Source organism: Streptomyces sp. Y2F8-2, from assembly GCF_014905555.1.
Taxonomy (GTDB): domain Bacteria; phylum Actinomycetota; class Actinomycetes; order Streptomycetales; family Streptomycetaceae; genus Streptomyces; species Streptomyces cynarae.
Genome location: NZ_BNGS01000010.1, coordinates 56,811 through 169,688, shown reverse-complemented (window position 1 = coordinate 169,688; position 112,878 = coordinate 56,811). Strand labels below are relative to the sequence as shown.

At 71.1% G+C, this 112,878-nt stretch carries 107 protein-coding genes and 1 pseudogene (2 of these 108 running past the window's edge); 45 read left to right on the top strand and 63 right to left on the bottom strand.

The features are described from left to right. Positions 1-1,163: the 5' portion of a heavy metal translocating P-type ATPase gene (locus tag SY2F82_RS30015; protein WP_200422305.1), read on the bottom strand. The gene continues 808 nt to the left of window position 1, outside the view; only the first 1,163 of its 1,971 coding nucleotides appear in the window; its start codon is at positions 1,161-1,163; its stop codon lies beyond the left edge, outside the window. Between the two features lie 115 nt (positions 1,164-1,278). On the opposite strand from SY2F82_RS30015, the gene SY2F82_RS30010 reads away from it, so the two are divergent. Beyond that, positions 1,279-1,680: a metalloregulator ArsR/SmtB family transcription factor gene (locus SY2F82_RS30010; RefSeq protein ID WP_200422304.1), complete on the top strand. Its 402-nt coding sequence runs from the start codon at positions 1,279-1,281 to the stop codon at positions 1,678-1,680. 13 nt (positions 1,681-1,693) lie between these two features. Here SY2F82_RS30010 and SY2F82_RS30005 read toward each other — a convergent pair whose 3' ends face one another. Beyond that, positions 1,694-1,984 carry a hypothetical protein gene (locus tag SY2F82_RS30005; RefSeq protein WP_200422303.1) on the bottom strand — a complete coding sequence of 97 codons (291 nt, stop codon included), beginning with the start codon at positions 1,982-1,984 and terminating at the stop codon, positions 1,694-1,696. A 109-nt stretch (positions 1,985-2,093) separates the two neighbouring features. On the opposite strand from SY2F82_RS30005, the gene SY2F82_RS30000 reads away from it, so the two are divergent. Next, positions 2,094-2,933 carry an EamA family transporter gene (locus tag SY2F82_RS30000; RefSeq protein WP_200422302.1) on the top strand — a complete coding sequence of 280 codons (840 nt, stop codon included), beginning with the start codon at positions 2,094-2,096 and terminating at the stop codon, positions 2,931-2,933. 7 nt (positions 2,934-2,940) lie between these two features. Here the strand turns inward: SY2F82_RS30000 and SY2F82_RS29995 are convergent, their stop codons facing one another. After that, positions 2,941-3,087 carry a hypothetical protein gene (locus SY2F82_RS29995; protein WP_200422301.1) on the bottom strand — a complete coding sequence of 49 codons (147 nt, stop codon included), beginning with the start codon at positions 3,085-3,087 and terminating at the stop codon, positions 2,941-2,943. Positions 3,088-3,111: 24 nt separating this feature from the next. Between SY2F82_RS29995 and SY2F82_RS29990 the strand changes: the two genes are divergently transcribed. Next, positions 3,112-3,252, top strand: a complete 141-nt coding sequence (locus SY2F82_RS29990) for a hypothetical protein (protein WP_200422300.1) — start codon at positions 3,112-3,114, stop codon at positions 3,250-3,252. A gap of 8 nt (positions 3,253-3,260) precedes the next feature. Here the strand turns inward: SY2F82_RS29990 and SY2F82_RS29985 are convergent, their stop codons facing one another. Both SY2F82_RS29985 and SY2F82_RS29980 read right to left on the bottom strand, forming a co-directional pair. Continuing rightward, positions 3,261-4,166 carry a hypothetical protein gene (locus SY2F82_RS29985; RefSeq protein ID WP_200422299.1) on the bottom strand — a complete coding sequence of 302 codons (906 nt, stop codon included), beginning with the start codon at positions 4,164-4,166 and terminating at the stop codon, positions 3,261-3,263. Next, on the bottom strand, positions 4,156-4,743 hold the full coding sequence (locus tag SY2F82_RS29980) for an RNA polymerase sigma factor (protein WP_200422298.1): 588 nt from the start codon (positions 4,741-4,743) through the stop codon (positions 4,156-4,158). Before SY2F82_RS29980 ends, SY2F82_RS29985 begins: the two co-directional genes overlap by 11 nt. A 406-nt stretch (positions 4,744-5,149) precedes the next feature. Between SY2F82_RS29980 and SY2F82_RS29975 the strand changes: the two genes are divergently transcribed. Further along, a complete protein-coding gene (locus SY2F82_RS29975) occupies positions 5,150-7,306 on the top strand; it encodes a SpoIIE family protein phosphatase (RefSeq protein ID WP_200422451.1) in 2,157 nt (718 codons plus the stop codon). 72 nt (positions 7,307-7,378) lie between these two features. Here the strand turns inward: SY2F82_RS29975 and SY2F82_RS29970 are convergent, their stop codons facing one another. Then, positions 7,379-8,341 carry an MIP/aquaporin family protein gene (locus tag SY2F82_RS29970; protein ID WP_200422297.1) on the bottom strand — a complete coding sequence of 321 codons (963 nt, stop codon included), beginning with the start codon at positions 8,339-8,341 and terminating at the stop codon, positions 7,379-7,381. A gap of 254 nt (positions 8,342-8,595) precedes the next feature. Here SY2F82_RS29970 and SY2F82_RS29965 point away from each other — a divergent pair, with 254 nt between their 5' ends. The 3 genes from SY2F82_RS29965 to SY2F82_RS29955 all read left to right on the top strand — a co-directional run bounded on the left by SY2F82_RS29965 (position 8,596) and on the right by SY2F82_RS29955 (position 13,491). Then, positions 8,596-10,545: an NAD(P)-binding protein gene (locus SY2F82_RS29965; protein WP_200422450.1), complete on the top strand. Its 1,950-nt coding sequence runs from the start codon at positions 8,596-8,598 to the stop codon at positions 10,543-10,545. A 129-nt stretch (positions 10,546-10,674) separates the two neighbouring features. Continuing rightward, positions 10,675-12,525 carry a prolyl oligopeptidase family serine peptidase gene (locus SY2F82_RS29960; protein WP_200422296.1) on the top strand — a complete coding sequence of 617 codons (1,851 nt, stop codon included), beginning with the start codon at positions 10,675-10,677 and terminating at the stop codon, positions 12,523-12,525. Positions 12,526-12,573: 48 nt separating this feature from the next. Further along, a complete protein-coding gene (locus tag SY2F82_RS29955; RefSeq protein ID WP_200422295.1) occupies positions 12,574-13,491 on the top strand; it encodes an SURF1 family protein in 918 nt (305 codons plus the stop codon). A 60-nt stretch (positions 13,492-13,551) separates the two neighbouring features. On the opposite strand, the gene SY2F82_RS29950 is transcribed toward SY2F82_RS29955, so the two are convergent. From SY2F82_RS29950 to SY2F82_RS29935, 4 genes are all read right to left on the bottom strand, one after another. Continuing rightward, on the bottom strand, positions 13,552-14,769 hold the full coding sequence (locus SY2F82_RS29950; RefSeq protein WP_236041875.1) for a hypothetical protein: 1,218 nt from the start codon (positions 14,767-14,769) through the stop codon (positions 13,552-13,554). Positions 14,770-14,936: 167 nt separating this feature from the next. Then, positions 14,937-15,533, bottom strand: a complete 597-nt coding sequence (locus SY2F82_RS29945) for a SigE family RNA polymerase sigma factor (protein ID WP_236041892.1) — start codon at positions 15,531-15,533, stop codon at positions 14,937-14,939. 465 nt (positions 15,534-15,998) lie between these two features. After that, positions 15,999-17,078 (bottom strand): aspartate-semialdehyde dehydrogenase, encoded by a 1,080-nt coding sequence (locus tag SY2F82_RS29940; protein ID WP_200422293.1) that lies wholly within the window; start codon positions 17,076-17,078, stop codon positions 15,999-16,001. After that, positions 17,075-18,367, bottom strand: a complete 1,293-nt coding sequence (locus tag SY2F82_RS29935) for an aspartate kinase (protein WP_200422292.1) — start codon at positions 18,365-18,367, stop codon at positions 17,075-17,077. The genes SY2F82_RS29940 and SY2F82_RS29935 overlap by 4 nt, the downstream gene beginning before the upstream one ends. A gap of 338 nt (positions 18,368-18,705) precedes the next feature. Between SY2F82_RS29935 and SY2F82_RS29930 the strand changes: the two genes are divergently transcribed. Further along, the gene (locus tag SY2F82_RS29930; protein WP_268980411.1) at positions 18,706-19,440 is read left to right on the top strand and encodes a sulfite exporter TauE/SafE family protein; all 735 of its coding nucleotides are present in this window, start codon (positions 18,706-18,708) and stop codon (positions 19,438-19,440) included. Between the two features lie 25 nt (positions 19,441-19,465). On the opposite strand, the gene SY2F82_RS29925 is transcribed toward SY2F82_RS29930, so the two are convergent. The 3 genes from SY2F82_RS29925 to SY2F82_RS29915 form a co-directional block, all read right to left on the bottom strand. Then, positions 19,466-20,125, bottom strand: a complete 660-nt coding sequence (locus tag SY2F82_RS29925) for a DUF5063 domain-containing protein (protein WP_200422291.1) — start codon at positions 20,123-20,125, stop codon at positions 19,466-19,468. Beyond that, positions 20,118-20,717 carry a recombination mediator RecR gene (gene recR / locus SY2F82_RS29920; protein WP_103837909.1) on the bottom strand — a complete coding sequence of 200 codons (600 nt, stop codon included), beginning with the start codon at positions 20,715-20,717 and terminating at the stop codon, positions 20,118-20,120. The genes SY2F82_RS29925 and recR overlap by 8 nt, the downstream gene beginning before the upstream one ends. A 151-nt stretch (positions 20,718-20,868) precedes the next feature. Then, entirely contained in the window at positions 20,869-21,207 is a 339-nt protein-coding gene (locus SY2F82_RS29915) for a YbaB/EbfC family nucleoid-associated protein (protein WP_103837908.1), read from the bottom strand. Between the two features lie 388 nt (positions 21,208-21,595). On the opposite strand from SY2F82_RS29915, the gene SY2F82_RS29910 reads away from it, so the two are divergent. Continuing rightward, positions 21,596-22,360, top strand: coding sequence for an SLATT domain-containing protein (locus tag SY2F82_RS29910; protein WP_200422290.1), 765 nt, complete (start codon positions 21,596-21,598; stop codon positions 22,358-22,360). 46 nt (positions 22,361-22,406) lie between these two features. Here the strand turns inward: SY2F82_RS29910 and SY2F82_RS29905 are convergent, their stop codons facing one another. After that, entirely contained in the window at positions 22,407-24,308 is a 1,902-nt protein-coding gene (locus tag SY2F82_RS29905) for a serine/threonine-protein kinase (protein ID WP_200422289.1), read from the bottom strand. A gap of 199 nt (positions 24,309-24,507) precedes the next feature. Between SY2F82_RS29905 and SY2F82_RS29900 the strand changes: the two genes are divergently transcribed. The 4 genes from SY2F82_RS29900 (at position 24,508) to SY2F82_RS29885 (ending at position 29,854) form a co-directional block, all read left to right on the top strand. Beyond that, positions 24,508-25,863, top strand: a complete 1,356-nt coding sequence (locus SY2F82_RS29900; protein ID WP_200422288.1) for an aspartate aminotransferase family protein — start codon at positions 24,508-24,510, stop codon at positions 25,861-25,863. Positions 25,864-25,969: 106 nt separating this feature from the next. Beyond that, positions 25,970-26,674, top strand: coding sequence for a GntR family transcriptional regulator (locus SY2F82_RS29895; RefSeq protein WP_200422287.1), 705 nt, complete (start codon positions 25,970-25,972; stop codon positions 26,672-26,674). 32 nt (positions 26,675-26,706) lie between these two features. Continuing rightward, complete coding sequence (locus tag SY2F82_RS29890) at positions 26,707-29,136, top strand: dolichyl-phosphate beta-glucosyltransferase (protein ID WP_200422447.1); 2,430 nt, start codon at positions 26,707-26,709, stop codon at positions 29,134-29,136. 67 nt (positions 29,137-29,203) lie between these two features. Beyond that, entirely contained in the window at positions 29,204-29,854 is a 651-nt protein-coding gene (locus SY2F82_RS29885) for a hypothetical protein (RefSeq protein WP_200422286.1), read from the top strand. Between the two features lie 44 nt (positions 29,855-29,898). Here SY2F82_RS29885 and SY2F82_RS29880 read toward each other — a convergent pair whose 3' ends face one another. The 4 genes from SY2F82_RS29880 to SY2F82_RS29865 all read right to left on the bottom strand — a co-directional run bounded on the left by SY2F82_RS29880 (position 29,899) and on the right by SY2F82_RS29865 (position 32,090). Beyond that, entirely contained in the window at positions 29,899-30,348 is a 450-nt protein-coding gene (locus SY2F82_RS29880) for a hypothetical protein (protein WP_200422285.1), read from the bottom strand. Then, positions 30,345-30,611: a hypothetical protein gene (locus SY2F82_RS29875; protein ID WP_236041874.1), complete on the bottom strand. Its 267-nt coding sequence runs from the start codon at positions 30,609-30,611 to the stop codon at positions 30,345-30,347. Before SY2F82_RS29875 ends, SY2F82_RS29880 begins: the two co-directional genes overlap by 4 nt. Before the next feature lie 116 nt (positions 30,612-30,727). Next, positions 30,728-31,537: a hypothetical protein gene (locus SY2F82_RS29870; RefSeq protein WP_200422283.1), complete on the bottom strand. Its 810-nt coding sequence runs from the start codon at positions 31,535-31,537 to the stop codon at positions 30,728-30,730. A 157-nt stretch (positions 31,538-31,694) separates the two neighbouring features. Continuing rightward, positions 31,695-32,090: a hypothetical protein gene (locus tag SY2F82_RS29865; protein ID WP_200422282.1), complete on the bottom strand. Its 396-nt coding sequence runs from the start codon at positions 32,088-32,090 to the stop codon at positions 31,695-31,697. A 116-nt stretch (positions 32,091-32,206) separates the two neighbouring features. Here SY2F82_RS29865 and SY2F82_RS29860 point away from each other — a divergent pair, with 116 nt between their 5' ends. From SY2F82_RS29860 to SY2F82_RS29830, 7 genes are all read left to right on the top strand, one after another. Then, positions 32,207-33,055: a helix-turn-helix transcriptional regulator gene (locus SY2F82_RS29860; protein WP_374707217.1), complete on the top strand. Its 849-nt coding sequence runs from the start codon at positions 32,207-32,209 to the stop codon at positions 33,053-33,055. Then, positions 33,052-33,234, top strand: a complete 183-nt coding sequence (locus tag SY2F82_RS29855; protein ID WP_200422281.1) for a DUF397 domain-containing protein — start codon at positions 33,052-33,054, stop codon at positions 33,232-33,234. Before SY2F82_RS29860 ends, SY2F82_RS29855 begins: the two co-directional genes overlap by 4 nt. Before the next feature lie 68 nt (positions 33,235-33,302). Continuing rightward, complete coding sequence (locus tag SY2F82_RS29850; RefSeq protein ID WP_200422280.1) at positions 33,303-33,662, top strand: hypothetical protein; 360 nt, start codon at positions 33,303-33,305, stop codon at positions 33,660-33,662. Between the two features lie 7 nt (positions 33,663-33,669). Beyond that, on the top strand, positions 33,670-34,194 hold the full coding sequence (locus tag SY2F82_RS29845) for a hypothetical protein (protein WP_200422279.1): 525 nt from the start codon (positions 33,670-33,672) through the stop codon (positions 34,192-34,194). Beyond that, entirely contained in the window at positions 34,191-34,565 is a 375-nt protein-coding gene (locus SY2F82_RS29840; RefSeq protein ID WP_200422278.1) for a peptidase inhibitor family I36 protein, read from the top strand. The genes SY2F82_RS29845 and SY2F82_RS29840 overlap by 4 nt, the downstream gene beginning before the upstream one ends. A gap of 351 nt (positions 34,566-34,916) precedes the next feature. Then, positions 34,917-35,156 (top strand): DUF6400 family protein, encoded by a 240-nt coding sequence (locus tag SY2F82_RS29835; protein ID WP_200422277.1) that lies wholly within the window; start codon positions 34,917-34,919, stop codon positions 35,154-35,156. Further along, a complete protein-coding gene (locus SY2F82_RS29830; RefSeq protein WP_200422276.1) occupies positions 35,143-35,334 on the top strand; it encodes a hypothetical protein in 192 nt (63 codons plus the stop codon). The genes SY2F82_RS29835 and SY2F82_RS29830 overlap by 14 nt, the downstream gene beginning before the upstream one ends. Positions 35,335-35,344: 10 nt before the next feature. Here SY2F82_RS29830 and SY2F82_RS29825 read toward each other — a convergent pair whose 3' ends face one another. The 3 genes from SY2F82_RS29825 to SY2F82_RS29815 form a co-directional block, all read right to left on the bottom strand. Then, a complete protein-coding gene (locus SY2F82_RS29825) occupies positions 35,345-35,776 on the bottom strand; it encodes an ester cyclase (RefSeq protein WP_200422275.1) in 432 nt (143 codons plus the stop codon). A 29-nt stretch (positions 35,777-35,805) separates the two neighbouring features. After that, entirely contained in the window at positions 35,806-37,614 is a 1,809-nt protein-coding gene (locus SY2F82_RS29820; protein ID WP_200422274.1) for a bifunctional UDP-sugar hydrolase/5'-nucleotidase, read from the bottom strand. A 153-nt stretch (positions 37,615-37,767) separates the two neighbouring features. Further along, a complete protein-coding gene (locus SY2F82_RS29815) occupies positions 37,768-39,051 on the bottom strand; it encodes an adenylosuccinate synthase (RefSeq protein ID WP_200422273.1) in 1,284 nt (427 codons plus the stop codon). Between the two features lie 195 nt (positions 39,052-39,246). On the opposite strand from SY2F82_RS29815, the gene SY2F82_RS29810 reads away from it, so the two are divergent. Further along, positions 39,247-40,128, top strand: a complete 882-nt coding sequence (locus SY2F82_RS29810) for a diacylglycerol kinase family protein (protein WP_200422272.1) — start codon at positions 39,247-39,249, stop codon at positions 40,126-40,128. Positions 40,129-40,145: 17 nt separating this feature from the next. Here SY2F82_RS29810 and SY2F82_RS29805 read toward each other — a convergent pair whose 3' ends face one another. The 19 genes from SY2F82_RS29805 to SY2F82_RS29715 all read right to left on the bottom strand — a co-directional run bounded on the left by SY2F82_RS29805 (position 40,146) and on the right by SY2F82_RS29715 (position 61,778). Further along, positions 40,146-41,366: a cytochrome P450 gene (locus tag SY2F82_RS29805; RefSeq protein WP_200422271.1), complete on the bottom strand. Its 1,221-nt coding sequence runs from the start codon at positions 41,364-41,366 to the stop codon at positions 40,146-40,148. 59 nt (positions 41,367-41,425) lie between these two features. Then, positions 41,426-42,100, bottom strand: coding sequence for a response regulator transcription factor (locus SY2F82_RS29800; RefSeq protein WP_200422270.1), 675 nt, complete (start codon positions 42,098-42,100; stop codon positions 41,426-41,428). Beyond that, the gene (locus SY2F82_RS29795; RefSeq protein ID WP_200422269.1) at positions 42,097-43,443 is read right to left on the bottom strand and encodes a sensor histidine kinase; all 1,347 of its coding nucleotides are present in this window, start codon (positions 43,441-43,443) and stop codon (positions 42,097-42,099) included. The genes SY2F82_RS29800 and SY2F82_RS29795 overlap by 4 nt, the downstream gene beginning before the upstream one ends. Before the next feature lie 122 nt (positions 43,444-43,565). Continuing rightward, entirely contained in the window at positions 43,566-44,240 is a 675-nt protein-coding gene (locus SY2F82_RS29790) for a response regulator transcription factor (RefSeq protein ID WP_200422268.1), read from the bottom strand. Next, complete coding sequence (locus tag SY2F82_RS29785; protein ID WP_200422445.1) at positions 44,237-45,571, bottom strand: sensor histidine kinase; 1,335 nt, start codon at positions 45,569-45,571, stop codon at positions 44,237-44,239. The genes SY2F82_RS29790 and SY2F82_RS29785 overlap by 4 nt, the downstream gene beginning before the upstream one ends. After that, positions 45,571-46,749: an acyltransferase gene (locus tag SY2F82_RS29780; RefSeq protein WP_236041890.1), complete on the bottom strand. Its 1,179-nt coding sequence runs from the start codon at positions 46,747-46,749 to the stop codon at positions 45,571-45,573. The genes SY2F82_RS29785 and SY2F82_RS29780 overlap by 1 nt, the downstream gene beginning before the upstream one ends. A 76-nt stretch (positions 46,750-46,825) precedes the next feature. Further along, positions 46,826-47,854 (bottom strand): alpha/beta hydrolase, encoded by a 1,029-nt coding sequence (locus SY2F82_RS29775; RefSeq protein ID WP_200422267.1) that lies wholly within the window; start codon positions 47,852-47,854, stop codon positions 46,826-46,828. Between the two features lie 158 nt (positions 47,855-48,012). Further along, a complete protein-coding gene (locus tag SY2F82_RS29770) occupies positions 48,013-48,945 on the bottom strand; it encodes a S9 family peptidase (protein WP_200422266.1) in 933 nt (310 codons plus the stop codon). 228 nt (positions 48,946-49,173) lie between these two features. After that, positions 49,174-50,403: a kynureninase gene (gene kynU, locus SY2F82_RS29765; RefSeq protein ID WP_200422265.1), complete on the bottom strand. Its 1,230-nt coding sequence runs from the start codon at positions 50,401-50,403 to the stop codon at positions 49,174-49,176. Beyond that, entirely contained in the window at positions 50,396-51,253 is an 858-nt protein-coding gene (locus tag SY2F82_RS29760) for a tryptophan 2,3-dioxygenase family protein (protein WP_200422264.1), read from the bottom strand. Before SY2F82_RS29760 ends, kynU begins: the two co-directional genes overlap by 8 nt. A gap of 151 nt (positions 51,254-51,404) precedes the next feature. Then, positions 51,405-51,818, bottom strand: coding sequence for a DUF3151 domain-containing protein (locus SY2F82_RS29755; protein ID WP_200422263.1), 414 nt, complete (start codon positions 51,816-51,818; stop codon positions 51,405-51,407). 55 nt (positions 51,819-51,873) lie between these two features. Then, positions 51,874-53,379, bottom strand: a complete 1,506-nt coding sequence (locus SY2F82_RS29750) for an MFS transporter (RefSeq protein WP_200422262.1) — start codon at positions 53,377-53,379, stop codon at positions 51,874-51,876. A 232-nt stretch (positions 53,380-53,611) separates the two neighbouring features. After that, positions 53,612-54,634 (bottom strand): class II fructose-bisphosphate aldolase, encoded by a 1,023-nt coding sequence (gene fbaA, locus SY2F82_RS29745; RefSeq protein WP_200422261.1) that lies wholly within the window; start codon positions 54,632-54,634, stop codon positions 53,612-53,614. 140 nt (positions 54,635-54,774) lie between these two features. After that, complete coding sequence (pyrE, locus tag SY2F82_RS29740; RefSeq protein WP_200422260.1) at positions 54,775-55,323, bottom strand: orotate phosphoribosyltransferase; 549 nt, start codon at positions 55,321-55,323, stop codon at positions 54,775-54,777. Positions 55,324-55,357: 34 nt separating this feature from the next. Beyond that, entirely contained in the window at positions 55,358-56,146 is a 789-nt protein-coding gene (locus tag SY2F82_RS29735) for an aldose 1-epimerase (protein ID WP_200422259.1), read from the bottom strand. Positions 56,147-56,203: 57 nt separating this feature from the next. After that, positions 56,204-57,031 (bottom strand): SRPBCC family protein, encoded by an 828-nt coding sequence (locus SY2F82_RS29730; RefSeq protein WP_200422258.1) that lies wholly within the window; start codon positions 57,029-57,031, stop codon positions 56,204-56,206. Between the two features lie 77 nt (positions 57,032-57,108). Then, complete coding sequence (locus SY2F82_RS29725; RefSeq protein ID WP_200422257.1) at positions 57,109-58,740, bottom strand: polyamine aminopropyltransferase; 1,632 nt, start codon at positions 58,738-58,740, stop codon at positions 57,109-57,111. A 196-nt stretch (positions 58,741-58,936) separates the two neighbouring features. Next, positions 58,937-59,494, bottom strand: coding sequence for a DUF2617 family protein (locus SY2F82_RS29720; protein WP_200422256.1), 558 nt, complete (start codon positions 59,492-59,494; stop codon positions 58,937-58,939). 1,828 nt (positions 59,495-61,322) lie between these two features. Continuing rightward, positions 61,323-61,778: a hypothetical protein gene (locus SY2F82_RS29715; protein ID WP_200422255.1), complete on the bottom strand. Its 456-nt coding sequence runs from the start codon at positions 61,776-61,778 to the stop codon at positions 61,323-61,325. Positions 61,779-62,371: 593 nt separating this feature from the next. Here SY2F82_RS29715 and SY2F82_RS29710 point away from each other — a divergent pair. Beyond that, positions 62,372-63,565 (top strand): pyridoxal phosphate-dependent aminotransferase, encoded by a 1,194-nt coding sequence (locus tag SY2F82_RS29710; protein WP_200422254.1) that lies wholly within the window; start codon positions 62,372-62,374, stop codon positions 63,563-63,565. A 54-nt stretch (positions 63,566-63,619) separates the two neighbouring features. On the opposite strand, the gene SY2F82_RS29705 is transcribed toward SY2F82_RS29710, so the two are convergent. From SY2F82_RS29705 to SY2F82_RS29685, 5 genes are all read right to left on the bottom strand, one after another. After that, a complete protein-coding gene (locus tag SY2F82_RS29705) occupies positions 63,620-64,516 on the bottom strand; it encodes a LysR family transcriptional regulator (protein WP_200422253.1) in 897 nt (298 codons plus the stop codon). Positions 64,517-64,717: 201 nt separating this feature from the next. Then, a complete protein-coding gene (locus SY2F82_RS29700; RefSeq protein WP_200422252.1) occupies positions 64,718-65,383 on the bottom strand; it encodes a type 1 glutamine amidotransferase domain-containing protein in 666 nt (221 codons plus the stop codon). Positions 65,384-65,443: 60 nt separating this feature from the next. After that, positions 65,444-66,175: an HAD family hydrolase gene (locus SY2F82_RS29695; protein ID WP_200422251.1), complete on the bottom strand. Its 732-nt coding sequence runs from the start codon at positions 66,173-66,175 to the stop codon at positions 65,444-65,446. Positions 66,176-66,260: 85 nt separating this feature from the next. Continuing rightward, positions 66,261-66,806 (bottom strand): DJ-1/PfpI family protein, encoded by a 546-nt coding sequence (locus SY2F82_RS29690; RefSeq protein ID WP_200422250.1) that lies wholly within the window; start codon positions 66,804-66,806, stop codon positions 66,261-66,263. 87 nt (positions 66,807-66,893) lie between these two features. Next, positions 66,894-67,622 (bottom strand): hypothetical protein, encoded by a 729-nt coding sequence (locus SY2F82_RS29685; protein ID WP_236041872.1) that lies wholly within the window; start codon positions 67,620-67,622, stop codon positions 66,894-66,896. A gap of 295 nt (positions 67,623-67,917) precedes the next feature. On the opposite strand from SY2F82_RS29685, the gene SY2F82_RS29680 reads away from it, so the two are divergent. The 7 genes from SY2F82_RS29680 to SY2F82_RS29655 all read left to right on the top strand — a co-directional run bounded on the left by SY2F82_RS29680 (position 67,918) and on the right by SY2F82_RS29655 (position 74,944). Then, the gene (locus tag SY2F82_RS29680; protein ID WP_200422248.1) at positions 67,918-68,718 is read left to right on the top strand and encodes a DJ-1/PfpI family protein; all 801 of its coding nucleotides are present in this window, start codon (positions 67,918-67,920) and stop codon (positions 68,716-68,718) included. 25 nt (positions 68,719-68,743) lie between these two features. Continuing rightward, entirely contained in the window at positions 68,744-69,877 is a 1,134-nt protein-coding gene (locus SY2F82_RS29675; RefSeq protein ID WP_200422247.1) for a ferritin-like domain-containing protein, read from the top strand. A 61-nt stretch (positions 69,878-69,938) separates the two neighbouring features. After that, positions 69,939-71,306, top strand: coding sequence for an MFS transporter (locus SY2F82_RS29670; protein ID WP_200422246.1), 1,368 nt, complete (start codon positions 69,939-69,941; stop codon positions 71,304-71,306). Between the two features lie 152 nt (positions 71,307-71,458). Beyond that, the gene (locus SY2F82_RS29665; RefSeq protein WP_200422245.1) at positions 71,459-72,241 is read left to right on the top strand and encodes an antibiotic biosynthesis monooxygenase; all 783 of its coding nucleotides are present in this window, start codon (positions 71,459-71,461) and stop codon (positions 72,239-72,241) included. 10 nt (positions 72,242-72,251) lie between these two features. After that, the gene (locus tag SY2F82_RS39215) at positions 72,252-72,710 is read left to right on the top strand and encodes a VOC family protein (protein WP_236041871.1); all 459 of its coding nucleotides are present in this window, start codon (positions 72,252-72,254) and stop codon (positions 72,708-72,710) included. Then, positions 72,707-73,414 carry an SDR family oxidoreductase gene (locus tag SY2F82_RS29660; protein ID WP_236041870.1) on the top strand — a complete coding sequence of 236 codons (708 nt, stop codon included), beginning with the start codon at positions 72,707-72,709 and terminating at the stop codon, positions 73,412-73,414. The genes SY2F82_RS39215 and SY2F82_RS29660 overlap by 4 nt, the downstream gene beginning before the upstream one ends. Positions 73,415-73,741: 327 nt before the next feature. After that, positions 73,742-74,944, top strand: a complete 1,203-nt coding sequence (locus SY2F82_RS29655) for a mannosyltransferase family protein (RefSeq protein ID WP_200422243.1) — start codon at positions 73,742-73,744, stop codon at positions 74,942-74,944. Positions 74,945-74,967: 23 nt separating this feature from the next. Here SY2F82_RS29655 and SY2F82_RS29650 read toward each other — a convergent pair whose 3' ends face one another. Further along, the gene (locus SY2F82_RS29650) at positions 74,968-75,492 is read right to left on the bottom strand and encodes a YbjN domain-containing protein (protein ID WP_200422242.1); all 525 of its coding nucleotides are present in this window, start codon (positions 75,490-75,492) and stop codon (positions 74,968-74,970) included. Positions 75,493-75,639: 147 nt separating this feature from the next. Here SY2F82_RS29650 and SY2F82_RS29645 point away from each other — a divergent pair, with 147 nt between their 5' ends. Then, positions 75,640-76,095, top strand: coding sequence for a hypothetical protein (locus tag SY2F82_RS29645; RefSeq protein ID WP_200422241.1), 456 nt, complete (start codon positions 75,640-75,642; stop codon positions 76,093-76,095). Between the two features lie 19 nt (positions 76,096-76,114). Here SY2F82_RS29645 and clpB read toward each other — a convergent pair whose 3' ends face one another. Next, a complete protein-coding gene (clpB, locus tag SY2F82_RS29640) occupies positions 76,115-78,712 on the bottom strand; it encodes an ATP-dependent chaperone ClpB (protein WP_200422240.1) in 2,598 nt (865 codons plus the stop codon). 133 nt (positions 78,713-78,845) lie between these two features. Here clpB and SY2F82_RS29635 point away from each other — a divergent pair, with 133 nt between their 5' ends. Next, positions 78,846-79,259, top strand: a complete 414-nt coding sequence (locus tag SY2F82_RS29635; RefSeq protein WP_200422239.1) for a pyridoxamine 5'-phosphate oxidase family protein — start codon at positions 78,846-78,848, stop codon at positions 79,257-79,259. A 160-nt stretch (positions 79,260-79,419) separates the two neighbouring features. On the opposite strand, the gene SY2F82_RS29630 is transcribed toward SY2F82_RS29635, so the two are convergent. Both SY2F82_RS29630 and SY2F82_RS29625 read right to left on the bottom strand, forming a co-directional pair. Continuing rightward, on the bottom strand, positions 79,420-79,755 hold the full coding sequence (locus SY2F82_RS29630; protein WP_200422238.1) for a hypothetical protein: 336 nt from the start codon (positions 79,753-79,755) through the stop codon (positions 79,420-79,422). After that, entirely contained in the window at positions 79,752-79,910 is a 159-nt protein-coding gene (locus SY2F82_RS29625; RefSeq protein WP_200422237.1) for a hypothetical protein, read from the bottom strand. The genes SY2F82_RS29630 and SY2F82_RS29625 overlap by 4 nt, the downstream gene beginning before the upstream one ends. A 155-nt stretch (positions 79,911-80,065) precedes the next feature. On the opposite strand from SY2F82_RS29625, the gene SY2F82_RS29620 reads away from it, so the two are divergent. Then, a complete protein-coding gene (locus tag SY2F82_RS29620; protein WP_200422236.1) occupies positions 80,066-81,076 on the top strand; it encodes a helix-turn-helix transcriptional regulator in 1,011 nt (336 codons plus the stop codon). A gap of 12 nt (positions 81,077-81,088) precedes the next feature. Here the strand turns inward: SY2F82_RS29620 and SY2F82_RS29615 are convergent, their stop codons facing one another. The 8 genes from SY2F82_RS29615 to SY2F82_RS29580 form a co-directional block, all read right to left on the bottom strand. Next, entirely contained in the window at positions 81,089-82,126 is a 1,038-nt protein-coding gene (locus tag SY2F82_RS29615; protein ID WP_200422235.1) for a LuxR C-terminal-related transcriptional regulator, read from the bottom strand. A gap of 361 nt (positions 82,127-82,487) precedes the next feature. Next, entirely contained in the window at positions 82,488-83,594 is a 1,107-nt protein-coding gene (locus SY2F82_RS29610; RefSeq protein ID WP_200422234.1) for a sugar ABC transporter substrate-binding protein, read from the bottom strand. A gap of 517 nt (positions 83,595-84,111) precedes the next feature. Beyond that, complete coding sequence (locus tag SY2F82_RS29605) at positions 84,112-84,561, bottom strand: heat shock protein transcriptional repressor HspR (protein WP_200422233.1); 450 nt, start codon at positions 84,559-84,561, stop codon at positions 84,112-84,114. Between the two features lie 4 nt (positions 84,562-84,565). Then, on the bottom strand, positions 84,566-85,732 hold the full coding sequence (gene dnaJ, locus SY2F82_RS29600; protein WP_200422232.1) for a molecular chaperone DnaJ: 1,167 nt from the start codon (positions 85,730-85,732) through the stop codon (positions 84,566-84,568). Positions 85,733-85,771: 39 nt separating this feature from the next. Then, a complete protein-coding gene (grpE, locus tag SY2F82_RS29595) occupies positions 85,772-86,431 on the bottom strand; it encodes a nucleotide exchange factor GrpE (protein ID WP_200422231.1) in 660 nt (219 codons plus the stop codon). Continuing rightward, on the bottom strand, positions 86,428-88,275 hold the full coding sequence (gene dnaK, locus SY2F82_RS29590) for a molecular chaperone DnaK (RefSeq protein WP_200422230.1): 1,848 nt from the start codon (positions 88,273-88,275) through the stop codon (positions 86,428-86,430). The genes grpE and dnaK overlap by 4 nt, the downstream gene beginning before the upstream one ends. A gap of 177 nt (positions 88,276-88,452) precedes the next feature. Then, complete coding sequence (locus SY2F82_RS29585; RefSeq protein WP_200422229.1) at positions 88,453-89,028, bottom strand: low molecular weight phosphatase family protein; 576 nt, start codon at positions 89,026-89,028, stop codon at positions 88,453-88,455. Further along, positions 89,025-90,521 (bottom strand): polysaccharide biosynthesis tyrosine autokinase, encoded by a 1,497-nt coding sequence (locus SY2F82_RS29580; protein WP_200422228.1) that lies wholly within the window; start codon positions 90,519-90,521, stop codon positions 89,025-89,027. The genes SY2F82_RS29585 and SY2F82_RS29580 overlap by 4 nt, the downstream gene beginning before the upstream one ends. 283 nt (positions 90,522-90,804) lie before the next feature. On the opposite strand from SY2F82_RS29580, the gene SY2F82_RS29575 reads away from it, so the two are divergent. The 8 genes and pseudogenes from SY2F82_RS29575 to SY2F82_RS29535 all read left to right on the top strand — a co-directional run bounded on the left by SY2F82_RS29575 (position 90,805) and on the right by SY2F82_RS29535 (position 99,725). Next, positions 90,805-91,497: a hypothetical protein gene (locus SY2F82_RS29575; RefSeq protein WP_200422227.1), complete on the top strand. Its 693-nt coding sequence runs from the start codon at positions 90,805-90,807 to the stop codon at positions 91,495-91,497. An 80-nt stretch (positions 91,498-91,577) separates the two neighbouring features. Next, positions 91,578-92,624, top strand: a complete 1,047-nt coding sequence (locus tag SY2F82_RS29570; RefSeq protein ID WP_236041869.1) for a glutaminyl-peptide cyclotransferase — start codon at positions 91,578-91,580, stop codon at positions 92,622-92,624. A 169-nt stretch (positions 92,625-92,793) separates the two neighbouring features. After that, positions 92,794-95,067, top strand: coding sequence for a (Fe-S)-binding protein (locus SY2F82_RS29565; protein WP_200422226.1), 2,274 nt, complete (start codon positions 92,794-92,796; stop codon positions 95,065-95,067). Positions 95,068-95,292: 225 nt separating this feature from the next. After that, on the top strand, positions 95,293-96,453 hold the full coding sequence (locus SY2F82_RS29560) for a glycosyltransferase family 4 protein (protein WP_200422225.1): 1,161 nt from the start codon (positions 95,293-95,295) through the stop codon (positions 96,451-96,453). Between the two features lie 4 nt (positions 96,454-96,457). Beyond that, a pseudogene (locus tag SY2F82_RS39970) lies at positions 96,458-97,315 on the top strand (FkbM family methyltransferase). Between the two features lie 94 nt (positions 97,316-97,409). Next, positions 97,410-98,171 carry a class I SAM-dependent methyltransferase gene (locus tag SY2F82_RS29545; RefSeq protein ID WP_200422222.1) on the top strand — a complete coding sequence of 254 codons (762 nt, stop codon included), beginning with the start codon at positions 97,410-97,412 and terminating at the stop codon, positions 98,169-98,171. Between the two features lie 194 nt (positions 98,172-98,365). Further along, the gene (locus tag SY2F82_RS29540) at positions 98,366-99,118 is read left to right on the top strand and encodes an FkbM family methyltransferase (protein WP_200422221.1); all 753 of its coding nucleotides are present in this window, start codon (positions 98,366-98,368) and stop codon (positions 99,116-99,118) included. A 52-nt stretch (positions 99,119-99,170) separates the two neighbouring features. After that, positions 99,171-99,725, top strand: coding sequence for a DapH/DapD/GlmU-related protein (locus SY2F82_RS29535; RefSeq protein ID WP_200422220.1), 555 nt, complete (start codon positions 99,171-99,173; stop codon positions 99,723-99,725). Here SY2F82_RS29535 and SY2F82_RS29530 read toward each other — a convergent pair. From SY2F82_RS29530 to SY2F82_RS29515, 4 genes are all read right to left on the bottom strand, one after another. Further along, a complete protein-coding gene (locus SY2F82_RS29530; protein ID WP_200422219.1) occupies positions 99,703-100,845 on the bottom strand; it encodes a glycosyltransferase in 1,143 nt (380 codons plus the stop codon). The genes SY2F82_RS29535 and SY2F82_RS29530 overlap by 23 nt on opposite strands. Next, on the bottom strand, positions 100,845-102,458 hold the full coding sequence (locus tag SY2F82_RS29525; RefSeq protein WP_200422218.1) for a GNAT family N-acetyltransferase: 1,614 nt from the start codon (positions 102,456-102,458) through the stop codon (positions 100,845-100,847). Before SY2F82_RS29525 ends, SY2F82_RS29530 begins: the two co-directional genes overlap by 1 nt. Before the next feature lie 198 nt (positions 102,459-102,656). After that, entirely contained in the window at positions 102,657-103,355 is a 699-nt protein-coding gene (locus SY2F82_RS29520) for a WbqC family protein (protein ID WP_200422217.1), read from the bottom strand. After that, positions 103,352-104,020, bottom strand: coding sequence for a PIG-L deacetylase family protein (locus tag SY2F82_RS29515; protein WP_200422216.1), 669 nt, complete (start codon positions 104,018-104,020; stop codon positions 103,352-103,354). Before SY2F82_RS29515 ends, SY2F82_RS29520 begins: the two co-directional genes overlap by 4 nt. A gap of 464 nt (positions 104,021-104,484) precedes the next feature. Here SY2F82_RS29515 and SY2F82_RS29510 point away from each other — a divergent pair, with 464 nt between their 5' ends. From SY2F82_RS29510 to SY2F82_RS29500, 3 genes are all read left to right on the top strand, one after another. Further along, complete coding sequence (locus tag SY2F82_RS29510) at positions 104,485-105,915, top strand: O-antigen ligase (protein WP_200422215.1); 1,431 nt, start codon at positions 104,485-104,487, stop codon at positions 105,913-105,915. A gap of 143 nt (positions 105,916-106,058) precedes the next feature. Then, positions 106,059-107,237 (top strand): glycosyltransferase, encoded by a 1,179-nt coding sequence (locus SY2F82_RS29505; RefSeq protein ID WP_200422214.1) that lies wholly within the window; start codon positions 106,059-106,061, stop codon positions 107,235-107,237. Positions 107,238-107,263: 26 nt separating this feature from the next. Then, positions 107,264-108,202 (top strand): NAD-dependent epimerase/dehydratase family protein, encoded by a 939-nt coding sequence (locus SY2F82_RS29500; protein WP_200422213.1) that lies wholly within the window; start codon positions 107,264-107,266, stop codon positions 108,200-108,202. Positions 108,203-108,317: 115 nt separating this feature from the next. Here SY2F82_RS29500 and SY2F82_RS29495 read toward each other — a convergent pair whose 3' ends face one another. Both SY2F82_RS29495 and SY2F82_RS29490 read right to left on the bottom strand, forming a co-directional pair. Further along, positions 108,318-109,829, bottom strand: a complete 1,512-nt coding sequence (locus tag SY2F82_RS29495) for a lipopolysaccharide biosynthesis protein (protein WP_200422212.1) — start codon at positions 109,827-109,829, stop codon at positions 108,318-108,320. A gap of 66 nt (positions 109,830-109,895) precedes the next feature. Further along, on the bottom strand, positions 109,896-111,182 hold the full coding sequence (locus SY2F82_RS29490) for a nucleotide sugar dehydrogenase (protein ID WP_200422211.1): 1,287 nt from the start codon (positions 111,180-111,182) through the stop codon (positions 109,896-109,898). 257 nt (positions 111,183-111,439) lie between these two features. On the opposite strand from SY2F82_RS29490, the gene SY2F82_RS29485 reads away from it, so the two are divergent. Continuing rightward, a complete protein-coding gene (locus SY2F82_RS29485; protein WP_200422210.1) occupies positions 111,440-112,510 on the top strand; it encodes an NAD(P)-dependent oxidoreductase in 1,071 nt (356 codons plus the stop codon). A 5-nt stretch (positions 112,511-112,515) separates the two neighbouring features. Continuing rightward, a protein-coding gene (locus SY2F82_RS29480; RefSeq protein ID WP_200422209.1) for an MraY family glycosyltransferase crosses the window boundary here: on the top strand, positions 112,516-112,878 show its 5' portion. 777 nt of this gene lie beyond the right edge of the window; 363 of the gene's 1,140 nt are visible here — the first part of the coding sequence; it begins with the start codon at positions 112,516-112,518; its stop codon lies beyond the right edge, outside the window.

Genomic DNA, 112,878 nt, shown 5'->3' with positions numbered 1-112,878 from the left:
ACGATGGCGCCGGCCAGCGGGTGCTCGCTGGGGTGCTCGGCCGCCGCCGCCAGCCGCAGAAGCTCCTCCTCGCTCAGGCCGGAGCCGGTCAGCGGGCGGATGTCGGTGACGCGTGGGGTGCCCTCGGTCAGGGTGCCGGTCTTGTCCAGCGCGACGGCGTCCACCTGGCCGAGTCGTTCCATGACCTCGGCCGACTTCACCAGCACGCCGTGGCGGCCGGCATTGGCGATCGCGGACAGCAGGGGTGGCATGGTGGCCAGTACCACCGCGCACGGCGAGGCGACGATCATGAAGGTCATCGCGCGCAGCAGCGTGGACTGCAGGTCGGCGCGGAACACCAGCGGCAGCACGAACAGGGCGACCGTGGCCGCGACCATGCCCAGCGAGTAACGCCGTTCGACCTTCTCGATGAACAGCTGGGTCGGTGCTTTGGTCTCGGATGCTTCCTCGACCATGGCGACGATGCGTGCGATCACGGAGTCGGACGGGTCCCGTTCCACCTTCACCCGCAGCGCGCCGGTGCCGTTCAAGGTGCCGGCGAACACCTCGTCCCCGCTCTCCTTGGACACCGGCAGCGGCTCGCCCGTGATGGTGGCCTGGTCGACCTCGCTGGCCCCGTTCAGCACCCGCCCATCGGCGCCGATCCGCTCACCTGGCCGCACCAGGATCGTGTCACCCACATGCAGCTGCTCGGAGGGCACGGTCTCCTCATCGCCGTCATCCATCAGACGGGTGGCGGTGGCGGGAGCCAGGTCGAGCAGACCGCGCACGGAGTCCGCGGTGCGGGCGGTGGCGATCGCCTCCAGCGCGCCGGAGGTGGCGAAGATGACGATCAGCAGCGCCCCGTCCAGCACCTGCCCGATCGCCGCCGCACCGAGCGCGGCGACGACCATGAGCAGGTCCACGTCCAGGGTCTTCTCCTTCAGTGCCCGCAGGCCGGCCCAACCCGGCTCCCAGCCACCGGTGACGTAGACGGCCGCGAACAACGGCCCCCACGACCACGCCGGCGCCCCGGTCAGGTACAGCGGCAGCGCGATCAGGAACAGCGCCAGCGCGGTCGCCGCCCACCGGGCCTCCGGCAGCGCGAAGATACGGGTGCGCCGTGGCACCACCGCCTCGCGGACCGCGCCGGACGGCGCCGGACGGGTGAGAGTGGAAGACATCGACACGGGGTCCTTCGCAGATCGGGGGCGGAACACAGTCCGACCCCATCACCGTAGCAGGAACGAATGAAGAGGCATTCATGTGTTCATGGAAGGTCCCCCGTACCATGTGCACATGGGTCATGGAGCCGCACCGCCAGCCGGAAGCGTCCCGCGCGGACACCTGGACGCCGCCAGCGCCGCCAAGGTCGCCACCACTCTCCAAGCACTGGCGACCCCCTCACGGCTCCTCATCCTCGCTCGCCTACGGCAAGGCCCCCTGCCCGCGACCGAGCTGGCCACCGAGGTCGGCATGGAACAGTCCGCCTGTTCCCACCAGCTGCGCCTGCTGCGCAACCTCGGCCTCGTCGTCGGCACCCGAAAGGGCCGCTCAGTGGTGTACTCCCTCTACGACAACCACGTCGCCGAACTCCTCGACCAGGCCGTTTACCACGTCGAGCACCTCCGCCTCGGCCTGAGCGACACCGTCGCCCACGCCGAGCCGGAACGGGACGAGGCGGCCCTCCCGAGCGCCTGACCACCCCGTCACCTCACCCGGAACCGGAACCGGCCTCGACGCCAAGTGCCCGGCGTGGTGACTCCACCGGCGGGTCCACGGGCGGCTCCACCGGGGGCAGCACGGGAGGCTCGGGTTCCGGCGGCTCCAGCGGCGGCTCGCACGGCGGCGGCAGCGGCTCGCACGGCGGCGGCAGCGGCTCGCACGGCGGCGGCAGCGGCTCGCACGGCGGCGGCAGCGGCTCGGGCGCTACGGACGGCGGCAGCGCCTCCGCGAGGAGACGGCAGGGTGGCTTCACCACCGCGAAGGCGGTGAAGCCACCCACCCGCACAGGACCGCGAAGGCCGTCGGCGGAGGAGTGGAGCGGGGCATCGGGAGCAACAGCCCCCGCTGTAGGGGGGATCGAGCGCCCTCGCCTGGGAACCGTTGGGTGAATGGGTGCTCTTCTCGCGCTGGCCTCGGCGGTCTGCTACGGCGCCGTCGACTTCGCCGGCGGACTGCTGTCCCGCCGGGTTCACTTCACCGTGGTCACCTTCCTCGGGCAGGTCGGCGGTCTGCTGTTCGCGGTGGTGGCCGCGGCTCTGGTGCCTGCCGAGACGGTTCGGCCCTCGGACGTGGTGTGGGGCGCCCTGTCGGGGGTGGGCAGCGGGACCGCCATGCACTTCCTCAACCGCGGGCTGAGCCGGGGAGCCATGAGCATCGTGGTCCCGGTGAGCGCCGTCACCGGGGTCGCCCTGTCCGTGCTGAGCGGCGTGTTCCTCCTGGGTGACCAGCCCACAGGGGCGGCCTGGCTGGGGATCTGCCTCACCCTGCCTGCCCTGTGGCTCGTCTCCGGTGGCTCTCGCCCCGGTCGGGGCGGGGACGGGAGGGAGGCGTCGGTGGACGGGCTGATCGCCAGTTCGGGGGTGGCCCTGCAGTACATCGGCCTCGCGCAGGCCGCCCCGGCGAGCGGTCTGTGGCCCGTGGCCGCCGGGCGTCTCGCCGCCGTCCTGCTCCTGTTGCCGAGCGCCTGGCGGCAGGCTCCCCGGTTCCGGCAGCCCGTGCGGCGGCTGGTCGAGGCGGTCCTCGTCGGGGCGGGTGCGAGCTTCGGCCTCATCCTCTATCTGTGGGCGGCCCGTCGGCAGATGATGGCCGTCGCCGTCGTCCTGGCCTCCCTGTACCCGGCGATTCCCACGGTCCTCGGGCTAGCGGTGCTGCACGAGCGGGCCACCCGGACGCAGATGATCGGCCTGGTGGGCTCGGCCGTCGCCATCGTTCTGCTCACCCTGGGGTGAGGCGGATTCACGCCCGGCGCAGCGCCACGAGCACGACCAGGAGCACGGTGGCGCCGGCGCTCGTGCCGTGCGCCACCACGGCCGCGAGGGGGAAGTGCCGTTCGGCGGTGGTGCCGCCGTGGGAGTGCCGATCGAAGGTGGGCAGCCCGGACATCCATCCGCTTGTTCACTCTTTGGGGTGGATCAGGGCTTGCGCACCACCGGGCGGAGCCGCACCACCGGGCAGGGCTTGCGCACCACCGGGCGGAGCCGCACCACCGGGCAGGGCTTGCGCACCACCGGGCGGAGCCGCACCACCGGGCAGGGCGCCCGCCCCTGAGGCGCGTCCTACGCCAGACCGGATGCGCCGAACTGAGCCGTGGCCAGGACCGTCCCGTCGGGAGCCGCCAGTCGGGCGCCCGCCAGTGTCGAGGCATCGACGGGGGCGGGGCCGGCCCAGTAGCCGTAGCCCTTGTGCAAGGAAAACTCGCCGACGCGGACCGTGCTGCCGTCGTGCCGCACCAGCAGGCAGGAGACCTTGCCGTCGTACGGCGTCCCGGAGTCGGCCAGATCGACGGACATGTAGAGCCAGCCCTGGGGGCCGGGGTGGGCGTAGATCTCGCCCGCCGTCTTCCCGAAAGCCCGGGCCGAGACCAGTGCGGCCCTCAGCATGCCCGTGGGTGCCCCGGCGGGGTTGGAGGGTCCGGCCGCAAGCTCCTCGATCGCTGTGCCGACGGCCCAGCCGCCGAACCCGAAGGCGAGGGCGAGCGCGGCCACGGCGGAGGCGACCCGCAGCCGCACCCGGCCGCGCCGGCCCTGACGCCGGATGCCGGCCTCACGGGCGCGCGAACGCCCTTCGTGCGTCGGCGTTCCCAGCGCCTGCGCGCCGTTCGTCTGCACACCCTCGACCTGCACATCTTCGACCGGCACACCCTCGACCTGGGCACCCGGGGCCTGCGCACCCGGGGCCTGCGCGTCCTCTGTCTGCACATCCTGGGCCCGCGCACCCTTCCCCTGCGCGCTTCGTGTCAGCGCCTGCGCCACCCTGGTCTCGAACCCGACCGGCGGCTCGCCGCACGGCAGCAGCCCGATCAGCCGGTCGCCGACGAGGGTGAGCTGCGCGACGTACTCCCGGCAGTCCGCGCACCGGTCCAGATGGGCGACCGCCCCGGCGCGTTCCCGGGCGGGAAGAACGCCGAGGGCCAGCTCGGCGCCGATCTCCCGCAGCTTCTCGCAGGTCACGTCACTGGGCATGGTCGCTCCCCTGGGGAGGGGCGAGGGTGGTGCGCAACTTGCCCATCGCCGTCCTGATGCGCGTCTTGGCGGTGCCCAGCGGGACGTGCTCCCAGTCGGCGATCTGCTGGGCCGTCATTCCGTAGATGCCCGCCATCACCAGGGCACGGCCCTGTTCGCGCGGGAGCTGCGCCACCGCGGCCCGCAGCCGCGACGACGCCTCGTCGGCCAGGGCGTACTGCTCGGGAGTCTCGCTGACGACGCCCAGGATCGCCTCGAGGTCGTCGGGCGCCAGCGGCTCCGGCCGCCGGGACCGGACGGCGTCGATGGCGAGGTTGTGGGCGATGGTGGTCAGCCAGGTCGTCACGGAACCCCGGCGGGAGTCGTAGATCTGCGCATGGCGCCACGCCCGTTCGAACGTCTGCTGGGCGATGTCCTCGGCGAGCTGCGGGTCCCCGGTGACGGCGACGGCGACACCGAAGACCTTGTGCTGGAACCTCCGTACGAAGGTGACGGCGAGCTCCGGATCGCCGGTGGCCAGCCCGGACAGCAGAGCTTCGTCCGGGAGACGGCCCACGGGGAACCGGAACCTCTGCATACCGGTATATACGGCCCGGTCGCGCCGAGGGATTGCCCGGCCGCGCCACGGGACTGCCCGCCCGCCACGGAAGTTCATGACCGCGTCCGTGCCGGCAGCGGGAGCCGGGCGGCGGTGCCGACGGCTCGGTTGGAGTTCATGGCGACTCCGGCTGGGCTGTTGTACGGCGTCCCCGGATCACCACCCACAGGCGACATCTGCCGCAGATGGGATCCAGTCCCACTATTCCATCCTATCGCCCATCACTTTGGGTGAAATCCGTGGTGCGCGGCCGCCATGGCCCTCGCTTCCGGTCGCCGGGCACCTGCCGCGCCGGGAGGAACGGCGAGACGGTCCGGCAGCCCGCCCGAGCGGCGACGCTTGCGATGTCAGCAACCCCCAATGGGCGTATTGTCCGGATATGGCCATGGGTGGCGGCGACGAGCCGAAGGGCACGGCTCCGGCGCCGGGCGATGCCCCCGACGGAGTGGAGGATGCCCTCGACGCGGTCCTGGCGACGACGGTGCGCCGCACCGGAGCCTCCATCGGCGGTATCTACCTGATCGAGGAGGCGGAGCCGGTGCTTCGGCTGGTGGCCGTATGCGGCATGCCTCTGGAGTTCACCGCCCCCTGGCGGCGGCTGTCGCTCACCGCTCCCGTCCCGATCGCCGACGCGATCCGCGAGGAACGGCTGGTGTGGATCGGGGACCAGAGCGACATGGCCCGCCGATACCCGCGTGTCGCGGCGGTCCTGCCCTACAGGTTCCCGCTCGCCGCGCACGCCGTGACCGGAATGCGCCGCTGCTGGGGCGGACTGGTGCTGATGTGGCCCGCCGACCACGCCCGGAGGCCCACCTCCCGCGAACGCCACCACATCACCTCCAGCGCCCGCCGTCTGGCCCGTCTCCTGGACCAGGCGTCACGCCCGCCCGCGCTTCCCGACCAGCCGCGCATCGTCTCCCTCGACACGCCGCGCCACCCCGCCCACCCCGCCCACGCCGGCCTCGTCGCCGTCGACTACGCCGAACGCCTCCCCGAGGGCGCCCTGGCCCTCGATCTCGAGGGCAGGATCACGTTCGTCACCAAGACCGCCGCCCGCCTGCTGGGCCGCGACGGCGACCGACTGCTGGGCACCCGGCCCTGGCAGTCGCTGCCGTGGATGGACGACCCCGTGATCGAGGACCACTACCGCACGGCCGTGGTCAGCCGCGCCCCCCTGTCCTTCACCGCCCTGCGCCCACCGGACCAGTGGCTGACCTTCGAGCTCTACCCGGACACCAGCGGCATCAGCGTCCGTATCACCCCTGCCGCGGAGCAGTCCGCACCGAGTACGCGTCGCCGACCGGTCATGGTGACCCCGACCGGCCGTCTGTACCAGCTCGTCCACCTGGCCGCCGCGCTCACGGAAACGGTGAGCGTGCGCGACCTGTTCGAACTGATCGCGGACCAGATCCTGCCCGCCTTCCGCGCCCAGGGCCTGGTGTTGTCGGCCGCCGACGCCGGCCGTCTGAAGATCCTCGGCTCGTACGGCTACCCGCCCGAGGTCGTCGACCACCTGGACGGGCTCACGCTCGACACCGACCTCTCCCCCGCCGGGCAGGTCCTCGCCACCGGCACCCCCGCCTTCTTCGCCAGCCCCGCCGAACTGTCCCGCAGCTACCCCGATGCGCCCCTGCTGAGCGGCAAACAGGCCTGGGCCTTCCTCCCCCTGGTGATCACGGGACGGCCGGTGGGCTGCTGCGTCCTCTCCTACGCCCGGCCCCACACCTTCTCCGCCGACGAGCGGGCCGTCATGACCTCGATGGCCGGGCTGATCGCGCAGGCCCTGGACCGCGCCCGGCTGTACGACGCCCAGCACGGCCTCGCGCACGACCTCCAGCAGGCGCTCCTGCCACGCGCCCTGCCCACCGTGGCCGGACTGGACGTGGCCGCGCGCTACCTGCCCGCGAGCCGCGGCGTCGAGGTCGGTGGCGACTTCTACGACCTGTTGCGCCTCGGCCCCACCACCGCGGCCGCCGTCATCGGCGACGTCGAGGGCCACAGCATCGCCGCGGCCGCCCTCATGGGCCAGGTACGGACCGCCATCCACGCCCACGCCACCGCCGGCGCACCCCCGGACCAGGTCCTGGCCTGCACCAACCGGCTCCTCACCGACCTGAACTCCGACCTGCTCGTCTCCTGCCTCTACGCACAACTCGACCTGGCCCGCCGGGAGATCGCCCTCGCCAGCGCCGGCCATGTTCCGCCGCTGATGTGCCACGGCTCCCACGAGGTCGGCCTGCTGGAGGTGGAGCCCGGGCCGCTGCTCGGCGTCGACGTCGACTTCCAGTACCCCGTCACCCGCGTGCCGCTCCCCGCCGACGCCCTGCTGGCCTTCTACACCGACGGCCTCGTCGAAGTACGCGGCAGCGACGCCGACCGGGCCACCGACGCCCTGGCGCGGTATCTGGCCGGCGTCCGCGACCATGCGCTGGAGGAACTGATCGACGGCCTGGTCCGGCACATCTGGCCCACCGGCCGGCACACCGACGACATCGCCGTCCTCCTGGTGCGCGTGCCCGGTGGGCATCCGGTCTCCGGTTGAGACTCCCTCCGGCCGAGATGCGCGCGTCCGGTCCAGGTGGGCCGCCGGTCACTCCTCGAGGCGGGCCGCCGGTCACTCCTCGTCCGTGGCCTCCGCGTCCGTGGCTTCCGTCGGACGGGCCCGGCCGGCTTCCGGCCGCTCGCCGCGCTGTGCCCGGATGTGCAGGACGTCGCCGATGAACAGGTCGTAGACCAGGACCCCGACCACACCGCCGACGAGAGGACCGACGATCGGGATCCACCAGTAGTCGCTGAAGGAGCCGGGGAGCGTGCCGGGCAGCGCGAGGCTCTGCCAGCCCGCCACCCAGGTGAACAGGCGGGGACCGAAGTCCCGGGCGGGGTTGATGGCGTACCCGGCGTTCGCGCCGTACGACATGCCGATGGCGGCGACCGCGAGGCCGATCACGAAGGGCCCCAGGTTGGCCCGTACCCCCGTGTTGCGCAGGTCGATGACCGCGACGACGAACACGACCAGGAAGGCCGTACCGACGATCTGGTCCACGAGCGGACCCCAGATGCCGCCGTGGAAGAACGGCGCGGGGAACGTGCCGAAGATCGAGAAGCTGGCGAGCGTGTGCCCGTTCGTCTTCGGCCCCGTCATGGCGTGATCGAAGGTGTTGATCGCGTCGTGGTAGACCGCGTACACCAGCGCTGCCCCACCGAACCCGCCGACCAGCTGCGCGAACCAGTACGGGAGGACCTTGGGCCAGGGGAACCGGCGGCGCACCGCGAACGCCAGCGTGACCGCCGGATTGATGTGGGCGCCGCTGACACCGCCCGCGACATAGATGCCGAACGTCACGGCGAGGCCCCAGCCCCAGGTGATCAGGAGCCAGTCGCCGGCGCTGAGGAAGAAGGTGGTGGGGCCCGCGGTACGGCCTGATCCCGGCAGCGCGGCGACCGCCGTCGCGACCGAACCGCATCCGAACGCGACGAGGACGAACGTCCCGAGGAACTCCGCGAGGCATTCACCCAGCAGGCCCCCTCGGCGCCTGAGGCGGGAGGGTGTGAGCAGGGGCGGGATATCCACAGCCATGATGGCCCCCTCAGGGACTGTTCCGGCCGGTGATGGGCTCGTTCCCCGGCTGCGGTCGAGGACGCCGGCCGAGCACACCATGAGTATGACGCAAGGACAGCAGCCCCGCTCTTCACCGTCGTCACCGTCACCCGTGCGGGCGAGGCCCGATGCCTCACGTGCCTCTGTGGAACCAGCACCCCGATACGGCAGTCTTCCTCCTCGTGGGGGCAGGGGTTCCGCAGCAGAACGGGTCGGTTGACGGCGTCCCGCACATGGTGGTGTGCGGGGACGACGGGCTCGCGCACCGGCTGGCCGCCGAGTTGCGCGGGGTGTACGGCGAGCAGGTGACGCTCGTCGTCCCGCCCGCCGTCCGGGTCGCCCGGCAGCCGGTGGTGGGCCGTGCCCGCGCCTCGACGCTGCTCGACCGGGTCTCCGCCGCGGTCACGCGCGCGGCGGGCAACGGGAACGGCCATGGCAACGGCAACGGCAACAGTACGGACGGGCGCGCCGCCGGGTCCGGCGGCGGCCGCAGCGCCGAACCCGCCGGTTCGGTACGGATGGTGGAGGCCCCCGAGGCGTCCGAGGCCGTGCTCGCGGAGGCCGGAGTGGACCGGGCGGCAGCGCTGGCGCTCGTCTATGACGACGACGAGACCAACATCCGCGCCGCGCTCACCGCCCGCCGCCTCAACCCGCGGCTGCGGCTCGTCCTGCGCCTGTACAACCGGCGGCTCGGGCAGCACATAGAGGCACTCCTCGACCAGGCGGCGGCCCTGGCGTCCGGCGGGACCGGCGACGCCGAGGCGTTCGACGCGTCCACGACCGTGCTGTCCGACGCCGACACCGCCGCGCCCGCCCTGGCCGCGACCGCCGTCGCCGGCACCACCAAGGTGGTGCAGACCGACGGGCTGATGCTGCGGGCCGTGGAGCGCCCGCCGCCACGGCCGGATCAGGTCGCCGACCCCGGGCTGTGCACGCTGGCGTTGCTGTCCGCGACGGTCAACGACCCGGCCGGGGCCGACGGCTTCGACGGCGAGCAGGGTCCCGAACTCCTGCCGGACGAAAGTGCCGTGGCGGAGGCCACCGGACGCGGCACCATCGTGCTGGAGACCGTCTCCTACACCGGCCCGGCGCTGCCCGCCGGGCGCAGTGTCGTACCGCTCGGTTCGCTGTTCTCGCGGCGGCTGCGCTGGTCGGTCGCCGGGCTGGTGGGCTGTGTGGTGGGGCTCGCGATCGCGTCGATGGCGGTCACCGGCGAACCCCCGCTGCGCGCCACCTACTTGACGCTGCTGGACCTGTTCGCCATCGACAACCCGGCCATCGGTGAACCCGTCGGGCGGCAGATCCTGCAACTGCTGTCCTCCTTGGTCGGGTTGCTGCTCCTGCCCGTGCTGCTGGCGGCCGTGCTCGAAGCCCTCGGCACCTTCCGCAGCGGAACCGCGCTGCGCAGACCGCCGCGCGGGCTGTCCGGACATGTGGTGCTGCTCGGCGTCGGCAAGATCGGCACCCGGGTCATGACCCGGCTGCGGGAGCTGAAGATCCCGGTGGTGTGCGTGGAGGGCGACCCGGAGGCGCGCGGCCTCGCGACGGCCCGGCGACTGCGGGTGCCGGTCGTACTCGGGGACGTGACGCAGGAAGGCGTGCTGGAAGCCGCCAAGATCCACCGGGCGCACGCGCTGCTCGCCCTGACCAGCTCCGACACGACGAACCTCGAGGCCGTCCTGTACGCCCGCTCGGTACGGCCCGACCTGCGGGTCGTCCTGCGCCTGTACGACGACGACTTCGCGACCGCCGTCTACCGCACCCTGCGCGCCGCGCACCCGCACGCACAGACGCGCAGCCGCAGCGTGTCCCACCTGGCCGCGCCGGCGTTCGCCGGGGCCATGCTGGGCCGGCAGATCCTGGGGGCGATCCCGGTGGAGCGGCGGGTGCTGCTGTTCGCCGCCGTGGACGTGGCCGGGCATCCGCAGCTGGAGGGGAAGACGGTCGCCCAGGCGTTCCGCGCGGGGGCGTGGCGGGTGCTCGCCCTGGACACGGCGGCGCCGGGAGAACACGGCCGGACGCCGGACCCGGAGACGCGCCCGCCAGACCGCGCCTCGGGGCTGGTCTGGGACCTGCCGCCGACCTACGTTCTGCGCGCGGAGGACCGAGTGGTCCTGGCGGCGACGCGGCGCGGTCTCGCGGACCTGTTGGGGCGCAGGCGCCGGGAGCCGACCGGGGCCTGATCCCGTCCACGGGCGTGCCGAGGGGTGGAGCCGAGTTGTCCACAGGCCCGGACCTCGTCTGCGGGCGAGTCGTCCACAGGCTGCGGACCTCGCCCGCGGGAAGTCGGCCGGGCCAGGCACTATGGGGCCATGACTGAGAGCAACGGGTCCACCTCGCCCGAGCGCGGCGGGGACATGCCGGACTGGGAGAAGCGCTTCCGGGCGCCGCGGGTGTCACTGCCGGACTGGGCGGAGGACGCGCCGCACCGCTCGCTGTTCGTCTCCAACGCCACCGGGACGTACGAGCTGTACGCCTGGGACCGCGTCACGGGCGAGCAGCGCCAGGTCACGGACCGGGCGACCGGCACGACGGAGGGCGTGCTCTCGCCGGACGGCGAGTGGATCTGGTGGTTCGACGACACGGACGGCGACGAGTTCGGGATCTGGAGACGCCAGCGGTTCGTGCCCGGTGCCTCCGGTGCGGGTACCGGGCCCGACGAGCCCGCGGCTCCCGGACTCGAGCCGTCGTACCCGGCGGGGCTCGCGATCGGGCGGGACGGGCGGACGGCGGTCGTCGGCCGCTCGACCGACCAGGACGGTTCCACGATCCATCTCGTGCGGGCCGGCCTGGAACCGGTGGAGATCTACCGGCACCGCGAGTCGGCCGGGGTCGGCGACCTCTCCCATGACGGCTCGCTGATCGCGATCGAGCACACCGAGCACGGCGACGCGATGCACTCGGCGCTGCGCGTGCTGCGGCCGGACGGTTCGACGGTGGCGGAGCTGGACGACACCAAGGGCGGCACGGTCGAGCTGGGCCTCGAGGTCCTGGGCTTCGCTCCGGTCGACGGGGACACCCGGTTGCTCATCGGGCACCAGCGGCGCGGCCGGTGGGAGCCGCTGGTGTGGGACGTCGCCTCCGGCGAGGAGACGGACCTGCAGCTGGACCTGCCGGGTGACGTGGCCGCGGAATGGTACCCGGACGGCTCAGCGCTGCTGATCGTGCACGGTTTCGAGGCCCGCAGCGAGCTGTTCCGCTACGACCTGGCCACGCGGGAGCTGGTGCGGGTGCCGACACCGCCGGGCACGGTGTCCGGGGCGACGGCCCGGCCCGACGGGACCGTCGAGTACCTGTGGTCGTCCGCGACCGAGCCCCCGGTCGTCCGGTCCACCTCGGGCAGGGTGGTGCTGGATCCCCCCGGGATCGAGGCGCCCGGGTCGGTGCCGGTGGAGGACGTGTGGGTGGACGGGCCGGGCGGCCGCATCCACGCGTTGGTACAGAGGCCGGCGGGGGCCTCAGGCCCGCTGCCGACGGTCTTCGACATCCACGGCGGCCCGACCTGGCACGACAGCGACTCGTTCGCCGCGGGCCCGGCGGCCTGGGTGGATCACGGGTACGCGGTGGTGCGGGTCAACTACCGCGGTTCGACGGGGTACGGGCGCGAGTGGACGGACGCGCTCAAGCACCGGGTCGGGCTGATCGAGCTGGAGGACATCGCGGCGGTCCGGGAGTGGGCGGTGTCGTCCGGGCTCGCGGACCCGCAGCGGCTGGTGCTGACGGGCGGCTCGTGGGGCGGCTACCTGACGCTGCTCGGGCTCGGCACCCAGCCCGAGCTGTGGACGATCGGGATCGCGGCGGTACCGGTCGCGGACTACGTCACGGCGTACCACGACGAGATGGAGGCGCTGAAGGCGATGGACCGGACGCTGCTCGGGGGCACGCCCGAGGAGGTACCGGAGCGGTTCGAGGCGTCGTCGCCCCTCACCTACGTCGACGCGGTGAAGGCACCGGTGTACATCTCGGCGGGGGTGAACGACCCGCGCTGCCCGATCCGTCAGGTCGAGAACTATGTGAACCGGCTCGCCGCGCGGGATGCGGTGCACGAGGTGTACCGGTACGACGCGGGGCACGGCTCGCTGGTGGTCGACGAGCGGATCAAGCAGGTCCGGCTGGAGCTGGACTTCGCGGCGCGGCATCTGGGGGGTGGTGCCGTGGGTTGACCGGCCCCAGGGGCGGGCCCGCGGTGGTGGCACCGTACCGTTGAAGGCGTGTACCGGTTTCTGCTGACGCCCCGCTGGTGGGGGATCAACGTCTTCGTGCTGCTGGCCATCCCCTTCTGCGTCTTCATGGGGTCGTGGCAGCTGGGCCGGTTCGAGGCACGGGTGCACGAGCAGCGGGCGGCGAGCGAGCAGGTCACCGCGGACCGCAAGGAGGCGGCCCGGCCGCTGGCCAAGCTGCTGCCGGTGGACAAGAGGACGTCCGGGAAGCAGGTCACGGCCCGCGGGCGGTACGGCAAGCAGTTGCTGGTGCCGGACCGGGAGCTGGACGGCGAGCGCGGGTTCTACGTGCTGACCATGCTGCGGACCGACGGCGGCAAGGCGCTGCCGGTGGTGCGGGGCTGGCTGCCGGGTGACGCCGACCCCGCGAAGGCCCCGGCGCCGCCGGTCGGCGAGGTCACCGTCACGGGCGCCCTCCAGGCCCCGGAGAGCCCGGGGTCGAACGGGGTGAACGCGGCAGGCGGACTGCCGGCCGGGCAGACCGCGGACATCAGCACGGCGACGCTGGTGAACCTGGTGCCCTACGACCTGTACGAGGCGTGGATCACCCTCACCAAGGCCGACAGCGGGATGAAGGCGGTACCGGCGACGGCGCCCCAGGGGAGCGGACTGGACCTGAAGGCGTTCCAGAACCTGGGTTACACCGGCGAGTGGTTCGTCTTCGCGGGCTTCACGGTCTTCATGTGGTTCCGCCTGCTGCGCCGCGAGGTGGAGTACGCCCGCGACGCACAGCTGGGCCTCCTACCGGAAGGGCAGGGCACCGGCACGACCGGCGAGGCCGCGCCCTCGCGGGCGGCCGGCGAGGAGTCGGCCACCCGCGCGTCGACCGCAGGCGACGAAGCTGCCGACGAATCGGCCGCAGGCGAGGAAGCAGCCGGCGAAAGCCCGACGCCGGCCGCCAAGGCCTGAGGCAGGGACCGGGCGGCCTCTGAGAGCAGGTCGGGCCGGCGCGCGGGTGCCGCCGCGGGCTCAGGACCCCGCCAGCATCCCCGTGTGGTAGATCGTGCCGGCGCAGGCGTTCGCGATGGTGGTCGAGGAGCTCGCGGCGCCGGTGCCCGGGGTGAGGGATACGGTCACGCTGCCGTCGGCCACGCCGTCCTCCGTCATGAGCTGCGGTGCCGTGCCGCTGCTCTCCGGGCTGGAGCCGCCGCCGCTCGTGCTCGTGCTGTCCGAGGGGCTGGGGTCGGGTGAGGCGCCCCCGCCACCCCCGTTGCCGCTGCCCGTGGTCGGGCAGGTCTCCGAGGGCACCCAGGCGAACTTGACCTCGTACGCCGCCCCGGGCTTGAGCACCAGGGAGGAGACTTCCTGCGTGGGGTCGGGCAGGCCGGTGGCCGGGTCGCCGGTGACGTGGTTCACCACGGTGATCTTGGCGGGGTCCGCCGCGCCCTGGGTGGCCGTGGTGACGGTGCCGCTGCCCGAGACGGTACAGCTCGTGGTGGAGGTGTTGCTGACGCGGAACGTGCCGTACACCGCGCCGGTGGAGTCCGGGGCGGACGCGGTGGCGGTCGGCTGGCCGAGCTGGGCCGCGGTGCACGCGGGAGCGGTCTGCGCGGAGGCCGACGGGTTCGTGCCGGTGGCCCCCTCGGCCGCCCCCTTGCCCTTGTCCTCCTTGCCCTTCTGGCTCCCCTTGCCCGTCTCCCTGGACGTCCCGGCCGAGCCGGCGGAGCCGCTGGAGCCGCCGTCCGGGCCCTTGCCCTGGTCGGCGCTGCCCTGGGCCTGTGAGGCCTGGCCGGCGATGGACGGGTCGGCGTTCGAACCAGTGGCGTTCGAAACGTGGATGAGGGCCGGGATCGCGGTGCCGATGAACAGGGCGGCGGCCGCCATGCCGACCACGGCCTGCCGCTTGCGGGCCCGCCGGGCGGGTACCGCACGCCGCAGATGGTCGAGGCTGCCCTCACGCGGCTCGATGTCGCCCACGGCCTGATGCAGCATCCGACGCAGCGCCAGTTCGTCCGAACCGAGCCCCTCGGGCACCCCGTCGTCGCCGGCGGGCAGATCCTCGCCACCGCCGCCGGAGCCCGACCCGGCCCCGCCGCCCCCGAGCGCCGCCAGGAGCCGGTCCCGCCCCGCGCCGGGGCCGTCACCGGCACCGTCCGCGTCCCTGCCGAAGGCTTCGGAGAGGTGGTCCGCGGCGGCGCGGTCCCGTCCGGTGTCCGCACGGACGTGGTCGTCGGGGCGGTGGTTCACGGTTCCGTTCCCAGCGTGCTGCTCGTGGTCGGCTTCGAGGGCCCCTGGCCGATCCGTCGGCTCATGCCTCCCCCACTGCCTGAGCGGCGTGGGGGGACCCCCAGTCGGTTCCTGTCGTTCGTGGGAGTCGCGCCCCCAGGGGGTGGTGCGCCGCTCCTCGTACTTGCTCATGCCGATGCCCCCATGGCGACACGGAGCGCCGCGATGCCGCGCGAGCCGTACGCCTTCACCGAGCCCAGCGATATCCCCAGCGTCTGAGCCACCTGAGCCTCGGTCATATCGGCGAAGTAGCGCAGCACCAGGACCTCACGCTGACGGCGCTGCAGGCCCTTCATCGCCTTGATCAGCGAGTCGCGCTCCAACTGGTCGTACGCGCCCTCCTCCGCGCTCGCCATGTCCGGCATCGGCTTCGTCAGCAGCTTCAGGCCGAGGATGCGGCGGCGCAGCGTGGAGCGCGACAGGTTGACGACGGTCTGGCGGATATACGCGAGCGTCTTCTCCGGGTCGCGCACGCGCTTGCGCGCGGAGTGCACGCGGATGAACGCCTCCTGGACGACGTCCTCGCAGGACGCGGTGTCGTCGAGGAGGAGCGCCGCCAGACCCAGCAGGGAGCGGTAGTGGGCGCGATACGTCTCGGTGAGGTGGTCGACCGTGGTGCCGGCGACCGTGGTCTCCTCAGCGCCCTCGCGCTGGTTCGGTATGCGGGTGGGCCGCGCTGCGGGCATGGGGGCGATCACCGGCATGCCGCCGGGCGCGCCGGGCATCCGGGGGCGGCGGGGCGGACGAAGGGCCGCGCCCCTCGCCTGTACCGCGGTGAATTCGAGTACCTCTGCCACGCAAGTTGGACACGTCTGCCCCCGCCAGGGTTGTACGCGACCGGCATCACATTCGCCTCGGACAGCACATCCCTCTGCACGTCCCCTCCTGCGCCCCCCAGCGCACCGGACCGTGCGTCAAGTGCCCTCATGCGTACCAGCTCTTCCCCTATGCCCCGTGTGTGGTGGTGCCCAGCCCCCCGAAGGGCGACCGCAAAGACGCTCCCCGCCCTGCGCGCGGTTGCGGAGGGCGGGGAGTGAATCTTCGAACGCCGAGAGACTTCGATTCAAGGTCCGGACCACGGGATGGTCCGTGCAACCCACACTGATCCTACAAACGTTTCAGCCAACGGCCAGGGGTTTCCGGCCGAACTGCCGCCTGTTGGGGCTCTGGGTCGGCCGCCTGCCGGGGCTCTACGCCGTGGCGCCCAGTTCGCCCGCCACCAGCTCGGCGATCTGCGCGGTGTTCAGGGCGGCGCCCTTGCGCAAGTTGTCGCCGCAGACGAAGAGTTCGAGCGCCGTCGGGTCGTCCAGGGCCCGCCGGACCCGGCCGACCCACGTGGGGTCGGTGCCCACCACGTCCGCGGGCGTGGGGAATTCGCCCGCCTCCGGGTTGTCGAACAGGACGACACCGGGCGCTGTGGCGAGGATCTCGCGCGCCCGGTCCACCGTGACCTCGCCCTCGAAACAGGCGTGGACGGTCAGCGAGTGCGTGGTGACCACCGGCACACGGACACAGGTGACGGCCACGCGCAGCTGGGGCAGCCCCAGGATCTTGCGGGACTCGTCACGGACCTTCATCTCCTCCGAGGACCACCCGTCCTCGCGCGGCGACCCGGCCCACGGCACGACGTTGAGCGCGACGGGCTCCGGGAAGGGACCGGTGTTGTCGCCCACCACGCGCCGTACGTCACCGGGCTTGGTCCCCAGCTCCGTGCCCGCGACCAGCGACAGCTGCTGCCGCAGCGTGTCGATGCCCGCGCGGCCCGCGCCGCTCACGGCCTGGTACGAGGAGACGACCAGCTCGCGCAGCCCGAACTCGGCGTGCAGGGCGCCGAGGGCCACGATCATCGACAGCGTCGTGCAGTTGGGGTTGGCGATGATGCCGCGCGGCCGCACCCGGGCGGCGTGCGGGTTGACCTCCGGCACGACCAGCGGGACATCGGGGTCCATGCGGAACGCGCCCGAGTTGTCCACCACGATCGTGCCCAGCGCGGCGGCGATGGGCGCCCAGTGCGCCGCGACCTCGTCCGGTACGTCGAACATCGCGACGTCGACGCCGACGAACGCCTCTTCCGAGATCGCCATGACCTCGACCTCCTCGCCGCGCACGGCCAGCTTGCGGCCGGCCGAGCGCGGCGAGGCGAGCAGACGGATCTCGCCCCAGATGTCCGCGTGCTGGGACAGGATCTGGAGCATGACCGAACCGACGGCCCCGGTCGCACCCACGACCGCGAGCGTCGGCTTCGTCCCCTCATGGGGGAGCCCGGTCATCGCCCGGTGCCTCCGTAGACGACCGCCTCGTCGCTCTCGGAGTCCAGACCGAACGCGGTGTGCACCGCGCGGACCGCCTCGGGCACGTCGTCCTTGCGCGTGACGACCGAGATACGGATCTCGGAGGTCGAGATCAGCTCGATGTTCACGCCCGCGTCGGACAGCGCGGTGAAGAAGTCGGCCGTGACGCCCGGGTTCGTCTTCATCCCGGCGCCGACGAGGGAGATCTTGCCGATCTGGTCGTCGTAGCGCAGCGAGTCGAAGCCGATCGCGGTCTTGGCCTTCTCCAGGGCGTCGATCGCCTTGCGCCCCTCGCTCTTCGGCAGAGTGAAGGAGATGTCCGTGAGCCCCGTCGACGCGGCCGACACGTTCTGCACGACCATGTCGATGTTGATCTCGGCGTCGGCGATGGCGCGGAAGATCGAGGCGGCCTCGCCCGGCTTGTCCGGCACGCCGACGACCGTGATCTTGGCCTCGGAGGTGTCGTGCGCGACACCGGAGATGATGGCCTGCTCCACCTTCGTTTCCCCTTGCTGCTGTGTCTTGTGAAGGACTGGCTCGCTGCTGACCCACGTGCCCTGCAGCCCGCTGAAGGAGGAGCGGACGTGGATCGGGATGTTGTAGCGGCGGGCGTACTCCACACAGCGGTGGAGCAGCACCTTGGACCCGGACGAGGCCAGCTCCAGCATGTCCTCGAAGGAGATCCAGTCGATCTTCCGGGCCTTCTTCACCACGCGCGGGTCGGCGGTGAACACGCCGTCGACGTCGGTGTAGATCTCGCACACCTCGGCGTCGAGGGCGGCCGCGAGGGCCACCGCCGTGGTGTCCGAGCCACCACGGCCCAGCGTGGTGATGTCCTTCTTGTCCTGGCTGACGCCCTGGAAGCCGGCGACGATGCAAATGTTGCCCTCGTCCAGCGCGGTCCGGATGCGGCCGGGCGTCACGTCGATGATCCGGGCTTTGTTGTGGACCGAGTCGGTGATGACACCTGCCTGGCTGCCGGTGAACGACTGGGCCTCGTGCCCCAGGTTTTTGATCGCCATGGCCAGCAGTGCCATGGAGATCCGCTCTCCGGCGGTCAGCAGCATGTCGAGCTCGCGCCCGGCAGGGATCGGGGAAACCTGCTCGGCGAGATCGATCAGCTCGTCCGTCGTGTCGCCCATCGCGGAAACCACGACAACCACCTGGTTGCCGTTCTTCTTCGCTTCCACGATCCGCTTGGCGACGCGCTTGATGCCTTCGGCATCGGCTACGGAGGAGCCTCCGTACTTCTGCACGACAAGGCCCACGTGCGCTCCTCGCTCAGTCCGTCTCTTTCCGCGCCTGCGAGACGCAGGTGCGGTCGGCTCAGTCTATCGAGCGACCCAATTTCCCTTCCGGGGTACCGCATGGTGAGATGTCCCGCTCACGCGCGGATCATCCCGGTTTTCTTCGGACGTACGACGGCCGTACGACGGTTTTTCACCACCGCTTTCCGTCGGCACCCGAGGCCGCTCAGCACGGCATCTGCCCCACGGCCGGGACGGTACGCGAAACGTGCCGCGAGTCACAGCCCGAAGGTGCGCATCACCTTTCAAGGATGAGCGCCATGGACGCGTGACGCCCTTGGGCGCGAGGATGCCGACCCGTGACGCAGGGGTGGGCGGGAGACGTGCTGCTTGCGGCGATCGTGCTGTTCGGCGGGTGTGTGCAGTGGCTGACCGGGATGGGGTTCGCTCTCGTCGCCGTGCCCGCGCTCGTGCTGCTGCTCGGCCCCGCCGAGGGCGTCGTGCTCGCCAACTGTGCCGCGGGGGCCATCAGTGTCGTCGGGATCGCCGAGGGGTGGCGCAGGGTGCGGGCCCCGGTGATGGTGCCGTTGTGCGTCGCCGCCGTGATCACCGTGCCCGCCGGGACGTGGGTGGCCCGGCAGCTGCCGGAACCCCTGCTGCTGGCGTCCATGGGGGCGCTCGTCACCGTGGCGGTGACGCTGGTCATGCGGGGTCTGCGGGTGCCTGCCCTGCGCGGCGGCCGGGGGGCCGTCGTCGCCGGAGGCCTGGGCGGGTTCATGAACTCGGCCGCCGGGGTCGGCGGGCCGCCCGTCTCCCTGTACGCCCTGAACGCCGAGTGGAGCGTGCGGGAGTTCGTGCCGAACGCGCAGTTCTACGGCGTCGTCGTGAACGCGGTGTCCGTGGCGTCCAACGGACCGCCCCGGCTCACCGCGCCCGTCTGGGCCCTCGCCGCCCTGGCCCTGGCGGCAGGAGCCCTGATCGGCAGGGCGCTCGCCGGACGCGTGCCCGAGCGGCGCGCCCGGGCCCTCGTCCTGCTGCTCGCGCTGGCCGGAGGTCTGAGCACCCTCGGAAAAGGGGTCGGCGGGCTGGTGTGAGCGCCCGGCCCGTGTCCCCGCGGGCCTACTTCACCGACCGCAGCCCCAGCGGGTCCGCGATCTCCTCGGCCATGACCCGGCCGGCCTCCTCCGCGAGTATCTCGTCGCCGAGGTCCTGGTCGGTGTCGAGGCCGTCCAGTTCCTCAAGGGGCTGGTTCAGGCGGACGTGTGCGACCACGGACTGCAGGGCGCGGAGCGTGGCGGAGGCGGTGGCGCCCCAGTTGGAGAAGTACGAGAACTGCCACCACCACAGGGCCTCCGTGGTGCGGCCCGCCCGGTAGTGGACCATGCCGTGGCGCAGGTCCGTGATGACGTCCGCCAGGTCGTCGGAGATACGCGCCGGGACCGGGGCCTTGCGCGGCTCGTACGGGTCGAAGACCTCGGAGTAGACGTCGACCGGGTCCAGCATGGCGGCGAGCCGTTCACGCAGCTCGTCCACGTCCGGTTCCGGGCCCGGGTCCGGCTCGTAGCGCTCGTCGGGGACGATGTCCTCGTGCGCGCCGAGGCGGCCTCCGGCCAGGAGCAGCTGGGAGACCTCCAGCAGGAGGAACGGGACCGCCGAGTCCGGCTCGTCGCCCTTCGCGACCTCCGTGACGGCGACCAGGAAGCTCTCGATCTGGTCCGCGATCTGGACGGCGAAGTCGTCCGGGTCCTGCGTCGTCGCGTGCAGCGTGGCGTCAGACATCTAGGAGTCGTCTCCCCTCGAAGGCGCGGCCGAGGGTGACCTCGTCCGCGTATTCCAGGTCGCCACCCACCGGGAGGCCGCTGGCCAGGCGGGTGACCTTCAGGCCCATGGGTTTGATCATCCTGGCGAGGTACGTGGCCGTGGCCTCGCCCTCCAGGTTCGGGTCCGTGGCCAGGATCAGCTCGGTGACCGTGCCGTCGGCCAGTCGTGCAAGCAGTTCGCGGATGCGCAGGTCGTCCGGGCCCACGCCCTCGATGGGGCTGATCGCGCCGCCGAGCACGTGGTAGCGGCCCCGGAACTCGCGGGTCCGCTCGATCGCGACGACGTCCTTCGGCTCCTCCACCACGCAGATGACGGACGGGTCGCGGCGGGCGTCGCGGCAGATGCCGCACAGCTCCTCCTGCGCGACGTTGCCACAGGTCGCGCAGAAGCGGACCTTCGCCTTCACCTCGAGCAGCGCCTGGGCGAGGCGGCGCACGTCCGTCGGCTCGGCCTGCAGGATGTGGAAGGCGATCCGCTGCGCGCTCTTGGGACCGACGCCGGGCAGCCGCCCCAGCTCGTCGATGAGGTCCTGGACCACGCCTTCGTACAACGGACTGCCTTTCCTGAAGAGCTTCGGTACGGCTTCGGTACGTACGGTAGCCGGGCTCGGTTTCTTCGTACGTACGGTAGTTGGCGCTCGCCTTTCGCAGAAGGGACGGTCCGGTGGACACCCTTCCCCGGGCGACGACCGCCCGGTGGGCTCAGAACGGCAGGCCTGGGATGCCGCCGCCGAGACCCTGGGCCAGCGGGCCGAGCTTCTGCTGCTGGAGCGCCTGCGCGTTCTCGTTGGCCGCCTGGACGGCCGCGACGATCAGGTCGGCGAGGGTCTCGGTGTCCTCCGGGTCCACCGCCTTGGGGTCGATGACCAGGGCGCGCAGCTCGCCGGCACCGGTGACCGTCGCCTTCACCAGGCCGCCGCCCGCCTGACCGTCGACCTCGGTCCTCGCCAGCTCCTCCTGCGCGTTGGCGAGGTCCTGCTGCATCTTCTGCGCCTGCTGGAGCAACTGCTGCATGTTCGGCTGCCCACCACCGGGAATCACGATCAGCTCCTGCCTCGTACGGTTCGGCTTCGGATGTGCGTATGCGAGTACGGATGTCAGGGCGGGGTTTTGCCGCCTCGGCACGAGCCTACGTGGTCACCGGGGTGCGCGCTGGGGTAGCCCGTCCGGACTCGGTTCCCACCCATGGCGGCACTCTTTCGAGTGAGTTTGCCGAGCGTCGTATACCCGACCAAGGCCCCCTTCCGGGCGGAAAAGCCGCGAAACCAGGTTGCCCGCCACCCGCCCGGCGGTAGGAAGGGTGCGGCGCTTCAGCACCATGCGTCACGAGCACACTGCGGGGGTGCACGAAGTGAGCAGCGCACGTACCGCGGAACGTGCAGGGGATTGTGCATCGCGGAACGTCATAGCCGTAGGTAGGGAGTGCCGGGTGAGTCAGCCGGAGATGCAGCCCGAGGGTCCGCTCCAGGACGGGCGGGGCGACGGAGCGGCGGGGCTGCGGCCGGGCGACCCGGGCGACCCCGGTGCCCCCGGCGACCTCATGGGCCGGCCGTTCCCGCACGGCGACTGGGGGGAGCCCGCGCAGCGGCTCGACGAGCTGTACCGGTGGGTGGAGCGGCGGGCGCTGGAGACGGCGGCCTGGTACCTCGCGAACCGGGTGTGGAAACGGCGGGGGGCGCAGGTGCTGCGCGCGGGCGCGGCGGTGGGCGCCGTGTGCGGGGCCGGGCTGCCGCTGCTGGATCTGACCGGGGTGGCGGACGGGGTGGCGCCGTGGGCGTATCTGTCGCTGCTGGTGGGGGTGGCGTGTGTGGCCGGGGACCGGTACTTCGGGGTGACGTCCGGATGGATGCGGGACGTGGCGACGGCACAGGCGATCGGGCGGCGACTGCAGGCGCTGCAGTTCGACTGGGCCTCGGAGAGCGTGCGGGAAGTGCTGGGGCCGACGGAGGGGACCGCGGCGGAGGCGGCGGAGCGCTGCCTTTCGGTGCTGCGGCGGTTCTCCGAGGACGTGACGGAGCTGGTGCGGGCGGAGACGGCGGACTGGATGGCGGAGTTCCGCACGGGGTCCGCACCGCTGGCGATGCAGTCGTCGGGCGCGGCGGCGCCCCGTCCCGAGGGCACCCTGCCGGGGCGGTTCCCCCCGCCGGGCGCACGGCCCAACATGCCCCGGCAGCGGCCGCCGGAGGCCAGGTGACCACCGTGACCACCGTGACCGGGTGACCGGGTGACCGGGCCTGTGCCTACCCCGTTTTCGTGTAGGTCAGGGCCTCGCCGGTGGTCGTGTTCACGCGCTTGAGACGGCCGTCCGGGAGCAGCGTCAGCTCTGACGCGCCGCCCGGGGTGCACGACGACGCCGGCCGGCCGCCGCTGACCGTGGACGGGCCGATCCTCAGCGGGCCGTTCGCGGCGGGCTTCTCGGCCAGCTCGGCCCGGAAGACGCAGTGGTACGTGTCGCCGTCGGCGGTCAGCGACAGCACCGTGTCGCCCACCCCGCCCTGCCGGATGACCAGGCGCCGGGTGTTGTGCCCGGTGGCGTTGTCGATCGCGGCGGTCCAGGTGCCGAGGTAGGCGTCGGGGACGGCACCCGGAGAACCGGTGCCGGCCGAGACCGACGCGGACGCCGAGACCGACGCCGAGGCCGACGGGGACGGCTGCCCGGGCGTGCTCGGGCCGGGGGTCGTGGGCGCGGCGGAGGTCCGCGACGGGGTGCCGCCGCCGGTGGTGCCGGTCCCGTCCCCGCGCAGCACCGCGTACACCGAACCGCCCGCACCGAGGGCGACGACCAGGGCGACCAGGATCAGCAGGGCGGTGAAACGTCCGCTGCGCCGCGCAGGCGCCGGGTCACCGTACGCGGACGGACCGTACGGCGGCGTGCCCCAGCCTCCGGGGGCGGGCGGCCGGGGGTGCTGCGGCGGCGGCCCGAAGACGCCGGGCGGTGGCGGTACCGCGCCGTAGGGGGCGCCCGAGGCGGGGCGCGGCCCCGGGATCGTGGGAGCCGGCAGGGGTGCCGGAGCCGTGGGCGCATCCGCGGTCCCGGAAGCCCCCGCTCCCGCCCGCTCCGGACCCCCGGGCCCCTGCGGGCCCTCCGGACCCCCCGGCCTCTGCGGACCCTCCGGCCCCCCGGGCCGATGCGGACCCTCCGGACCCCCAGGCCTCTCGGGACCCTCAAGCCCTTCCCGTTCCTCCGGATCCTCCGGATCCTCCGTGTCCAGCAACCGCACCGCATGGCGCCCCAGCTGGGCGACCAGGGCGCCCGGCAGCCACGGGTCGCGGCTGCGGCCCTCGCTGAGGGTGTCGTCGGCGCCCGTGCGTTCCAGGATCTGCGCCGGGGTCGGCCGCGCGGCCGGGTCCTTGCGCAGGCAGTCCCCCACCAGGTCCGCCAGCCCCTGAGGCAGGCCCTCCAGGTCCGGGTCCTCCTGCGCGATGCGGAACATCAGGGCGTGCACCCCGCTGTTCGCGCCCCCGAAGGGAAGGGTGCCCATGGCGGCATACGCGAGTACGGAGCCCAGGCAGAAGACGTCGCACGCGGGTGTGACGCGGTCGCCCCGCACCTGCTCGGGCGCCATGAACCCGGGCGACCCCACGAGCGCCCCGGTGCGCGTGTACCCGGCGCCCGTGAGGGTCTCCAGCGCGCGGGCGATGCCGAAGTCGATGACCCGGGGGCCGTCGATGGTCACAAGGACGTTGGACGGTTTCAGGTCGCGGTGGATCAGCCCGGCGGCGTGGATGTCCTGCAGGGCGTGGGCGAGCCCGGCGGCCAGCACGCGCACGGACCGCTCCGGCAGCGCACCGTGGTCCTGCGAGACGACGGTCTGGAGGGTCGGCCCGGCGACGTACCCGGTGGCGACCCAGGGGATGTCGGCCTCGGTGTCGGCGTCCAGGACGGGCGCGGTCCAGTACCCGCCGACCCGCCTCGCGGCCTGCACCTCCTGCCGGAACCGGGCCCGGAACTCCTCCTGCTCGGCCAGCTCCCGCCGCACGAGTTTCACCGCGACCGTACGGCCCCGGTCGGAGCGGGCCAGATACACGCTGCCCATTCCGCCGGCCCCCAGCCGCGCCAGCAGCCGATAGCCCCCCACGCTCCCCCGGAGCTTGAAGCCCGGGGGGACCCCCAGTGGATCCCCGGCCCCCAGCCGTTCCATCGCCGCCTCACCTACCCCCCTGTGCGTGCGACAGCCAGAGAATAGTGCCGCCCCGGAGGGAGTCGGCGGCAGCGACGTGCACGGTTCCGTAACGGGCCGCGTCGAGGCTCCCTGCACCCGACAACCTGTCGCGGAATACCCCTGAGCGCAGACATCCCGCCCATGTCCCGCCCGACTCCGCCGCTCCTAGCCTCGCCGCATGATCCCTCAGACCGACCCCCAGGCCGGCGCCGCCGTCAAGGCCGCGGACCGTGCGCACGTCTTCCACTCGTGGTCAGCGCAGGAGCTCATCGACCCGCTCGCCGTCGCCGGTGCGGAGGGGTCGTACTTCTGGGACTACGACGGAAACCGCTACCTCGACTTCACCAGCGGGCTCGTCTTCACCAACATCGGCTACCAGCACCCCAAGGTCGTCGCCGCGATCCAGGAGCAGGCCGCGACGCTGGCCACGTTCGCGCCCGCCTTCGCCGTCGAGGCCCGTTCCGAGGCCGCCCGGCTGATCGCCCGGCACACCCCCGGCGACCTGAACAAGATCTTCTTCACCAACGGCGGCGCCGACGCGGTCGAACACGCGGTGCGCATGGCGCGCCTGCACACCGGCCGGCCCAAGGTGCTGTCCGCGTACCGCTCCTACCACGGCGGCACCCAGCAGGCCGTGAACATCACCGGCGACCCTCGCCGCTGGGCCTCCGACAGCGGTGCGGCGGGGGTGGTGCACTTCTGGGCGCCGTTCCTGTACCGCTCGCGGTTCTACGCCGAGACCGAGCAGCAGGAGTGCGAGCGGGCCCTGGAGCACCTGGAGACGACGATCGCGTTCGAGGGCCCCGGCACAATCGCCGCGATCGTCCTGGAGACCATCCCCGGGACCGCCGGGATCATGGTCCCGCCCCGCGGCTACCTCGCGGGCGTGCGCGAACTGTGCGACAAGCACGGGATCGTCTTCGTCCTGGACGAGGTGATGGCCGGGTTCGGACGCACCGGCGCATGGTTCGCGGCCGATCTGTTCGACGTGGTCCCGGACCTGATGACCTTCGCCAAGGGTGTGAACTCCGGCTATGTGCCGCTCGGCGGTGTCGCCATCTCGCCGAGGATCGCCGAGACCTTCGGCAGGCGGCCCTACCCGGGCGGTCTGACCTACTCCGGTCACCCGCTGGCCTGCGCCGCGGCGGTCGCCACGCTCGAGGTGATGGCCGAGGAGGGCGTCGTCGCGAACGCCGCCGTAATGGGCGCGCAGGTCATCGAGCCGGGGCTGCGCGCGCTGGCCGAGCGGCACCCGTCGGTGGGCGAGGTGCGCGGCGTCGGCATGTTCTGGGCCCTGGAACTGGTCAGGAACCGTGAGACCCGGGAGCCGCTGGTGCCGTACAACGCCACGGGTGAGGCGAACGCCCCCATGGCCGCGTTCGCCGCCGCCGCCAAGGCGCACGGTCTGTGGCCCTTCATCAACATGAACCGCACCCATGTCGTCCCGCCCTGCACGATCACCGAGGCGGAGGCGAAGGAGGGCCTCGCGGCCCTGGACGCGGCGCTGTCCGTGGCCGACGAGTACACGGTCTGACCGGCTGCGCCGCAGATGGGGCGCTCATGGGTCCCCCCACCGCGTAAGGTGACGTGTCTCCGGCAGGAACACGCACCCGTACGCGGATGGGGGGACCCAGACAACGATGCCCGGCAACGGCGCCGTCACTCGTAGCACCCTGCGGCAGCAGATCGCGGACGCGCTCCGCGACGAGGTGCTGGCCGGCCGGTTGCAGCCGGGGCAGGAGTTCACGGTGAAGGAGATCGCCGAGCAGTACGGCGTCTCCGCGACCCCTGTCCGCGAGGCGCTGGTCGACCTGTCGGCGCAGGGTCTCCTGGACGCCGTCCAGCACCGGGGTTTCGAGGTCCGCGCCTACTCCCTGGACGACTACCGCGGCATGATCGAGGCCCGCAGCCTGGTCACCGACGGCATCTTCCACCGCCTCATCGAGGACGGCGCCGGCACGGGCCACCGCAGGTCCGCCGCGGACGATCCGCGCCGCACCGCCGCCCTCGCCGCGGTGCGCCGCCGCGGCGAGGAGGCCGAGCGCGCCGCCACCGCCGGTGACCTGAACGTCCTCATCGGCTACGACCTGCGCTTCTGGCGCGAGCTGAGCGCCCTGTACGGCAACCCCTACCTCGCCGACTTCCTGCACCGACTGCGCGTGCAGTCCTGGGTGTGCGCGGTGCAGCACCTGCGCCGGGTCACCGATCTGAAGGGCCGGCTGTGGGCCGGGCACACCGAACTCGTCGACGCCCTCGCCCGCCGCGACCCGGCCGCCGCGCACGCCGTGGTCGCCGCGTACAACGCGCACTCCCTCGCGCTGCTGGAGCGGCTGGCCGCTCGTTGAGCACGGCGCAGGCCGCGTACGTCTTGGAGGACATGCCGGCCATCTGCATCGACCTGTCCGTCGTCGTCCCCGCCTACAACGAGGAGGAGCGGCTCGGGCCCACGCTCGAGGCGATCACCGCGTATCTGCGCGACAACGAGGGCCGCTTGGGGTCGTGGGAGGTCGTCGTGGTCGACGACGGGTCCACCGACGGCACCCGGGACGTTGTCACCACCGCCGGCGCCGGCGAGGAACGGGTGCGGCTCGCCACCTGCGACCGCAACCGTGGCAAGGGCCACGCCCTGCGCCTGGGCGTCCTCGCCACCTCCGGCCGCCGCGTGCTGGTCACCGACGCCGACCTGGCCGCCCCGATCGAGGAACTGGAGGTCCTCGACAAGGCGCTGGCCGAGGGGTACGCGGCGGCGATCGGCTCCCGCGCGGTGCCGGGCGCGACCATCGAGCGCCCCCCGAGCCGTCCGCGCCGACTGCTCGGCCGCGCCGGGAACGTGCTGATACGCCGGACCGCCGTACCGGGCGTACGCGACACGCAGTGCGGTTTCAAGCTGTACGACGGCGACCGCGCCCGCGAGGCGTTCGCCGCCTCCCGGCTGAGTGGCTGGGGCATCGACGTGGAGATACTCCGGCACTTCCGGCGCTCCGATTGGCCGGTGACCGAGGTACCGGTGCGCTGGGCGCACCAGCCGGGCTCCAAGCTCCGCCCCCTCGACTACGTGCGCACGGCGGGCGAGCTGGCCCTCCTCGAGGCCCGTTCCGTCCGCCCGGCCGACGTCCTCGCGGTCGTCGTGTTCCTGCTGATGGCGGTGGGCCTGTACGGAGGCCGCTGGGTGGACCCGGACCACCGCTACCTCCCGGACTCGATGCAGGACCAGAACCAGTGGGAGTGGTTCTTCGCGGTGACGGCCGACAACGTGGCCCACCTGCGCAACCCCCTCTTCACCACCCTCCAGGGCTTCCCCGACGGGGTGAACCTCATGGCCAACACGGTCATGTTCGGCCTGACCGTCCCCCTCGCGCCGCTCACCCTGCTCCTCGGCCCCGCGGTCGCCCTCGCCCTGGTGATGACGCTCGGCCTGGCCGCCACGGCCGCCGCCTGGTACCGGCTGATCGTGCGGCGGGTGGTACGGCACCGGGGCGCGGCCTTCACCGGCGCCGCGCTCGCCGCGTTCGCGCCTCCGATGGTCAGCCACGCCGCCGCGCACCCCAACTTCGTCGTCCTGTTCATGATCCCGCTGATCATCGAGCGCGCGCTGCGGTTGTGCGCGGGCACGCGGGTGGTGCGGGACGGGGTGGTCCTCGGCCTGATGGCGACGTACCAGATCTTCCTCGGCGAGGAGCCGCTGCTGCTCGCGTCCCTCGGCCTGGCGCTGTTCGCGGGCGCGTACGCGGTGGTGCGCCGGGACGTGGCGAAGGCGGCCCGGCGCCCTCTGCTGAAGGGTCTCGCGATCGCCGCAGCGGTGTGCCTGCCGCTGGTGGCACTACCCCTGTACTGGCAGTTCTTCGGCCCGCAGAGCTACCGGAACGTCTTCCACGGCCGTTTCACCGGCAACAGCCCCCTGTCCCTGCTCGCCTTCGCCAAGGACTCGCTGGTCGCGGGCGACGAGGCCACCGCGAACGCCCTCGCCCTGAACACCACCGAGCAGAACGCCTTCTACGGCTGGCCGCTGGTGGCCCTCGCCTTCGCGATCGTCGTACGGCTCTGGGAGCACGCCCTGGTCAAGGCGCTGGGCTTCACCGCTCTCGCCGCCGCCCTCCTGTCCCTCGGCCCGCGCTTCCGGTTCCCCCTGTCGCACACCACGGCCCCCGGCCCCTGGGCGCTGTTCGCGCACCTGCCGCTGTTCGAGTCCGTCATCGAGGGCCGGGTCGCCATGATCTGCGCGCCCGCGCTCGGCCTGCTGCTGGCGGTGGCGATCGAGCGCCTGGCGCGCACGCCGCGCCCCGGCAACCAGTTCCTCGGCCTCACGGCGGTCGCGGCCGCGCTCGTCCCGATCGTCCCGGCCCCGCTGCCGGCGGTGGAACGCGCCCCCGTACCGGCCTTCATCACCGACGGCACGTGGAAGTCGTACGTCGGCGGGGACGAGACGCTGGTGACCGTCCCGCTGCCCGACTCGGGCAACGCGGAGGCGCTGCACTGGCAGACCGCGGCCCGCTTCGCGTTCAAGCTGCCCGGCGGGTACTTCAACGGCCCCTGGGGCAGCGAGCGCATCGGCATCTACGGCGCCAAGCCCCGCTTCACCGCCGCCATGCTGCGGGACATCAGCTTCACCGGCGTGAAGCCGACCGTCGGGGACAACTGGCGGGCGCAGGCCCGCGCCGACTTCGCGTACTGGAAGGCGGGGGTGCTGGTGCTGCCGCCGCAGGAGTACCAGGACCCGTTGCGTGAGACCGTGGACAAGCTGGTGGGGCGGCCCGGTAAGTGGGTGGGCGGGGTGTGGGTATGGGACCTGCACGGCTTGTACGGCTGAGCGCGACCGGCCGCCCGCACGCCCATTACGCTTCCTGCACCACACCGATAACCCGAGGAGCTTACTGTTGGCCTGTGACCTGTGGCTGGTCCCGCTCGTCGACGTGTTGTGCCACACCCCCGACAACCCGTTCGCCGAGGAACTCGCCCTCTACGACAAGGTGCTGGGCGAGGCCGGACTGCCACCGGTGCCGGTGTACCAGTACATGCCGGGCCTGACCGGCGAGGTGGCCCCGGTCGCGGGGTTCGACTACGACGCACTGCACTTCCTGCGCCGTGCCTATCTGCTCCAGGTGTGCGGCCTGGCCGTGACCCCGGTCGACGAGCTGGGCGGCGACTACGAGCAGCTCCTGGAGATGTTCGAGTCGACGGCCCAGCAGTCGCACCTGGTGTGGCACTACGACCACGCCGGGGCCTACGTCCCGGTGGACTTCCCGCAGCCCCTGTCGAACGACGAACTCCTGGCGGGCGGCGGCCCGTTGGGCTCGTCGCAGGCGCTGCTGCGGGAGCTGGAGTTCGTGGCCCCGTCGATCGGCATCGACCCGGCGAACCCCCCGGCCGCCCCGGACCCGCCGCTCGCCCCCACGGCCCTGGAGGAACCCGCGCTTCCGGCCCCGTACGACCCGAGCCCGTTCGCCCGCGAACGCCATGTGTGGCTGGGCCTGCACGCGGCGGCGACACGAAGCCTGGCGCAGGGGTCGATGATCGTCTTCAGCTGAGGCCGGGAGGGGCTCTCGAGCGGGTGCCCCTCACCGGCTCCTTGTCAGCTCTCTACGATCCGGATCGTACGGATGCCCGTCCCGCGGTACCGGGTGGGTGTCCTGGTCAGGACGGGACGGCCGCGCGGCCACTCCACCGTGGGCAGGGCGAGGTGCAGCACGTGCGCACCGCTCCAGTCCGGCTCCAGCTTGCCGTCGTCCTCTGCTTCTGCGGCGGCCGCTGTCCGCAGGCGCTTGCCCACGGCGGTTGCCGCAGCGAAGTCGAGCGCCTCGATGTTGACGGACGGCAGCGCGCCGAGGTGCTCGGCGACTCCCGCCCGCTCCCGCTCGGCGGCGGCCAGGCTGAGCGCCGGGATGTACACGCGCAGGGCGGGGTCCTTCTCGGCCTCGACGACGAGCCGGGAGGCCATGCTGTTCCCCGCGCCGAGCGCGAGGGCGGCAGTGTCGTCGAAGATGACGGCACGCGGCAGCGGGTACTGGTCCTGCTCCCTCACTGGACCTCCCCGATGCGCCCGGCCTGCAGGTCGGCCCACAGCTTCTCGCCGGCCTTCTCGTCGTCCTCGGTGTAGGGCCTGCCGAGGAAGTGCTCCTCGACGTACGCCTTGGTCTCCTCGTACCGCTTGCGCAGCTCTTCCTTGGTGGGCGTGGCCCCGGCCAGCTCCGCCACGAGGTCCCGCATGCTCATCCCGCGATCCCGGGCCAGCTCCTGGAGGCGGTCTCGGACAGCGGGGTCGACCTTGATCGTGGTGTCAGCCATGAGCAGAGTATACCGTCGGTATACCGCCTCAGGGCGTTCGAGTGTGACGGTCATCAGCACTCCCGTTTCTCTGGAAGGACCCGGCGGCACGGGCGTGCGGCCGGGAGTCTGTGCGTCTACGCGGGAGCGGCCTGGCCCCGCAGCAGGGCCCATGCCAGCGCGCCGCCTCGCCGGGCGGCCTCCCGGTAGGCGGACGCCCCGGGCGTGCGCGTCTCGACCTCGACGGTCGTGACCGGTCCGACCGTCGGCGGCGCCGGGCGCTTGCGGCGCAGGCGGTTCTCGATGAGGGCGCGCGGCGAGTACACGCGGGGCGGCAGCCCGTCCGTCAGGGCCGCCCGCACCTGGGCGTTGCTTGCCCCCGCGTCCCACCACTCCTCCACCAGTGGCGCGAGCCGCAGCGCGTCTTCCGCACCGAGCGTCAGCCGGGGGTGTGCGCGGCCGAGCGAGCCGAGCAGCTTGGCGGCGAGCGCGGTGCGCTCGCTCGGAGCGGCGGGCGGGGGCGGCGGCGGGGAGGGAGGTTCTTCTTCCCCGGTCTTTTCCCCCGGAGGGGGAGCGTCCGACGGCGCGTCGGCCGACTCGCCGGAGGCCGGGTTCTGGGATTCCTCCGATTCACCCGAGGGTGGCTCGTCCTCGTACGGAGTGTCGAACACCTCGTAGACCGTGAAGAGTTGGCCCGTCGCCCGGCTCTTGTGCACCACCCGCCGCAGATACCTGGATTCCTCCAGCTCATGCAGGGCGGCGGCGATCCGCGCCCGCCCCTCCTTGCGCTGCTCCGCGAGCGTGCGGATGGTGACGCGGGCGTCGTTCGGCAGGCTCAATAGGTACGTCAGTACGCCTACCGCGCACCAGGAGATGCTGCGGTCGCGGAGAAGAGCGTTGGAGAAGACGGAAAAGGCGCGCGTGGGCGTCGTACGATGGATGCGCATCAGGTGTTCTCTCGTATCTGGACCTGGTGTCGAGCCCCCGGGTGTTGGCGCACCGCGGGGGCGTTCTTTCGCTCGGCTTGTTGGCGCGACTCTATGGGCACGCAGAGCGACGGATGCAAGCCAGAACTGGCTTTTGTCAGGCGGCACTTGGCATATTTCACTCCGGGGAGTGAAGGGCGGTGCGCAGGAGCAGCGTGTGGACCAGGTCGCCGGATGCCGTCGGCCGGTAGCGCCAACTCAGGGGCCAGGTCAGGCCGTCGAGCGCTGGGATCGGGATGTACGAGATCCGGTTCGGGCCGGCGGTGAGGCGTGTGACTCCTTCGGGCCAGGAGCGGTGGGACGTGCTGCCGACCGGGACGAGGAAGTAGACGGCACGTCTTCCGTTGTCCTCCTCGATGACGGGTCCTGGGGCTCCGCCGGTCATGCGGGCGAGACGGTCGGCGAGGGCGCGGCCCCGGTCGCCGTCGATCCGGAGGGCGTCGAACCGGACGCCGGCTTTGCGGAGTTGGATGCCCGTGGAGGGGATCCAGTCCAGGTCACTTTGCGTATTCATGCGGCCAGTTTCGACAGGCGGGGCTAGCGTCTTCCATAACTCTGTGTCGACCAATAGCAACGGTCGGAAACCGGTACGAGCGACTTGCGACCGGTTGAGTTCGGTTGAGTTCGGGGGTGACCGCAATGGCGCGGGCTGTGAACAAGGTGGAGGCGAGCGGGACGGCACATCTGGTCGCCGCCCTGGCGAAGGCGCTGCGCGAGCAGCAGCAGCTGTCGCAGGAGGAGTTGGGGAGGAAGATCGGGTACACCGGGTCGGCGGTCAGTGCGATGGAGACGTGCGCGCAGCCCGCGAGCGACAAGATGCTCGTCAAGCTGGAGGAGGCGCTCGGCGGGGGATTGGGCGTCTTCGAGAAGGCACGCAAGTACGTGCTGCTCGACAAGTACCCGCCGCAGTTCAAGGACTTCGCTTTGATGGAGGCCGAGGCAGTGACGCTGTCGTCATACCAGACCTACGTGGTCGACGGCCTTTTCCAGACGGAGGGCTATGCCCGCGCCCTGATCGGCGGCGGCTATCCGAAGCTCGCCGATGACAAGGTGGAGGAACTGGTCGAAGCGCGCATGGCGCGCAAGGCGCTCTTCGATCGCGATCCCGTTGCCATGATCGAGCTGATCCTCGACGAGTCGGTGCTTCGGCGGCCGTTCGGCAGTTGGGAGGTGCTGTACGAGCAATTGCGCTCGCTAGCAGAGGCCGCGGAGCGGGACAATGTCAGCATCCAGGTGCTGCCGTTGGAACGGGGGCTGCGCGCCGGTCACGCAGGAGCCCGCGGTGACATGAAGCTGGTGGAGACGAGAGAGCACCACCACGTGGTCTACATGGAGATCGAGGATGAAAGCGTCCTCGTCGGTGATCCCACCAAGGTGGCCCAACTCTCGCACCGCTATGCGAAGATCCGCACACAGGCTTTGAGCCCGGACGACTCACTGAGCCTCATCCAGCGGCTGGCAGGAGAAGAGCAGCGATGAGCAGCGCACTGCGGTGGTTCAAGTCGAGCTACAGCAACGACAGTGGCGGGGACTGCGTCGAGGTCGCCCAAGACGTTGACGTCATACACATCCGCGACTCGAAGAACCCCACCGGCCCCACCCTCAGGGTGTCCTCCGGCGCGTGGGGCGCATTCCTCAAGGGCGCTCGCACCCCTTGATCCCCCGGAAGGGGTGAACCGGACAGACGTGTCGCATACGGGCGGGAGCCCCAGGGCATGCCCCGGCCATGCGTCACCTTGTCATCGCCTCTGCCCTCGTGGCGGCCCTCGGGCCGGCCGCCGCCCCGGCCGCGCACGCTGTCGCCGTGCCTCCCGGGCATGTGTACTTCTGGCCGGACCCGAACCAGATGGGACCCGGCGGCGCCTGGGACTACGCACCGCCCGGGTACCGGGAGGCGGACCCCCGGGTGAAGCGGCACGCGTACTCCTTCGACTCGCACGCCTCCGTGACCGTGTACGCGATCAGCTACCAGCCCGGCGGCTGCCTGTACCGCGCGATCTACCCGGACGACTACTCCAACAACTGGGAGTGGGCGACGAAGTTCGACGGGGTCAGTGACTCCACCATGGGGTGCCAGCCGGGCTGATCCGCAGATGCGTCCGCGTACGACGGCCGTTGCCGCGCTCCTCGTCCCGGGGCTGGTCCTCACCGCCTGTGCGACGAAGGCGACCGCACCGCCCCATCCCTCCCCCGACGACGTCATCAAGGCCGCCACCCAGCAACTCACCGACGACTGTCTCGCCCGCCAGGGCCTGGTCCCGCCCCGTCCGGGGCAGTCGGCGCCCTCGTCCGCCGAGCAACGCCGCGTCTCCGACGCCCTGTTCGGTTCGGGCGAGGCGGAACTGTCACTTCGACTCCCCACGGGCTACGTGGTCCGCGCCCATACCGACGGTTGCCTCGCGGCGGCTCAGCAGCGGCTCTACGGCGACCAGCGCCGCTGGTTTCGTACGTCGGTGGTCGTGAACAACCTTCGGCCCGAGGCCGAGCAGTCCCACCGTTCCCTGGCCGAGGTCCGTTCCCGGCATCGCGCCGAGATCGCCGAGTGGCAGCGGTTGCGTGCCCATGCCCTCGCCGAGGCCACATCTCTCCTCACCGCGAAAGGAAGACCCTCAGCATGAACAAGCGTCTGGCCGCCCTCCTCGCCGCCACCGCCCTGTCCGCCGGAGCCGTGCTCGCCACCTCCGCCTCCGCACAGGCGGTGCCCTGCGGCAGCGGCAACTTCTGCGTGTGGACGGAAACGAACTTCCAGGGCCTGAAGATCGAGCACAGCGGCGACGACCACTGGTGGGAGGGGGACATGGCCTGGCACGACTCCTCGTGGGCGAACCACGGCATCTCCGGCCCGGGCGTCAAGGACCACGTGAAGGTCTACTCCGCGCGTGAGCTGCTGGGCCACGTCACCATCTGTCTGGCCCCGGGGCAGGAGGTCGGCTACAACGCCGCCGCGAACGACCAGGGCGCCTCGCACACCTGGACGACCAGCTGCTGAACAGGGTGACGCCCGCCGCACCACCTTCTCCAGATCTGTCGCACTTTCCCCGCCAGGTACCACCCCGACCCCTGCCATGCTCCCGGACGTGAGCCGATCGCCCCCCTCCGTCCGGCAGCCCGGCACGGGCACGGTGTACCGGGCGACCCTGGACGCGCTGGCCGGGTACGGCCCCCGGCGGGTCGGCGTGACCCACGTCGCCCGCCTGGCCCGCTGCAACCGCTCCCCCTACCTCTACCGGAACTGGGCCGGCCCTCAGGTCCTGATCCGGGAGAGGACGACGGGCGGGCCCGGTGTGATTCAACCCACCTGTTCTTGCCATGGGGGAAATGCCCACCTACGTTCGACGGCATGTCCCCCCACGGCCCCGCATTCCACTTCGCCCTCGACCTCGGCGCGCACGAGATGCTCAGGCGTACCCACGTCATGGAGGCCCTTGGGCCCGACTGGGACCCCGCGGTGGCGCTGCGCGGCGAGGAGGAGGCGCGTGCGCTGCTGTACTCCGGTCTGGACGCGGAGCAGCAGCGCGTCTACGACGAGCTGGTGGCGGCCGGCGTGCTCCCCGCGGGACCCGGCGATGCTGCCGCTTGATCCGCAGGCCGACATCGGCCGACGCGCCTGGGGCGTGGACTGCCCGCACTGTGACGACCGGCGCGGGTGGCGCTACATGCTGTCCAACTCCGGCAGCCTGCTGCACCTGCAGTGCCCCGCGTGCCACCACGTCTGGAACCACGAGACCCACTTCGGCGCCACCCGTTCGACGCCCTGACGCGCCCGGCTCAGCTCTGCGGCAGAGGCCAGCCGAGCTGGGCGAACAGCCCCAGGCGGTCGCTCACCGCGCGGATCTCGGTGATCCGGCCCGCGCGCAGCGTGAAGATCCAGATCGCCTCGATCTCGAATGACCGCCCGGTCGGCTCGGGCATCCGCGGGTGAGCCCCGCTGTGGACGCCCCGCTGGGTGACGCGGGCCACCACCCGATCACCCTCGCCGATCAGCTCCTCCACCCGGGCGGTGAGCGGAGCCAGCGCCTCGGACTGCTGGCGCAGACCCTCGAACGCCGCCCCCGGCTCGTCCGCCTCACCATGGATGATCTTGTTGTGGTCCACGACGTCCGCCGCCATGTACTGCGGCAGATCTTCGAGCCGGCCCTCGCTGACCGCCTCGAAGAAGCCCTGGACCACCTTCTTGCCGTCGTCCACCACTGCGCTCACAACTCCCCCCGTCCTGAGGAACGCCCCGCTCAGAAGACCGGCGTTCCCGCCTGCGTCAGCTTCCAGTTGGTGACGGCGAAGTCGGTCGGGTCGAGGGTCTTCTTCGCGGTCACGTAGTCGATCATCAGCTGGCGGATCTCGTTTGTCGAGCTGTACGCGATCGGCGCCGAGGCGATGTGCGGGTAGCCCGAACCGCCGTTGGCCCGGTAGTTGTTGACGGCGACGACGAAGACCTGGTCGTCGGCGACCGGCGCGCCCTTGTAGGAGAGGTTCTTGATGCGCGAGCCCTCGGGCTGCGCGATGTCGATCTCGTAGTCGACCCCGGCGGCGGTGTCGTACATGTAGTCCCAGAAGTTGTTGGCGTTGGTGAGGGTCGCGGTGTCGACCTTCGTGCCGGACGGGACCTGGTGGTAGTACTTCGCCGCGTACTCCAGGTAGTCCTTGAGCTGGGCGCCGGTCAGCTTCTTGCCGTAGAGGGTGTTGTCGTAGATGTAGAGCCCGGCGATGTCCTTGATCGTCACACTCCCCGCCGGGATGTCCGCGGTCCGGCTGAAGGGCGCGGCGACCGAGATCAGCGGGAGTGCTGCGTCGGCGGAGGACAGCCCGGAGGCGACCGTCGCCATCTGCACCTGGTGGATGAAGTCCATGATGGGGACGTCCTTCCAGCAGGACTCCGCCGCCGACAGGTCCGCCGTGCAGGTGCCGACGGACGTGTTGACGTACTTCACCACCAGTTCGTGGTCGGCCTCCAGGAGCCGCTTGATCTCCGGGTCCTCGTCCACCGTGTTGGGGTTGAGGGTCCGGGCCGTCTTGCTCGTCACCTTCCACCGTCCGTGGTGGAGTTCGAGCTCGAAGTCGAAGACGCTCAGCCGGTAGCCCCAGCAGTACGGCTCGGAGAGGAGGACCTCCTCGCCGGTCTCCTCGTTCTTCACCGTGTAGGAGGGGACCTCGACGTGGGTGTGGCCGACCAGGATCGCGTCGATGCCCGGCACCTGCTCCGCGACCAGGTTCGACGCGTTCTCCACGTACGGGAGTTCGTCGCCGTACGAGGACGAGCCGTCCAGGCCCGAGTGGTCCGTCAGGAACACCACGTCACAGCCCAGCGCCCGCAGCCGCGGCACGTACTTCTTCGCCTGTTCGACGAGCCCCGGGAACACCATCTTCCCGCTGACGTTGTCCTTGTCCCACAGCGCGATCCCGGGGTTGGTGAGCCCGAGGATGCCGACCTTGATGTCGGGGGCGCCGGGGACCCGGACGCACTTCACGGTGTACGGACGGAAGGCGGGCCGCAGGGTCTTGGCGTCGAGGGCGTTGGCGCCGAGCAGCGGGAAGTGACACTGGCTCTCGAACTTCCGCAGGACGTCGATGCCGTAGTTGAACTCGTGGTTGCCGAGGGCGGCGGCGTCGTAGCGCATGTGGTTCATGGCGACGGCCATGGGGTGCTTGGGCGCGTCCTTGCCGGTGATCGGGTCGACGCGGGCGAAGTAGTAGGCGAGCGAGGTGCCCTGGATGATGTCGCCGGCGTCCACGAGCAGCACCCGGTCCTCGCCCTTCGCCTCGCGCTGCTGCTTGATGAGCGTGGCGACACGCGCGACACCGACGGAGTTGCCGGCCTTGTCGCTGTAGGCGGCGTCCTTGTAGTAGTCCCAGTCGAAGACGTGGCTGTGCAGATCGGTGGTGCCGAGGACGGAGAAGGACCAGGTGCGGGGCGTCTTCTCGGGCTGGTGGTCGGCAGCCTCCGCCGTACCGCTGCCGACCGCTCCCGCGACGGCGACCGCCGCCGAGGTGACGGCCGACTTCTGCATGAACTCGCGTCTGTTCATGGGGCTGACGGGCATACGAGGCTCCTGGTTCCTGGTCTGGAGAGCGGAGAAGAACGGCACTACCCGCGTAGATGGTTCCGGTCCCTACTACCGCGCGGAACCAGGAGCAGCCCATGGGCCGGTCAAGGATGTCCATGACCGGCCCAACTGGACGGGGATGTAAGGGACTTACAGGAACGAGTTGATCTCGATGGTCTCGTCGCGGCCCGGGCCCACGCCGATCGCGGAGATCGGGGCGCCGGACATCTCCTCCAGCGCCTTGACGTAGTTCTGGGCGTTCTTCGGGAGGTCCGCGAAGGTCTTGGCCTTCGTGATGTCCTCCTGCCAGCCGGGCAGCATCTCGTAGACCGGCTTCGCGTGGTGGAAGTCCGTCTGGGAGTACGGGAGCTCCTCGACCCGCTTGCCGTCGATCTCGTACGCCACGCAGACCGGGATCTGCTCCCAGCCGGTGAGCACGTCGAGCTTGGTGAGGAAGAAGTCGGTCAGGCCGTTGACCCGGGTCGCGTAGCGGGCGATCACCGCGTCGAACCAGCCGCAGCGGCGGTCGCGGCCCGTCGTCACGCCCCGCTCACCGCCGATGCGGCGCAGCGCCTCGCCGTCCTCGTCGAACAGCTCGGTCGGGAAGGGACCGGAGCCGACACGGGTCGTGTAGGCCTTGAGGATGCCGATGACGCGGCTGATCTTCGTGGGGCCGACGCCGGCACCGGTGCAGGCACCGCCCGCGGTCGGGTTCGACGAGGTCACGAACGGATACGTGCCGTGGTCGATGTCCAGGAGCGTGCCCTGGCCGCCCTCGAACAGGACGACCTTGTTCTCCTCCAGGGCCTGGTTGAGGATCAGGACCGTGTCGGCGACGTACGGCTCGATCTTCTCGGCGTAGCCCAGCAGCTCCTCGACCACCTGGCCGACGGCGATCGCGCGCCGGTTGTACAGCTTGGTGAGGATCTGGTTCTTGACGTCGAGGGCCGCCTCGACCTTCTGGGTCAGGATCGACTCGTCGTACAGGTCCTGGACCCGGATGCCGACACGGTTGATCTTGTCGGCGTAGGTCGGGCCGATGCCGCGTCCGGTCGTGCCGATCTTGCGCTTTCCGAGGAAGCGTTCCGTCACCTTGTCGACGGTGACGTTGTACGGCGTGATGATGTGGGCGTTGCCGCTGATCAGCAGCTTGGAGGTGTCGACACCGCGCTCGTTCAGACCGCTCAGCTCGGAGAGCAGGACCGACGGGTCGACGACGACGCCGTTGCCGATGACGGGCGTACATCCGGGCGACAGGATTCCGGAAGGGAGGAGGTGGAGCGCATACTTCTGGTCACCTACGACCACCGTGTGGCCGGCGTTGTTGCCGCCCTGGTAGCGCACGACATAGTCCACCGAGCCACCGAGCAGGTCGGTGGCCTTTCCCTTGCCTTCGTCACCCCACTGAGCACCGAGCAGCACAAGTGCGGGCACGCGCGTACACCCCTTCCGGGCGGGGCATGTCCAGGGTCGGGGGCGCACGCGGAGGTTTGACCGCCGCGCGCACCGCGACCGTCGTTGGCCGCAAACCGTCGGACCGGATGCCCCGGAATAGACGAAACCCCTGACGCAATAGCGCAAGGGGCTCTTGCACAGAGATGCTACCCGAGGAAGCGAGGCAGGACCGAGGTGGCGACTTCCGACCAGCTCCTTGTGGTCATCGACCCGGTCGCCCGTCACAGCGACGGTGAGTCGGTACGGATCGCGAAAGACGTGCTCAGCGCGGGTGCGGCCACCAAGTTGTGCCTTCCTCAGGGGCCGGAGGAATTCGCCCGGGCGCTGGACCGCCGGGGGTCGCGGCGCCCGGTGGTGGTGGGCGACGACCGGGCGCTGCTGCGGGCGGTGACGCTTCTGCACCGGCGCCGTGAGCTGGGCACGACGGCCCTGTCGCTGGTGCCGGTGGGCGCCCGGCAGTCGCTGGCGCGGTCGCTGGGGGTGCCGGCGGGGGCGGTGGCGGCGGCCCGGGCCGTCCTGGAGGGGGTGGAGCGGCGGCTGGACCTGCTGGTGGACGACAGTGACGGGGTGGTGCTCGGGGATCTGCGGATTCCTCCGGTTGCGGCGCGTGAGGGGGCGGGGGCCGATCCGGTGCCGGCCTCGTCGCCGGGCTCGGGCCGCCCGTGGCTGCGGACGTGCCAGTCACTGGTGCGGACGCTCGCGGCGCGTCCGACGCGGGTGCCGTCGCCGCGGCCGGCGGCGCCCGGGCCGGCCCGGCTGCGGGTGGAGGTCGACGGCGAGACGCTGGTGGACCTGGACCAGCCGGTGGAGGGCGTGTCGGTGACGCCGGGGGAACCGGGGGTGGCCGAGGTGGAGGTACGGCCGGCCTCGGTGGGCGCGGAGGCTTCGCCGCTCCTCGCAGTGGGGCGCAGGGTGACGGTGTCGGGGGCCGATTTCCGCTATCGCGCGGATGCGGTGGTGTCGGGGCCGGTGCGGACGCGGACGTGGGTGGTGCGGCAGGGGGCGTGGGGACTCATGCTGCCCGCACGGGCGGGCGAGCTTCGGGGTGAGCCCTGACGGCCTGAGGGCGGCGGTCAGCCCACCTCCACCCTCAGACCCTCAAGCCCGCGGATCACGAAGTTCGGCTTCCGCTCCGGCTCAGCCGCAAGGCGCAGCGTCGGGGCCTTCTCCAGCAGCGCCGTCATGGACGCCGCCAGCTCGATACGGGCCAAGGGCGCACCGATGCAGTAGTGGATGCCCGCGCTGAAGGAGATGTGCGGGTTGTCCTCGCGGGTCAGGTCGAGCCTCTCGGGGGCGTCGAACACGGCCGGGTCATGGTTGGCGGAGCCGAACAGCATGGCGATCTCCGCGCCCCGCGGGATCACCGTGCCGTCGATCTCGATCTCGTCCAGCACCCAGCGCTCGAAGAGCTGGAGCGGGGTGTCGTAGCGCATCAGCTCCTCCACCGCCGAGGGGACGAGCGAGTGGTCCGCGCGCAGGGCGGCCAGCTGGTCCGGGTGGCGGAACAGCGCCCACCATCCGTTCACGGTCGCGTTGACCGTGGCCTCGTGTCCGGCGTTCAGCAGCAGTACACAGGTCGAGATCATCTCCTGCTCGGTGAGCCGGTCGCCTTCGTCGTGCGCGGCGATCAGCCCCGAGATCAGGTCCTCCCCCGGCTCCTTGCGACGCTCGGCGATCAGCTCCCGGAGGTACTCCGAGAACTCCACCGACGCCCGCACCGCCCTGTGTGCCGTCTCCTCGGACGGGCCCAGCTCGTACATCCCGCAGATGTCCGCCGACCAGGGACGCAGCTGCCCGCGGTCCGCCTCGGGGATGCCCAGCATCTCGGCGATCACCGCGACCGGCAGCGGCTCGGCGACGTCCGTCAGCAGATCGCCGCCGCCCGCCTCCACCAGCCGCGCCACCAGCTCGCCGGCGAGGTCCCGCACATACGGCTTCAGCTGCTCCACCGTGCGCGGCGTGAACGCCTTCGACACCAGGCGCCGGATGCGCGTGTGGTCCGGCGGCTCCAGGTCGAGCATGCCGTGGTCGTTGAGCGTGTGGAAGGGCTCGTGCTCGGGCGGCGGCGCGGTCCGGCCGAATTCCTCGTGCGTGAACCGGTGCTGGTACGTCCGGCCCAGCCGCCTGTCCCGCAGCAACGCCGACACGTCCGCGTGGTGCGGCACCAGCCACTGGCCGGTGGGCTCGAACCAGTGCACCCGGCCCCGCGCACGCAGCTCGGCGTAGGCGGGGTACGGGTCGGCCACGAACGCCGGGTCCCAGGGGTCGAACGCGAGAGCGGAAGGAGCTGCCATGCCCGGACGCTAACCGAGCGGACGCCCGCTGACCAGGGGGTCTCACACCGAAGGGCGGATCACCCCGGGGTCACCAGTCTTGCCTCGTACGCGAACACCGCAGCCTGGGTGCGGTCGCGCAGGCCCAGTTTCACCAGGATGCGGCTGACGTGCGTCTTGATCGTGGACTCGGCCACCACCAGCCGCTCCGCGATCTCCGCGTTCGACAGCCCCTGGGCGATGAGGACCAGCACCTCCGTCTCCCGTTCCGTCAGGTCCCCGTACGCCGCCCGGGCCGCCGGCGGGAGCGCCGGCCGGTCCGCCAGGCGGGAGAACTCCGTGATCAGCCGCCGGGTGACCGAGGGCGCCAGCAGCGCCTCGCCGGCCGCCACCACCCGTACGCCCTCGGCGAGCTGCTTGGCCGACGCGTCCTTGAGCAGGAAACCGGAGGCTCCCGCCCGCAGCGCCTGGTACACGTACTCGTCGAGGTCGAAGGTGGTCAGCACCAGCACCTTCGCCGAACCGTCCGCGGCGACGATCTCCCGGGTCGCCTCGATGCCGTTCAGCTCCGGCATCCGGATGTCCATCAGCACGACGTCCGGGGCCAGCTCGCGGACCCGCTCGACCGCTTCCCTCCCGTTGACCGCCTCCCCGACGACCTCGATGTCCGGCATCGCCCCGAGCAGCACCGAGAAGCCCTCCCGGACCATCATCTGGTCGTCGGCGATCAGTACGCGGATGGCGCCCTTCGTCACGCGGGGCCCTCCACGGCGGCCACCGGCAGGAACACCGTCACCTCATAGCCTCCGTCGTCCGTCTCCCCCGCCGAAATCTCCCCGCCCAGCATCGAGACGCGCTCGCGCATGCCCGTCAGGCCGTGCCCCGCCCCGTGCGTCGACTTGGTGAGCGTGACCTGCGGTGCCGGACCGTTGACGATGCGCAGGCCCAGCCCACCGAGCACATAGCCGATCTCCACCCGTGCCGGGGCGCCCGGCGCGTGCCGCAGCGTGTTGCTGAGGGCCTCCTGGACGATGCGGTACGCCGACAGCTCGACGCCCTGCGGGAGTTCCCGCACCGCGCCCGTGACCGCCTTGTCGACGCTCAGTCCCGCCTCCCGCACGTTCGCCAGCAGGGCGTCCAGGTCGGCCAGGGTGGGCTGGGGCGCGTCCGGGGCCTCGTAGTCCTCCGCCCGCACGACCCCCAGGACGCGGCGCAGCTCGGTCAGGGCCGCCACCGCGTTCTCCCGGATCGTGGCGAAGGCCTTCTCCAGTTCGGGCGGCGGGTTCTCCACGCGGTAGGGCGCCGCCTCCGCCTGGATCGCGACCACCGACATGTGGTGGGCGACCACATCGTGCAGTTCGCGGGCGATCGTCGTGCGCTCCTCCAGCAGGGTGCGCCGGGAGCGCTCGTGCGCGGTCTCGGTCTGCTGGGCGGTGACCTCCTGCTCGGCTTCTCGGCGTATGTGCCGGACGGTGACCGACAGCAGGGCGATCGCGGAGACCACCAGCATGGGCGGGGTGTTGGTGCCGAAGCTGTTCCGGCCGAAGAGGCTCTCGGCGAAGAAGCCGTAGAGCGCGGTGATGCCCCACATCCATGCCGCGGTGCGCGGCCGGGTGCGTATCGCCACGACCGTCACCACCACCAGGTGGGAGATGAAGCTGCCAGGCGGCCACGGCCCCGCCGTCCAGTCCGGGCTCAGGGCCGCCGAGGCGAGGGTCGCCGCCAAGGACACCCAGAAGGCTCCGACCGGGCGGACCAACGTCAGCAGCACGGGGGCCAGGGCCAGCAGACCGGTCAGCAGGGCCGTCCCGCTGCCGTCGCCGGTCGTCAAGGCACCGAACATGGCCACCAGGCCGGCTGCGACCACCACGGCGTGCCGCTTCCAGGCCGCATACGTCCGCAGGCGGCCCGGTGTCCGGCCGTCCGACGGAGCCTCGGCGCCGCCGCGGGCCAGCGGGCGGTAGGCGAAGGCGTCGTGGAACAGGTCCTGCCGCAGCCCGCGCAGGGCGTCCACGGCCAGCCGGTACTCCGGGCTGCGCGGTGTGTACGGGGTGTACGCGCCGTCCGGTGGCGTCTGCCTCTGGGTCGTCTCGGTCACGGGGAAAAGGTAGGCCCGGAAAGGGGGCGCGGTCGTCACCAGTGAGAGGGGTCCTCGGGAATCCTCCTCAAGTACTACGGGTACGGTCGGCCCCCGCCAGTCGCCCCGCGCCCGCCCGGACGTCAGTACCCCGACGGCCGCACCAGCCCCGACTCGTAGGCGAACACGGCCGCCTGGGTGCGGTCGCGCAGGCCCAGCTTCACCAGGATGCGGCCCACATGGGTCTTCACGGTCTGCTCGGCGACCACGAGGCGCTCGGCGATCTCCGCGTTCGACAGGCCCTGGGCGATGAGGGCGAGGACCTCGGTCTCCCGCTCGGTGAGGTCGCCGACGCGCTCCTTCAGCGGCGCCCGGGGCGTGCTGTGCATGCGGGAGAACTCGGCGAGCAGGCGCCGGGTGATGCCGGGCGCGAGAAGCGCGTCGCCCGCCGCCACCACCCGTACCGCCTCGGCGAGTTGATCGGCGGAGGCGTCCTTGAGCAGGAAGCCGGAGGCGCCGGCGCGCAGGGCCTCGTAGACGTACTCGTCGAGGTCGAAGGTGGTCAGGACCAGGACCTTGGGGTGCGGGGTGGCCTCGGTGATGCGGCGGGTCGCCTCGATGCCGCCGAGCTCGGGCATGCGGATGTCCATCAGGACGACGTCCGGGGCGAGTTCGGCGACCTTGGCGATCGCGTCCCTGCCGTCGACGGCCTGGCCGACGACCTCGATGTCGGGCTTGGCGTTGAGCAGCACCGTGAAGCCCTGCCGGACCATCATCTGGTCGTCGGCGATCAGTACGCGGATGGTGCTGCTCGTCATCGGTCCTCTTCTCCTGTCGGGTCGACGGGATCGCCGTCGGCCGGGGCGTCCTCGGGGCTGGGCAGGAAACACGCCACCGCGAAGCCGCCGCCGGCCCTCCCGGTCGCGAAGAGGGTCCCGCCGAGCATCACGGCACGCTCCCGCATGCCGAGCAGTCCGTGGCCCGCCCCCGGTGACGGCGGAGCCGGGCGGGTGGGCCGGGAGTTGGTGATGTGCAGCTGCAGGCCCAGCGGGAAGTAGGTGAGTTCGACGCGGACGGTGGAGCCGGGGGCGTGCCGCAGCGCGTTGCTCAGGGCCTCCTGCACGATGCGGTACGCGGACAGCTCCACACCGGGTGACAGCGGGCGCACCTCGCCGACGATCTCCGTCCGCACCTCCATGCCGGCGGCGCGGGTGTTCTCCACGAGGGCGTCGAGCCGGTCGAGGGTGGGCTGCGGGGAGTCGGGGGCGGCGCCGGTACCGCTTCCTATGCCGTAGGGGTCGGCGGGGTTCTCCGAGCGCAGGACGCCGAGGACGCGGCGCAGTTCGGTCAGGGCCTCCAGCGCGTTCTTGCGGATGCCGTCCAGGTTCTCCCTCAGCTCGGCGGAGGGGTTCTCCACCAGGTGGGGGGCGACCTGGGCCTGGATGGAGATGACCGACATGTGGTGGGCGACCACGTCGTGCAGTTCGCGGGCGATGCGGTTGCGTTCCTCCAGGAGGGTGCGGCGGGCGCGCTCCTCCGCGGTGAGCGTCGTCTGCTGAACCAACTCGGCGCGGGCCTCGCGGCGGCCGCGCAGGGCGACGCCCAGCACCACCACGGCCGCGGACAGGGCCACCGTGAGCACGCCGGTGGACTGGTAGTTCGCCGCGCCCCACAGTCCCTGGAGGACATAGGTGACCAGCATGGTCAGGACCAGCGCCTCCGCCGCGACGCGGGTGCGGACTCTCAGGGCGAGCAGCAGCAGCACGAACAGCTGGGCGATGATCCCGGCCGAGGTCCACGGCCAGGTGAAGCCGTGCGCCTCCCCGGCGATCAACGGGCCGTGCAGCGCGACCGCCCCGAGTGCCGTCGCCCCCGTCGACAGCCACCACGCCGGGATCGGCCGCCACAGGGCCAGCACCACCGCTCCACTCTGGCCGAGCCCGATCAGGTAGGCGTATCCGAGGGCCACATGGCCGCTCTCCTGGAGTTGGGGCACAGCGCCGACCAGGACACCGAACGCGGCCAGCCACACGATTCCGTGCGGCAGCCAGCGCAGCCAGACTGATGGGGGCAGCGGATCCGCCCGCGCGGTCCACAGGTCGTCGCGCAGCATCCGCAGCCCTCGCCGGACGCGGCTCCCCCCTTGCATCACGCGTCCACCCTAGGACCTGAGGTGCGGCCCGCTCCGGGGCGGTGTGACCGGACCACCCGGGAAGGACGCCGGTCGCCGCTCTGTTCGCAGGCGCGGAAGGCCGCCCAGCAGACGGTCAGGGCGAGAGCGAAGACCGGCAGCCAGGCCAGGCGGGCCGCCACCCAGGTCAGGTTGTCGGGGGTGGTGTGCAGACCGGGCAGGCGGCCGGCGAGCAGGCCCGTCGCGGTGGTCGCCATCAGGGCCGTCTGGTGCCACAGGAAGATCGTCATCGCGGAGAGGTTCGCCAGGGCCACCGCCGCCCAGGCCAGGGGGCGGCGCATCGCGCGGCGCAGCCGTTCGCGCAGCAGCAGCGCCAGTCCGCACTGCGCCAGGCCGAAGGTGACGGCGGCCAGGGTCGGCGGGTTCAGGTTGGAGACCGGTTCGCCCGGGACGCCGACCATCGACGCCGGGTAACCCGCCCACGCCACCAGCACCGCCGTCGCCGCCGCGCCGCCCGCCAGCAGCACCCGGCCCGCGCGGCGGCTCTCCAGCTCGCCCCGGGTCCAGGCCGCGCCCAGGGTGTACGGCACGAGCCAGCCCGCCGGCAGGTTCACCCAGCCCAGCCAGGACGGGCCGCCGAGGCCGAAGCGGACGATGTCCACATGGAGGACGACGGCCAGCGGCCACAGCGGGTTGAGACGCGTCAGCAGCGGGGTCGCCGCCGTCAGGGCCGCGAACACCAGCAGGAACCACAGGGGCGACAGGGCCAGCTTCACCAGGGTGTGGACCGTGCCGGCGTCCGCGCCGGTGGCGAGCAGGCCGCACGCCGCGACCGTCCACAGGATCACGACCGCCGCGACCGGCTTGAACAGCCGGGTCAGGCGGGTGCGCAGCCACTGCCCGTAGGTGACGCCCCGGACACGCGCCGAGTCGTAGCCCTTCGTCGCGACATGGCCGCCCACCAGGAAGAACACGGCCAGCGTCTGGAACACCCAGGAGATCGGAGCCAGCCACGGCATGAAGTGCAGCGGGCTCGCGGTGCGCAGCGAGCCGCCGTCCGCGACGAGGGCGGTCACCAGCCAGTGCCCCAGGACGACACCGAGGATCGCCAGGGCCCGCAGCGCGTCGACCGCGCGGTCCCGCTCGGCGGGGGTGGCCAGGTCGGTGCGGTGGGCCGCGGTGCGTATCGCGTTCAGGGTCCGCTGCCGCTTCGGGGTCCGCTGCCGCTTCACGGTCTGCTGCCGCTTCAGGGTGTGCTGCCGCACGGTCGTGTCACGCACGGGTCACCTCCGCCGTCTCGCCGAGGACGATCCGGGTCAGGTTGGTCAGGGAGGCCGAGCCCGGCTTGAAGTAGTCGCTGTGGCCGCCGTCGCCCGCCGCGAACACCCGGGCGCCGTAGGCCGGGGAGACCGGGTCCGTGCCGAAGCCGACGGTGGTGCCGAACAGGTCCGCGCGGTGGTGCGGCACGTGTGCGATCCAGTCGTCGGCGCCGCGGGCCGCCCAGATGCGGGCGTGGGTGTGCAGAGCGGCGGCGGAGTCCACGCCCGTGCCGGGGCTGCCGATCAGGACGATGTCCTGCGCGTCGACGCCGGAGCCCGCGCGGGCGCACACCACCGTGCCGTAGGAGTGGCACAGCAGGGAGATGCGGGGCGACGGGCCGAACGCGTCCCGCAGCTGCCGTACGAACCGCTCCAGGGCAGGGGCGGCCTGCGCCGCGCGGGTTGTCGTGAGTACGTCGGTGCTGAGCGTGCGGGGCGTGTCGTAGCCGAGCCAGGCGATCACCGCCGTGTCCCGGCCGGTGCTGCGGTGCAGGGCGAGCGCGGTGGCGCGGAAGCGGCCGTAGGTGTCCAGCGTGGTGTCGGAGCCCGGCACCAGGACCGCTATGTGCCGCGCCGTGGCGAGGTCGCCGAAGACCTCCGACACCCGGCCCGTGCCCCGGCCGTCGAACGCCAGCAGATCGCGGGCGGGGGCGGCCAGGGCCCGCTCCACCGCCGCCCGGCTCCGGTCGCCGTGGGCCCCCACCATGCGGGACGCCTCGGCCGCATCCGCGCGGTTCGCCTCGTACGTCCCGGTGAGCGTGGCCGCCGAGAGCGGGGCGAGCGCCGCCGGCGGCGGGGCCGGGATCCGGGGGCGCGCGGCGGCCGACAGGGGGACGACGACGGCGACCGTGACGAGGACGGCCGGCAGGGTGCGTCGGAGGCGGCCGAGGCGCCGTCGGCGAAGGCGCCGCCGTTCGTCGCCTCCCCCGTGCCCGTCCCGTGCGTCCGCGTGCGCGGCCGGGCGCCTCCCCCGAGAACCCATGACGTCCTCCCCTTCCGCCGGCCCGCTCATCGGGCGCGGTCACGGGAAGGAAGTTACGGAGCGTCACCTGTCGTCGGCGTCATGCCGCGGAGCTCACTTGGGAGGTAGCTCTCAGGTATTACGGGTATGACCGGGTCCGCCCGGGGGCGGGGCCCCGGCTACCACGCCAGTTGCGCGATCTCCTCTGCCACCACCGCGCACGCGTCCGCCGCCGGGTCGATCAGGGGGAAGTGGCCGACGCCCTCCAGGAGCGTGAGGCCGACCACCTCGCCGGCCTTCGCCGCCGCCTCCGCGTACGCCTCGGCGACCGCCTGCGGGACCACGACGTCCGTCCGGCCCTGGACCAGGGTGGTGGCGATGCCGGTGGGCAGCAGCAACGCCGGGTCCGCGTACGGTCTGCGCTCCTCGAACCGGTCCCGGCCGCCGAGGAGCTGGACCGCGGCGCCGCCGCACACCTCCAGCTTGTCGGCGACGTGGAAGTCCGCGATCGGGGCGAGCGCCACGACACCGCGCAGTGGCGCGGGGCGGTCCGTGCGCCACGGGCAGTCCGGCGGCAGGACGTGCCGGGCCGCGGCCCACAGCGCCAGGTGGCCGCCCGCCGAGTGCCCGGTGATCACCGTGCGGCGCGGGTCGGCCTGCGGCAGCGCCTCGCGCACCAGCCCGGGAAGCGCGTCGCACGCGGCCGCGACGTCGTCGAACGTGTCCGGCCAGCGGCCCGCCACCGGCCCCGTACCGCCGCCCGCACCGGACTCCGCGTCCGCGGAGCCGTCGGCCTGGGACGGGATGAGGGCGCCCCGGCGGTACTCGACGCTCGCCACGGCGAAGCCCCGGCGGGCCAGGAAGTCCGCGAACGGCGAGACGTGCCGGCGGTCGTACGGCGCACGCCACGCGCCGCCGTGCAGGAGGACGACCAGGGGGGCGAGTGGCGAAGCGCCCGCCGCCCCGGCCGGCTCGGTCTGCCGCGGGGCGTAGAAGTCGATCACCTGGTCGGGGTGGTCGCCGTAGACGGCGGTGGAGTCGGGGTCCACCGGCGGGTGCGAGAAGGCGGACGCCTCTTCGGCGGCATCGCGGGGGGCGGCGTCGTCCGGCATGCTCCAACCTCTCAGCGGCAGAACGGGATTCGTGCGCGGCGGCCGGAGACTACCGGTCGCTGGCGGGGACGGTATCAGGCGGGTGACGTGCGTCAGCACGAGGTTGTCACTCTGGGTGAGGGGCAAACGGTTCTGCCGAGCCGCCCCGGTGTGCTGTGGGGAAGGCCCCGGCCACGGGGTTCGCGGCCGGGTGGGGGGCGGGCCGCCCCGCCCCCCGTGAACCGCCCGTCAGGCCACCACCTCCGCCAGCACCCGGGCCGCCCGCTCCACGTCCCCGAACCCGACGTACAGCGGCGTGAACCCGAACCGCAGCACGTCCGGCGGCCGGAAGTCACCGACGACCCCGGCGGCGATCAGCCGCTTCATCACGTTCCCCGCGTCCGCACATCGCAGCGAGATCTGGCTGCCCCGTTCCCCGTGCGCGGCGGGGGTCAGGGACTCGACCGTGCCCGGCGGGACGTAGGCCCTCACGCACTCGAGGAAGAAGTCCGTCAGGGCCAGCGACTTGGCGCGGACCGCGTCGATGGAGACGCCGTCCCACACCTCCAGCGCCGCCTCCAGGGCGAGCATCGACAGGATGTCCGGGGTGCCGACGCGACCGCGCACGGCGCCGGGGGCCGCCTCGTAGTCGCTCCGCATGCCGAAGGGTTCCGCGTGCGAGTTCCAGCCCGGCAGCGGTGAGTCGAAGCGGTCCTGCAGCTCCCGCCGCACATACAGGTACGCCGGTGAGCCGGGGCCCCCGTTCAGGTACTTGTAGGTGCAGCCGACCGCCAGGTCGACCCCGTGTTCGTCCAGGCCCACGGGCAGCGCGCCCGCGCTGTGGCACAGGTCCCACACCGCCACCGCGCCCGCCGCGTGCACGGCGGCCGTCAGTGCGGGCAGGTCGTGCAGCCGGCCGGTGCGGTAGTCGACGTGGTTCAGCAGCACGGCCGCCGTACGGCCGGACAGCATCCCGGGGACCTCCGCCGGGGCCACCGGGCGCAGCGTGCAGCCCGTCATCCGCGCCGCCGATCCGGCGATGTACCCGTCCGTCGGGAACGTCGTCGCGTCGACCACGATCTCGTCCCGGCCGGCGTCCGTCTCCCGGGCCATCCGCACCGCCGCCACCAGCGCCTTGAAGACGTTGACACTGGTCGAGTCGCCCACCACGATCTGCCCGGCCGCGGCCCCGACCAGCGGGGCGATCCGGTCGCCGATCCGCTCCGGCGCCGTCCACCAGCCGCTCTCGTCCCAGGACCGGATCCGCAGCGATCCCCACTGCCTGCGGACGACGTCCTCCATCCGGGCCGGTACGGCGGCGGGCAGCGCGCCCAGCGAGTTGCCGTCCAGATAGACGACCGCGACGTCGGCCGCATGATCGGACACGGTGTCGAGGACGAACTCCGAGCGCTTGACGGCGAGTTCGTCGGCCGCGTCCAGCTTCTCCGCCCTGAGGGCGAGTTCCGACGGTTCAGACATGGGACCGTGCCGTCCACAGCTCGGGGAACACGCTCTTCTGGGCCCGCTTCTCCAGCCAGGCCACCCCGGCGGAGCCGCCCGTGCCGGGCTTGGCGCCCATCGCGCGCCGGGTGGCGAGGAGATGGTCGTTGCGCCAGCGCCACACCAGCTCCGCGACATCCGTCAACGCCTCGCCCAGGCGGGCGAGTCCGTCGTCCGGGTCCCCCGAGTAGACGGCCGCCCAGACCGACTCGACCTCCTCCGACGGCTCGTAGCGCTGCGAGACGTCGCGCCGCAGCACCGCGTCCGGGACGGCGTGCCCGCGCCGGGCGAGGAGCCGCAGCACCTCGTCGTACAGGCTCGGCTCGTGCAGCGCCTTCTCCAGTTCGGCGTGGACGCGGGGCGCACCGCGGTGCGGGACCAGCATGGACGCGGACTTCTCGCCGAGCAGGAACTCCATGCGGCGGTACATCGCCGACTGGAAGCCGGAGCCCTCGCCCAGGGCGGAGCGGTAGGAGTTGAACTGGGCGGGTGTCAGCTGCGCCAGGGGCCGCCAGGACGCGTTCAGCGCCTGGAGCTCCCGTACGGACCTCTTCAGCGCGTCGATCGCCACCGGCACCCGGTCCTCGCGCAGGGCGCGCGCCGCGGTCTCCCACTCGTGGACGATGACGGTGAACCACAGCTCCATCACCTGGGTCGTGACCAGGAAGACCATCTCTCCGGGGTCGTCGGAGAGGGTGTGCTGGAGGTGGGTGAGCACGTCCGCCCGGACGTAGTCCTCGTACGGGGTCGTGCCCTTGAAGTCGAGATGCGGGGTCTCGGGCTCAGAAGCCTCGGGGGAGGGAGGAGTCTGGTGAGCCTGTTGGGACATCGCTGTCTCCTGTATGTACTCCGGGTAGCGGTCCGCCCCTGCCGATGCCGGCACGGGGGCCCCGGTCCCCACAGGCATCCTGCGCAATGCCCCCGGGCACCGCAAGGCCCGCCTGGTCACAGGCGGGCCTGACACACGCGGGACGTGGGGCCTAGCCCAGGGTCTGGGCCGCCGTCGGCGAGGAGTCCTTCAGGAACTGCGAGCAGCGCTCGTACTCCTCCTGCTCGCCGATGCCGTGCGCGGCGCGCGCGAGGGCGTGCAGGGCGCGCAGGAACCCGCGGTTGGGCTCGTGCTCCCAGGGGATGGGTCCGTGGCCCTTCCAGCCGTTGCGGCGCAGGGCGTCCAGGCCGCGGTGGTAGCCCGTACGGGCGTACGCGTACGACTCGACGACCGCGCCCCGCTCGAACGCGTCGTCGGCGAGCTGCGCCCAGGCGAGCGAGGAGGCGGGGTACCGGGCAGCGACCTCGGCGGGCGCCGTACCGCTCGCGAGGAGCTCGCGCGGCTCCGGGTCGTCGGGGAGGTGCGTCGGGGGCGGGCCCCCGAGAAGGTTCTCGTGAAGGGTCATGGGATCAGTGTGCGCCATGGGCCGTGCCCGCAGGTCGCGCGCCCTCGGTACCTGCTCAGGAGGCCGGACCGGCCCCGGAACCCGCCGAACCGCGCGGCGGCTCGAGCGGTGGGGCGGTCACGGAGCAGTGCATGCGGCACTCGGGGTGGCGGCACTCGGGGGCCGGGCGGCGTACGGTCGCGAAGGCGAGCGCCGCGCCCGCCACCAGGACGCCCGCGCACAGCGGCATCGCACGGCGGAAGGCGGCGGCGAACGCGTCCGGCACGCGGTACGCCTCCGGGCCCATCCCGGTGAGCAGCGGCAGCGCGGCCACGGCGATCAGACCGGCCGCGCGGGCGGCCGCGTTGTTGATGCCGCTGGCCAGGCCGGCCCGGTCGGTGTCCACCGAGGCGAGCACGGTGGCGGTCAGCGGGGCGACCAGGGTGACCATGCCCGCGCCCATGACCAGTACGGCGGGCAGGACGTCGGCGGCGTACGCGGCGCCCTTGCCGACGCGCAGCATCAGCAGCATGCCGGCCGCGCAGAGCAGGGGGCCGACGGTGAGCGGGATGCGGGGGCCGATGCGTTCGGCGAGGGCGCCGGAGCGGGACGAGAACAGGAGCATCAGGACGGTGGTGGGCAGCAGGGCGACCCCGGCCCGCAGCGGCGAGTAGCCGGAGACGACCTGGAGCTGGAGCGCGGTGAGGAAGAAGAAGCCGCCGAAGGCCGCGTAGACGCAGAGGGTCACCAGGTTGACCGCCGTGAACTGGCGGGAGGCGAAGATGTCCAGCGGCATCATCGGGTCGGGGCGGTGCCGTTCGACGTGGATGAAGGCGACCCCGGCGGCGAGGCCCGCGACCGCGGTGAGGGCCACCGGGAGCGAGCCGCCGTGGGCCTCGATGAGGGCGTACGTCACCAGGGCGAGGGAGAGGGCGCCGAGGGAGGCGCCGAGGGCGTCGAAGCGGCGGCTGTGCGTGCCGCCGGCGGAGGATTCGGGGACGTGGCGCACGGCGATGGGGGCGCAGAGGAGGGCCAGGGGGACGTTCAGGAGGAAGACCCAGCGCCAGCCCGGGCCGGCCACCAGCCAGCCGCCGAGGAACGGGCCGACGGCGGCGCCGATGCCGCCGAAGCCGGACCACAGGCCGACCGCCCTGCCGCGGTCGTCGGGGTGGAAGGTGGCCTGGATGAGGGCGAGCGACCCGGGGGTGAGCAGGGCACCGCCCACACCCTGGAGGGCGCGGGCGACGATGAGGACCTCGGCGGTGGGGGCCAGACCGCACAGGAGGGAGGCGGCGGCGAACCACAGGACCCCGAGGACGAAGATCCGGCGGCGACCGTAACGGTCGCCGAGGGCGCCGCCGAGGAGGATGAGACCGGCGAGCGTCAGCATGTACGCGTTGACGGTCCACTGGAGCGCGGAGAGGCTCGCGTCGAGGGCGTGGCCGATGCGGGGCAGGGCGACGTTGACGACGGTGGAGTCCAGCAGGGCCATGCTGGAGCCGAGCACCGTGGTCAGCAGGATCCACTTCCCCTGCGGGGAGGCGAGCCTCACGGCGGGGGGCTGCTGCGCGGTAACCGCCATGTGGGGATCATCCCGCGTCGGGTGCGCCTGGGCCAGGTTTGCGGTGGCCGGAGGTTGGCCGGGCAGTACCCGGAGGCGCGGGTGCCGGGGGGAGGTTCCGCAGCCCGGCGGTGGCGGGTACCTCCCCCAAGCTCTTCGAGCAGGGGGTGCCCCCACCACCCACCCGTGCCGCCCTGCGGCACGACTGCCCGCAGTGGCGGCTCGGCGGCTGCAACGGCACCCCGTTGCCGTATTACTTGATCTTCGTGCCGGTCGAGCGGAGGTTCTGGCAGGCCTCCAGCACTCGCTTCGACATCGACGTCTCCGCCAGCTTGCCCCAGGTGCGCGGGTCGTAGGTCTTCTTGGAGCCGACCTCGCCGTCGACCTTCAGGACGCCGTCGTAGTTCTTGAACATGTGGTCGGCGACCGGGCGCGTGAAGGCGTACTGCGTGTCCGTGTCGATGTTCATCTTGACCACGCCGTTCTCCAGCGCCGTCAGGATCTCCTGCTCCGTGGAGCCGGAACCGCCGTGGAAGACGAAGTCGAACGGCGACTCCTTGCCGAACCGCTCGGCCACGCCCTCGTTCAGCTCCTTCAGCAGCTCGGGGCGGAGCACGACGTTGCCCGGCTTGTACACGCCGTGCACGTTGCCGAACGAGGCGGCCAGCAGGTAGCGGCCCTTCTCGCCGAGGCCCAGCGCCTCCGCCGTGCGGAGCGCGTCGTCGACCGTCGTGTACAGGCTGTCGTTGATCTCGTGGGAGACGCCGTCCTCCTCGCCGCCCGTCGGGGTGATCTCCACCTCGAGGATGATCTTCGCGGCGGCGGTGCGGGCGAGCAGCTCCTGGGCGATCGCCAGGTTGTCGGCCAGGGTCTCGGCGGAGCCGTCCCACATGTGCGACTGGAACAGCGGGTTCTGGCCGGCCTTCACGCGCTCCTCGGAGATCGCGAGCAGCGGACGTACGTACCCGTCGAGCTTGTCCTTCGGGCAGTGGTCCGTGTGCAGCGCGATGTTGACCGGGTACTTCTCGGCGACGATGTGGGCGAACTCGGCCAGGGCCACCGCACCGGTGACCATGTCCTTGCTGTACTGGCCGCCCAGGAACTCGGCGCCACCCGTCGAGATCTGGACGATGCCGTCGCTCTCCGCCTCCGCGAAGCCGCGCAGGGCCGCGTGCAGGGTCTGGGAGGAGGTCACATTGATGGCCGGGTAGGCGAACTTGCCTGCCTTCGCCCGGTCGAGCATCTCGTTGTAGACCTCGGGGGTTGCGATGGGCATCTGTCCGCTCCTTGTTGTGCGGGTTGCGTTCTGCGTGCTTACGGCCCTGACCTAGGGAGTGACGTCATCGTCGGCCCCATCTTTCCAGACGTGACCGGATGCTTCGGACACCCTGTCCAGCCTGTGGATAACCCCGTGTCCTAGTCCAGACCCAGGTCGTCCTTCGAATACGCGAACAGGTAGGGAACACCGGCCTTTTCGGCGATCGCCTCGGCGGCGCCCGTCGCCCGGTCCACGATCGTCGCGACCGCGACGACCTCCGCGCCGGCCTCCCGCAACGCCTCCACGGCGGTCAGCACCGAGCCGCCGGTGGTGGAGGTGTCCTCGACGGCCAGCACACGGCGGCCCGCGACCTCCGCGCCCTCGATACGGCGCTGCAGGCCGTGCGCCTTGCCCGCCTTGCGGACGACGAAGGCGTCGAGCGTCTTCCCCCGCGCGGCCGAGGCGTGCAGCATCGCGGTCGCCACCGGGTCGGCGCCCAGCGTCAGGCCGCCGACCGCCTCGTAGTCCAGGTCGGCGGTCAGGTCGAGCATGACCTGACCCACCAGCGGGGCGGCCACGCCGTCGAGGGTGATGCGGCGGAGGTCGATGTAGTAGTCGGCTTCCTTGCCCGACGACAGGGTCACCTTGCCGTGCACCACGGCCTTGTCCTTGATCTGCTGCAGCAGCTCGCCGCGAACGTCGCTCATGGCAGCCAGCTTAGAGCCCCGTGTTCAGGGGCTCTCAGAGCCGTCGCCAGGTCCACGTGGTCGTGGCCTCCAGCGGCTCGATGGGGGTGACCAGGCGCGGAAGGGTGTTGAGGCCGTCCGGGGGGCCGGTCTGCGGTTCCACGCACACCGCCTCGGGCTGCTCGTCGTAGACCACGACCCACTCCTCGCGGCTGGTGACCTTCAGCTCCAGCTGCCCGGGCCAGGTGAGGGTGACGTCGACGCCGCCGGGCATGCCGAAGCAGTCGTCCCAGGGGCCGGGCTTGGGGTCGACGCGGTTGCCGGTGGGCAGGTGGTCGTCGCCGCGCTCCTCCTGCCAGGCGGGGTCGAAGTCGATGCGGACGTCCTCGCCGCCGAGGCTGCGGTGGAACCAGGGGTGCCAGCCGATCTGGGCCGGGAAGGAGTCGTCGTACGTCTCCACGGACATGGTCAGCGTGAGGGCGTCCTCGGTGAGCGCGGCCAGCTGGGTGACCCGGCCGGCGTAGGGCCAGGGGGCGACCAGGTCGTAGGTGAGGACGGCCTCGGCGGGCTCGGCGCGGGCGACGCGCCAGACGCCGTCGCGGACGGTGCCGTGGATGGCGTGCGGCGGGGCGTTGAGGGGCATCTGCTGGACGGTGCCGCCGTTGCGGAACCTGCCGTCCCGGACACGACCGCACCAGGGGGCCATGGGGAAGCAGCCGAACCGTTCCCCCTGCCGCAGCAGTTCGGTCCCGCCGATACGCAGACTCCTCACGCGCCCGCCGTTCCCCGGCGCCAGCACGACTTCCGCGTCTCCCGCGGCCAACGTGATCTCGTCGATGCTCACGAGCCCGACCCTACTGGGCGGATCAAGGGGGCGGGTGGTGACGCCGGTGCGCGTACGTCAGCGCCGCCGCCGCAGCAGCCGGCCCGCCACGATCGCCGATGCCACGAGCAGGGCCGCCGCCGGGGCCGCCCAGCGGAGGGTGGCGGTGGCCGCCGCGGCTTCCGGGGGCGGGACGGGGGCGTAGCGGCCGCGCGGGGGCGCGTGGTCGACCTCCTCGGCGCTGCGGCCGATCATCGTGCGACGGGCGTGCGCCGCCTCGGCGGGCGGCTCCTCGTCGAAGGCATCGGGCGCGAGGCCGCCTTCGACCTCCTCGGCGAAGGCATCGGGCGCGAGACCGGGTTCGACCTCCTCGGCGAGGGGCTCGGGGGACGACGCGGGGACCTCGGTGTCGCCGGCCGAGGCGGGCTGCTCCTCGGGACGCGGCTCCTGTGACGGCGGTTCGGTCATGCCCCCAGGGCCTTCCTCCGCCACCTCCCCCAGCTTCTCCGCGAACCGTCCCAGCAGCCGCGTCGCCGCCGACGCCACCGGCTCCGCCGGCAGGTCCGCGATCCGGCCGTCGGCCGTGGCCGTTCCCGAGAACGTGACCGTGGTGCCGTCCTCGGCCGGGGTCAGGCGCAGGGACAGGGACAGTTTCGCCGTGCCCGTGCCGCGGGCCTCGGTGGCCTCCCCCTCCACCGCGTACGAGCCGTCGTCCCGCCCCTCGATCCGCAGGGTGCCGCGGTAGGTGATCGTGTGGCCGCCGGCGCGCACCTTCAGGCGGCCGGCGACCGGCTCCGTGCCCGTGTCCTGTTGGAGCCCGGGAATCGCGCGGGCCACCCGGGCCGGGTCGGCCAGCGCCTCGCTCAGCCGCTCGGCGGGGACCGGAACGAACACCTCATGCTCCATGTCTGACGAGCCTACCCAGCAGCGCCCGAACCGCACCCGTGCAAGACGGGATTCGCACGTCCGTGGGGCCGGGAGGCTCATTCCTGGTACCTCGGATGCACCAGCGTCGACGGGAGCAGCCCCGGCACCCGGGTGCGCGCCGCCGCCCGTGCGTCCGCCCGCAGGGCCGCCCGGGTCAGCGTGCGCAGGCACGGCGTGCGCGGGTCCAGGGTCAGCGTGGGCCGGCTGCGGGCGGCGAGCACGAACCCCCAGTCGCGCGGCGCCCGCGCCGCCCCGGCCGTACGGTCCAGGGCGCGGCCGTCGACGCGGTACGGGGTGGTACCGAGCCCCACCGCCCGTACCGTCGCCTCCACGGTCCAGAACGCGCGCGGCCGGGCGGTCACCGGCCCCGCGTGCACCACCAGCCGCCCGCCCGGTGCGAGCACGCGCCGGGACAGGCCGTAGAACTCCTGCGAGTACAGCTTCGTGCTCGCCGTGCCGCAGGGGCCGGGCAGGTCGGCGATCACCACGTCGTACGCCCCCCGGGTCTGCCTCAGCCAGCGGAACGTGTCCTCCGCATGGACGTGGACGCGCGGGTCCGCGAAGGCGTGGCCGTTCAGCGCGGACAGGGCTGCGTCCTGGCGGGCGAGCCGGAACAGTGCCGGGTCCTGGTCGACGACGTCGACCCGCCGCACCCCCGGGTGCCGCAGCACCTCGCGCGCCGCGAGTCCGTCGCCGCCGCCGAGGACGAGCACGCGCGCGTGCGGGCCGCCGCTCATCGCGGGGTGCACCAGCGCCTGGTGGTAGAGGAGTTCGTCGCGGCCGTCGACACGGAGCCGGCCGTCGAGGAACAGGTCGAGGGGACGGCCGGGGGTGCCGCCGGTCAGCACCACCTCCTGGCCGCCGGTGCGCAGCGCGACCCGTACGTGACCGCCGTACACCGCCTGGCGCGCGGCCCGTTCGAAGTCGTCGACGAGCACGGCCGCCGCGGCGAGCACGCCGAGGACGAGGAGGTTGGCCACCAGCAGCAACCGGCGTCCGCGCCGGGACAGGTCGCGCCGGAACAGCCCGAGCACCAGGGCGCCGCCCGCGACCGCGTTGACCGCGCCGGTGACCAGGGCACCCGTCAGCTGGCCGAGCTGCGGCAGCAGCAGGAAGGGGAAGGCGAGACCGCCCACGAGCGCGCCCACGTAGTCGGCCGCGAACAGGTCGGCGACCGCGCCGCCCGCGTCCTGGCGGCGGATGCGCTGGATCAGTTCCATCAGCAGCGGCACCTCGGCGCCGGTGAGCAGCCCGATGGCCAGGGAGAACGCGACCAGCAGGCAGCGCGGGCCACCCGACCAGACGCCGCCCCAGCCGCCGGTCCAGGCGAAGACCGCGTACAGGGCCATCGCGCTCAGGCCGCCGACGAGTGCGAGCGCCGCCTCCACCGCGCCGAACCCGGCCGCGGCACGGCAGCGGAGCCGCTTGGCCGCGAGCGAGCCGACGCCCATCGCGAACACCATCACCGACAGCACGACCGAGGCCTGCGTGACCGAATCGCCGATGAGATACGAGGCGAGCGCGACGAGTTCGAGTTCGTACACGAGTCCGCAGGCCGCGCAGACGAACACCCCGGCGAGGACCAGGAACCGCCCGGTGCCCGGGCCCACGGGCAGCCGCGCCTGGTTCCGGCCACCGCCCCAGGAGGCGGCAGCGCCGGGTGGTGCGGGCGCGTGCGGTTCGATCACGTCCGGAACGCTACGTCACGCTTGCGCTCAGCCTTGTCACCCACACGTGTGGCGCCGGGTCGTTCGGCACCGGGGGGTGGTGCGGCCGGGTGGGGGCTGCCGCCCCCGGAGCGTCGCTTCGGCCCGAACGGGTTCGTCCGCACACGCCGGCCGGGATGACGGTGCACGGCCATGGCTGATCGGGCGCCGATCGTCCTCACCTGCCCGACAGGACCGACTTCTCCCTGGCGTCGTCCCGTCGTTTCGTCCGCTGCCTCACCCCGACCCGGGTCCGGGTCGCCACCAACTGGCCGTCCTGCGGGTAGGCGTGCCAGGTGCGCCAGTGGACCTGGCCCTCATGACGCTGGGCCAGCATCGCCGTGAACGCGTGCGGGCTGCCGGGGAAGACGCCGGCCAGGCCGTTGGGGTGGTCGGAGACCAGGGCCAGCAGCTCCTGGGCGCGGCCGGCGAAGGAGCCGGGGGACAGCACCTCGACGCGGGCCGCGAACTCGTACTCCCAGTCGCCGACCCGCTTGGCGACACCCAGTGGCAGCGGGGTGCTGGAGCCCGCGATGCACGCCACCGTCTCCGAGCAGACGCCCCGATCCTCCTCCAGGAGCACCTGGTGGGACGCGCCGAGGAGCCGCAACTGCAGCTGCGCACCGGAGAGTTCGAGGTCGAGGGTGGCGAGCGCGGGCAGCGGCTCGCGGCCCAGGGTCCAGGCCAGATCGGCCGCACGCGTGTCGGTGTAGGAGGTGTTCAGGGTCGTGAGCATGGATCGGCTCCGCTAGCACGCAAAGTGAGAAGTGGGGATCCGGAGCACCCCGGTCGTGGCGCCGGGGACAAGGCCGGCTCAGCCAGTCGGGTAATGCTTCCGGTCGGCCCGGTGGGGAGGGACTCCTGCCGGACAGGTGTCCGAAGGGCGTCCGCGGGCTGCGTTGGTGTGTTGAGAGGGAATCATGAACTGTGGTTCCGGCAAAGCGTTTTTACCCAAGTTCGTAGGGTTTCCATCCCACGAGGGCTCCCCAGCTCAATTGTTCAACTACCGCGTGCGCCTGGAGTGTTGCGATGGAAGCCGTGCGCCCCTCCACGACGCGGCAATGAGCGCACGCCTCACGCACAGCGCCGTCAACACGCGCCCTCGCGCCCCCTCGGGAGAGGGAATCGTCGGTCCCGTGCTGACATGTGGCGCATGGACCGGGTGACCGCCGGGACGAATCCCGGCGGTCACCCGGTCCGCACGGCCGGATGCGTCCGGAGCTCGACTGCCCCGTGTCAGTTGCCTCCGCCGCATCCGCCCCCGCCGCACGAGGACCCGCACGACGACCCGCACGACGAGTGGCCTCCGCAGGAGTGGCCCCCACTGGAGTGGCCCCCGCCGCAGGAGTGGTGCCCGCCCGAGTGGTGGCCGCCGGAGTGGTGACCGCTCGACGCACCGCCGTCGGCCCCGGCCACCCACCAGCTGCCGGCCCCGGAGTCCCCGCTGCCCCCGTAGCTGCGGTCGCGCCCCCGGCCCGTCCGTGCCCGCGCCCCGGAGCGGCCCCCCGACCGCACCGCCCCCTTCTTCGAACGACGCTGTGCCGACACGAGCAGCGCCACCACAACGACGCAGACGATCGCCAGAAAAATGCCGGTGACCATGGCGCCGTCCCCCTTTCGAATCCCCCGAAGCGGCCCCCCGTGGGCGCCTCTGTCTTCCTGAGTGGTCGGGGGATGCCCGCGGCGGTGACCGGCCAAAGCAGAGTTGAGCAAGTTCTGAGGGTCCTTCAGGGATGTGCTCCGAGGCGAGACTCTTCGAGTGAAAAACCGGAGCAAGGCCACCTGACTGGCGGTTCGCTGGCCGTGAGGGCGATCCGAAAACCATACCTTCGGCTCCAGTGCTCACAGCGGCGGCGCCCGTGCACAGAGGTCGTCCACACCTGCCACAGACCACCAAGCCGAGAGGAACAGTCATGCGCCTGATCCGCTACGGTCTCGCCGCTGCAACAGTGGCGGCTTCCGCCTCAGCCATCGGCCTGCCCCTCTCCATCACGGGCTGGATGCCCCGGAGTCCCGATGCCACGCAGGTCCGCGTGGTCAGCGCCTCCGGCATCTCGCCGAGCGAGACCGAATCAGCCCAGCCGCCGAGCGAAGCCGAATCAGCCCAGCCGCCGAGCGAAGCCGAATCAGCCCAGCCGCCGAGCGAAGCCGAATCAGCCCAGCCGCCGTTCCCGAATCCGGGCCCGCAGGCATGGGCGCGTCCCTGTTACAGCTATGGAGGCCCCTACTGCGGCTGGGTGGGGACATACTGGGGCGGCTGCGACAGGGAGTGGGGCCTGAGCTTCGGAATCAAGAGTCCTTATTGGATCTGCCCCCACGACCCCCGCCCGAGCCCCTCGGACCCACCCGCTTCCTCGGCCAGCCCGAGCCCCTCGGACACGCCCAGTCCCTCGGGCACGCCCAGCCCCTCGAACACGCCCAGCCCCTCGGGCACCTCGGCCGCCGCCAGGAGCAGCAGTTCCGCCGACGAGGACGCCGAGACGTTCGACGACCAGTAGAGCGGCGGTGCGCCCCGCAGGCGGCCTTCGAACCGCCAGGCGCTCCGAGGCTCCTCCGGCCGGGTGTCACGCGGCAGAACGACGGCGGCGGAGCCAGGCCGCAGCCAGCATCCCCAGAATCATCAGCAAACCGACGGCCGCGATCAAGATGTGCTTGGCGCTCAGAAGGCCGACGCCACAGGCGGCAGCCGCCATGCCACGTGGAACAGAACCAGGGGGAACGGCGCCCCCGGGGACGAGAGTCCCCTGCTCACCCCCGCCTGTTTGACGGCGGTCCCCCTTCTGGGGCAACGGGGAGCCGGACGGGCCCCTTCCCTCGGCACCTCTATGACCATGCGGACGACCACGGTCGCCGTGGTGTTCACGGTCACCGTCGTCCTCGCCGTCGATGCAGTGTGCGGCCGGGAAGCGAAAGGCTCGCTCATGGCGGTCGAAGGCCTTCACCACGAAGACCGGGTGCACCCTGAAGAAGCCCTTGATCGCGAACTCGTACTGGGCGGTGGTCTGGGTGGGATAGTTCACGTCCAAATACGTCGAGACGGAGAAGGTGTCCCACGGTGCCGCCGGCGACCAGGACGAGGACGCCGAGCTCCCTTGCAGGACGAGAGCCTCGGGCCCGCGTCGGCCATTCCTCAGAATCGCCCTCAGTCCCTTGTCGATGAGCACCACACGGCGCCGGCTGTAGCAGTGGCGCCAGGGATTGCGGTGACCGTGGTCATGGTCCCCTCGATGGAGCCGCAGGGGGCCGGACGCGTGCCGTGCGGACGTCTGCGCAGCGACGCCGGCCGGCGGAGCCACGAGGGCGATGGCCACGCCCGCCAGTGGCGCTGCGACCCAGGGACGAAATTTCATTCGATGACCTCCACGGGTGGCGGACGCAGGCGACCGCCTGCTGTGCGGCACATCGGAATCTCAGAAGAAGGTAAGAGGAATCAATTGGTCACATCGTGGACATCCTCTTGGAGCCGTACTCCTGGTCACTCGACCGCAGCAGTCTCATGGGCCGCCTGCGCGTTCCCCGGCGGCGCGGTCGTCCGCGCACCGGGGCCGGACGTCGAAAGCCCCGGCGCTCATCCGTGAAGGCAAGTTGAGGAACTGAAGAGCTTGGGCGCAGGATGGCGGCCATGACCTCCAGCGCGCGCCCCTTCCTCAACCGCCGCCTCACCGAGTTCGGGACGACGATCTTCGCCGAGATGTCGGCGCTCGCCGTGACCACCGGGTCCATCAACCTCGGCCAGGGCTTCCCCGACACCGACGGCCCCGAGGAGGTGCGCGAGGCCGCCGTACGGGCGCTGCGCGACGGGCGCGGCAACCAGTACCCGCCGGGGCCGGGCGTCCCCGAGCTGCGTGCCGCGATCGCCGCCCACCAGGAGCGGCGCTACGGGCTCGCGTACGACCCCGACACGGAGGTCCTGATCACCGCCGGCGCGACCGAGGCGATCGCCGCGGCGCTGCTGGCGCTGCTGGAACCGGGCGACGAGGTGGTCGCCCTGGAGCCGTACTACGACTCGTACGCCGCCTGCATCGCGATGGCGGGCGGCCGACGCGTTCCGGTCACGCTGCGCCCGTCCGAGGGCGGCTTCCGGCTGGACCTGGACGAGCTGCGCGACGCCGTCACCGACCGGACCCGGCTGCTGCTGATCAACACGCCGCACAACCCGACCGGGACCGTGCTCACCCGCAAGGAACTGAGGGCGATCGCCGAGCTGGCCGTCGAGCGCGATCTGCTGGTGGTCACCGACGAGGTGTACGAGCACCTGGTGTTCGACGAGGCGGAGCACGTACCGCTGGCGACCTTCCCCGGGATGCGCGAGCGGACGGTGACCATCGGGTCGGCCGGGAAGACGTTCTCGTTCACGGGGTGGAAGGTCGGCTGGGTGACGGCGGCGCCGGGGCTGGTCGCGGCGGTGCGGTCGGCCAAGCAGTTCCTGACCTACGTGGCCTCCGGGCCGTTCCAGTACGCGGTGGCCGAGGCGCTGGCCCTGCCGGACTCGTACTTCGACGCCTTCCGCGCGGACATGCTGGCCAAGCGGGACCTGCTTTCGGCGGGGCTGGCGGACGCCGGCCTCCGGGTCTTCCGGCCCGCGGGCACGTACTTCGTCACCACCGACATCCGCCCCCTCGGCGAGAGGGACGGCTTCGCCTTCTGCCGCGCCCTACCCGAGCGGGCGGGTGTCGTCGCCATCCCGAACGCGGTCTTCTACGACCACAAGGAGGCGGGGGCACCCTACGTCCGGTTCGCGTTCTGCAAACGCGCCGAGGTGCTGGCGGACGCGACGGAACGTCTCCGCAAGGCATTCACGCGCTGACCGGCGTCGAGGCAGGGCCCTCCTCTCAGCTGCCCCTGCGCTTCCACTGCCCCCTCACGTCCACCCCCGGGCGTCGCGAACCAGGTGCTCGTGGAGCCGCGCGAGCCGGGGTTCGGAGAGGGTGCCGGAGCGCGTGGCCAGGTAGAGGGTGTTGATGGGGGGGATCTCCGGTTCCATCAAGGGAACCAGCGCCCCCGAGGCCAGTTCCGCGGCGCACAGATAGGTCGGCAGGACCGAGATGCCCGCCGACGACGCGACGGCCGCGATCACGGCGCGCAGGTCGGGGACCACCACCGCCGGCGGACTCGGTGGCGGGGCGTCGAAGACCGTGCGCCAGTAGCGGCGGATGATCGGCAGCGTCTCCGCGTACGCGATCATCGGGAGTTTCGCCAGGACCTTCAACTTCTCGGAGTCCAGGGCGTCCGCCGGGACCCCTGCGGCGACCCGGGGCGAGGCGAGCAGGGCGAACTCCTCGTCCGTCAGAGGAGTGAAGTCCACCCCGCGGCCCTGGGGCTGGATCGTGGACACCACGATGTCCAGATGCCCGCTGCGAAGGTCCTCCAGGAGGTTCGACGCCTCGCCGAGGCTGATGCGGATGTCGAGGCCGGCGGCGATGAGCTGGCTGATGGACGCCATGACCCTGGCGGTCACCAGCTCCGCCGGCCCGCCCAGGCGGATGGGACGGTTCTCCGTGGTGTCGGCGAAGTGGCGTGAAACGGCTGAGTTGATCTCGGCCATGGATGCCTCGATCTCGTAGGCCAGCGCCTTTCCCTCCGCGGTGGGTGTCGCGCCTTGCGGCGTGCGGTGGAACAGCGGCTTGCCCAGTTCGCTCTCGAGGCAGCGGATCTGCTGAGTGACCGCCGGCTGTGTGAGGCCCAGTTGCCGGGCCGCCTTGGTGAACGACCCTGTGTGGCAGACGGCGATGAAGGTCTGTAGCCATCCCAGCTGCATAGTCGTGCCGGCCCCCCAACCGGCGGTGGTCGGGGGTGTTCCGCGCTATGCGACCGCCCCCGAGCATCGGTTCGAACGATACCGTTCCGCCTCGCGGGGGCGTTCAAGTCGCTTTCAAGCCCTTGTAAAGTTACAAAATCGTATCAGCGGGGCGATGGGAATCCGCCCCGCTGACAGCCAACCCGTTTCTTTTTCAACTGGTCAGTTGGTGCTCTGAAGAATTGTCAGTTCGGCGACCTTGGCTGCTGAAGCCGGGTTCTGACCCGTCACGAGGCGGGTGTCGGCCACCGCGTGCTCGGTGAAGTTCGCGGCCTTGGTGAACTTCGCGCCCCGTTCGGTCAGGGCCGTCTCCAGGGCGAAGGGCACGACGCCGGACAGTCCCACGGCGGCCTCCTCCTCGTCGGTGAAGGACGAGACCTGCTTGCCGGCGACCAGATGAGAACCGTCCGTGAGGGTGAGGTTCACCAGGGCGGCCGGACCGTGGCAGACGGCGGCGACGACCCCACCGCGCTCGTAGACGGCCGCGGCCAGCCGCGCCAGCGCGGTCGCGTCGGGGAAGTCCCACATCGTGCCGTGGCCACCGGCGAAGTAGACGGCGTCGTAGTCGGCGGCATCGAGTTCCGCGGCGGTGGGGGTGGCGGCGAGCGCGGCCTCGTTGTCGGCCAGGAATCGGGCCGTGACGGTGTCGTCCGGCTTGATCCCGTCGCGCGGCGGCTGCCCGCCGGCGACCGACACGAACGCGATGTCCCAGCCGGCCGCCCGGAAGACCTCGGCGGGGTGGGCGACCTCGGGGACGTAGAAGCCGGTGGTGCGGCCGGTGTCGCCGAGCCGGCCGTGCGAGGTGAGGGCGAAGAGAACCTTCGGCATGTCAATCCTCCGTTGTGAGAAGTGTCCGGTGGAGCGGGGTGCGATGGGCGAAGGCGCCGATCAGGCGGTCAGCTCCGCCAGTTCGGGCAGGTACACCCGCCGCTGCCTGCGTGCGATGGCACGCTCGACGTGCTCGGGCGTGTGGTAGCCCCACCACGCCCACAGGCTCGTGGCACCCGTGTCGCGCACCGCGAGCGCGTTGGTGATGTGGTCGTCGATGAACGTCACGGCGTCCGGCGGGAGCCCGTCGGCCGCGGCGATCCGCCGCACGACCGTGCGCTTGTCCGAGCACTCGCCGACGACCTGGGCCACGGTGACGTCCAGACCGTGATGGGCCAGGATCTCCCACACGCTCCGCTCGTCCTTCGCCGTGACGATCGACGTGCCTCTGCCGCTGTGGCGGCGGAGCGGCCCGGCGATTCCCGGATACAGGGTGTGGAGGTCCAGCCACTCCGTACGCCGGCGCTCGCGCAGCGCGGCCCGTACCGCGGTCGCGCCCCGTACCAGGGCGTCGAGCCTGGGTCCCGGGATGCGGGCCGCGAGGGCCTCGAAGTCCTTCAGGCCCCGGATCGAGTCGGCGGCGGGGTCGCGGGCCACCATGAAGTCGTCCAGCAGCCGGGCGTAGGTGCGGACCGTGCGGAAGCGGGACACGAACCCGGCGGGCATGGCAGCCGCCAGTTCGGCGATCGGCTTGGCCGCGACCGTGGCCGGGTCGTGGTCGGCGTAGTGGGTGACGACAGCGCACTCGGTGAAGGCGTCGGCGATGACGCCGTCGAAGTCGAGTATCAGCAAGGTGTCTCCTCAAGGCCTCGAGGATGCGAAGGGCGCGCGCCGTACGGGGGATGGGGGCGCGCCCCGCGCGGGTGACAACGGCCGCTCAGGCCGCTGCCACCTGCTTCTTGGCGACCGTTTCGAAGACCCGCTGCATGAACCGGCCCACATAGGCGTAGTAGGAGCAGGTGATGATGTGGCCGTCGACGATCACGTCGGAGTCCACGACGTCGGCACCGGCGTTGATCACGTCGTCGCGCAGACCTATGTAGGCGCAGGCGCGACGGCCCTTGAGCACGCCGGCGGAGACCATGATCCACGGGCCGTGGCACAGGCCGGCGACGACCTTCTCGGCCGCGTCCATGGCGCGGACGAAGTCGAGGACACGGGCGTCCTGGCGCACCCGGTCGGGCGCCTCGTGGCCGCCGGTGAGGATGACCGCGTCGTAGGCCGCGGCGTCCAGCTGCTCGAAGGCGATCAGCGGCTTGGCGGTCTTGTCCATGGGCAACGGGACGCCGTACTTGCCGACGACATCGGCGCCGTTGCGGGTGGCCACGTCCACGTGCCAGCCCTCTTCGAGAAGCCGGTAGTAGGTGTAGACCACGTCGTGGTCCTGGAATCCGGGGCCGGTGATGATGACGGCACTGGGCATGAGCGTGCTCCTTCTTCGGGCGTGGTTGCTGAGTGGGCCGTTCGGTGCGGGTTCCGTCGTCCTGACCGTCCGGGCCGGCCCGGACGGTCAGGCGAGCGCGAGCGAGAGGTAGTACTGGTCCAGCGCGGGACGGCGCACGTCGCCCTGTGCAGGGGCGAGGATGTCCACCTCGCCGGTGACCACTCCGGTCAGGCCGAGCGGGATGTGGAACAGGTCCCGCTCCTGGCGCCGGTAGAACACGTCCGCACCGGCCCGGATGGAGAACGCGAACTCCGCGCCCGGGGACCGGTCCCGCAGCCGCGCCTGCGGCAGATACGTCACCGGCCTCGCCGGCAGTTCGGGCGCCTCGGTGTGGTGCTGCTCGTAGGCCGTGCCCTGCCGGTCGTAGGTGTCGCGCAGCCGGATCAGGTCGAACTTGTTGCGCGGTGCCTCGACCTCGACCAGCCACAGCGGGCCGGGGCCGATACTCCGGGAGGAGTGGAAGGCGCCGCCCCCGATGCGCAGGACCGATCCGCTGCCCACCGGGATCTCGCCCGTCAGCGTGTCGGTCACACCCTGCCCCGCGAGGCAGAGGAGATACGTCAGCTTGCGGGGGTGCACGTGCATCGACGTGGACTCGCCCTCGTCGATCTTCAGATTCCACACGTCGATGAAATCGTCGACGTAGATGCGGTACTCGAGCCCCCACGGCTTGGGGATGATCTCGTTGAGGTGGGCGTCCTCGTCCAGGCTCTCGTTTCCGATGCGGGAGCCTTTACGGACGACTTCGTTCAGTGCGGCGAAATCCCGTGGGCCCGGGTCGATTCTCACCGCCATATCGATCGGACTCAAATTCTGCGTCAGCTCGGACATGTCGATCCCCCATCGAGCATTTGAGTGTGGACTCCCGGTCCGGGAAAGGACAGTAGCCGGACGGCCTGAATCGGCCAAATAGCCGGGACGGTAGTCCCCGATAACCATCCCGGGGGCCCTCACTGAAGTAATGGCCCTCCCCGGATTGCTTATTTGAAGCCGCCCGGGTGCTGTTGGCACTGTTTCCTGGCGGGGCCGGGTTCAGGTCCGGTGGTGTCCGAGCCGGCCGGCCCCGCACACACACGAATGGGGGAGCACTGTGAGTACACCCACCTCCACAACCGCCCTCGGTACCACGGCGTCCGGCGGGGCGCCGGCCCAGATCGGCTCCATCGCGGTTCTCGGCTACGAGTCATGCTCCGAGCAGGACACCATCACACCGCTGGAGATCTTCAAGGGCGTCGCGCTGGTCACCAGCGGACAGATCGCGCCGTGGGAGCGGGAGGCCGCCAACCGCGAGCTCGACGTGCGCCTGGTCTCCCTGGAGCCCGGCGTCGTCAAGATGCAGATGGGCACCAACGTCGTCGCCGACTCGGTACTGAACGACGACGACCTGTTCGACATCCTGTACATCCCCGGCGGTGTCGGCTCCGGCGCGCTGCTGACCAACGACCGTGTGCACAAGCTCATCCGCCGCCACCACGAAGCGGGCAAGGTCATCGCCGCCAACTGCTCGGGCGTCGGCATCATCGCCCGCTCCGGAATCGTCAACGACGAGCCGCTGACCTGTGTCGCCGCGGTGGCCCGCGGACTGCGCGGCGAGGGCTTCAACGTGCCCCTCGGCCGCCGGATGTGGATCGCCAACACCGCCTCGCGCATCTGGACGTTCACCGGTTCCTACGGCGTGAACGGCGGTGCGGTCGCCATGGTGGCGCACTACTTCGGCCGGGAGGTCGGCACCATCGTCTCGATGATGTTCGACACCATCGGCGGCATCGGGGACGCGATCTTCGAGGAGACCGGGCCGGAGTTCTACCAGCACCCCGAGCTGGAGGAGTCCTTCCAGAACTTCTTCCAGCCGATGCTCTTCCCGCCGCTCGACGAGTCCGCCGAAGCCTGAGCGCCGACGCACCCGGGAGCCTCACATGCCCACACCGGTCGACCTCAGAGACCTCAGCTGGATCCGCGGCGCCCTGCAGACGGCGATCGCGCTGGAGCACTCCACCATGCCGCTGTACTGCGCCGCGATGTACTCGCTCGAGGTGCAGAACTACCCCTCGTACAACACCATCCGCAGCGTCCTGATGGAGGAGATGGTGCACATGGCCATCGCCGCCAACATGGTCGCCGCACTCGGCGGAAGCCCCGCGATCAAGGGCCTCAAACCGGCCTACCCCGGCACCGGCGGCCTGCCCGGCGGGGTCGCCCCCGACCTGAGGCCGCGGCTGGCGAAACTGTCCGGCGCCGCGCTGGAGTCGTTCATGCGGCTGGAAGCACCGCTGTTCCTCCTCAACACCCGGCAGCGCGGCGCCTCCTATCCCACGATCGGCGCGTTCTACGACGCCATCCGGAACGCGATCAAGCGCAACGCGGCTGCCGTCGAGCGGGCCGTACGCCTGGGCGGGCCGGCCAACCAGGTCGGCGGAAACCTCGGCTATCTCACGTTCGACAGGGACGACCCGGACCCTGTCGCCTCGTTCCTGCACGCGCTGGACATCATCACCGAGCAGGGTGAAGGCGGCGGCGAGGGCACCGTGGAGACGGCCGCCGAGACCTTCCAGAAGGAGGGCTCTCACTACGCCCGGTTCGCCGAGCTGCGCTACGGCCGGCGCTACCGGCCCCTCGACGCGGTGCCCTTCTCCCGGGAGACCGAGCGTGAGTTCTTCACCGGCGAGGAGATCGTCTGGCCGGTGGTCATCAACACCCTCGCCGTTCCCGCGGACGGCTACGAGGCGGTGCTGGCCCTCGATCCGCGCGGGCCCGAGGTGCGCAAGGAACTCGAATCGTTCGACGACGCCTACACGCAGATGATGCTCGCGCTGGACACCACCTGGAACGGCCCGGTGGAGACCTGGTGGCCCTCGCTCGGGGCCGCGGTCACCCAGATGGACCAGATGCGGGTGCGTTCCTGCTTCACGATCATGCGCAACGAAATTCCTCCGGCGGTCGTCGCACGCCTGGAGGAGCTGTATCCCAGGGAATTCCGGTCCCTCGAGCGTTACACCGATCTGGCCCGGCCGGTCTTCTACGGGCCTCGCTTCCTCAACAACGCCGCCTGACCGGCGAAAGACGCGCTTCGCCCCATCAGCCGCGCGTAACCCCTTCGAACAGGAATTCCTCATGACATTCGCCAGCGACCGGGTGACCGCGCCCTCCCGCCAGGCAACGCCGTCGCGGCGGGGCCTGTTCGCGGGGGTCGCCGCGGGCAATTTCCTCGTCCTTCTCGACACCTCCATCCTCAACGTCGCGCTGCCCGACGTCCGCTCCGATCTCCATGCGAGCCAGGCGGCCCTGCCCTGGGCCGTCGACGCCTACACGATCGTCTTCGCCGGCCTGCTCCTCGCCTCCGGCGCGGTGGCCGACCGGTTCGGTGCCCGCAGCGTCTACCGGGGCGCCGTGCTGGCCTTCGGTGCCCTGTCCCTCCTCTGTGCGGCCTCGCCCGACGCCGCGTTCCTGATAGGCGGGCGGGCGCTGCTGGGCGTCGCCGCCGCCGGAATGGTCCCGGCATCACTGGCACTGCTCGCCGGGCTGTACCCGGACCCGGCGGAGCGGGCCAAGGCCATCGGCACCTGGGCGGCAATCACCTCCACCGGTCTCATCGCGGGCCCCGTCCTCGGCGGCGCGCTCGTCGAACTGGGCGGCTGGCGGCTGGTGTTCCTGGTGAACCCGGTCATCGTGGCCGTCACGCTGCTCATGTCCCGCGGACTGCCCGGTGGGCGCCCGGACTCCGTCCGCAAGGTGGACCGGGCCGGAATCGGGCTGTCGGTCCTGGCACTGGCCTCCCTCACGTTCGGCCTGATCGACGCCGGGACCGAGGGCTGGGGGCGTCCGCTGCCGCTGCTGGCCCTGGCACTCGCGGCCGCGGCGTTCGCCGCCCTGTTCGTCGTCGAGCGCAGGGCCACCACGCCGATCCTGCCGCCCGCCCTGGTCGGACTGGCACGGGTGCGGGCGGACATCGTGGCCGGCGCCATGGCCTCGTTCATCTTCTACGGAGTGCTGTACGCGCTGACCCAGTGGATGGTCGAGGAGCGGGGCCTGTCGGCGTTGGAAACGGGCACGGCGTTCCTGCCGATGACGCTGCCGATGTGCTTCATGCCGTTGCTGACCGGCCGCCTCGTCGCCCGGATCGGGGCGCGTCGGGTGATTCTGGTCGGGCTCGCCCTGGACACAGCGGCCGGCGGAGTCCTCGCGTTCGCCTCGAACGACACGCCGCTCGCCCTGGTCATCACGGCCCAGGTCGCACTCTCCTTCGGTTCCACACTCGCCATCCCGGCGGCCACCGCGGACATGGCCATCGCCTCGCCGAAGGAGCTCGCGGCCACCGGCCAGGGAGCGTTCAACGCCGGTCGGCAGGCGGGCAGCGCGCTGGGAGTCGCCGCACTGGCACCGCTGGCCACCCTGTCCTCCTCCGGCACCGTCCTGGCCGCAGGCGGGCTGCTCGCCCTGCTGCTGGTGGCCGCGGTGCGTCCCGCGCCCACGGCGGTCTGACCCCCGTGCCCGCGGCGGTCTGCCCGGGCAGGAGACCCCGCACGGACGCGCCCGGTGCCCGGCAATCGGCGCAGGCACCGGTGCACGGCACATGCCCGCCCCACGTCCCCTCTCTCGTCCTCCCTCGGACGTCTCACTGACAGGAGTAACTCGTGACGATCACCGCGACCGCACGGCAGTTGGTCAAGCCGGGCACCGAGGCCCGCCTCGACGCCCTGATGGCAGGGCTCGAACGCAACATCCGCGCCCATGAACCCGGCTGCCTCCGCTTCGACTACGTCATCTCCGAGGACCGGCCGGGAGAACGCCTCGTCATCGAGGAGTACGCCGACGAGGCCGCCCTCGAAGCGCACAAGCACACTGCGTACCTGGCGGAGTTCATTCCCCGGCTCCTTGAGTGCCTGCTCGAACCGCCGATCCTGGAGACGTTCCGGCCCGCCGCGGACAAGGCGCCGCTGCCGGAGTCGTGCTTCCACGTCGGCGTCGTCGTGCCGGACCTGGCCGAGGCCGTCGAGCTGTACTCGCAGTGGTTCGGCATCGAGTTCACCGAGCCGGCCACCTTCGAGATCCCCTATCTGGAACAGGGCGGGCGGGGCGGCCCGGGCCGGATGACGGCCGCCTTCTCGCGCACCGCGTATCCGCAGTACGAACTCATCCAGGCGGACGGGGACGGTATCACCTCCCTCGAACACGCCGGGAAGGTCCTGTACTACGGGGTGTGGGAGAACGACATGGAGGGGCGGCTGAAGAAGCTGGAAGCCGCGGACATCAGCGTCGACGCCTACTTCCGGCCAGGACCCGGCGAGACGCCGTTCGCCCTGATCACCGGGCCCGACCTTCAAGGTGTACGGATCGAGTACGTGGACACGGCGGACCGGCCGGCCATGGACGAGTGGGTGAACACGGGCCGCTACCCGGGGCTTTCGGGACGCTAGGGGCTGACGGATGGCGCTGTACCACGTGGGTTTCGCCGTTCCCGACCTGCCGGCGGCGATGCGCGAGCTGCGTGCCGCCGCCGGCGTGGAATGGGCGGAACCGCGCCCGGGACGGATCGGTGACTGGGACTTCCGCATCGTCTTCAGCCGTCCCGGGCCGCCGTTCGTCGAGCTGGTCGAAGGCGGTCCCGGCAGCCCCTGGGACGCCTCGGCGGGACCGCGCTTCCATCACCTGGGGTACTGGACCGACGACATCGGCGCCGGTGTGCGGCGGCTGGAGAAGCAGGGTTTTCCGGCCGACTTCTCCGGATGTCCCTTCGGCCGGCCCTACGCGTACCACCATCTGGGGAGCATCGGGGCGAACATCGAACTCGTCGACGCCGTCCTCCAGCCGGACTTCCTGGCTGCCTGGCAGCCGGGGGGCGAGCCGATGGACGCCCTGCACGAACGAGCACTGGAGGAACAGTGAGTGCCAGCCCCACGCCCGTCACGCTGATCACCGGAGGGTCGACCGGCATCGGCGCCGAGACCGTACGGCGGCTGCTCAAGGCCGGTCACCGGGTCACCGCGACCGGGCGCGACGCGGACAAACTAAGGGCGTTCGCCCGGACCCTCGGCGACCCGGAGGAACTGCTGCTCCTGCCCGGTGACGCCGCCGACGCGGACGCGGTCGAGGAGGCGGTGCGGTCCACGGTGCAGCACTTCGGGCGTATCGACAACGTCATCGCCAACGCCGGTTACTCCACCCACGACTCGGTGGCGGACGGCGATCCGGAGCTGATGCGCTCGATGCTCCTCACCAACGTCCTGGGGCCGACGCTGCTGATCCGCGCGTCGCTCGAGGAGCTGAGGAAGTCCCGTGGCCGGATCGTGCTGGTCGGCTCGGTCGCCGGCCTCAGGAACGCTCCCGGGAACTTCTACTCGGTCACCAAGTGGGCTGTGCACGCCCTCGCCGAGAACACCCGCTTGCTCGTCACGGAGTCGGGTGTCGGCGTGAGCCTGATCGCCCCCGGCAAGGTCGACACGCCGTTCTGGGACACACGCGGCGGCACTCCGCCCGGCCCGGCGCTCAGCGCGGAGAACATCGCCGACGGCATCATGTGGGTGCTCGGCCAGCCGGCCGGCGTCGACGTGAACACCGTCACGATCCGGCCGACCGGGCAGGCCAACTAGGGGTATCCGAGATCACCTCTCCCTGAAGCCGACGCCCGAGCGAGAGCCCGCCGGTGCCGCCGCCCATCGCGGTGGGAAGGCCGGTACCGGCGGGAGGCCGGCTCACCGGCGGCGGTGGCGCCGAAGTCGCCCCTGGTGGCTGTGTTGCGAGACCGCGCGAAAATGCACCTCCCTGCCCGCGCGGCGCCCCGCTGCGAGCACCGACGCCCCGGCGCCCGGCGTCCCCTCCCGTCTCCCGTCCACCAGGCGGCGTGTCAGGCGTGGGAATTCGTCGGCGCGCGGACGCGCAAGGTCGCAAATCGGACATGATCGACGCATGGTTCCGGTGTGACCCACGCCAGTACCCTCCCGGCCCCCGCCGCCGAGCGCCCGGGCCACAGCGACTCCGTCCGTCCGGCCGGTGGCGGGCGGCGGCCGGCCGCCACCGCCCTCACCGCCCTCGGGCTGTTCCTCGCCGCCCGGCTGTCCGGCGTGCTCGTGCTCGCCGTCGTCGCCCGGGCGGCGGGCAAGAACCCGCTGCTCCTGCTCGGGCGTTCCTGGGACTCCGTCTGGTATCTGCGGATCGCCGCCCACGGCTACGGGTTCACCCAGTACACCCGCACAGGCGTCCACAGCGACCTGGCGTTCTTCCCGCTGTACCCGGGCCTGGTCCACGCCGTCACCACGATCTCCCCGCTCGGCGGCGGCGCGGCGGGCCTGCTGGTGTCGTGGACGGCGGCCGCGGTCGCCGCATGCGGCATCCACCGGATCGGGCTGCGGCTGTACGGCCCCGCGGTGGCCGTCGTCCTGGTCCTGCTGTGGGGTCTGCTGCCCCACTCCGTCGTGCTGTCGATGGCCTACACGGAACCCGTGATGACCGCGTTCGCCGCCTGGTCGCTGTACGCGGTCCTGGCCCGCCGCTGGGTGTGGGCGGGCACCCTGGCGGCGCTCGCGGGCCTCGCCCGGCCCAACGGCGTCGCGGTGGCCGCGGCGGTCCTCGCGGCGGCCGGCCTGGAGGTGTGGCGGCGACGCGGGCGCGGAGTTACCCACAGGCTGTGGACGGGCGCGGCGCTCGCACCGCTCGGCTGGAGCGGCTACGTCGTGTGGGTGGGCCGCCGCCGGGGCGACCCGCTGGGCGGCTACTTCACCGTGCAACGGCTGTGGGGCTCGCACTTCGACTTCGGGCGGGGCGCCCTGCGCTTCACCGAGCACATGCTGCTGCACGGCACCCGGCTGCTGTTCCCGATGGCCCTGGTGATCGTCGGCGTGAGCACCGTGCTGTTCGCCCTGCTGGTCGTGGACCGGGCCCCGCTGCCGCTCGTCGTCCACAGCGGCGTGCTGCTGCTGATCGCGCTCGGCGGCGCCGGGTTCTTCGAGTCCAAGCCGCGTTTTCTGCTGCCGGCGTTCCCGCTGCTGATCGTGGTGGCGCGGGCGCTGGTGCGAACAGCGCGAGCCCGGCCGTGGCACGCCGCGGTGGTGGCAGGCGCGCTGGCCGGGCTCTCGTTCGTCTATGGGGCCTATCTGGTGGTGCTGGCCCGATCTCCCCTCTAGTGCCCACAGGGCACTCGCCGGGGCTACTCCCCGTCGTCCTCGGGCTTCTCCGCTTCGTCGACCTCTTCCGCGAGGCCGAGCTGCTCCACGAGCCACCGGTCGAACTCGATGGCGGCCCGCACCCAGCTCACGGTCGAGGAGACGAAGTGCTCCAGGCTCACGCCCGTGCCGATCAGCATCTGCGCCTCGCCGATGAGGCGGACGGTGCCGTCGTCGTGGGTGTGGCTGTAGACCTTGGGCCACAGCGTGCGCCGGTTCCAGTCGTCGATGGACTCCAGCAGCTGCGGCTTCTCGTCGATCTTGTGGGGCCGGTCGTAGAACGTCCGCACCGAGAAGACCTGCTGATCGCCCTCGCCGCGGAACATGAAGTACGTACGGAACTGCTCCCACGGCGCGACGAGGTCACCCTCTTCGTCGACGAGGTGCTTGAGCTCCATCTGGTCCAGGAGCTGCTTCACGAGGTCCTGATCCGGAACCACGGGGCCCGCCGGCGGCTGCGGCTCGGGCTGACCCCCGAAATTCGGAATCGAGGACGGGTCGATGCTCACCGTGTTCTTCCCTTCGTACGGATTCCGCCATCCTCCCTCATGCGGGGAGGGGGGTGGCAACCCCGGACGGGTCGTGTCCGCCGGTGGCTGACATGATCTGGCCGGTCTTCCACCGTCGGGCGGGGGGCTACGGCCGGGGGGTGCGCATTGCGCTGGATCGTGTGGGGACGCCGGATCATGTGGGGCCTGTGGTGGCTGTGCACGGCGTTCGTCGTCGTGTGCCTGGTGGGGTTCGGCTGGGCCGTGTACTCGTTCACGACCGACGACGACCCGTTCCACACCATCGACAAGGTCGACTGCTCCGAGGCCGTGAAGTTCGCGGGCGCCTCGCTGCCCGACCACATGAGCGACGAGGACTGCACCTCCTACAGCCGGCTGGACCAGGACTACGACGGCAGCCGGCGTATGCCGCGGGCCGACGTCGTGGGCCGGCTGGAGAAGTCGTATCCGCGGCGGACGCCGACCACGCGGTGCCTCGAGGGAGACGAGCTGTGCCTCGACGTCGACTCCGGCCTGCCGCAGGGTGTCGAGGAGGTCCGGGTGTCCGTGGTGTACGAGAGCGGGGACACCGCTCTCGCACACCTGGAGGCCTACTCGACCTGACGCCCGGCCGGAGCCCCGGTCAGAGCGTCTTGCCCGTCGCAGGACCCACCAGCAGGCCCTCGCCGAACCGGTCCACCCGGACCGTGTCGCCGTCCTTGACCTCGCCCGCCAGGATCTCCTTGGCGAGGCGGTCGCCGATGGCCGTCTGGACCAGGCGGCGCAGCGGACGGGCGCCGTAGGCCGGGTCCAGGCCCTCCTCGGCGAGCCAGGCCAGGGCCTCGGGGGTGACCTCCAGGGCCAGGCGCCGCTCGTGCAGCCGCTTGGCCAGGCGGTCGATCTGGAGCTGGGCGATCCGCTCCAGCTCGGGCTTGGTCAGCGCCGAGAAGACGACCAGGTCGTCGAGCCGGTTGAGGAACTCCGGCTTGAAGGAGGACCGGACCACCTCCAGGACCTGCTCCTTCTTCTCCGCCTCGCTGGTGAGCGGGTCGACCAGGTACTGGCTGCCCAGGTTCGAGGTCAGCACCAGGATGGCGTTGCGGAAGTCGACCGTCCGCCCCTGACCGTCGGTCAGGCGGCCGTCGTCCAGCACCTGGAGCAGGATGTCGAAGACCTCGGGGTGCGCCTTCTCCACCTCGTCGAGCAGCACGACGCTGTACGGGCGGCGGCGCACCGCCTCCGTGAGCTGGCCGCCCTCCTCGTAGCCGACGTACCCGGGCGGGGCGCCGACCAGCCGGGCGACGCTGTGCTTCTCGCCGTACTCCGACATGTCGATGCGGACCATGGCCCGCTCGTCGTCGAAGAGGAAGTCGGCGAGCGCCTTGGCCAGTTCCGTCTTGCCGACGCCCGTCGGGCCCAGGAAGAGGAACGAGCCGGTCGGCCGGTCGGGGTCCGAGATGCCCGCGCGGCTGCGGCGTACGGCGTCGGAGACGGCCCGTACGGCCTCGCTCTGGCCGATGAGCCGCTTGCCGAGCTCCTCCTCCATGCGCAGCAGCTTCTGGGTCTCGCCCTCCAGGAGGCGTCCGGCGGGGATGCCGGTCCAGGAGGCGACGACGTCCGCGATGTCGTCGGAGCCGACCTCCTCCTTGACCATGGTGTCCTTCGTGGCCTCCTCCTCGGCCTGGGAGGCGGCCTCCAGCTCCTTCTCCACGGCCGGGATCTCCCCGTACAGCAGCTTGGAGGCGGTGTCGAAGTCGCCGTCGCGCTGGGCGCGCTCGGCCTGGCCGCGCAGGTCGTCGAGCTTCTCCTTCAGCTCACCGACGCGGTTGAGGGACTGCTTCTCCTTCTCCCAGCGGGCGGTCAGGCCCCGCAGCTCCTCCTCCTTGTCGGCGAGGTCGCGGCGCAGCTTCTCCAGGCGCTCGCGGGAGGCCGCATCGGTCTCCTTGTCGAGAGCCAGCTCCTCCATGCGCAGCCGGTCCACGGCACGCTGCAGCTCGTCGATCTCGACCGGGGACGAGTCGATCTCCATGCGCAGCCGGGAGGCCGCCTCGTCGACCAGGTCGATGGCCTTGTCGGGCAGGAAGCGGGAGGTGATGTAGCGGTCGGACAGCGCGGCGGCGGCCACCAGGGCGCTGTCCGCGATCTGCACCTTGTGGTGGGCCTCGTAGCGGCCCTTGAGACCGCGCAGGATGGCGATGGTGTCCTCGACGGTCGGCTCGCCCACGAACACCTGCTGGAAGCGGCGCTCCAGCGCGGCGTCCTTCTCGATGCGCTCGCGGTACTCGTCGAGCGTGGTCGCGCCGATCATGCGCAGCTCGCCGCGGGCCAGCATCGGCTTCAGCATGTTGCCGGCGTCCATCGAGGAGTCGCCGCCGGCGCCCGCGCCCACGACGGTGTGCAGCTCGTCGATGAAGGTGATGATCTGGCCGTCGCTCTCCTTGATCTCGGAGAGCACGGCCTTCAGCCGCTCCTCGAACTCACCGCGGTACTTGGCGCCCGCGACCATGGCGCCCAGGTCGAGCGCGACCAGCCGCTTGTTGCGCAGCGACTCGGGCACGTCGCCCTTCACGATCCGCTGGGCGAGGCCCTCGACGACGGCGGTCTTGCCGACGCCGGGCTCACCGATGAGGACCGGGTTGTTCTTGGTACGACGGGACAGCACCTGTACGACGCGGCGGATCTCCTGGTCCCGGCCGATGACCGGGTCCAGCCTGCCCTCGCGCGCGGCGGCGGTGAAGTCGGTGCCGAACTTCTCGAGAGCCTTGTACTGGCCCTCCGGGTCCGGGGTCGTCACCCGGCGTCCTCCCCTGGTCTTCTGGAACGCGTCCAGCAGCTTCTTGGCGTCCGCTCCCTGCCGGGACAGGACGTCCGCGGCGGCGCCGCCCTTCGCGGCGATGCCGATGAGCAGGTGCTCGGTGGACAGGTACTCGTCGCCGAGGTCCTTGGCGCGCTTGTCCGCGTCCGCGATCACGGCGAGCATGTCGCGGTTGGGCTGGGGCGGCGCGACGGTCGACCCGGCCACGCGGGGCAGCCCGGCGAGCAGGCGCTCGGCGCCGGAGCGCACGGAGGCCTGGTCGGCGTCCACGGCGACGAGCAGGTCGATGATGTTCTCGTTGTCCTGCCCCTCGAGCAGCGCGAGGAGCAGGTGGGCGGGGGTGAGGTCCGGGTGGCCCTCCGACACGGCCCGTTGGGTGGCCGCGTTGATCGCGTCCCGGCTCCTGTTGGTCAGCTCGGCGTCCACGTTCGCGTTCTCCTCCTGCGGGTCAGCCGCGCTCAGCTGTTGCCTTCCACTGTGACTACATCAACGTACACAAAGTTGAGTCTATTCCACTCAAGGCGACGCGCGGGAGAGGGAACGGCTAGGTTCCGGTTCCATGGCCAAGCACTCCCAGGACCCCGGCGCACCCGATGCCGAGTACCTCAGGTTCTGGCACGAAAGACACCTGTGCACGCTGACGACCCTGCGCCCGGACGGCAGCTCGCACGTCGTCCCGGTCGGAGTGACGTACGACCCCGAGGCGCGGCTGGCCCGGGTGATCACCAACAAGGCGAGCGCGAAGGTGGGACATGTGACGGCGGCGGGGCCGGAGGGAGCACCGGTCGCGGTCTGCCAGGTGGACGGGCGGCGGTGGGCCACGCTGGAGGGGCGCGCGCACGTCTCGGCCGACCCCGGGCGGGTCGCGGAGGCGGAGCGGCGCTATGCCGAGCGCTACGGCAGGGTGCCGGCGCCGAACCCCTCACGCGTGGTGATCGAGATCGCGCTCTCCCGCGCGCTGGGACGCGGCTGACCCCCAGGCCCGCCGAAGCGACTGATTTCGGCCACCGTCGGATCCGGGTGATGTCCGGAGATGTCCGCCGAAAACTGCAGCGGCGTCACCGTGTTCAGGTCACGGTGACGCCGCTGCGGGGGGAAGCACCTGAGCGATTTGTTACGACGGGGGAATCGCGTCAGGCACTGCGGGGGGTGGCTGAGATGGTCCTCACTTCCGGGCTGTCCGCCTCGGACAGCCGGTGGTCACGCTGGTCCAGGTTCACAAAGATCATTCCGTACCGGATGGCACACCGAACGGGCTGCGGCGCTCCCCGGGGCCGCCTCAGCAGCCGGTAGGCCCGCACGTCCTCGTCCTCGTCACGGGTGACGACGACGGGCTCCCCGAACACGGTCACCATCAACGAGTCACCGCTGTGGGGGATGGCGGTGGCCAGGTCGATGAAGTGCCAGCCCGAGCGGTAGGCGGTGGCCATTTCCCGGCGGAAGGACCGGTCGTCGGGCGGGGTGGTCATGAGGTCGTCTCCGGCGCGGCGAGAGGCGCGCTCGCCCCCCAACCCGTGTCCGCCGGCGTCGCGACGATCCCCGTCGGCTCACTGGCACCCCAGCCGGTGTCCAGCTTGGCGACGCCGACCGCCTGCGCCGTCCCCGCCCCGGCACCGAAGACCACGGCCGCAGAGAAGGCAACGGCAAGCGCCGATCGAAGCATTCTCTTGTACATAGTCGGCTTCGTCCTCACTCAACGAGTTTCCTTCCCCCGTGCCACCAAGACGATGGCTCATTCAGGCACGTCAATGCCACAGGGTCGATGCATCATGTTCCTGCATGTTCAGGACCCTGGGGGGTGGAGATTTGCCTAATAGCTATCCGAAAGGGACACATCCACACGCGATAACCGATCTCTGTGAGGAGGGGACACAGCTTTATGCAAGCGCGTTGAGCACCGGCCGTATCGCCCGCTCGGAGATCAAGGACGCCCCCTGCCTCCTCGAGTTCGCGTTGCTGCACCCGGATCCTGACGACGAGAACTGGTTGCGGCCGGTTCCGCCCTCCGTCGCGCTCGCCCAACGGCTGCATCCGCTGGAGCGGGAGATCCTGGATCGCCGGCGGATGTCCATCGAACTGACCGAATCCTTCGAGCCGTTCATGGCGCTCAGCGCCCTGGCCCCCGCCCCCACCCATGCCATCACCGTGCTCGAGGGCTCCGACCGGATCAACGCGGCGCTCAACCTCGCCACGGCCGAATGCCGTCACGAGGTCCTGACGGTCCAGCCGGGCGGGGGGCGCAGCGAGCACATCCTGAGGCAGGCCCTCGAGCGGGACCGGCCCCTGATGGAGCGCGGCGTGAGCATGCGCACGCTCTACCAGCACACCGTGCGCCACAGCCTGGGAACCATGGCGTACGTGGACGTCATGTCACGCGGCAAGGTCGAGATCCGCACCCTTGAGGAACTCATAGGGCGGCTCATCATCTGCGACGAGACCGTCGCCTTCGTCCCGGCGCACGACGACCAGCAAGTGGCCCTGGAACTCCGCCATCCCGGCCTCGTCAAGTATCTGATCAAGGTCTTCGAGCACCTCTGGCGCCGCGCCACCCCCCTGCGCGAGGAAGTGCCCTACGAACCCCCCCGCGACGGCATCACCGGCGTCCAGCGCTCCATCGCCAAGCTCCTGGTGGAGGGTCACGTCGACGAGGCCATCGCCCGCCGGCTGGGGATGAACGTCCGCACCTGCCGGGCCCATATCGCCAAGCTGGCCCAGGCCCTGGGCAGCGGCAGCCGCGCCCAACTCGGCTACCTCATCGCCCGGTCGGGCATCCTGGAGGAGGAGCACTGAGGCGCGAGCGTTCTACAGCCCGGTGGGGGGTTCCGGAGCGCCCGGAGCGGTGACCGGCAGCAACTCGGGCGCGTGCGGCGGACCGTCCAGGCCCGCCTGGGCGATCCTCACCCCGAGCTGCGTCCGGCTCGCCGCACCCAGGGTCTCGGACAGCCGGGCGATGTGCGCGCGGCAGGTGCGGACGCTGATGCCCAGCCGTTCGGCGACCACCGCGTCCTGGTGGCCCTCGGCGAGCAGCGCCGCGATGGACCGCTCCCGGTGGGTGATGCCGTCGATGCCCGTCTCGGGCAGCGGCGAGGTGAGCGGGATCGCCAGACGCCACAGGCGTTCGAACACGGTCACCAGGTATTCGATGATGGCCGGATGGCGCAGCTCCAGCGCGATCGTGCGGTCCGCGTTCGCGGGGATGAAGGCGACGGTGCGGTCGAAGACGATCAGCCGCTCGGGCACCTCGTCCAGGGTGCGCGCCTCGGCCGCGTCGCCCATCAGCTCCATGTAGGTGTGCAGGCCCTGGCCGTGCCGGGCGACATGCGTGTACAGGTCGCGCATGCGGACGCCCCGGCGGCGCATCTCCAGCGCCCGCGGCAGGCCCTCGGCCAGTTCGTCCTCGCGGCGGATACCGCCCGGCTGCACGGTCAGCACCTCGGTCGTGCACTGTTCCGTCGCCTCGTCCATGGCGGCGCGGATCCGCGTCAGCCCGTCCAGCACACGGATCGCCACGCCCTCCTGGGAGCCCTGCTCACGGCCGCCCAGCCCGGCGTACCATTCGACGGCCGCCACCGCCGTGCCGACCCGCGCCCGACTCGCGGAGACCTCCTCGTGCACACCGCGCAGCAGCCGGGTCATGACCTCCTGCGGGGCGGTGGGCACCAGCCAGTCCATGTCGTCGGGGTCGGGGTGCAGCAGTGCCAGCTCCAGCAGGCACGGCACCTTCGCGGCGTCGGCACGGGGCACCCGGCCACGACGCACGGCCCGGGAGTACACGCGGGTCCCGGCCTCGCAGAGCCGGTCAGCGCCGTGCGGATGCGCGTCCGTCCCGTGCCCGGCCATCTTCCACCCCTGGCTTACGACTCCTGGCTGCCGCGGCCCGCGCGACGCGGCCCGCCGGCGACTCCCTCACGCACCCGGACGCGCGCCGTCCGCACCGCGCCCCGCACGCCTTCGCAGCGCAACTATGCGCGGACCCGCCCGCCACCGCAACACGGCTCCCCCGCCACAACGCCCGCCCTTGCCCGGGAACATGCCGGTTTCACCCCACCTCCGGAACTTCCGGTGCACCAAGCTGACGGGGCCATTCACGGAACTCCTCGGTCCGGAAAGGCCGCGACCCGCACCCCCTCAGGGGCGCGGGTCGCGGGGAGCACGGTCGGGGTCCGGGCCGGCACGCCGGCCGCCGGTACCCGAAGGCGCGCTAGCGCAGGCCGATCGCGGAGCAGTCCGCCTTGTACTTCGCGGTGCAGATGTCCTTGACGGTGTAGATGCCGTCCTGGATCACCGTGTCCTTGATGTTGTCCCTCGTGAGGGCGACCACCGGCACGAGCATCGACGGGATGTTCTTCTCCGTCGGGCTGTCGACATGGTCACGGGTCAGCGCGTCGAACTCGATCGAGCGGCCCTGGACCTTGGCCACGGCCATCTCCGCGGCGTTGTTCGCCTCGTCCGGGTACGACTTGTACACGCTCATGTACTGCTCACCGGAGACGATCCGCTGCACCGCGTCCAGCGCCGCGTCCTGCCCGGTCACCGGCGGGACCTTGCTGACGCCCGCCTCCTTCAGCGCGTCGATGACGGCGCCGGCCATGCCGTCGTTCGCGGAGTAGACCGCGGCGATGTTGCTCAGCCCGACGGCCCGGATCGCCTCGGCCATGTTCGCCTTGGCGTTCTCCGGCTTCCAGTCCTTGGTGTCGAAGGACTTGACGATGTTGACCTTGCCCTGGAGCTCGCTGAGCGCGCCCTGCTTGAACTGCGCCGCGTTCGGGTCGGTGGGCGAGCCGTTCATCATGACGATCTTGCTGCTCGCGCCCTTGGCGCCGAGTGCGTCCATGAGGGCGCGGCCCTGCACCTGGCCGACCAGTTCGTTGTCGAAGGAGATGTAGGCGTCGATGGGGCCCTGGGCGAGCCGGTCGTAGGCGATGACCGGGATGCCGGCGTCCTTGGCCTTCTGCACGCCCGGGGCGATGGCCTTGGCGTCGACCGCGTCCACGAGCAGCACGTCCACCTTGTCGGCGATCATCTGGTCGAGCTGCTTGTTCTGCGTGGCCGCGTCGGCGTCGGCGTTCGCGTACAGGACCTTGCCCTTGTTGTCGGTGAGGGAGGCGACCTGCTTCTCGATGATGGGGTAGTCGAACTTGTCGTACCGCGGGTTCTCCTTCTCGGGCAGAAGGAGACCGACCGTGATGTCGTTGCCCTTCTTCGGGGTGGCGGAGCTGCTGCTGCCGCCGACTCCGTCGATGACGCCGCACGCGGCGAGCGAGACGGCCGACGCCGAGGCGGCCAGGGCTATGGCGGTACGACGCACAGCGGTCCTACGGGTGGTACGAACGTTCACATCAGGTGCCTTCCGGGCGGGGGAGCAGCGTTGCGCCCCAGGTGGCTGAAAGCCAACGCGGGGACGGTGGGCAGCGTCAAGAACTACGGGTTAACGAGATGGCAACAGGATCACTGTGCGAGTCAAGTGAAAACCAAGAGAACGTTGTGTGGGGGCCGTTTCGGCGCCTCGGTCTGACGTCGGCTCACCCCGTCACCTGGAGCGATCGGTGACTGACGCATGGTCAACCATGCGACGCTGCCCGCCACTTCGATCAGATCCTGGCAAACGTGATCCGCGTCACGTGCCGACAGGCGGGTCTCGCCGCCCTCGATCCCGAAGAGTCAGCGAAAAGCAACGTTCCCGTAGAACCTCTCCCTCGCCTCACGGGTCGCGATCACCACGCCTTGCCGTGTCCCGATCCGATCAGAGGACCGAATGAACCAAGCCAGACGAAACACGGCGAAGGGGCCCGCGGTGCTCCGCGGGCCCCTTCGCCGTGTTCCACTCAGTCCTGCTGCTGCCGCTTCGGTCGCCACACCACCAGCGCGCTGGTCTGCTGGACCTCCTGATACGGCACCAGATCCCGGCGGTAGGACGCGTGGACGGCCGCCTCACGCTGGCGCATCGCCGCCGCCGCGCCGTCGAGCGCGTCCTGAAGCTCCGCGACGCGGGACTGGAGCGCGGCGACCTGGTTCTCCAGTTCGATGATGCGCTTGATGCCGGCCAGGTTGATGCCCTCGTCCTGCGACAACTGCTGCACCTGGCGGAGCAGCTCGATGTCACGGGCCGAGTAGCGCCGGCCCCGCCCCGCGGTGCGGTCCGGGGACACGAGCCCCAGGCGGTCGTACTGCCGCAGCGTCTGCGGGTGCAGTCCGGAGAGCTGGGCCGCCACCGAGATGACGTAGACCGGGGTGTCCTCGGTCAGCTCATACGGGTTGCGTCGACGGCCGTCCATCTGGTCATGCTCCCTTCGCGGCCTGGAACAGCTCCGCCCGCGGATCCTCGTCCGCGGTCGCCTCGCGATACGCCTCCAGCGCGTCACGAGCCTTCCCCGACACGTCCTTCGGGACACTCACCTCCACGGTGACCAACAGGTCGCCGCGGGTGCCGTCCTTGCGGACCGCGCCCTTTCCACGGGCGCGCATCGTACGCCCGTTCGGCGTGCCGGGGGGCAGCTTCAGCGTCACCGGGGGCCCGCCGAGGGTGGGCACCCGGATGTCGGCGCCGAGCGCCGCCTCCGCGAACGTCACCGGGACGGTGACCGTCAGGTTGTCGCCTCTGCGGCCGAAGACGGGGTGCGGATTGACGTGCACGACCACGTACAGGTCACCGGCCGGGCCGCCCCGCTCGCCGGGCGCGCCCTTGCCGCGCAGCCGGATGCGCTGCCCGTCGGACACGCCGGCCGGGATGCGCACCTGCATCGTCCGGGACGACTTGGCCCGGCCGCTGCCCTTGCAGACCTCGCACGGGTGCTCCGCGATCAGCCCGCGGCCCTTGCAGTCCGGGCACGGGTCGGTCAGCGAGAAGCCGCCGCCCGAGCCGCGCGCCACCTGCCCGGTGCCGACACAGGTCGGGCACACGCGGGGCGTGCCGTTCTTGTCGCCGGTGCCCGAACAGGCCTTGCACGGTGACTGCGAGGACATGCGCAGCGGCACGGTCGCCCCGTCCACCGCCTCCATGAAGCTCAGCGTGACCTCGGACTCGATGTCCTGGCCGCGCCTGGGCTGCGTACGCGTGCCCGCGCCGCCGCCACGGTTGAACAGGCCCCCGAAGACGTCACCGAGACCACCGCCGAAGCTGCCCCCGGCGCCGCCCTGGCCGCCGAAGAGGTCGCCCAGGTCGAAGTTGAACGAGCCGCCCGCCCCGGGGCCGGGACGGAAGCCGCCGTTGCCGAAGAGGGCCCGCGCCTCGTCGTACTCCTTGCGCTTCTTGGGGTCGCCGAGGACGTCGTTCGCCTCGGAGATCTCCTTGAAACGTTCCTCCGCCTTGGCGTTGCCCTTGTTGGCGTCCGGGTGGAACTCGCGGGCGAGCTTCCGGTACGCCTTCTTGATCTCGGCCTCGGTGGCGTCCTTGGGGACGCCGAGGACCTTGTAGTAGTCCTTCTCGATGAAGTCCTTGGTGCTCATCCCCGACGTCCCTCCTTCCCTACGCGTTCGTGGTGTACGTCAGCCCTCGTCCGGGCCACCGTTCTCCTTGTCGTCGCCCGCCTCGCCGGTCTCCTCGGCCTTGACCGTCTGCGCTCCCGGCTGCGGCTCGGCGACGGCCACCCGCGCGGGGCGGATGGTGCGCTCGCCGAAGCGATACCCGGGCTGCAGAATCGCCACGCACGTCGTCTCGGTGACGTCCGGCGCGTAGCTGTGCATCAGGGCCTCGTGGATGGTCGGGTCGAAGGGCTCGCCCTCCTTGCCGAACTGCTGCAGACCCATCTTCGCCGCGACGGTCTCCAGCGACTCGGCGACGGACTTGAAACCGCCCACCAGTTCGCCGTGTTCCCGCGCGCGGCCGATGTCGTCGAGCACGGGCAGGAGCTCGGTCAGGAGGTTCGCGACGGCGATCTCCTTGACCGCGATCCGGTCGCGCTCGACGCGGCGGCGGTAGTTCTGGTACTCGGCCTGGAGGCGCTGGAGGTCCGCCGTGCGCTCGCCGAGCGCCTTGCGCACCTGGTCCAGCTGGGCCACCAGACCGGCGTTGTTCTCGCTTGCGTCCCCCGCCGGGGCCGCCGCCTCCTCCGAAGAGGGGGAGGCGGCCTGCGGCTCGGCGTCATCAGGGGTGGCGCCGGAGGGGACGTCGGGCTTCTCCTCGAAGCCCGGGGTCTCCTCCGTCACGCGGCACCGTCCTTCCGCTCGTCGTCGACGATCTCGGCGTCCACCACGTCGTCGTCGGCCTTGGCCTCACCGGCACCGGCCGAGGCACCGCCGGCGGCGGCCTGCGCGGCCTGGGCGTCGGCGTACATGGCCTGGCCGAGCTTCTGCGAGACGGCCGCGACCTTCTCGGTGGCGGAGCGGATCTCGGCCGTGTCCTCGCCCTTGAGCTTCTCCTTCAGCTCGGCGACGGCGGCCTCGACCTCGGTCTTGATCTCGCCCGGGACCTTGTCCTCGTTGTCCTTGAGGAACTTCTCGGTCTGGTAGACGAGCTGCTCGCCCTGGTTGCGGGCCTCGGCGGCCTCGCGGCGCTTGTGGTCCTCCTCCGCGTAGCGCTCGGCTTCCTCGCGCATGCGGTCGACCTCTTCCTTCGGGAGCGAGGAGCCGCCGGTGACGGTCATCTTCTGCTCCTTGCCGGTGCCGAGGTCCTTCGCCGTCACGTGCATGATGCCGTTGGCGTCGATGTCGAAGGACACCTCGATCTGCGGGACGCCGCGCGGCGCCGGCGGCAGACCGGTCAGCTCGAACATGCCGAGCTTCTTGTTGTACGCCGCGATCTCGCGCTCGCCCTGGTAGACCTGGATCTGCACGGACGGCTGGTTGTCCTCCGCCGTCGTGAAGATCTCCGAACGCTTCGTCGGGATCGTGGTGTTGCGCTCGATCAGCTTGGTCATGATGCCGCCCTTGGTCTCGATGCCGAGGGACAGCGGGGTGACGTCGAGGAGCAGGACGTCCTTGACCTCACCCTTGAGGACACCGGCCTGGAGCGAGGCGCCGATGGCGACGACCTCGTCCGGGTTCACACCCTTGTTGGCCTCCTTGCCGCCGGTCAGCTCCTTGACGAGCTCGGCGACGGCGGGCATACGGGTGGAGCCACCGACGAGGACGACGTGGTCGATCTCGTTGATGGAGATGCCGGCGTCCTTGATGACGTTGTGGAACGGCGTCTTGCACCGCTCCAGCAGGTCGGCCGTCAGCTGCTGGAACTGCGCCCGGGTGAGCTTCTCGTCCAGGTGCAGCGGGCCCTCGGCGGAGGCGGTGATGTAAGGCAGGTTGATCGAGGTCTCGGTCGACGAGGACAGCTCGATCTTGGCCTTCTCCGCAGCCTCACGCAGACGCTGCAGAGCCATCTTGTCCTTGCTCAGGTCCACGCCGTGGCCGGACTGGAACTGCTTGACCAGGTAGTCGACGATGCGCTGGTCCCAGTCGTCACCACCGAGGTGGTTGTCACCGTTGGTGGCCTTCACCTCGACGACGCCGTCGCCGATCTCCAGCAGGGACACGTCGAAGGTGCCGCCGCCGAGGTCGAAGACGAGAATCGTCTGGTCGTCCTTGTCGAGGCCGTAGGCGAGCGCGGCCGCGGTGGGCTCGTTGACGATGCGCAGGACGTTGAGACCGGCGATCTCACCGGCCTCCTTCGTCGCCTGCCGCTCGGAGTCGTTGAAGTAGGCGGGGACGGTGATGACCGCGTCGGTCACCTTCTCGCCCAGGTACGCCTCGGCGTCCCGCTTCAGCTTCTGCAGGATGAACGCGGAGATCTGCTGCGGGTTGAAGTCCTTGCCGTCCAGCGAGATCTTCCAGTCGGTGCCCATGTGGCGCTTCACCGAGCGGATGGTCCGGTCCACGTTCGTGACCGCCTGGCGCTTGGCGACCTCGCCGACCAGCACCTCGCCGTTCTTGGCGAAGGCGACGACGGACGGCGTGGTCCTGGCACCCTCGGCGTTGGTGATGACGGTGGGCTCGCCGCCCTCCAGAACGCTGACGACGGAGTTAGTCGTGCCCAGGTCGATGCCGACCGCACGTGCCATGGTGAATCCTCCAGCTGACTTGAGTGGAACAGGCTCAAGGATGCACGAGGGTCGGCGCGGCGTCAACAGAGCTGAGTCCCAGGGACTCAACTTTCATCCGGCACCGTTCAGCAATCGGGGAATCACCGCAGGTGGCGGGGGTGCAAAAGACGCAAGGGAAAAGAGCGAGCTTCCCCCTCATACCGTTTTGTCCCCCACCGATGATGCACCCCCCTCGCTCATGACCCACAGCCGGGCTAGCCTGCTCACCCTCCCGTCGATCTCCCGGGCGCACTCGTACAGCTCATGCCGGGGCCTGCCCCAGGGGTCCGGGACGTCGTCCTCGTCCGGCGGCACGGGTGCGGCGGTCCCCCGGCGGGCGGCCGCGGCCGCCACCAGGGCCTGGAAACCGCCCACACCCTCGCCGCCCTCGTCCGCGAGCCGCATGAACTCCCTCAGCGTGAAACAGCGCCGCATCGCCCACGGAGCGAGCCGCACCGCCGCCTCCCGGTGCTCGCGCGCGAGCCCCAGGACCAGCGCGGCGCTCGCGACGAGCTGGGCCGTGAGCGGGCGGGAGACGAAGCCCGAGCCGTCACCACCCAGCTCCTTCAGCACCGCTCTGGTCGCGTTCTCCATACTGGAGCGGTGCCACGCCTCGGTGCCGGCACTCTCCGGCCGCAGGGCGGAGCCGGCCGGAAGCCTCGCCGCCAGCAGCCGCTCGGCCAGGACCGATCGGTGCACGTTGCCGGTACAGACGAACAGGACCCGGGTCATCTCTCACCGGGCACACGGGTTCCCGCGGGAGCGGGCACACCCCGCCGGGGAACCGACGCGCGGGGGGCCGGCAGTTCCCCCTGACCATCGTGGCCGGCGGTACTCAAGGCGCTGTAGGAGCCATAGCTGCCGTAGTGACCGCCCATGGGAACCGGAGCCATGCTGAAGACCGTGCCGAGGACCCGGACGCCCACCCGCTCCAGCGACTCCGCGGCGGCGCGTACCTGGTCACGGCTGGTCCTGGCGGCGCGTACGACGAGCAGCGCACCTTGGGTGAGCGAGGCGAGCCCCACGGTGTCGGCGACCGGCAGCAGCGGCGCGGTGTCGACGATCACCACCTGGTAGCTGTCCGCGAGCTCGCGCAACGTCTCCTCCATGCGCGCCGAGGCGAGCAGCTCCGTGGGGTTCGGCGGCACGGCACCGCTTGCGAGTACCGCCAGACCGCCGGCGGCCTGTTGCATCACGTCCTCGATACGGGCCTGTCCGATGAGCACCGTGGTCAGACCGGCGTCCTGCACGAGGCCGAAGGTCTGGGCCACACACGGGCGGCGCAGGTCGGCGTCCACTAGGCAGGTGGACACGCCCGCCTCGGCGAGCGACAGGGCGAGGTTCACCGCGGTGTTGGTCTTGCCCTCACCGGGCACGGAACTCGTCACCGCGATGATCCGCGGCGGGTCGTCGACCTGGGAGAACTGCAGGTTCGTGCGCAGCTTGCGGAAGGCCTCGGCACGCTTGGAGTGCCCCTCTGCGCGCACGAGCGGCCGCTTGGGAGCGTTCTTGTCGTACGGGATGGTGCCGAGAGCGGGCAGGGCGGTGAACTCCCCCAGGCCCTCGCTCGTCTTGAACGTCGTGTCGAGGATCTCGCGCAGGGCGACGAGTCCGGCACCCAGCAGGAGGCCGCTGAGCACACCCGCGGCCAGGTTGAGCAGCGGGCGGGGCGAGACGGGGGCGGCGGGGGTTACGGCCTCCTGAGTGACCCCCAGGGAGACGGGTGAGACGGACGCGGCGTCACCCTTACGGCTCTTTCTGCCCTGCGTCGGGTCGGCCGGTTGCTTGGGCGTCTCCAGCTGCTCGACGACCGAACCGAACCGCTGCGCCACGGCGTTGGCGATGTGCGCGGCCCGGTCGGGCACGGTGTCCCGGACGGTGATGTCGATGAGCACGGTGTTGAGCGGGGCGGTCGCTGTGATCCGGGACGCCAGCTCCTCCGGCGTGGTGCGCAGCCGCAACTGCTTCACCACCGGCTCCGTCACCTGGCGGGTCGTCACGATGGCGGCGTACGACTGCACGCGCGCCTGGGAGAAGCTCTGCCCCTGGTTGAGCTGTGCGGTGTCCTCCCCGGAGCGGGTGGCGACGAAGAGCTGGGTCCTCGCCTCGTAGACGGGGGTGCTCAAGCTCGTCGCGGCGAGCGCCGCACCGACGGCGAGGACGAGACAGACCACGACGGTCGGCCAGCGTCCGGCAAGAGCCTTCAGGAATCCGTGAAGATCCAAGCTGCACCCCTCATAGAACCGAGGGAACCGCCCCTTTCGGGGCATTCCGTCCCCAATGCATGAAGCAGACCATAAGGACTCGGACAGCTGGAGGGAGTTAGCCACCCCCATGTAAGCCCATCGGGGGGAAACGGCTCCCCTACTCGGTGACTCTCGTCGCCGCCGCGCCAACAGATGGTGGTATGTCCCATTTATTCCATGTATCTAGATCCTGGTACTCACAACGTCATGACGGCCGACGCTGCAGGCCTGGCCCGGATCGAAGTCGAGGAGAGTGGAGAAGATGACAGCATCGCCGAGATGGCGGGTTGTTCTGGCATCGGCAGCATCGGCTGCCGTACTCGTCGCCGCACCGCTGGTGGGGATGCAGGCCGCCTACGCGCAGCCGTATCCGCCGACCACCTCGCCCCTGACACTGAGCGCCTACACGCTGACCGCCGGCCAGTCGGTGACCTTCCGCACGCCGCCGGGGATTTTCGCCCGGAGGCAGGCTGTCACAGTGGTGCTGGAATCACAGCCGATCGTCCTGGCCAGGCTTCGCGCCCAGGATGACGGATCGGTGACCGGCACCGTGACCATCCCGACGAGGGTCCCTACCGGCTGGCACGTCTTCCGGATCTACTCGAGCCGTCCCGACCCCAGCATCGGCGTCACCGTCTACGTGGTGGGCGGGGTGACGGAACCCACCCCGAGTCCGACCGGTACCCGGCCAGGGCGCCCCGGTGACCACCACGGGGGATCCGGAGGCGGCGTCGCCTCGGACGGACGCAACGGGTCCCATGGACACCGCGGATCCGACGCACGCACCGCATCGCAGGAACGCACCGGGTCCGGCGACCTGGCGGGTCACCGTCACCACGCGGGCCTCGCGGCGACAGGCAGTGAGAAGGCCCTGGCCTTGGGCGGCACCGCGGCCGGGCTGATCGCGGCGGGTGGCGGCACCATGCTGGCCGTGCGCCGTCGTCGCAGTTCATGACGGGGCAGGAAACCCGTACGGCACCACCACGGCGTCCCGGCACCGGCCGGGGCGCCGTGCGCTTGCCCGGGGCAGGCCGCTTGGGCGGCCGCACGTCCGTCCACCGTCGCACGCTCAGGCACGCCCTGCTGGCCACGACGGCGCTTCCGCTGGCCGGCGCGGTCTGGATCGGGCCCGCCGCAGCGCTCGCCCACTCCCAGCCGCTCGGGGATCCGCTTACGACCGCGTGGGGCACGGCGTACGCGATGGACCAGCCGGCCGGCGATGCGCCGGCTCCGCCGACGCGCGCCCGGTTCGGCCCTGCGCCCGACGGCACCGGCACGCTCGTCGCGCACGGGGGACGGCACTCCTCGCCCGCGTCACCGGCCGCCCCCGGCTACGCGGCCGGAGGACGGGACGTGCACGCAGGGCCGGCAACCGCGCACGGGGTGGTCGAGAGGTTGCGGGTCAGGGTGCTCGAGATCCTCCCCCACGACCCGAAGGCGTTCACGCAGGGTCTGGAGATGGCCGGCGGCACCCTCTACGAGGACACCGGGATCTCCGGGCAGTCGTCCGTGCGCGCGGGGCCGCCGGGGAAACCCCCGACGGTCCGCGCCGCACTGCCCGCGCCCCTGTTCGGCGAGGGGATCACTCTCGTCGGCCGGAGGCTGTGGCAGCTGACCTGGCGGGACCGCATCGCCATCGAGCGCGACGCCGCGACGCTGAAGGAGGTGCGCCGCGTCCCGTACCCGGACGAGGGCTGGGGCCTGTGCCTCCAGGGCGCGTCCCACCGGCTGGTGACGAGCGACGGCTCGCAGCGGCTGACGTTCCGCGACCCCGGCACGCTCGCGAAGACCGGACAGGTCATGGTGGCCTTGGAGGGCAGACCGGTGACGCAGCTGAACGAACTGGAGTGCGTTGGAACCACCGTCTACGCCAATGTCCTGTCGAGCGACCGCATCATGCGCATCGACTCCGCCACCGGCACGGTGACGGCGACCATCGATGCCTCGGGCCTGCTGCGCCCCGGCGAACTCGTCCCCGGCTCCGCCCTGAACGGCATCGCGGCCGTCCCCGGCACGAAACAGTTCCTCATCACGGGCAAGTTCTGGCCGAAGATGTTCCGTGTGGAGTTCGTCCCCGCCTGACAGGGGCGCACAGCGACGCAGATCACCGCATGCGCCACTACAGGGCGGCGGCATAAGTGGGTAGTCTCAGACGGACTCCATAAGTTACTGCTTAGTAAGCATTCCTTCGAGTACACAGGAAGTACTTCGGAGGAACGGAAACCGCCTCGCAGGCCCGAGGAGCCCCCAAATGCAACTCGCCGCGATCATCGTGTCGCTGGTGCTGACCGTGGTCGGCGTTGCGCTGCTCGCACGCGCCATCGGTCAGTTCGTCCGGTACTTCAGGCTCGGCCAGCCCGTGCCTGCCGGCAGCCGGACCGACAACCCCTACCAGCGCAGCGTGACCCTGGTCAGGGAGTTCCTCGGCCACACGCGCATGAACCGATGGGGCATCGTGGGCGTCGCCCACTGGTTCGTGGCCATCGGCTTCCTCACCCTCCCACCGACCATCATCAACGCCTACGGGCAGCTCTTCCAGGCCGACTGGACCCTGCCCGTCCTCGGCGGGTTCCTGCCGTACGAGATGTACATCGAGTTCATCGGCGCGATGACCACCCTCGGCATCGCCACGCTGATCGTCATCCGTCTGCTGAGCCTGCCCTCGCGGCCCGGTCGGAAGTCCCGCTTCGCGGGCTCCAAGATGGGCCAGGCGTACTTCGTCGAGTACGTCATCCTCGTCATCGGTCTGGCCATCTACGTGCTGCGCGGCCTCGAAGGCGCGCTCCACCACGTCGACCACTACGAGGCCGGGTACTTCGCCTCCTACCCGCTGGTCGTGGCGTTCAAGGGTCTCAGCCTCACCACGCTGCAGAACCTGACCTACCTGGCCGCCATGATCAAGCTGGGCACCACCATGATCTGGATGATCACGGTGAGCCTGAACACGAACATGGGTGTGGCCTGGCACCGCTTCCTCGCTTTTCCGAACATCTGGTTCAAGCGCGACTCCGATGGCGGCACCGCCCTCGGCGCACTGCAGCCGATGACCTCCGGCGGCAAGCCGATCGACTTCGAGGACCCCGGCGAGGACGACGTCTTCGGCGTCTCGCAGGTCGAGCAGTTCTCCTGGAAGGGCCTGCTGGACTTCTCCACCTGCACCGAGTGCGGCCGCTGCCAGTCGCAGTGCCCCGCGTGGAACACCGGCAAGCCGCTCTCCCCCAAGCTGCTGATCATGTCGCTGCGCGACCACGCCCACGCCAAGGCGCCGTACCTGCTGGCCGGCGGCGGCAAGACCATGGAGGGCGAGGAGAAGGCGAGCGAGGAGCAGCTGAAGGACGTTCCCGCGTCCGCCCTCGCCGAGGCCGAGCGCCCGCTGGTCGGCACCGTCGAGGAGAACGGCGTCATCGACCCGGACGTCCTGTGGTCCTGCACCACCTGCGGCGCCTGCGTCGAGCAGTGCCCGGTGGACATCGAGCATGTCGACCACATCGTCGACATGCGCCGCTACCAGGTGATGATCGAGTCCGCGTTCCCGTCCGAGGCGGGCACGATGCTCAAGAACCTGGAGAAGAAGGGCAACCCCTGGGGCCTGGCCAAGAAGCAGCGCCTGGAGTGGACCAAGGAGGTCGACTTCGAGGTACCGGTCGTCGGCCGGGACATCGAAGACCTCACCGAGGTCGAGTACCTGTACTGGGTCGGCTGCGCCGGCGCCCTGGAGGACCGCGCCAAGAAGACCACGAAGGCCTTCGCTGAACTGCTCCACATCGCGGGCGTGAAGTTCGCGATCATGGGCGGTGACGAGAAGTGCACCGGTGACTCCGCCCGCCGCCTGGGCAACGAGCCCCTGTTCCAGGAGCTCGGCATGGAGAACGTGGCCGCGCTGAACATGGCGTTCGGCGAGGACGACGAGGACCCGTCGACGAAGAAGCCGAAGTCGGCGAAGAAGATCGTCGCCACCTGCCCGCACTGCCTGAACACGATCGGCAACGAGTACCCGCAGCTCGGCGGCGACTACGAGGTCATCCACCACACCCAGCTGCTCCAGCACCTGGTCGACGAGGGCAAGCTGGTCCCGGTGACCCCGGTCGAGGGCATCATCACCTACCACGACCCCTGCTACCTGGGCCGCCACAACAAGATCTACACGCCTCCGCGCGAGATCATCGGCAAGGTGCCGGGCCTCAGGAATGAGGAGATGCACCGCCACAAGGAGCGCGGCTTCTGCTGCGGAGCCGGCGGCGCCCGGATGTGGATGGAGGAGCGGATCGGCAAGCGCATCAACAACGAGCGCGTGGACGAGGCGCTGTCCCTCAACCCGGACATCGTCTCCACGGCCTGCCCGTTCTGCCTGGTCATGCTGACCGACTCGGTGAACGGCAAGAAGAACGACGGCAAGGCGAAGGAGTCGATCCAGGTCGTGGACGTCGCCCAGCTGCTGCTCGACTCCGTCAGGACGCCGGTGGACGAACCGCCGGCGGGCACGTCGGAGGCGGACAGCACGTCCGAGCCGGAGCCCGTGAAGTAGCAGGGCCCGTACGGTCACGAGGGGCCGGGGTCGCAGGAGGCGATCCCGGCCCCTCGTCCGTGTGCCCACATCCCCGGAACCCACCGTCCCGCACTCGGCCGGTTCACCGAGCGCACGGCCCGGCCGCTGGTCCTTTCCGGTGAGGACCGGCGCGGCGGGCGGCAGGTGGCGCGCCGGGCCGCGATCCTTCGGTGAGATTCCGTTGCGAGGTGGAGAAACGCGGCGATGCACATCGTGCGGGTGAGTTACCGGGTCCCTCCCTTCCCGGGTGGACTGGAACGCCATGTCGAGTGTCTGACGCGGCGCCAGGTCGACGACGGTGACCGGGTGACGATGTCGTTCCGGCACGGCGCGACAGTGCCGGCGGGCGCCACCCGGCTGCCGCTGCGGAGGACCGCCCTGTCGCGGATGCTGGCGCCGGTGTCCGACCGGTCCGCCTTCGCAGTGGAGACCGCTGCCGCGGTCGGGCGCCTCTGCGGCGGTTCCCGGGACCACGGCGCCGACCTCGTACACCTTCACGGCGACCACATCGAGACGGCCTGGCTGGGGCCGGTCTGCCGGCGTTTGGGCCTTCCCCTGTTCCTGACCGTGCACGGAGCGCTGGCCCACCGGCATCAATGGCTTGCACGAGGGTCCTTCCGGTATGTGGAGGCATTCATCGCCCTGGGGTCGTCGACGGCTGACGATCTCGTGGCGCGCGGCGTGGACCGAAGACGCATCCTCACGATGTCCAGCGGTTTGGAGCTGTCCGCCATGCCGGGTCCTGCCGATGCCCGATCTCGTGAGCGTGGTCTGATCGTCAGCGTCGGCGCGCTGGACCCGGTGAAAAACCACGATCTGCTCATCCGCGCGTTCCACGAACTGGCGCGCGACCGGCCGGGGATGCGTCTGGTGATCGCGGGCGAAGGCCCGGAGCGGGACCGCCTCGCCCGGCTCGCGGCAGCGGGCACGGGTGTCGAACTGGCCGGTCGGCTGGACCGGTCGGAGATCTACCGGTTGGTCCGGCAGGCCGAGGTGTTCGTGCTCGCGTCGCGCAGACTGCCCGGAAAGGGTGAGGGCGTGCCCACGGCCGCCTTGGAGGCGATGGCACTCGGCACGCCCGTCGTGGTCTCCTCGAAGGCCTCACTCGATCCGGTGATCGCCGTCCGCGAGGCCTACCGGGTCTTTCCCTCGGAGTCGAAGGACGATCTGGTGCGTGTCCTGGGCACCGTACTCGACGACGAGTCGGCCCGGAACAGGATGAGTGAACTCGGGCTGCGGGCGGCCGCAGAGCTGGACTGGTCCCGGGTCGCACAGCGTGTCAACGATTGGTATCGACTGCGCCGAAACAGCGGCTCCCCCTTCATCTCCCCTGCAAAGGAGCAGACCGTTGCCGACGACCATTAACGAAATGGCCGAGCTGGTATGGAAACACCCTGCCAACCGGGGGCGCCGGGCTCAGGCCTTCGCCTCGATGGCGGGATGGCAGGCATGGAAGAGGCTGGTCGGGCGGCCACGGGAACTGTCCGTGTACGGAGGCATGTCGTTCCGCGCCTATCCCGACAGCACGCAGCCGGGTCGCTTCGTCTACTTCGGAGGGCTGCCGGACTACGCAGAGATGACTTTCATGAAGCGGTATCTCCGCCCAGGGGACGGTTTCATCGACGGTGGCGCCAATGAAGGAATGTTCACCCTGCTCGCCGCCAAGCTGGTGGGGCCGAGCGGAGCCGTCCACGCTTTCGAGGCCGTTCCCGCGTTCGTGAAACGGCTGCGGGGCAACGTCGACGCCAACTCCCTGCGCTGCGTCACCGTCCACGAAATGGCGATCGGAGCGGAGCCGGGCACCGTCTCCTTCGTCGTCAGGGGGTCGGGGTCCTGCATCTGGACCGAGGCCGACACCGGCAGCGCCGTCCAGGTCCAACTGGGCCGGCTGGACGATGCCCTGCCCGAACGCCCTTAGGCGATGGGCAAGCTCGACGTCGAGGGCTCGGAGTACCTGGCGCTCCGCGGCGCCGGCCAACTCGTCTCCCGTGGCGAGCCGGCGGTGTGGATGCTCGAACTCGTCGACAAGTTCCTCCAGCGCTTCGGATCCAGCGCGCGTGAGGTCCGCCGGTGGCTCGGTGACCACGGTTACGACATGGTGCTCTACGACCCGGACCGCAACCGGCTGGTCCCCGCGCCCGATCCGCTCTCTCCGGGGCCGAACGTGCTGGCGATGTGCCGTCGGCGGCGACAGGACGTGGAAGCGCGACTTGCCGGTGCGGTCTGACGCGGAGAAGAACGGTGCACGTGCAGACGAATCACCCGTACGACTCCCGAGTCACGGCCACCCCGCCACTGGGGCGCCGATAGCCTCGGGCGGCATGAAAATGGTTGCAATCGCCCGAAACGGATTCCGGCCTTCCTACTTTCCGGTGATGGCGCACAAACTGTACGAGCGGACGCGCTACGGGGTTCACCGGGAGCGTTCGGCAGCCACCGAATGGGCCGCCGAGCAGGCTCGGGACATGGACGTCTGGGCGCGTGGGCAGAACACCGGCCTGTGGGAGGAGTCCTTGTCCTTCGCACAGGCGATGAGCCGGGAGTCGCGACCTCGCATCGAGCGTCTTCGCACATCCGGCATCGAGTTGGGCGGTGGCGGTTCCCACGAGCTGCTCTACTTCCTCACCCGGTTGCTCACGCCTCAGGTGGTGCTGGAGACCGGCGTGGCCGCGGGATGGTCCACCACGGCCTTCCTCACCGCCATCCGCAGCAACGGAAAGGGGCACCTGTACTCGAGCGACTTCCCGTTCTTCCGCATCCCAGACCCCGAGCGTTTTGTGGGCTATCTGGTCCCGGAGCAGCTCAAAGGACCCTGGACCCTGCGGCTGAAAGGCGACCGGAGCAACCTCGATGAAATCCTCCGGCCGGGTGTCAAGGTCGATCTGGTGCACTACGACTCCGACAAGTCGCGCGGCGGGCGGGAATGGTTTGCACGCCGCATCGCGGGCCATCTCGCACCCAACGCGGTCATCGTGATGGACGACATCAACGACAACCTGTTCTTCCGCGATCGCTACGCGCTCAGCTCCCCGTTCAGGGTCTTCTCCTACCAGGGAAAGTACATCGGTGTCGTCGGCATCTGAGCCGGGTGCGTCACCGGAGTGCCGAGGCGGGGACCGGTACGTCGGCATGGCGTGTTCGGCGGGGTGCGGAGGCGCCCTCGGTCACCGGTCCCCGGTCGTGCTCACGGAGCGCATCGAACAGCATTCGACTCGACTCACCGACCGCATGCCGGCCGGTGCCCGACACGCTGCGGCATGAGAGGCGGCGATGGACTATGCGTATCTTTCTCGATGTCGGCGGCCACTACGGCGAAACCCTCGATGTCGCCCTGGACCCCCGATGGGCCTTCGACAGGATCTACTGTTTCGAGCCGGCCGAGTCCTGTCGTCGTATCCTGCGCGGCTTCCGCGACACCCGACTGGATATCGTGCCCGCCGGGCTGTCCAACAGAACCGGGAAGACGACCCTCTACGGCACGGGCCTGCTGGGGGCGAGTGTGTACGCCGACAAGAGGCAGCTCGACTCGCACGTCCGCTCAGAGACCATCGCCCTGGTGAAGGCGTCGGACTGGCTGTCGCGGAACACGACGCCGGACGACGAGATCTATCTGAAGCTCAACTGTGAGGGCAGCGAATGCGACGTCCTCGAGGATCTGCTCGACAGCGGCCTGAGCAAGCGGCTGAAGAGCGTCTATGTGGACTTCGACGTGCGGAAGATCCCCAGCCAGGCACACCGGCAGGAGACGGTCGAACGACGGCTGCGCGAGCGGAACCACCACTTCGTCACCCCGGACACCCTGTCCGGCGCCAGTGGCAGTCGCGCGGTGAGGAAGTGGCTAACGACCGTGAGCACCCCCCGGAACGCCGGAGCCCCGGCAGCCTTCCGCTACCGGCTCGGCCTTCACCGGCCGCCGTACGTCTGGGCGGCCTCGGTCGCCAGAGCGGCCCTGCCGAGGTCCGTCTACGAGCAGGCCGCCCGACGTGTCGGCGCGCAGGCGCGCAGGCGCGCCAGGGCACATGGCGGCTGAGGCGACCGGAGAGGAAGCAGCAAGCCATGGCGTTGTACAAGGGGCTTGTGCGGTGAGGTGGCTACGCGCATGCGCCAACGTTCCCCCCCGGCTGCGCGGTGCGCGCATCGGAACCGGGGCGTACATCTCGCCCCGAGCGCTCCTCCAGGAGCACTCCCGCATCGCCGTCGGACAGCGGACCCTGGTGGGCCGTCACGTGGAGCTGGTTCCGCAGGGCGGTTCCATCACCATCGGCAGCGACTGCTCACTGAACAACCATGTCGTCCTCTACGGCGCCGGCGGGATCACGGTGGGGGACGGCTGCCGTATCGCGACCGGTGTCGTCATCGTCGCCTTCAACCACGGATACGACGACCTCACCCTCCCGATCCACCGCCAGCCGATCACCGCCCGAGGCGTCGCCGTCGGGGACGACGTGTGGATCGGGGCGCGATCGATCGTGCTGGACGGGGTGACCGTCGGGTCGGGCAGCGTCATCGGAGCGGGCTCCGTCGTCACGCATGACGTCCCCGAGTTCGCCATGGTGGCCGGCAATCCGGCGCACGTGCTGCGTCGTCGCGGCGCGGCGCGGGCGACCGCGGTCGCTACACCGCGACCCGTTCCGTGACGTCGCGGTAGAGACGGCCGAGCTGGTCCAGGTTGGTGGAGAAGGCGTAGACCGCGAGAACCTTCTGTCGGACGGCGGCCAGGTCCTCGGGTTCGGGCGGGGACGCCGTCACCCGGCGCAGCCCCTCTGCCAGCGCGCCGGCGTCCGGCAGGACCAGCACGATGCCGGGCCAGCCGGACACGGCGGCCGGAATACCTCCGACCCGGGTCGCCACGACCGGGACAGCCGCGGACGCCGCTTCCAGCAGGGTTCTCGGTAGCCCCTCGTCCCTCGACGAGATGACGAAGAGGTCGGCACGCGCGTACTCCTCACGCACGTCGTCAACGCCGCGGGCGCCCAGGAACGTGACCCTGCCCGCCAGGCCGAGCCGTTCCGCGAGGGCCGTCAGCCTCGTCCTCTCCGGACCGTCACCGACGATCCGCAGCCGGGCCGCAGGAACCGTCTCGACGAGCGTGGCGAGGGCCTCCAGGAGGATGTCGTACCCCTTGGACGGTACGAGGCGGCCGACCGCGAGGAGGGACGGACCCGGTCCGCTCAGCGGCGGGCTGGTGCGGACGGGGGGATCCTCCCAGACCTGCTGAAGCCGCGGCGGCACGAGAGCGGACGGAATACCTCGCCGCGACAAGGCGTCGGCCATTGACTGGGCCACGACTCTGCGCTCGGTGGCCCGGCGTGCGAACACCAGGACGGCCCGCTCCAGAACCGCCTTCCGCCAGCGGCCGAGAGAGGCGACGGGCAGACCGAGATAATCGCCGTGAACGTCCATCAGCCATGGTCGCCTGACGATCAGTGACACCGTCCAGGCCGCCAGCCACCCCCAGGGCTCCGCGCCGTTGAGGACGACGGTCTCGCCCGCTCGGGCGGCCGCCCGAGCGAGACCCACCCCGAGACGGACGGACTTGACGACCCAGAGGAGGGACCGCGGCCCCGGGCGGCGCGGATGCCGGACGACGTGCATCGAACCGCGGTCGCACCGCAGGTGCGGTCCCGCCCAGATGCACCACGCGTGACCGAGCCGGTCGGCCAGCGCGTTCCACGACCGGAAGTCGGCGGAGTCCTCGATGTCGGGCTGCCGGTGCCCCGAGATGGTCACGACCGTGATGCGCTGCCGTTCCACCATCAGTCCCTTCCGGAGAACGCCGGCCGCCACAGCGACCGCGACAGCCAGGCGGCGGGAGCGACTCCCTGGGCGCTCAGGCACCGGAGCGTCGCGGCGAGAGTCGCGGCCACGGGCCGCGTGTCGAACACCGCAGCCCTTTCCACCAGTTCGGTCCGCGTCTGCCCGCAAGCAGGGACCCGCGCCGCCGCGACGGCCAGCGCGGCCATCCGATCGATGTCACCTTCGGGCGCCACGTACCGGTTTGCCAGCTTTCCCATGACGTCCGAGCAGCCGCCCACGTCGAAGGAGACGCACGGAACCCCGAGCGCCATGGCCTCCAGCAACACGCGGGGGAATCCCTCCTGGCGGGAGGGGACGACCAGGCAGTGCCCCTCGGCGATCGTCCGGACGGCGACGTCGTTCGGCACCCGCCCGGCCATCAGCAGCGGTTCTCCGTCCAGGCGCGGGGCCAGGGGTCCGTCCCCCAGCACCAGCAGCTCGGCTTCGGGCAGCTCACAGCGGATCCGCGCCAGCAGCTGCGGCAGGCGGTCGGCGCCGCGGAGGGGATCGAGACCGTGGACGTAGACAAAGCGGTGCGGAGCCTTGAGCCAACGCCGGACGACCGGCTGCCAGTTCGGCTCCGGCACGGAGGCGACCTGGTCCCGGAGCGCTTCGCCGTTCACGTCGTTGCAGGCGAGCAGCATCCGGTCGGGGTCGAGGCCGTAACGGTCGGCGTACTGGTCGAGGAGACGTGGCGGGCCGGTGACGACCGCGTCGACTGCCCGTCGCAGCACCCACCGGTGGACCACCCGGCCGGCGCGCTCACGCAGACCGAGGCGCGCCCCCGAGACGACGCCGGCGCCGCCCGAGGACCACAGCACCACACGCCATCCGCCCCGGAGCCGTCCGGCCAGCCACAGCAGACCCGCCAGCTTCCAGTGGATGCGGACGAAGACGACGTCGACCCGCTCGCGCCGTGCCCTGCGCACCAGCCGGAGAAACGCTCGCGCCCAGCCCGGGCCCGGGCGCAGCGGCGGCAGGTCCGCCGGGTCGCCGTACCGCACGGCGGTCGCAGTGCAGGTACGTGAGAGCGCGTCGACGAGCCCGGGGACATGTGCCGCGTGCCCGCTTCGCATCCCCGCCGTCGTGAAGAGGTACCAGACGCGCAGCTGCCCGGTGGGGGCCAGCGGTCGGGTGGAGAGCGACAGCTTTCCGGCCGGAGTCGTGCCGGTGAGGCGGAACCCCGCCCGCGCGTACAGCAGGAGCGCCGGCCTGTTGCCGGGATCGCAGTTGATCGTGACGACACCCGACGCCTCGGCGAGCAGGCGGGCAAGCATCCATGACCCGATCCCGGTGCCCTGGTGGTCCGGCGCGACCGCCACACGGTGCACATGCAGGCCGTCCGGCCGCCGCGACGCCACGAGAAACCCGACCGGCCTCCCCGCGACCATGGCCACGAGGCTCAGTCGCCCCTTGCCCGGCAGGGGGCGGGCGAAGTTCTCAAGGGCCCACGGCCGGTCGTCGTAGTGGGCACTCTGCCGGTGCACGCGTTCTTCCAGTTCCACCAGCCGACCGAGCGTGTCCTGTGGTAGATCCGCCAAGCGGCACAGTTCCGGCTCGCGCGGCGTGCTCAAGACCGTTCCCAGGCTGCGGCGCATCTCAAGTCTCCGGGTCGGGTGGTGATTTCGCTCGCCAGACTGCCACGGCGCAGGGCACGGCCCGCTCCGACGAGCCGCCCGGGAAAGCCGGTGCACCCCCACGGCGTATTCACCGCCGTTCGGTCCGACGGACGCGCGGACCGCCCGCCGCACACGAGGCCCCGCTCACCGCGGTCATGAAGCACTGAGCCGGTAACCGGAGAGCAGCCGAGGCAGTTCGGCCGGGTCCAGCCGTGACCAGGCATCGACGGCGGACAGACACGGTACGAACGTCTCGCCGCCCTGGGCGTACAGCGGGTGGTCGAAGTCGAAGAACCTCACGGCGATCCCCTGTTCGGCGAAGGCGTCCAGGTCCAGGTAGTCACGGCCGGAAGGGCCCGACAGGTACTCGTCGGCGCCCGTCGCCCGGCAGAGGCTGACGAGCAGTTCGGTGTTGGACCCCGTAGCGTCGAGCTCGGAGGCGCGGACCATCGGCACCTTGACGTCGAACTGCGCCAGCAGCCAGTCCGCGATGTCGAGATTGAGATCGGCCAGGGAACCACCGGGCGGTGCGGCGTCGATGAGCGACAGCAGGTCTCCGGCACGGTCGGCGCACCGGGTCCCGGACACCGCCTGGGTCAGCCGTCCACGGTAGCGGCGCCGCCAGGAGGGCACCTCACAGATCTGCACATCACGGATCCGCGTGCCGAACGGTGCGGTCACCGGGACGGTCAGCCAGGTGGGCCGGCCGTCCAGCAGGACCCGGTTACGGTTCTGGAAGTAGTTCTTCCGGTACGGCACGGAGTCGAGAACGACCCACAGTTCCGACGCGGCGACCTTGGCCAGGAGACCAAGCCACGGCAGGTGCTCGGGCTGGTGGATGGTGACCCTCATACAAGGACGCCTTCCAGCCGTGAGACCTCGAAGGCCTCGCCGTACCGGGCGCGCATCTCGTAACCGCGGTAGCGGGAGCGGGCCTCGACCCCTTCGATCCACTGCTCGCCGTACTTGGCGTACTCCGACTTGTGGTGACGCAGGGCCTGAAGCTTCTTCTCGATGGTGTCGTCGATGTTGATGTAGAGCTGGGGGCGGAAACCGACGTAGCTGCGCCCCGACGGGGTGATGGGCTCGTACATGACGACGGAGTTGTAGTACCGGCTCGCCGCGATGGTGGCGAGCGCGGTGTTGGCATGGGACCGGTGGGTGTCGAACGGCCAGTGCGTGAACACCATCGTAGGGCGGAAATCGTCGACCACCTTGTTGATCGACTCCACGACCGTCGAGTGGTTCTCCACGTCCTTTGCGGGGAACGACAGGACGTCGACATCCTTGACCCCGAGCGTCGCGGCGGCTTCCCGGCCCTCCTGCACCGCCACGTCCGCCTCGCGGAAGTGGCTCCCGTCGTAACTGGTGTAGTCCGAGGGGCTCATCACCAGGAAACGCACCTGTGCCCCCGCCTCGACCAGGCGGGCGGCGGTACCTCCGGCCGCCAGTTCGATGTCGTCCAGGTGAGCCCCCACGAACAGGCTGCGCTCGAACATCGGGTTACTACAGAACATCACGTCTTCCTCTCGGGAAACGATCGACGACGGAGTGCCGCGCCGGCACCGCGGGACGCCGCCGCGACGGTGGAGCCCGGCCTTCTGGGAGAACTCCGACCCACCCCACCTGCACTGCCACGACCCGGCAGCGTCGTGGCCGTCCGCCCGGTGCACGCGCTGCTGCGGCTCCACGCCGGGCCTCGCGCGGCACCTCCGCCACACCGCCCGGGCGCCCGGGACCACGGCTCCGGCCTGAGCGTCGCAGGGCGGTACCACCAGGCGGCGTCGGCGAGCCGATGCAGAGGCGCCGGTACACTCCGACGGCCCATCAGGCAGGTCGGCTCCAGCGTGCCGACCGCACGGTCCCATGACCTGCGGCCACACTGTGCCCGGTGACACCGCCGAGGACGCACACGAAGCCGCCCTTCCCGCACGGGAGAGCGCATGCGACGCGAACCCTGCCCAGGCACACCGTGCTGCTCATGGTCGGCGCCGCCCTTTCCGTGCCGCTGATCAGCGCGCTCCAGATCACGCATGTGTACCGGTACCTCGGTGTCTCGGGCACGTCCACGCCCGACGGCGCCTCACTGGCGGGCATCGAGAGCCGGGCATGGCTCGGAGCGGCGGCCGTCGCGATCGTGGTCCTGCTCGGCATGCTCCTGCCCCCCGCACTCCTCCTGGCAGGCGCCGTCGTACTGAGCCATGGGCTGGGAATCGCCGCTCTGCGCACCCCACTGGTGGGTCCACTGCTGATCAGCGACGTGTTGCTGCTCATCCACATGCTGCGCACTGCGGCACAGCAGCGCAGGGAAGCCGAACGCAACCCGGCGGTCGGCCTCTGGCTCGCGCTCTTCCTGGGGTGGTCCTTCCTGGCCACGCTCTGGGCAGGGGTGTCCGTCACCCCACTGCTACGGATCGCCGTCTACGGTGCGGTGTTCCTTCTCCTGTCGCGCGGGGGAACGGACCGGAAGCTCTTCTACCGCTGTGTTCTGTGCTACGCCCTCTGCAACCTCGTGGGCGGGGTGGCACTGGGAGGGCAACAGCGGCTTGTCGGGCTGGACATCGGTGATCCCGCCCAGACGGGCGCGCTCCTCCTGGCCGCACTGTGTCCCTTGCTCACCTCCGAACTACGGTTCCGGGGACGGTGGGTCGTCGGCGCGGCGCTCCTTTACGGGATCTTCCTGACACAGACACGCAGCGTGTGGTTCGCCACCGTCGTCCTGTTCGCCGTCTGGGCGCAGCGAAGGCTCTCGGTCTCCAGGCTGGTCCTTCTCCTGATGGGTACCGGGTTGCTGGCGTTGCAGATGCTCGACTCGGTCACGCAGTGGTTGCACCTCAACAGCTTCAGCGCGGTCATCCGCAGGGAGAGCGTCATCAACGGGCTCCGCTCCGGCCTGGAGCACCCCGTCCTGGGCAGCGGGTGGGGCCACGCGTCGTTCGCGGACCACGTCCAGGCATCCGGCTGGCAGGCCGTCCGGCAGTCCTTGCCCTACAACCTCTTCGTGAATCTTTTCGCCTCAGTGGGTCTGCCCGGGCTGCTGGCGTTCGTGTTCTTCCTCTGGGGGCTGCTTCGGCGCCTGGTACGCCGGCGTGATGCACCCCTGTTGTTCACCCTCGCCCTGCTGGCCATGTCGTTGACCGAGATGACCCTGTACTCCGGGTCGATGGCGACGCTGCTCCTCTTCATCTACTCGGGCATGGGGCTCGGCCCGGCGGGCCGGGTGACGGGAGGAACACCGGGAAGCGGATGGAAGCCACCGGGACCAGCCGACCGCGACCGCGCCCCGGCACCGGGCGGCCGCGAGGGCCGCGCGATGACGTCGGCCCCGTGCGACACGCCGGTGGCGATCGGAGGCACTGGACGTCCCGAGATTCGTACACGCCGGCCGGCGGCGCAGGGCGCCAGCGCGTGACCGTGTAGGCCGTAGAGGTGGCGCTCCGCCGGCAGACCGCACGTCGGCGTCACCACCCGGTTCTGCCCTGCAAGCATGAGCTTCCGTCGTGATCTCGTCACAGTGGCCTACCCAGCGAATGGCCAGGAACGCGGTGAGGCTGAATGGTGGTTGCCCGAGGTCGCACGAGCGACGCCGCCCCGTCCCGGATCCGCGTGATGCGGGTCATCGCCCGGATGAACGTGGGCGGTCCGGCCCTCCAGGTCTCCACGCTGATGCGCGGGCTCGACAGCGAGTTGTTCGACCACCGGCTCTTCGCGGGCTTCGTGGGCCCGGACGAGGCCGACTACGTGGAGCAGCGCGCCCCGGACGTCCGGGTCTGCCGCGTGCCCACACTGGGCCGGGCCGTACGGCCCACCGACGACCTGCGCGCGCTGTCCGAACTGACCGCCGCCATGCGCCGGTTCCGACCCCACATCGTTCACACCCACACCGCCAAGGCAGGAGCACTCGGACGTGCGGCGGCCGTGTTGGCGAGGGTGCCCGCCAGGGTTCACACGTACCACGGCCACCTCCTGCAGGGCTACTTCTCGCCGAACAAGACCCGGCTCGTGGTGCAGGCCGAGCGTGGCCTCGCGGCCGTCACCGACCGTTTGGTGGCGGTGGGATGCAGGGTTCGCGACGACCTCTTGGCCGCCGGCATCGGTCGGCCTCGGCAGTACGCCGTGGTGCCGCCCGGCACCACGGCCGCCCCCGCTCCCGGACGCACCGAGGCGCGCAGGCGGCTGGGGCTTCCGGAAGACGGCCTCGTCGTGGCCTACGTCGGGAGGATCACCAGGATCAAACGGCCTGACCGGTTCCTGTCAGTGGCCCGCGACGTGCGTCGCGCCGTGCCGAGCGTCCGCTTCGTGGTGTGCGGGCACGGAGACCTGCACGGCGTTCTGGAGTCGGCCACCGATCTTCAGGGCGCCCTTCACCTGCTGGGCTGGCGCGCGGACGTGGAGACCGTGTACGCCGCAGCGGACATGCTGTTGCTCACCTCGGACAACGAGGGCATGCCGGTCAGCCTGATCGAGGCCGGACTGGCCGGGGTGCCGGCCGTGGCGACGAACGTGGGCAGCGTGGCAGAGGTGGTCCGGGACGGGACGACCGGGCTCCTGACCCGGCCCCACACCGAAGAGCTCACCCGCCGGACCGTCAGGCTCCTCAGCGACGACCGGCTCCGTCACCGGCTCGGGGAGCAGGCACGCGCTGTGACGGCGCAACGGTTCGGGGCCGAGCGCCTGGTGCGGGACACCCACGACCTTTACGCCTCCATCGCCGCTGAGCGCGGCTGGTGGTAGGCCCTCCTACTGAAAGGTGCATACCGTTGAACGTCGTTGTGACCGGAGGGGCCGGGTTCATCGGAGCCAACCTGTGCCGCGAACTGGCCTCCCGTCCCACCGTCGGCAGGGTCGTCGCCCTGGACGACCTGAGTACGGGCAGCGCGGACAATCTCGCGGGCACGGACGTGGAGCTCATCGAGGGCAGCATCCTCGACCGCGACCTGCTCGAGGACGTGGTGGCCGGGGCCGACGCCGTGGTCCATCTGGCCGCACGGCCGTCGGTGCCGCGTTCCCTCGCGGATCCGTTTGCCAGCCATGAGGTCAACGCGACCGGAAGCGTGCGCGTACTCGAAGCCTGCCGTCGCAGCCACACCCACGTGGTCGCTGCGTCGTCCTCGTCGGTGTACGGCTCGATCACCGACCTGCCCAAGCACGAGGGGCTGCCGACCCGTCCGCTCAGCCCTTACGCCGCCAGCAAGCTGGCGACCGAGTCGTATGTGCTCGCCTACGGATCGGCCTTCGGGCTTCCGGCCCTCTCCTTCCGGTTCTTCAACGTCTACGGCCCGCTGCAGCCCGCCGGCCACGCCTACGCCGCGGTCGTCCCGGCCTTCATCGACGCCGCACTGCGCGGTCAACCGCTGACGGTCTTCGGCGACGGCCACCAGACCCGCGACTTCACCTACGTCGGAACGGTCGCCCGGGTGCTCGCCGACGCCGTCGAGCGGAAAGTCACCTCTGCCCGACCGGTCAACCTGGCCTTCGGCACTCGGGTCAGTGTCCTGGAACTCGCCCATCACCTCGCCAAGATCCTGGAGCTGGCGGTGGAGATCCGCCACGAGCCGCCCCGACGCGGCGATGTGCGCGATTCCCAGGCCGACGACGGGTTGCTCAGGAGTCTGTTCGCCGGTCTCGAGCCCGTTCCCCTGGAGCAGGGGCTGGCCGAGACCGTCCAGTGGTTCCGCTCCGTGGTGACGCCCGCATAGCAGCTCGGTCGTGCGGCGCGGCTGGAAGCGGTGCCACGGGCGTCCCGCACCGGGAAGCCGTCGGCCGGACGGCGACCGGCCGCGGAACAGGCGATGAGGCCGTCCGGCGACGGCCTCATCGCCTGTTCCGCAGGATGTTCCGGAAGGTGCCGGTGGCCTTCCCTGCTGCCCCGGCCGGGCCGGGGACGGCACCGTAGGACACCGTTCCGGGCCCGGTCGCGGCACTCAGTCCCGACGTCGGCCTGGTGAGGTGCCACAGCACGACGAACCAGGCCGCCGTGCTCAGAGCCACCAGACCCAGCAGCCCCCACGCCCAGACCAGCGTCCTGCAGGACGTGGTCGCACAGACCTGAGTGACGCCGGCCAGCATCGCGAGCTGACCGACGCCCTCGACGGTGAGGAACACGAGCCTGATCCCCGGGAATCCGAGAGCCGGGGGGAGAACCTTGGACCAGACGACCGCGCCGCGCAGTGCAGCCGCTGCGAGGATCACTACGGCGGCGGCGGACACAGTGGTGTACTCGGGGCCGTACACGACGCCGATCAGCGGATGCAGGAGACAGACGCCGGCGGTCACCGCGACCAGCCCGATTCCTCCGGCGAGCGTGCTGCAGCGCACAGCGTCACGCAGCACCGCCTCGCGGCGCCCCTGGGCTCCGGCCCGTGCCAGACGCGGATAGAGCTGTGACGCGACGGGATTCAGGAAGCTGCCGAAGAGGCGGCCCGGGGCGTTGACGACCTTCAGGTACGTCACCAGGGTGGGCCCACCGAGCAGTCCGGCCAGCAGGGAGACGCCGCTGTCCGAGGCCAGGGACACGGACCCGGCTGCCGAACTCTTCACCAGGAACGGCACAAGGCCCGGCGGCATCGTGACGGGGCCGGCGGCAGGTGGGCCGCACGTGCGGCGCACCTGCCGACAGGCGACCGCCATCAGCACGACCGTGGACACCAGGCCGCTGATCAGGGTGGCCACCAGATAGCCTGCCGTGCCGGACGTGAGCAGTGCCGCCAGCGTCACCAGGCATCCGACGGCAGCGAGCGCCACGCGGAGCGCTCCGAGCAGCGAGAGCCGTTCGGCGATCGCGAAACCGGCGGAAGCGCTGCCGGAAGGTGTGGCCGCTCCGGCTGCCAGCACGGCCGGCACGAGCAGCCAGAGCCGTTCCACGGGGACCCATCCGAGAGCTGCGGCGCCCAGCGCCGCCCCCACCCCCACGACCGTGGTCAGCAGCCCGGCCAGCACGTCCAGAGCGACGAGCCGTCGATACAACCGGGTTCCGTGACCGACGCCGCGGCGCTGCTCCATGGGGACGTACCGCTGCTGCGCGTCCTCGAGGCGCGGATCCCACAGCAGGAACCAGATCGAGGCCATGGACTGGACCAGCAGCACCTCTCCCGCCTTCGTGCTGCCGGCCAGCCGGACCAGGGTCACCGTGGTGCCGAACGACAGTGCCGCCTCGATCTGACTGGCGGCGGTGAGCGAGGAGAATGTCCGCAGATGCCGTTTCCAGGACCGGTACGGTCCCCAGCGCCCGGTCCATGGCCCCTGCGTGCTCCGGCCATGCCTCGCCGGTCGCGCTCCGGCGTCCGAGGGATCCGGCGGGCGAGCCGTCGACGGTGTGGCCCTCATGTGTCGCTGCACCTTCTCGGAGAGCGGGCCGACCGGTTCCCCGGCCCGGGCGGGAGGGGCACGTGGTCACAGGACCTCGACACGCTCACCCCGGCATCGGTTGCGCGTGTCGAACACATACGCTCCGGCCTCCTGGACGAGCGCATAGTCGAAGGCATCGTGGTCGGTGGCCACGACCACCACGTCGGCGGCCCGGATCTCGGCCTCGGTGAGCTCGACCCGAGTGATGTCCGGGGGAACGAGGTACGCGTCGGTGTGCGGCTCGGCGACGACCAACCGAGCGCCGAGGGAGAGCAACGACCGGGCGAGGACCAGCGCCGGCGACTCGCGGATGTCGCCTGTGTTCCTCTTGTAGGCCAGGCCGAGTTGCAGGACGCGGGAGCCCTTGACCGACCTGCCCCGTTCGTTCAGCCCACGAGTGATCCGCCAGACGACATGAGCGGGCATGTGGTCGTTGATGTCGTTCGCCAACGAGATGAACCGGAGGTCCTGCTTCAGCAGCCTCTTCACCTGCCACGACAGATAGGACGGGTCCACCGGCAGGCAGTGGCCGCCCACGCCGGGGCCGGGACGGAACGGCATGAAGCCGAACGGCTTGGTACTGGCGGCCTCGACCGCCTCCCAGATGTCGGCGCCCAACTGCCGTGAGACCATGGTCATTTCGTTGACCAAGGCGATGTTGACGTGCCGGTAGGTGTTCTCGAGCAGCTTGGTCAGCTCGGCGGTCCTGCAGGAGCTCACGGGCACCGTGCGCTCCACGATGTCTCCGTAGAAGCGCTCGACGCTGCGCAGCGACGCCGGGTTAATCCCGGAGATCACCTTCGGTGTGTTCTCCAGGTGCCAGACCGGGTTTCCCGGGTCGATGCGCTCCGGGCTGTAGCCGAGGTGGAAGTCGGTGCCCGCCCTCAGCCCGCTGCCCTCCTCCAGCAGGGGGCGCAGCAGGTTCTCGGTCGACCCGGGGTACGTGGTGGACTCCAGGACGACTGTGGCGCCGGGCGTGAGGTGGGGGGCGACACTCCGACCGGCGCACTCGACGAAACTCAGGTCGGGGACACCCTCCCGCAGCGGAGTCGGCACCGTGATGACGCAGATGTCGAGTCCATCGATCCCGTCGTAGTCCGTGGTGGCGTGGAAACGTCCGCTGTCGGCAGCGGCCATGAGGCGCGCGTCGTCGACGCCCTCGATGTAGGAGTCGCAGGCGCCGAGACGCTTCACCCTCAACTCGTCGGTGTCCACGCCGACGACGGAATAGCCGACTTCGACGGCCCGCACCGCCAGGGGAAGACCCACGTATCCCAGACCTACGACGACCAGCCTGCGACCGTCCGCCTCGCTGCTCTGACGCAACGTCATCACTCCGTTTGTCGAGGGAAGTCGGCATATGCCAGTCCCTATTGACGCACGCGCATCGGTTCCGTTCGGCACATGAGAGACGATGTCCGACCGGCATCACCCTGATTCCGTAACCGGCTAGACGCGCCGAGGGGATCACAAGTCCTGACGTGGTTTCAATTTCCGGTATTCATCGCATAGGTCAACGTTGGCTCGGCAATGCGGTCGAGCTGAGCGGAACCCGAGACCCCACCACCCGACCCGGAGTGACGCCGCACATGGATCGCAGTTCGAAGTACCTGGTGACCGGCGGAGCCGGCTTCATCGGCTCCCATCTCGTGGACGCGTTGCTGGCCGATGGTCGCAGCGTGGTGGTCCTCGACAACCTCACGACCGGAAGACAGGAGAACCTCGCTCAGGCCCGGACGGACACGCGTTTCCGCTTCATCCACGGATCCGTTCTCGACGCGCCACTGGTGGACGAACTCGTAGAGGAATGCGACACGGTCATCCATTTGGCTGCCGCCGTAGGGGTCAAACTCATCGTCGATCAGCCGTTGAGGTCGTTCGTCACCAACACAAAAGGCACCGAGATCGTCATCGAGTACGCCCAGCGATACGACCGCAGGATTCTGATCGCCAGCACCTCGGAAATCTACGGAAAGAACTCCTCCGGACCGCTCGACGAGACCTCCGACCGTATCCTGGGCAGCCCGTCCGTGGCCCGGTGGTCGTACAGCACGGCCAAGGCCGTTGACGAGATCCTGGCCTGTCTGTACCACCAGGAGCGGGGGCTGCGGTCGACCGTCGTCCGGTTCTTCAACACCGTGGGGCCTCGCCAGAGCCCCGCGTACGGAATGGTCATCCCCCGCTTCGCCCGACAGGCGGTTCGCGGAGAACCGCTGACGATCCACGCGGACGGTACCCAGAGACGCTGCTTCCTGCACGTCACCGACGCGGTCGCGGCGCTGCTCCTGCTGCTGCGACACCCGGACTCGGTAGGACAGACCTTCAACATCGGCGCCGACGACGAGATCAGCATCCGCGCGCTCGCCGCCCGGATCATCGCGCAGGCCGGCAGCGTTTCGCCAGTGGAGCACCTGTCGTACGCCGAGGCGTACGGACCGGGCTTCGAGGACATGGAACGCAGGGTCCCCGACACCTCCAAGCTCCGTGCCCTGACGGGCTGGCAACCCCGGCACGGTCTCGGCGACATCCTCGCGGACGCGATCGCGGACGCCCGTGAAGAGTTGCGCGACAGCCTGCCGACCCACGTACCGAGCGCCCCGGAGCAACGTCAACCGGTCAGCGGCGAGTCCGTTGCCGAAACCGCTCTGGCGGGACGGTGACCGGCATGTACGCGACGATCTCGACGGCGGGTGCAGGCGGCGCGGCCCTGCTGCTCGGCCTCCTGCTGACCGAGCCGCTCAGACGCTTCGCCGTGCGCCACGGGATCACCGACCGCCCCAGCGCGCGCAAGGCGCACACCCGGCCGACCCCCTATCTCGGCGGTGTCGCCGTCGCCGTCGCCACCTTCGCCGCGGGTGCGGCGGCCGCGCTCGCCGGGGGGGTCTTCGACCCGGTCGTCGGTGTGCTGCTCGGCGGCGCGGCGGTCATGTGCGTTCTCGGGCTCATCGATGATCTGCGCCCGCTCGGCCCGATGGTGCGGCTGTGCGTCGAGGTCCTCTCGGCCGCGGTAGTGGTGTCGGTAGGGGGG

Coding starts and splice junctions, on each gene's coding strand:
- SY2F82_RS30010 (WP_200422304.1), top strand. CDS start 1,279: ATGGGTCATGGAGCCGCACCGCCAGCCGGAAGCGTCCCGCGCGGACAC.
- SY2F82_RS30000 (WP_200422302.1), top strand. CDS start 2,094: ATGGGTGCTCTTCTCGCGCTGGCCTCGGCGGTCTGCTACGGCGCCGTC.
- SY2F82_RS29995 (WP_200422301.1), bottom strand. CDS start 3,087: ATGTCCGGGCTGCCCACCTTCGATCGGCACTCCCACGGCGGCACCACC.
- SY2F82_RS29985 (WP_200422299.1), bottom strand. CDS start 4,166: ATGCCCAGTGACGTGACCTGCGAGAAGCTGCGGGAGATCGGCGCCGAG.
- SY2F82_RS29980 (WP_200422298.1), bottom strand. CDS start 4,743: ATGCAGAGGTTCCGGTTCCCCGTGGGCCGTCTCCCGGACGAAGCTCTG.
- SY2F82_RS29975 (WP_200422451.1), top strand. CDS start 5,150: ATGGGTGGCGGCGACGAGCCGAAGGGCACGGCTCCGGCGCCGGGCGAT.
- SY2F82_RS29970 (WP_200422297.1), bottom strand. CDS start 8,341: ATGGCTGTGGATATCCCGCCCCTGCTCACACCCTCCCGCCTCAGGCGC.
- SY2F82_RS29965 (WP_200422450.1), top strand. CDS start 8,596: ATGGTGGTGTGCGGGGACGACGGGCTCGCGCACCGGCTGGCCGCCGAG.
- SY2F82_RS29960 (WP_200422296.1), top strand. CDS start 10,675: ATGACTGAGAGCAACGGGTCCACCTCGCCCGAGCGCGGCGGGGACATG.
- SY2F82_RS29945 (WP_236041892.1), bottom strand. CDS start 15,533: ATGCCCGGCGCGCCCGGCGGCATGCCGGTGATCGCCCCCATGCCCGCA.
- SY2F82_RS29940 (WP_200422293.1), bottom strand. CDS start 17,078: ATGACCGGGCTCCCCCATGAGGGGACGAAGCCGACGCTCGCGGTCGTG.
- SY2F82_RS29925 (WP_200422291.1), bottom strand. CDS start 20,125: ATGTCTGACGCCACGCTGCACGCGACGACGCAGGACCCGGACGACTTC.
- SY2F82_RS29905 (WP_200422289.1), bottom strand. CDS start 24,308: ATGGAACGGCTGGGGGCCGGGGATCCACTGGGGGTCCCCCCGGGCTTC.
- SY2F82_RS29900 (WP_200422288.1), top strand. CDS start 24,508: ATGATCCCTCAGACCGACCCCCAGGCCGGCGCCGCCGTCAAGGCCGCG.
- SY2F82_RS29895 (WP_200422287.1), top strand. CDS start 25,970: ATGCCCGGCAACGGCGCCGTCACTCGTAGCACCCTGCGGCAGCAGATC.
- SY2F82_RS29890 (WP_200422447.1), top strand. CDS start 26,707: ATGCCGGCCATCTGCATCGACCTGTCCGTCGTCGTCCCCGCCTACAAC.
- SY2F82_RS29875 (WP_236041874.1), bottom strand. CDS start 30,611: ATGGCTGACACCACGATCAAGGTCGACCCCGCTGTCCGAGACCGCCTC.
- SY2F82_RS29870 (WP_200422283.1), bottom strand. CDS start 31,537: ATGCGCATCCATCGTACGACGCCCACGCGCGCCTTTTCCGTCTTCTCC.
- SY2F82_RS29865 (WP_200422282.1), bottom strand. CDS start 32,090: ATGAATACGCAAAGTGACCTGGACTGGATCCCCTCCACGGGCATCCAA.
- SY2F82_RS29855 (WP_200422281.1), top strand. CDS start 33,052: ATGAGCAGCGCACTGCGGTGGTTCAAGTCGAGCTACAGCAACGACAGT.
- SY2F82_RS29850 (WP_200422280.1), top strand. CDS start 33,303: ATGCGTCACCTTGTCATCGCCTCTGCCCTCGTGGCGGCCCTCGGGCCG.
- SY2F82_RS29845 (WP_200422279.1), top strand. CDS start 33,670: ATGCGTCCGCGTACGACGGCCGTTGCCGCGCTCCTCGTCCCGGGGCTG.
- SY2F82_RS29840 (WP_200422278.1), top strand. CDS start 34,191: ATGAACAAGCGTCTGGCCGCCCTCCTCGCCGCCACCGCCCTGTCCGCC.
- SY2F82_RS29835 (WP_200422277.1), top strand. CDS start 34,917: ATGTCCCCCCACGGCCCCGCATTCCACTTCGCCCTCGACCTCGGCGCG.
- SY2F82_RS29830 (WP_200422276.1), top strand. CDS start 35,143: ATGCTGCCGCTTGATCCGCAGGCCGACATCGGCCGACGCGCCTGGGGC.
- SY2F82_RS29820 (WP_200422274.1), bottom strand. CDS start 37,614: ATGCCCGTCAGCCCCATGAACAGACGCGAGTTCATGCAGAAGTCGGCC.
- SY2F82_RS29805 (WP_200422271.1), bottom strand. CDS start 41,366: ATGGCAGCTCCTTCCGCTCTCGCGTTCGACCCCTGGGACCCGGCGTTC.
- SY2F82_RS29790 (WP_200422268.1), bottom strand. CDS start 44,240: ATGACGAGCAGCACCATCCGCGTACTGATCGCCGACGACCAGATGATG.
- SY2F82_RS29785 (WP_200422445.1), bottom strand. CDS start 45,571: ATGCAAGGGGGGAGCCGCGTCCGGCGAGGGCTGCGGATGCTGCGCGAC.
- SY2F82_RS29775 (WP_200422267.1), bottom strand. CDS start 47,854: ATGGGTTCTCGGGGGAGGCGCCCGGCCGCGCACGCGGACGCACGGGAC.
- SY2F82_RS29770 (WP_200422266.1), bottom strand. CDS start 48,945: ATGCCGGACGACGCCGCCCCCCGCGATGCCGCCGAAGAGGCGTCCGCC.
- kynU (WP_200422265.1), bottom strand. CDS start 50,403: ATGTCTGAACCGTCGGAACTCGCCCTCAGGGCGGAGAAGCTGGACGCG.
- SY2F82_RS29760 (WP_200422264.1), bottom strand. CDS start 51,253: ATGTCCCAACAGGCTCACCAGACTCCTCCCTCCCCCGAGGCTTCTGAG.
- SY2F82_RS29755 (WP_200422263.1), bottom strand. CDS start 51,818: ATGACCCTTCACGAGAACCTTCTCGGGGGCCCGCCCCCGACGCACCTC.
- SY2F82_RS29750 (WP_200422262.1), bottom strand. CDS start 53,379: ATGGCGGTTACCGCGCAGCAGCCCCCCGCCGTGAGGCTCGCCTCCCCG.
- fbaA (WP_200422261.1), bottom strand. CDS start 54,634: ATGCCCATCGCAACCCCCGAGGTCTACAACGAGATGCTCGACCGGGCG.
- pyrE (WP_200422260.1), bottom strand. CDS start 55,323: ATGAGCGACGTTCGCGGCGAGCTGCTGCAGCAGATCAAGGACAAGGCC.
- SY2F82_RS29730 (WP_200422258.1), bottom strand. CDS start 57,031: ATGGAGCATGAGGTGTTCGTTCCGGTCCCCGCCGAGCGGCTGAGCGAG.
- SY2F82_RS29720 (WP_200422256.1), bottom strand. CDS start 59,494: ATGCTCACGACCCTGAACACCTCCTACACCGACACGCGTGCGGCCGAT.
- SY2F82_RS29710 (WP_200422254.1), top strand. CDS start 62,372: ATGGCGGCCATGACCTCCAGCGCGCGCCCCTTCCTCAACCGCCGCCTC.
- SY2F82_RS29705 (WP_200422253.1), bottom strand. CDS start 64,516: ATGCAGCTGGGATGGCTACAGACCTTCATCGCCGTCTGCCACACAGGG.
- SY2F82_RS29700 (WP_200422252.1), bottom strand. CDS start 65,383: ATGCCGAAGGTTCTCTTCGCCCTCACCTCGCACGGCCGGCTCGGCGAC.
- SY2F82_RS29690 (WP_200422250.1), bottom strand. CDS start 66,806: ATGCCCAGTGCCGTCATCATCACCGGCCCCGGATTCCAGGACCACGAC.
- SY2F82_RS29685 (WP_236041872.1), bottom strand. CDS start 67,622: ATGGCGGTGAGAATCGACCCGGGCCCACGGGATTTCGCCGCACTGAAC.
- SY2F82_RS29675 (WP_200422247.1), top strand. CDS start 68,744: ATGCCCACACCGGTCGACCTCAGAGACCTCAGCTGGATCCGCGGCGCC.
- SY2F82_RS29670 (WP_200422246.1), top strand. CDS start 69,939: ATGACATTCGCCAGCGACCGGGTGACCGCGCCCTCCCGCCAGGCAACG.
- SY2F82_RS39215 (WP_236041871.1), top strand. CDS start 72,252: ATGGCGCTGTACCACGTGGGTTTCGCCGTTCCCGACCTGCCGGCGGCG.
- SY2F82_RS29635 (WP_200422239.1), top strand. CDS start 78,846: ATGGCCAAGCACTCCCAGGACCCCGGCGCACCCGATGCCGAGTACCTC.
- SY2F82_RS29630 (WP_200422238.1), bottom strand. CDS start 79,755: ATGACCACCCCGCCCGACGACCGGTCCTTCCGCCGGGAAATGGCCACC.
- SY2F82_RS29620 (WP_200422236.1), top strand. CDS start 80,066: ATGTTCAGGACCCTGGGGGGTGGAGATTTGCCTAATAGCTATCCGAAA.
- SY2F82_RS29615 (WP_200422235.1), bottom strand. CDS start 82,126: ATGGCCGGGCACGGGACGGACGCGCATCCGCACGGCGCTGACCGGCTC.
- SY2F82_RS29605 (WP_200422233.1), bottom strand. CDS start 84,561: ATGGACGGCCGTCGACGCAACCCGTATGAGCTGACCGAGGACACCCCG.
- dnaJ (WP_200422232.1), bottom strand. CDS start 85,732: ATGAGCACCAAGGACTTCATCGAGAAGGACTACTACAAGGTCCTCGGC.
- dnaK (WP_200422230.1), bottom strand. CDS start 88,275: ATGGCACGTGCGGTCGGCATCGACCTGGGCACGACTAACTCCGTCGTC.
- SY2F82_RS29585 (WP_200422229.1), bottom strand. CDS start 89,028: ATGACCCGGGTCCTGTTCGTCTGTACCGGCAACGTGCACCGATCGGTC.
- SY2F82_RS29575 (WP_200422227.1), top strand. CDS start 90,805: ATGACAGCATCGCCGAGATGGCGGGTTGTTCTGGCATCGGCAGCATCG.
- SY2F82_RS29565 (WP_200422226.1), top strand. CDS start 92,794: ATGCAACTCGCCGCGATCATCGTGTCGCTGGTGCTGACCGTGGTCGGC.
- SY2F82_RS29560 (WP_200422225.1), top strand. CDS start 95,293: ATGCACATCGTGCGGGTGAGTTACCGGGTCCCTCCCTTCCCGGGTGGA.
- SY2F82_RS29545 (WP_200422222.1), top strand. CDS start 97,410: ATGAAAATGGTTGCAATCGCCCGAAACGGATTCCGGCCTTCCTACTTT.
- SY2F82_RS29540 (WP_200422221.1), top strand. CDS start 98,366: ATGCGTATCTTTCTCGATGTCGGCGGCCACTACGGCGAAACCCTCGAT.
- SY2F82_RS29530 (WP_200422219.1), bottom strand. CDS start 100,845: ATGGTGGAACGGCAGCGCATCACGGTCGTGACCATCTCGGGGCACCGG.
- SY2F82_RS29520 (WP_200422217.1), bottom strand. CDS start 103,355: ATGAGGGTCACCATCCACCAGCCCGAGCACCTGCCGTGGCTTGGTCTC.
- SY2F82_RS29515 (WP_200422216.1), bottom strand. CDS start 104,020: ATGTTCTGTAGTAACCCGATGTTCGAGCGCAGCCTGTTCGTGGGGGCT.
- SY2F82_RS29510 (WP_200422215.1), top strand. CDS start 104,485: ATGGTCGGCGCCGCCCTTTCCGTGCCGCTGATCAGCGCGCTCCAGATC.
- SY2F82_RS29505 (WP_200422214.1), top strand. CDS start 106,059: ATGGTGGTTGCCCGAGGTCGCACGAGCGACGCCGCCCCGTCCCGGATC.
- SY2F82_RS29495 (WP_200422212.1), bottom strand. CDS start 109,829: ATGAGGGCCACACCGTCGACGGCTCGCCCGCCGGATCCCTCGGACGCC.
- SY2F82_RS29490 (WP_200422211.1), bottom strand. CDS start 111,182: ATGACGTTGCGTCAGAGCAGCGAGGCGGACGGTCGCAGGCTGGTCGTC.
- SY2F82_RS29485 (WP_200422210.1), top strand. CDS start 111,440: ATGGATCGCAGTTCGAAGTACCTGGTGACCGGCGGAGCCGGCTTCATC.